Origin of the sequence: Mycobacterium sp. NPDC050853, from assembly GCF_040653875.1 — a bacterium.
GTDB lineage: Bacteria > Actinomycetota > Actinomycetes > Mycobacteriales > Mycobacteriaceae > Mycobacterium.
The window spans coordinates 1-115343 of sequence record NZ_JBFAGW010000007.1 but is presented as its reverse complement, the minus strand read 5'-3'; the positions used below and the strand labels follow the sequence as shown (position 1 = coordinate 115343).

Sequence of the window (115343 nt, the reverse complement as noted above, 5' to 3'; positions counted from 1 at the left end):
ACGGACTTCAGCACGATGGTGACACCCAGGATGATCAAGACGATCAGCACAAAGGCTCCGGCAGCTACTCCCATACCCGTTCTCTCCTCACTGAGATTCTTGCGCTAGATCTTCTCGACAACCGCGGTGGCACCGTCGATCTGAACGACCGTCACCGTCTCTCCCTGATCGAATCGACCTGATTTCTCCAGGCTACGAGCCGACCACACCTCACCACCCAGTCGTACCAGCCCATGGACGTCGTCGACGGGTTCAATCACAATGGCGCTCTTGCCCTCCAATGCCCTGGCGTTGGTGTGCAGGATGGGGCCGGCGGTGAGCCGCTTGCGCAAAGCAGGCCGCACACCGACCAGCAGCACCAACGCACTGATGACGAAGACCAGCCCCTCCGCCCACAGCGGCATGTCGAATACCCACCCGGCACCGGCCGTGACCAGGGCCGAACCGCCCAGCATCAACAGGAACATGTCACCTGTCATCAGCTCGGCGGCCGCGAGCAGGATGCCCGCGACGAGCCACACAATCGGCATGTGTCCACATTAGCCCGCGTGGGCAACTGGTGGGGGCGGATGCGGCGCCTTACACTGCCAACATCATGGCGAATCCGAGTGTGTCCCTGGCGGTGTGGGCAAGCGCGTGGCTGGCAGGCCGCGCGGCGCCCGACGACGTCATCGATGCCCTCATCGCCTGGGCCCCACGGCATTTAGTGACGGCCTACGACGCCGTAGCGGCCGGTCACACGGGACTCTCGTGGCCGGATATGGACGATAACGGCCCCATCGGCCTGCTTCAGACGATCCGTACCGGCACCGGCCAGCCACACGGCTCACCCGATATCCACGTGATCCTGCCCGCTCCGGGCGACCCCCGAGGCCTGCCCGCCGGCACCCAGTTCCAGCGCGATGCGATAGAGGCCAGCGAGGCGATCGTACTCAGCGATCGCCAAAATGATTCCACCGCAATAGGATTGGTTCCCGCCGTAGAGTACGACGAGGACAGCGGGGAGACCATCGGCCTGTCCTGGACCGTGTACTCGCTACCCGGCCGGATCCCACCACAAGCGGGACCGGACCTCGGGGAAGCCGAATATCAACTACGCCAGGCGGTCCGGACCGCCACCGCGACACTCAATCGCCTGGACCGAGCTGTGGGCGCCCCAGATGCCGACCCCCGCTCCCTGGTCGAGGAGGTGCTGTCCACGCTACGCGGGCACCGTCTGCCTGACCACGCGCCGCCCCGTGCAGTTAGGGTGCTCGATTCGGCCAATCAGGTCGAGGCCATCGCCACAGCGGCGGCCGAGATCATGGAGTCACCCGGGGCGCTCGACGACGGCGCGGTCGCCGAGGTGCTGCGCCCCCTCGTCATTCTGGTGCGCGAGGCGCGGATGGCTGCGGCGGCCGCCATCATCGAGTCCGCGCGCTAAGCGTCCAGTCGGCCACAACACAGTGGTGAGCATGCGGCGCCGTTCACGCTGAATCCGTATCCGGGGACGGGGCTTCCCCCTTCGGCACGCAGCGGCGGCCTCCCGTCCACAAGCTCGTCGATCAGGTCGACCGCAAGCCCCGCGAATGCCGCGTCAGCACCGGGCGTCGCCGCTCGCGCGAACTCGATGTCATGTTCGGCCGCGTAGACGGACGCCTCGTTGTCCAGGTCCCACACCACCTCCAGGTGGTCCGACACGAAACCGATCGGCGCCACCACCACTGATCGCACTCCCCGATCTTTCAGTGCCGCAAGATGATCGACAATATCCGGTTCGAGCCACGGCACCTGGGGCGGACCCGAGCGGGACTGCCACACCACGTCGTAGTCCTGGTGTCCCGCCGCGGCGGCCACCAACTGCGCGAGATAGCGCACCTGGCGGCTGTACAGCTCCGGGCCGTGCCGTCGGTCGGCTGCGACGGGGATGGAGTGCGCGGTGAACACCAGCCGTGGTGCACCCCGCAGACCCGAAACCGCCTGGACGACGGCGTCGGCGTACAGCCGCACCAATGCCGGGTGGTCGAAGTACTGACGGAGCTTCACCAACTCCGGTGCCCCGTCCCCCACCGCGGCACGCGCACGGGCGATGTCCTCCACGTACTGCGTGCATCCCGAGTATCCGCCCCAGGCAGAGGTAGTGAACACGGCGGCACGCCGAATCCCCTTATCCCGCATATCGGCGACGGTGTCTTCCACCATGGGGTACCAGTTGCGGTTGCCGAAGAAAACCGGCAGCGGGCGCCCGGCGAGTTCTAACTGCTGTTCAATCTGAGTGATGAGCGCACGGTTGATGCCGTTGATGGGTGAGACGCCGCCGAAATGGAAGTAGTGCTCGGCGACCTCGTCGAGACGCTCAGGCGGGACCCCGCGCCCGCGCGTCACATTCTCGAGAAACGGCCGGACCTCCTGCGGCCCCTCGGGGCCCCCGAAGGACAGCAGCAGGACAGCATCGAACAACACAGCCGAGTTCCTGCCGTTAGAGCAGCTGGGTGTGGGCGCCGCCGTCGGCGAAGATGATGTCGCCGGTGGTGGCGGGTAGCCAATCGGACAGCAGGGCGCACACCGTCTTGGCGACCGGTGTCGGGTCCTTCATATCCCAGCCGATCGGGGCACGCTGGTCCCAGCCATCCTCGAGCACGCTCATCTGCTTGCCGGCCTCATCGCCCAGCGCACCACCGACGATGGCACTCATGGCCAAGGTTCGGACCGGACCGGCCGCAACAAGATTCGAACGAATACCGGCCGCACCCGCCTCGCGCGCGACGAACCGGTTGACCGATTCCAGTGCGCTCTTGGCCACGGTCATCCAGTTGTAGAACGGCATCGCGCGGGTCGGGTCGAAGTCCATACCCACGATGCTGCCGCCGCGGTTCATGATCGGCAGCACTGCCTTGGCCAGCGATGCGTAGGAGAACGCCGAGATGTGGAAGCCCTTGGACACGTCCTCGAACGGCGCCTCGAAAAACGGATTCAACCCCATACCGGTCTGCGGCATGAAACCGATCGAGTGAACGACGCCGTCCAGCTTGTTGCCCTCCCCGATCACCTCGGTGACACGGTCGGCGAGGCTGTCCAGGTGCTTCTCGTCCTGCACATTTAGCTCCAGCAGCGGTGCCGGCTGTGGCAGGCGCTGGGTGATGCGCTCAATGAGGCGCAACCGGTCGAAGCCGGTGAGCACCAGCTGCGCACCCTGTTCCTGCGCGACCTTTGCGATGTGGAATGCGATCGAGGAATCGGTGATGATGCCCGTCACCAGGATCCGCTTGCCTTCGAGTAAACCTGTCATGTCTATTCCTAATTCTTCGTTGGACGTTCCGCGTGAACGTTTCCGCGTGGACTTTCCTGGTGGGCAGAGTCAGTGACCCGTTGCTTCTTCGCGCAAGCGGCTCATCAGTGACCCATGCCCATGCCGCCGTCAACCGGGATCACTGCGCCGGAGATATAGCTGGCATCCTCGGACGCCAGAAAGCTGACCACCCCGGCGACCTCGGCGGCGGTACCGACCCGCTTCGCCGGGATGAATTCCAAGGCGCCCTCCTGGATCCGCTCGTCGAGCGCGCGAGTCATATCGGTGTCGATGTAGCCCGGGGCCACCACATTGGCGGTGACTCCGGCCTTTGACAGCTCCCGAGCGATCGAGCGGGCCATACCGATCACACCGGCCTTGGAGGCCGCGTAATTGGCCTGGTTGCCGATTCCCCAGGTACCGGAGACCGAACCGATGAAAATCATCCGGCCGAATCGCTTGCGCTGCATGCTGCGCGCTGCCCGCTGGGCCACCCGGAATGCTCCGGTCAGGTTGGCGTCGATGACTGTTTCGAATTTCTCCTCAGTCATCCGCATGAGGAACGCATCCGCGGCGACACCGGCATTGGACACCAGCACCTCGACGGGGCCCTGGTGCTCCTCGACCTCCGTGAAGGCGCGATCGACGGCGTCACTGTCGGTGACGTCGCACTGCACTCCGAACAACCCGTCAGGCGACCCGGATCCGCGGTGAGTCACCGCCACCTTGTGTCCGTCGGCGGCAAGACGTTGCGCGATGGCCAAGCCGATGCCCCGGTTACCACCGGTCACGAGAACAGAGCGAGGGACGAAGTCGGGACGGGCGCCAGAAGCATCAGACATGGGAGCCAACTTATCGTCTCCTTAGACTTCTGCCCAAAACGACTGGCCCAAGGAAACCCGTCGAGCGGACAACAACTCAGTTGGGCAGTCGCCTGTTGACCAGCAGCCCCACGAAGGAAGCCGCCAGCACGAGCAGAGCCCCCAGTCGCAGCCAGCCGACGCTGGCGTCGCCCCTGATCGTCTCGTAGCCGATCTGCTGCTGCAGATTGCCGTACACCTGTTTGAGCTGGTCCAGACTCGACGCGGTATACGCCTCGCCGCCGGAAAGCTTGGCTATCTTCTCCGTCATATCGGGCGCATACGGAACGGCCTGACGCTGCCCGTTGATCTCGACGTACCCATCCTTGGTCCCAAAGGCGATGGTCGAGATCGGTACGCCCTGGTCCTTGGCGGTCCTGGCCGCGGTGTAGGCGCCCTTGGGGTTGTCCGGGTTCGACGGCACCGTCTCCTTACCGTCCGACATCAGCACGATGCGCGCCGGCGGCGCCTTGTCGCCGCCACCGATGACCGCGCCCACCGTGGCGATGGCCTGCAGCGCGGTGAAGATGCCCTCACCGGTGGCCGTGCGATCGGCCAGCTGCAGTCTGTCAATGGCACTGATGGTGGCATCGCGGTTGGTGGTCGGCGACACCAACACCGTCGCGGTACCCGCGAACGCGATGAGACCTAGGTTGATGCCCGGGGTGAGGTTCCGCGCAAACTCCTTGCCGGCGTCCTTGGCTGCGCCGATCCGGTTCGGGGCGACGTCGGTGGATTCCATGGACCGGGAAACGTCGATGACAAGCATCACCACGGCCCGGTTACGGGGAATCCGCACGTCATGGCTGGGGCCGGCCAACGCGATGCTCAACACCACAAGGCCCACCACCAGCAGCGCCGTCGCCGCATGGCGCCAGGTACGCGGTCGTTTGGGGGCAACCGAGTCCAGTAGCTCGGTGTTCGCGAATCGCAGTACCCGCTTCTCCCGCAGATACTGCGCAAACACATATAGCCCGACCAACCCGGCCACCAGCAGCAGCACCAGGAAGAACCACGGGTGGGTGAATCCCGTGAGAGTCATCGGCCCGAAGAACGGCAGATCACTCATCGAGCCACCGCCACCGCACCGCGGCGCTGCTTGGAGACGAATCTCACGATGTCATCAATCCAGTCACGGTCCGTCCGCAGGCTCAAAATCGGAGCGCCACAACGTCGCAATGTGCGTGCCACCTCGTCATGATGCTGGGCCGCCGCCTGCTCGAAGTCGCGCCGCAGGTTCTCATCGATCCGGTACTCCTTGGTGACCCCGGTCTCGGCGTCCTGCAACAGCACCTCGCCGACATCGGGCAGTTCCACGTCGCGCGGATCGAGCACCTCGATCCCGAGCACCTCGTGCCGGGCACCGATGGCGCGCAACGGCCGCATCCAGTTGATGGGACCGAGAAAGTCACTGATGACGACGGCCATTCCGCGGCGGCGCTCCGGCCTGCGGAGAGCGTCGATGGCCACCGACAGGTCCCCGCGCACCCCTTGCGGCGCCTTGGGCATGGTGGCGATGCTGCGCAGAATGTCCTGCTCGTGGGCCCGGCCCGATCGCGCAGGCAAGCGAACAATCTTGTCCCCGTTGGCAATTATCGCGCCGAGCCGGTTCCCGCCGCCGCTGTTCAAGAAGATGACGGCTGCGGCGGCGGCCACCGCGAGATCGCGTTTCTCGCAGTTGGTGGTGCCGAAGTCCAGGCTCGCGGACATATCGACCACCAACCAGGTCTCCAGTTCGCGATCGGCAATCATCTGGCGCACGTGCGGGCTGGTGGTCCGGGCGGTCACCGACCAGTCCATCCGGCGCACGTCATCACCGGGCTGATAAAGCGTGGATTCCCCTGGTTCCGATCCCGGGCCGGGAATCAGACCAAGGTGATTGCCGTGCAGCACCCCGTCCAGCTTGCGTCGTACTTTCAACTCCAATGTCCGCAGTGCCGCCGACAGCTGCGGGTCACGGATCTCGCCACGGCGCAGCGACGGGATGTCTACCGGCCGGGCAGAGCCAGGACTGGGAGTGCTCACCTGGGCGCGGCGTTATGGGTGGCCGGGACCGGGCTGCTGCTCCCGACCATCGCCGGCGGCACCGAATGTCCTTGCTGCTGCACTGCATTCACCTGCGGCAGGCCCACCGTTTGCAGAATGCGGTTGATCGCGGTGTCGGCGGAGACGTCATCGGCGAGAGCGTCGTAACTCATCACCAGGCGGTGGCGGAGCACATCCGGGATGACCTCGATGACGTCCTGCGGGATCACATAGTCACGCCCGCGCACCAGAGCCAGCGCACGGGACGCCGCGATAATGCCCAGCGAGGCACGGGGGCTGGCACCATAGGAAATCCAGTTGGCGACGTCGCCGAGACCGAACTGCGCCGGGTTACGGGTGGCGGAGATCACCCGGACCACATAGTCGACGAGGGCGTGGTGCACGAAGTTCCTGGCCGCCAGCTCCTGCAGGCCCAGCAGCGTCTCCGCCGACAGGATCTGCTTGGGCTCGGGCGGCGTGACGCCCATCCGGTAGATGATCTCCCGCTCTTCTTCGACGGTCGGGTAATCGACGTTGATCTTGAACAGGAAACGGTCGCGCTGCGCCTCCGGTAGCGGGTACACACCCTCGTTCTCGATCGGGTTCTGCGTCGCCATCACCAGGAACGGCTTGGGCATCGGATAGGTCTTGCCGCCGATCGAGACGTGTCGTTCCGCCATGACTTCAAGTAGCGCGGACTGCACCTTCGCGGGAGCGCGGTTGATCTCGTCCGCCAGCAGGAAGTTGGCGACCACGGGACCGAGTTCGGTGTCGAACTCCTCCTTGCCCTGCCGGTAGATGCGGGTACCGATGATGTCGGTGGGCACCAGGTCGGGGGTGAACTGGATGCGCGAGAACGTACCGCCCACGACCTTGGCGAACGTCTCCACTGCCAGCGTCTTGGCGACACCGGGCACGCCCTCGAGCAGCACATGCCCCTTGGCCAGCAGGCCGACCAGAATTCGCTCAACGAGCCGATCCTGGCCCACGATGATGCGCTTGACCTCGAAGATGGCGCGCTCGAGGTTCTGCACATCGGCCGCCAGAGCCGGTGATGTCGCACCCTGCGGCGCGTGCGGCACGGGGCCGGCACTTCCGCCGGGGTACCCGGCACCTCCCCCTGGTGACCCTGGTGATGACATCAACTTCCCTCCGGCTCTGCCTGACGATTTCATGCCTTGTTGGTGGCGCGATCCATATGAGCGGCACCCAACCCTGGGCGGCGCCTCCGGTCCACTATTCCAGCATCCCTGGATTTGGTCCACGTACCCGTTCGCTGGCGCGCCCTTTTAGGCCGCTGGAGACACCAGATCGGTTACCAGGCGACGATACGGACCGCGTAAGGAGTCATACCACCGGTACGCACCGGGGACACGGTTACCTTCTCCGCGCTGCCGCTGGCTTCCAGCATCTGGCCGTTGCCCAGATAAATGACCACGTGTTGCGAACCACCCGGCCCGTAAAACAGGAGGTCACCACGTTTTGCCTGGGAAACCGGAACCTTCATACCCGCGTTGTACTGGTCACCCGAGTACTTGGGCAGTTTCACGCCCGCGGCCGCATAGGAAAACATGGTGAAACCGGAGCAGTCGTACCCGACCTTCCCCGCGTCGTAGTCCACGCCGCCGCTGGGACCACGCACAGTTCCTCCACCCCACGAGTACGGAACCCCGAGCTGGGTACCGCCCCGCTGGATGGCGGCTTCCACCGCCTGACGGCCGTACACGAGTGGACGGCCGGCCCCCGCCGACGCGCGATTCCCGCCGATGCCCAATGCACCCAATGCGGTCTGGCCGACCCCCATGACCCCGTTCATGATCTTCGTGGGGTCGGCACCCTGACTCGGCCCCGCGAAGGGCAGGGTGTTGTCCCAGTCGCCGCCCGACGGGTTCAGTCCGAGGGCGTTGAGGAACGCCGTGCCAACATTCGGGCTGATCGGGTTGTCGTCGGCAGTGGCTCGCGGCACACCCATGAACAGCACCAGCGCGACAGCGATTCCCACTGCAAGGGCCGCACGTAATACGAAGAGGCCCTGAACTTTGAGCAATTTCGTCGTTTTCGCTGTGTTCACAGGTTCTACCACTCAATCAATCGGGTTACGAAAGGCGTCATGCCGCTGGTCCGCACCGGCGACACCTTGACCACATCGCCGGTGTTCGGCGCTTCGAGCATCTGACCATTGCCGAGGTACAGCGCAACGTGCTGACTTGCGTTGGGGCCGTAGAAGATCATGTCGCCGCGCTTCATTTGAGCACTGGGTACCTGACGCCCGGAGGTGTACTGGTACCCGGTGTAGTGCCTGAGTCTGATGCCAACCGCGGCAAAGCCGTACATCATCAGCCCGGAGCAGTCGTATCCGACGGTTCCTGCGCCGGAGTCGATTCCGCGAGTCGGCCCGTTGTAGGAGCCACCGCCCCACGAGTACGGCGTGCCCATCGCGCTACCGGCGCGGGCAATCACCCGCTCCACATTCTCCCGGCCGTAGACCTTGGGAATGTATTCGCCACCCGAGGTAGAAGACGCCGCCGGCGCGGGCTTGGGGCAGAACATGCCGATGACACCGCATACGGCGGACTGACCGACATTGGCCGCGGTGTTGCCGATGCCCAACACCATGTTGATGGTCTGCGTCGGATCGGTAGGCATGTTGGCGCTCGCGATCATCGGAAGCGTCGTATCCCACTGACCACCCGACCCATCCGAGGCCACAGCCGCCGGGGCTGACGTCCACTCGTTGCCGTTACCGGCGATGGCGGCATCGGGGTTGATCACCCGCGCGGTCGCGGTCGTTGCCGCATAGGCCGGGCCACGCGCGGCGGCGAGCTGTGCCTCCGCACTCTTCTTCTTGGAGGCGAGCTCCGACGCGGCTCCGCGCTGTGCTTCCAGCTTCTTCTGCACATCCTTCATCGCGGACACCAGGTCGTCCTGCTGTTGCTGTGCGTCCGCGGAGGCCTGATCGGCCTTTTCCTGGATGGCCCGCGCCTGCGACTGCTTGTTGACCTGTTCGGTGCGGGCGCGACGCAGGTTGTCCATGACGGTCTGCGAGCTTGTCTCCACACTCTTAGTCACCGAGGCCAGACGCACCACATCGTCGGGGTTGGTCGCGGTCAGATATGAACCCGACGGGCCTGCCATGTAGGTGGCCGCGGCCATCCGGTCGAATTTGCCCTGCGCTTCGGTGATTGCACCGTTGGCCACGTCGACTGAGCGTTGCCCCTCGTCGACCGCCTGGGCGGCACCTGCCGCATTGTCGCGTGCGGTCTGCAGGTCGACCAATCCCTTGTTAATGGACTCCTGCTGGGTCTGCACGTCGGCGGTGAGCTGTTCGATCTGCTGATTGGTGTCGGCCAGACCGCTTATCAGCGAGGCCAGGTCGTTGGGTTCCGCAGAGGTGACGGCAATGGTCGGGGATGCAAACATCAGACTGGCGGCCACGAGTGGGGGCACTACCAGGGCGACCGCCACGGATCGTTTGCCACGCGCCGCGAAACGGCCATTGACTGTCCGCTTCATTCGGTCTGCCGCCTCCTCGGTCCTAGGCGCTCGACGAGCCTTCTTGGTCATAGCGGCCCTTCCCCGACGCGCTCCCAGTTGTCACATAAGACGCACTAACAACATTGGCGCCTCTTGCACCGTACGTCACTTTTGCCCCTAATGAAACTTTAGTCACAAATTACAGATGTGTAATTAATTGGCCACTGACGGGCAATTGATGAGACGTCTACTGACGGTTAATTGATGTGAATTGAAAACCGGCAGTTCATCCGGGTTCCATAGTGCGCGCGGCTATTTCGCGACGGAACAGACTGCGCGAATGGTATGCAAATCGTTACTTAACCGAGTCATTCGCGAACCGGCCACGAACGAACGTAATTCCGGCACAGGCCGCTGCGACAAGCAGAACGAGCACAATGGTCAGCGCCGTCCACGAGAAGTGCTCGCGCCCGACCTCGTCCACGAAGTTGTTGGCCGACAGCACGGGGTTGCCGGTCTTGGCGACGTCCTGCCCCGCTTCCAGCGTCACCCGGTCGAACGTGGCGCTGTAGGTGCCCGCGAAAGACGGACTGATGGCGAGGATCGTCGCGTCGGGATGGTCCTTGCCGATCTCGGTGGCGATATCGCGCAGCGGGGTGTCGATACCCGGGTTGTTCGGAAGCGCGATGACCTTCAGGTCGATGTTCTTGGCGTGCGCCTTCGCGACGACATCTTTCAATCCCGGGACATCCGCCGACGGGGCGGCGACCCCATCCTCGTTGACATCCGCACGCGTCATCTCCAGGCACTTGGCCGACCAGCCCAGCGGGTCCGTCCCCGCGGTCTGGACTGACACCCCCACCGTCTGGCACAGCTCGGCGGGGATGAAGGTCGGCAGGTGCTGCGGCGTCACGCGATCAATCTAACCTGCCGAAAAGGTACTTATGCAGGACGCTTCTCGCGTTTCGTCTGCATCAGTAACTTCGCGCAAGGAAACTCAAAGTGAAATTCGAGGATCCGCGCACTCACAGGACAAGCGTACTGTTAGAGTAGCGATGGGCTTGGAACTGCCGCGGCCCGCCCGCGGCACATCCTCCCGGAACCCCGCCTGGCACAGCCCGCCGGCGGGTGGCCTTTCGAGCTTTGGAGCTGATGTGACTAGCAATGAATCGGTGAATTCCTTCGGCGCCCGCGGCACGCTGCAGGTAGGCGACGAGTCGTATGAGATCTTCCGCCTGAATGCCGTGCCCGGTACCGAGAAACTGCCCTACAGCCTGAAGGTGTTGGCGGAGAACCTATTACGCACCGAGGACGGCGCGAACATCACCAAGGACCATGTCCTGGCGCTGGCCAACTGGGATCCCTCGGCAGAGCCGAGCGTGGAAATCCAGTTCACCCCGGCCCGGGTGATCATGCAGGACTTCACCGGTGTGCCCTGTGTTGTCGACCTGGCCACCATGCGTGAGGCCGTCTCGGCCCTCGGTGGCGACCCCGACAAGGTGAACCCGCTCTCCCCCGCCGAGATGGTCATCGACCACTCGGTCATCCTCGACGTCTTCGGTCGGGCCGACGCCTTCGAGCGCAACGTAGCGCTGGAATACGAAAGAAATGCCGAGCGTTACCAGTTCTTGCGTTGGGGCCAAGGCGCTTTCGACGATTTTAAGGTGGTCCCGCCGGGCACCGGCATTGTGCACCAGGTGAACATCGAGTACCTGGCCCGCACCATCTTCACGAGAAACGGGCAGGCGTACCCCGACACCTGTGTGGGCACCGACTCGCACACCACGATGGTCAACGGCCTCGGCGTCCTCGGCTGGGGTGTCGGCGGCATCGAGGCAGAGGCCGCGATGTTGGGCCAGCCCGTGTCAATGCTGATCCCGCGCGTCGTCGGCTTCAAGCTCACCGGTGAGATCCAGCCGGGCGTGACCGCCACCGACGTCGTGCTGACCGTCACCGATATGCTGCGCAAGCACGGCGTAGTGGGTAAGTTCGTCGAGTTCTACGGCAAGGGCGTGGCCGAGGTGCCACTGGCTAACCGCGCCACGCTGGGTAACATGAGCCCCGAATTCGGTTCTACCGCAGCGATTTTCCCGATCGACGACGAGACCATCAAGTACCTGCGCCTGACCGGCCGCGACGATCAGCAGCTGGCGCTGGTCGAGGCGTACGCCAAGGAACAGGGCATGTGGCACGACGCCGACCACGAGCCCGCCTTCTCGGAGTACCTGGAACTCGACCTCTCCACCGTCGTGCCCTCCATCGCCGGACCCAAGCGCCCGCAGGACCGCATCGAGTTGACCGATGCGAAGAACGCGTTCCGCAAGGACATCCACAACTACACCAACGATGCCGAGAGCGGCCCGGCCGCTGCCACGCCGCACACCCAACTCGACGAAGCGATCGAAGAATCCTTCCCCGCCTCCGATGTGGCGGTGCTGTCGTTCGCCGAAGATGACGCTGTTATCCCGTCGGCGGCCAACGGCGGCGAGGGCCGACCGTCCAAGCCGGTCAAGGTGACATCCGCCGAGCGCGGCAACTTCGTTCTCGACCACGGCGCGGTCGTGGTCGCGGGCATCACCTCGTGCACCAACACCTCCAACCCGTCGGTGATGCTGGGTGCCGCCCTGCTGGCCAAGAAGGCCGTCGAAAAGGGCCTCACCACCAAGCCGTGGGTCAAGACGAACATGGCCCCCGGGTCGCAGGTCGTCACCGATTACTACAACAAGGCCAACGTGTGGCCATATCTGGAGAAGCTGGGCTACTACCTGGGCGGCTACGGCTGCACCACATGTATCGGCAACACCGGCCCGCTGCCCGACGAGATCTCTAAGGCCATCAACGACAACGACCTGTCGGTGACCGCGGTGCTGTCGGGTAACCGTAACTTCGAGGGCCGCATCTCCCCCGACGTCAAGATGAACTACCTGGCCTCACCGCCGCTGGTCATCGCCTACGGCATCGCGGGCACCATGGACTTCGACTTCGAGACCGACCCGCTGGGGCAGGACCACGACGGAAACGACGTCTTCCTCAAGGACATCTGGCCCACCGCCTCCGAGATCGAAGAGACCATCGCGTCATCGATCAACCGCGAGATGTTCACCGACTCCTACGCGGATGTGTTCAAGGGCGACGAGCGCTGGCGTAGCCTGCCCACCCCGGAGGGCAACACCTTCGACTGGGTCGACACGTCGACCTATGTGCGCAAAGCGCCGTACTTCGACGGCATGCCGCTGGAGCCGACACCGGTCACCGATATCGCGGGTGCCCGTGTGCTCGCGCTGCTCGGTGACTCGGTGACCACCGACCACATCTCACCGGCCGGTGCCATCAAGTCGGGCACGCCGGCCGCGCAGTATCTCGACGAGCACGGCGTGGACCGCAAGGACTACAACTCGCTGGGCTCGCGCCGCGGTAACCACGAGGTGATGGTGCGCGGCACCTTCGCGAACATCCGCCTGCGTAACCAGCTCTTGGAAGATGTCTCGGGCGGTTACACCCGCGACTTCACCCAGCCCGGTGGCCCGCAGGCGTTCATCTATGACGCCTCGGTGAACTACCAGAAGGCCGGTATTCCGCTGGTCGTGCTGGGCGGCAAGGAGTACGGCTCCGGATCCTCGCGCGACTGGGCCGCCAAGGGCACCCGCCTGCTGGGCGTCAAGGCCGTGATCACCGAGTCGTTCGAGCGTATCCACCGGTCGAATCTCATTGGTATGGGCGTTATTCCGCTGCAGTTCCCGGTCGGAGAGTCGGCGGCATCGCTCAAGCTCGATGGCACCGAGACCTACGACATCAGCGGTATCGAGAAGCTGAACGAGGGCTCGACGCCGAAGACCGTGCATGTGACGGCGACCCGTGAGAACGGCGAGACGGTTCAGTTCGACGCCGTGGTCCGGATCGACACCCCCGGTGAGGCCGACTACTTCCGCAACGGTGGCATCCTGCAGTACGTGCTGCGGAACATGCTGAGCCAGTAAGAACCGGACCTAGGAGAGCCAGACAGTGCCGCGCGTTAGCGAGGATCACCTCGCGGCTCGTCGCCGCCAGATCCTCGATGGCGCGCGGCGCTGTTTTGCCGAGTACGGGTACGACGGCGCGACCGTGCGCCGCCTGGAGCACACCATCGGTATGTCGCGGGGTGCGATCTTCCACCATTTCCGCGATAAGGACACCTTGTTCTTCGCGCTGGCCCGTGAGGACGCCGAGCGGATGGCGAACGTCGCCAGCCGCGAGGGCCTGGTGCAGGTGATGCGCGACATGCTGGCCGACCCGGATCAATTTGATTGGCTGGCAACCCGTTTAGAAATTGCCCGCAAGCTACGCAACGATCCCGAGTTCCGGCGAGGATGGAACCAACGCTCCGAAGAACTCAATACCGCCACCCTGGCACGGTTGCAACGCCAGAAGAAGGCGGGCCGGTTGCGCGAGGATGTGCCGAGCGAGGTGATCCTCGGCTATCTGGATTTGGTGCTCGACGGTCTGGTGGCCCGCCTGGCTTCCGGCGAATCCACTGAAAGCCTCAGCCGTGTGCTGGATCTCGTCGAGGATTCGGTGCGCCGTGCCGATCACGCCTGACACCAAGGACTGGACCTGGGTTCTGGAAACCCCGTGTGCAGACTGCGGATTTGATCCCGCCACAACACCATTCGCCCGGATACCGGAGATGGTGCGCGAAAACCTCGCGGCCTGGCAGCCCGTGCTGGCCCGACCGGAGGTACGACAGCGCCCAGATGAGCGGACGTGGTCGCCACTGGAGTACGGGGCGCACGTGCGGGACGTGTTTCGGATCTTCCTGACGCGTCTGCAGCTGATGCTGGATGAGGACGATCCGCTGTTCGAGAACTGGGATCAGGACCGGACGGCCATTGAGGATCGTTACTCCGACCAGAATCCCGCGACAGTCGCCGCCGAGCTCGCCGCCGCGGGTGAGGCCATCGCGGCGGCCTTCGCCAAGGTTCCTCAGAGCTCGCTATCGCGGCACGGACGGCGAAGCAACGGGTCGGTATTCACCGTCGAGACGTTGGGCCTCTACTTCATGCACGATCCGGTACATCACCTACACGATGTATCCCGCCTGCCGGCGGATTAGTGCGGGAAGTCGATGACGGCCCGTGCGGGCGTGTCAGCGATGTACACCACCGGGCATTTGGACGCCTGTGCCGCGACCTTCCACGCCATCACACCGTTCTTGTTTTTGAAGATGTCCGCGTCCTGAATGAGACGAGCCGATCGGACCACCGGAGAGCCGGGAGGGGCTCCGAGGTCATTGGGCTCCGGAAATGACTTCACCTGCCGGTTCTCGGGATGGTCGACGGTCCCCATGATGGTGTCGTGCGCCGCCGCGCCGCGGAATGCCACCGCATATCCCCCGTCGACCGGCGTGACCGAGAATGGCGGAGCCTGCCAATAAGTCACCGGCCCCACCGGCGGCGCCAGCCTGTCCGCTCCGAAGCTGAAGGTCACTCTGTCGAGGTCATCGAGGGTTTCGATGCGCACATCGTGCAGGATATTGGCGTAGTTCTCGGCGCCGCCGTCGGTCACCGTCGGGCATGCCGGGGCGGCCGTCGCATGTGGTGCGCCCACGAGCGAGCCGACTACTAGTACAACCGGTACCAGGTATCGAGTCATGGTTAGCGAATGTACGGCGCGGGAGGCCGCTCCGCTGGCATTCGGAGAGGGATTGTTCCCAGCGCATAACAACGCACCGGCCTGTGGTGCGCAGTCACAAACGAATTAGTGCGGCAGATCCACCACAAGTCGCGGTGGATTGGTCAGCGTGCTCACCTCGGGGCAGCGTTGCTTGTTCAACCCGAGGGCCCACCGCACGTGTCCCTCGAAATCCTCTCCCTGCTCGGCCTCGGCCAGAATCGCAAAATCCTTCGGTTTGATTTCACTAGGGCCCGGATATGACCGGGTGGGCTTGTCGACCTCGTGTGCGGAGGCACCGTCGAAAAGCACCCCGAGCAATGCGGTCCCGGAGACGATGACGTTATCCCCCTTCGGACCCGCGGAGACGCTCGCCGGGCTGTCCACCGAGTACTTGGGCACCACTAACTGATCCAGCGGCACCTTCGTCTTCGCGTCCGGCCCGAACTCGAAGGTCACCCTGTCGTAGTCGTCCTGCTTACCAACGCGCACATCGCGCAATAGCGTGGCCACATTCTTGCCTCCGCCGCCGCTCACCGTCTCGCATGCCTTCACACGGAAAGTCTCGGGGGCGGGAGTCGAGGTCTGTGGCAACTCCGTCGTGGTGGCCACCGGCGATACCGAATCGCCGTTGAGGTGCATCGGACCAGCACAGCCGGAAATCGTCGCTACCGCCATCGTCACCACTCCGATGCGCCGGATACCGTGTTGTCCTTGCATCGCATCACGGTAGCAATATTCGTGGCCCGAAAGCTCAACGGGCACACTGCGTGTCGGAGGACTACCTAGGCCTTGCGTCCCCGCCTATTCGGACCGCCGCGCCCGCGCAGGGTGGTGCCCGATTCCACGAGAGCGCGATGGACGTAGCCATACGATCGGCTGGTCTCCGCAGCGAGCGCACGGATGCTCGCGCCTTTCTCGTATGCCGTCTTCAATTCGGCACGCTCTTCGTCGCGTGTTTTAGCCATCGCGATCTCTCTCCCGACTCCATACCGCAGCCCCGATGGGGCGGCTCGACCCGTTTGCACCATAGCGCAAATGTGATCACGCAGATGCGCGAGACAGAAGCAGGGCGAGAAAAAGGTCAGGCCAGCTCGATAAGGTCCCGATACTCCTGGGACCAGTAGTCTTCGGTGCCATCGGGCAACAACACGACGCGCTGCGGATCGAGTGCTTCAGCGGCCCCCGGGTCGTGTGTGACGAGCACGACAGCCCCTAGATAACTGCGCAACGCGTCCAAAACCTGTTCGCGCGAGGCGGGGTCCAGGTTGTTGGTCGGTTCATCGAGAAGCAACACATTCGCCGTCGAGGCCACCAATCCCGCGAGGGCCAGACGGGTCTTCTCGCCACCGGAGAGCGTCCCCGCCGGCTGATCGAGCTGCGGGCCGGTGAACATGAACGCGCCCAGGATGCCGCGTAGCTCCTGCTCCCCCGTGTCTGGAGCGGCGTGGCGGATGTTTTCCCATACCGTCGCGTGATCGTCGAGAGTGTCGTGCTCCTGCGCGAAGTACCCGAGCTTGAGGCCGTGACCAGGTTCCAGCACGCCGGCGTCTGCCGTCTCCGCACCCGCCAGCAGCCGCAGTAGCGTCGTCTTCCCCGCGCCGTTGAGCCCCAGCACCACGACCCGCGAACCCCTGTCGATGGCCAGGTCGACTCCGGTGAATATCTCCAGAGACCCATAGTTCTTGGTCAACCCCTTGGCCACCAGGGGAACCCGACCGCACGCCGCAGGGGTCGGGAACTTGATACGCGCCACCTTGTCTGCGACGCGTTCCTCGGCGAGTCCGGACAGCATCCTGTCGGCGCGACGTAACATGTTCTGCGCCGCAACGGCTTTGGTCGCCTTGGCACCCATCTTGGCGGCCTGGGTACGCAGGGCCGAGGCCTTCTTCTCCGCGTTGGCCCGCTCGCGGCGGCGGCGCTGTTCGTCCAGCGACCGCGCATCCACGTACTTCTGCCAGCCCATGTTGTAGACGTCGACCTCGCCGCGCACGGCATCGAGGAACCACACCTTGTTGACCACATCGGCCAACAGCTCGACGTTGTGGCTGATCACCACGAGACCACCGTCGTGTCCTTGCAAGAACCCCCGCAGCCAGCCGATCGAGTCCGCGTCGAGGTGGTTGGTCGGTTCGTCGAGCAACAGCGTCATATTCGACGACCCAGTACCGCCCTCGGACGCACCGAAGAGAATCCGGGCCAGCTCAACACGGCGGCGCTGGCCGCCCGAGAGCGTCTCCAGCTGCTGCGTCAGCACCCGTTCGGGCAGACCAAGGCTCGAACAGATACGCGCGGCTTCGCTTTCGGCGACATAACCGCCCAGAGACGAGAACCGCTCCTCCAGCTGGCCGTACTTGCGTATCGCCTTATCGCGCTGATCCTCGTCCGCGAGCTCGGCCATCAGCGTCTGCTGCTTTTCCATGTCGCTGACGATGGTGTCCAGGCCACGCGCCGACAGCACTCGATCTCGTGCCAGCATCTCCAGGTTGCCCTCTTTGGGATCCTGTGGCAGGTAACCGATTTCACCAATGCGGGCGACCGAGCCGGCATACGGTTCACCCTCGCCGGCCAGAATCCGCATCGAGGTTGTCTTGCCGGCACCATTGCGGCCGACCAGTCCTATGCGGTCGCCGGGCTGGATGCGCAAGGCGGGGCCTGGCGCATACACGAGCGTGCGGGCGCCGGCGCGGACCTCAAGGTCCGTCGCGGTAATCACTACGTTCTCCCTTTGCGCCTAGCGCTTATCGCGGAACTCCGCCGGCCGTTTTTCTTTCCGGGCGGCGGTTGCTTCTTCGAAGTTATCGGTGAGCAGCCTGACGTACAGCTGACCCAAGCCTTCCTGATGCATATGGCTTTCCAGGCTAGCCGCGTCCATTCCGCTCCAGATGGTGCGCTTGGTTAACTCGATCCCTGGGCGGGAGAACCCGGCAATGCGTTCCCCGATCGCGTAGCACTCATCTAACAGCTTATCGTCCGCTACCGCCCGGGATACCAAGCCGATCCTTTCGGCCTCCTCGGCGCCTACATCACGGCCGGTCAGCATGATGTCCGCGGCCCGGGACGTACCGATGGCACGGGGCAGCAGATAGCTCAGTCCCAGCTCGCTGGCGGTCAGTCCATTGTTGATACCGGCGGCCCGGAAGTAGGCGGACTCGGATGCCACCCGGATGTCGCAGGCCAACGCCAGGCACAGCCCACCGCCGATGGCCGCACCGTTCACCGCCGCGATGACCGGCTGATGCATGCGACGCACGGTGAGGATGACCTCGTCAAGCAGCTCCATCGATCGCAGCGCGACCGTAGGCTGGGTGAGCCCCGCGATATGTGGGATGGGTCCGGCGGATTTTTGGTCGGCACCCGAGCAAAATCCGTTACCGGCCCCGGTGATGACGACGGCACGCACATCGTTGTCGTGGCTGATATCCACCAGCATCTGCTTGAACGGCAGCATCACGTCGAATGCCATGGCGTTCATCCGCTCGGGCCGGTTCAAGGTGATCAGGGCAATACCCGGACGCGGACGATCCACCAGGACGAAACTCATACGTCCATATAACCGACACCGCCGAGCTGCACCAAATCGTTTGACAATGCCGTCGCGGCCGGACAGGGACGGAGCTACGCCTCCTGCTCGCGCAGTGCCACCTCCACGTCGAGATCGCGGACCTTCTGCACCAGGTCAGCCAACGACGCGGGGGGCAGTGCGCCGGCCTGGTTGAACACCAGCTCGCCCTTCTTGAACGCCATCAGCGTAGGAATCGAGCGGATATTGGCGGCTGAGGCCAATGCCTGCTCGGCCTCGGTGTCCACCTTGGCGTAGACGACATCGGGGTTCTCCTCCGATGAGGCCTCGAAGACGGGACCGAACTGGCGGCACGGGCCACACCACGACGCCCAGAAGTCGACCAGCACGATGTCGTTGTCGTGGATTAGGTCATTGAATGCGTCAGCGGTGATGTCACGTATTGCCATGCTGTCCTCAACGTTGCCGGGATGCGTGATGTTCCGTCGGTTCTCAGTACAGCGAGGCCAGGGCCTTGCCGATATTGAATCCTACGAACTCGGTATGTCGTCCGGTCCGCAGCTTGTTCACCCACTCGGGATCCGACAGCAGGGCACGGCCGACCGCGATGACGTCGAACTCCTTGTTGGCGAATTGCCGCAGCACGGCTTCGACGGTCGCAGGCTCGATATCCCGGATCTCGGTGGGCTTGAACTCGGTCTGCAACCCCACCGAGCCAACGGCGATGGCCGGAAGCCCCGTGACACGCTTGGTCCAGCCCGCCAGACTCAGCTCGCCATCGGCACCGGCCACGTCAGGGAACGCGGGCACGTAGTGCCGACGCGTGGACGGGTGGAAGACGTCCACGCCCGCCTCAACCAGCGGTGCAAGCAGACGCTCCAGTTCGGCCGGACTGTCCGCCAGCGTGGCCGTGTAATCAGCCTGCTTCCATTGCGAAAACCGGTACAGGATAGGGAAATCCGTGCCGACGGCGGCGCGTACCGCCCGTACCACCTCGACCGGGAACCGCAGCCGGTCGGCCGCCGACCCGCCATACCCGTCGGCCCGCACGTTGGTGCGTTCCCACAGGAACTGGTCAAGCAGATAACCGTGGGCGCCATGCAACTCGACAGCGTCGAATCCTGCGGCCTTGGCGTTCCGGGCGGCCGTCGCGTACCGCTCCGCAAGCGGGGCAAGCTCACCGGTCTGCAGCGCGCGGCCCGTCGGAGAAGCGTCCCCGGCCAGACCGGACGGACTCACCGACTCGACCTGAGGATTGAATTCGGGGTCGACACCGCGCTCGACGCCCTGGTGCCACAGCTGGGCGGCTATCACCGATCCCTCGTCGTGCACGGCATCGGTGACGGCAGACCATCCGGCGAGCGAGTCAGAGCCGATCAGCCGCGGAACACTGGACTGACCGCCCGCCGCATCATCCGGAATGAAGACGCCCTCGGTGATGATCAACCCCACGCCACCGGCGGCTCGGCGCCGGTAGTACGCGGCCACATTGTCGCCGGGCACACCACCCGGCGACGCCGACCGCGTCATCGGCGCCATCGCGAACCGGTTGGGGGCGGTCAGAGATTTGACGGTGAATGGTTCAAAGAGGGGCGATACGTCCAAGCTCGCGTCGGTCACGAGATGTCAAACTACGCCGTAGCCGTATCCATTCCGGATAACGTGGTCAACCATGTCACCAAATCTCTGGCCACGGCCCACGTTGCTAGTGATCGCCGGAGCCGTCGTGTTGGCCGGCACGGCATGCGGCGGGTCCGGGGACAAGCCCACCGAGTCGTCGCCGGGCCCCGCCTCGACCACCGTCACGCGGCACGCGGGTGGACAAGACAGAGCCGGCGGACTGATCTCCTCGGTGTCGGGTCACACCGTCCAGGTGACCAACCCCGTCGGCAGCGCCGATATCGACTTCAACACCATGACAAAGCTCACCGAGATCCAACCCGCGGAACTTTCGGATGTGATCGTCGGCAGCTGCGTCAGCATGCTGGCGACGACCGGCGCAGATGCTTCGGACCAGGCCACCGCGCAGCGGGTGCTGATCAGTGCGGCCGAGGACGACAAATGTGCCGTGGACACACCGCCCGGGAGCGCACCACCTCCCGGCATACCCCAGGGGCCGCCGCCCGGTGGTCCCGAGGGGCCACCGCCATTCGGCGGCCCGAGCGTCCAGGGTGCGGTCGCCTCAGTCAACGGCAGCACCATCGTGGTCGCCAATACCGATCCCAGTGGGGCATCGGAGATCCAGACCAATGTCACGGTGACTGCTGACACCGCCTACGACAAACGGCAACCCACCGAGGCCACCGCAATCATCACCGGCAAATGCGCGGACGCGCGCGGCACGAAGGACGCCAACGGGGTGCTTCAGGCCACCAAGATCGATTTGGGTCCCGCCACCGACGGGCGATGCGGACCACCCCCGCGGTAGATCCCGATACGGCTTCGTGCCACGGATTGTCTCGAAGCTTGACATCCGCAACACACAGCAACTTCGCACATACACCGGAGCGCAACCTCAGCCAGCACAAGCACGCTGAGGTGTCCCATTCGCCAACCATGGAGAACATCGATGTCCCCAACCCAGATACTCGCCCAACCACGGTTCGCCCGCGGTGCCCTGTTCGCACTCGCCGGACTGACCGCGCTGTCGGTGGCCGCGTGCGGCTCGCCTGCCGAGACCAATGGCGCCTCCACAAACTCATCGGCCCCGACCACGTCTGCGGCTGCGCACCAGGGTGAGCACAACGATAAGGACCACGTCATGGGACTTATCGCCTCGGTGTCGGGCAACACCATTCAGGTGACCAAGAAGGACGGCACCGCGGCTATCGGCTTCAGCCAGTCGACGAAGGTCTCCGAGATCACTGCCGCACAGTTGCCGGACGTCACCGCCGGGAGCTGTATTGCCGCCATGTCACAACAGGACTCGAACCCGCCGACGGCCCGGCGAGTGATGATCTGGCCGGCCGCGGACGGTAACTGCACGAGGTCACACTCCAAGGACCCACAGGAGTCCGCTTCCCCCACCCCAACATCCGGTAAACGCGCCGAGCATCAGGCCGTTCACGGGACAGTCACCTCGGTCAGTGGGAACACGATCACGGTAAGCAGCACCGATCCGAATGGCGGGGCCGCCACCCAGACCACTGTGACCGTGAATAACGACACCACTTACGCCAAGCGTGCCCCGGCGGACCAGAGTGCCATCGCCCCGGGCAAGTGCATTGCCGCGCACGGTGGCGATGACGCATCGGGCAATCTTCAGGCCTCGACGATCACCCTTCGTGCAGCCAAGGACGGCTCATGCGGTGGGCCTGGCGGCCACGAAGGCCACCACGAGCGCTAGACCGTGAAGCCGAGGGCCCGGAGCTGCTCCCGACCATCGTCGGTGATCTTGTCCGGGCCCCACGGCGGCACCCAGACCCAGTTGATCTTGATCTCCTTGACCAGCCCGGCGCCGACCAGTGCGTTGCGCGACTGATCTTCGATGACGTCGGTGAGCGGGCACGCCGCCGAGGTAAGCGTCATGTCGATTGTGGCTACCTTGCCGCTCTCGTCCTCGTCGACACTGAGCCCGTAGACAAGCCCCAGATCGACGACGTTAATGCCGAGCTCTGGGTCGACAACATCACGCATCGCCTCCTCGAGATCTTCGAGAAGCTTTACGTCTTCTGATACTTCGGTCATCGCTTCACCTCTTGGTGTTCTGTTGCCTGAACAAGAGCGTCCTTGAATGCCATCCATCCTAGGAGCGCACACTTAACGCGAGCCGGGTACCGCGAAACCCCGACGAAAGCAATGCCATCGCCGATGACATCCTCGTCACCGTCGATGGTGCCGCGGGAGGAAATCATCTCGTTGAACGATGCCACCGTCTTGAGCGCCTCATCCACCGTCAGCCCGATCACCTGATCCGTGAGCACCGAGGTGGCGGCCTGGCTGATGGAACAGCCCTGCCCGTCATAGGACACATCGGCAATACGGTTGTCATCCAAGGTAACTCGCAACGTCACCTCGTCACCACAGGTGGGGTTCACGTGGTGCACCTCGGCCGCGAAGGGCTCACGCAGCCCGCGATGATGCGGGTGCTTGTAGTGATCCAGGATGACTTCCTGGTACATCTGCTCAAGACGCATCAGACGGCGACATTCTCTTCGCGCAAGCGGCTCATCGGAAGAACTCCTGGGCGCGGCGGACTCCGGCGACCAGACGGTCGACTTCGTCCAGAGTGTTGTAGACGGCGAAGGATGCCCGCGCCGATGCCGCAATACCGAACCGGCGATGCAGCGGCCAGGCACAGTGATGTCCGACCCGCACCGCGACGCCCTCGTCATCGAGCACCTGTCCGAGGTCATGCGCGTGGATACCGTCCACCACAAAGGAGACCGCCCCACCGCGGTCGGCGTTCTCGGTGGGGCCGATGATCCGGACACCCTCAATGCCCTGCAGCCCGGAAAGTGCCGCCGACACCAGCTGATGCTCGTGGGCGGCAATGGCTTCCATACCCACCGCGTTGAGGTATTCGACGGCGGCACCCAGTCCGACCACCTGGGAGGTCATCGGGACACCGGCCTCGAACCGCTGCGGCGGCGGCGCGTAGGTACTGACCTCCATGGTGACCGTCTCGATCATGGACCCACCGGTGATGAACGGGGGCATGACCTCCAGCAGTTCACGACGGCCGTACAGCACGCCGACGCCCGAGGGACCCAGCATCTTGTGCCCGGAGAAGGCGGCGTAGTCGACACCCAGCTCGCGGAAGTTCACCGGCATATGCGGAACGGATTGGCAGGCGTCGAGAACTACCAAGGCACCAACAGTTTTGGCGCGACGCACCAGCTCGGCGACCGGCGCGACGGCACCCGTCACATTGGATTGGTGGGTGAAGGCCACCACCTTGACGGCCTCGGTGAGCTCGAGCGAGTCGAGGTCGATGCGACCGTCATCGGTGACACCGAACCAACGCAGGGTGGCGCCGGTGCGGCGGCAGAGCTCTTGCCACGGCACCAGATTGGCGTGATGCTCCAGCTCCGTGATGACTACCTCGTCGCCGGGGCCCACCGCACGATCGAATCGGCCGTCGCCGAGGGTGTAGGCCACCAGGTTGAGCGATTCGGTGGCGTTCTTCGTAAAGACGATCTCGCCGTCATCGACCCCCACGAAGCGGGCGATGGCAGTGCGCGCGCCCTCGTAGGCGTCCGTGGCTTCCTCGGCGAGCTGGTGGGCGCCGCGGTGCACTGCGGCATTGCGCTCGGTGAGGAAGGTGCGCTCGGCGTCGAGAACCTGCAGCGGACGCTGCGAGGTCGCACCGGAATCCAGATACGCCAAGGGTTTACCGCCGCGCACCGTCCGGCCCAGGATCGGGAAGTCCGCCCTGATACGTTCCAGATCCAGTCCGGTCGCCGAGTCCGCAGTGGCCGTCATGGCTAGGCTCCCGCGGTCGCCTGGGTAAAGCGCACGTAGCCGTTCTCCTCCAGCTCGTCGGCCAGCTCGGGACCGCCCGACTCGACGATGCGGCCACCGACGAAGACGTGCACGAACTGCGGCTGGATGTAGCGCAGGATGCGGGTGTAGTGAGTGATGAGCAGAACGCCACCATGCTCACGCTCCGCGTACCGATTCACTCCCTCGGACACGATCCGCAGGGCATCGACATCAAGGCCGGAGTCCGTCTCATCGAGGATGGCGATCTTCGGCTTGAGTAGACCCAGCTGCAGGATCTCGTGACGCTTCTTTTCGCCGCCCGAAAAGCCCTCGTTCACACTGCGCTCGGCGAAGGCGGAGTCGATCTCCAACTCCCCCATGGCTTCCTTGACTTCCTTGATCCAATGACGCAACTTCGGGGCCTCGCCGCGCACGGCAGTCGCGGCGGTACGCAGGAAGTTGGACATCGACACCCCGGGCACCTCAATGGGGTACTGCATGGCCAGGAAGAGCCCCGCCCGTGCGCGTTCGTCCACCGACAGCTCCAGCACGTCCTGCCCGTCCAGGGTGATGGACCCGGAGGTCACCTCGTACTTCGGGTGTCCGGCGATGGCGTAGGACAGTGTGGACTTACCGGATCCGTTGGGGCCCATGACGGCATGGGTCTCCCCCGAGTTCACCGTCAGGTTGACGCCCTTGAGGATCTCGATCGCCTCGCCCTCGTTGGGCGAGATGCTGACGTGCAGGTCCTTGATTTCCAAAGTGGTCATGAGTATTCCGAATGCCTTCTATCCGAGTCTTGCGAATTACGAGTTGGTCTGGGCCAGTTCTTTTTCGACGGCTTCGGTGAGACGGTCTCGCACCGACTCGATCCCGATCCGGCCAATGATGTCCTGGAAGAAGCCGCGTACCACCAGGCGGCGCGCATCCTCCTCGGTGATACCGCGCGAGCGCAGGTAGAACAACTGCTCATCATCGAATCGCCCGGTGGCGCTGGCGTGCCCGGCACCGGCGATCTCGCCGGTCTCGATCTCGAGGTTGGGTACCGAGTCGGCCCGAGCCCCGTCGGTGAGGATCAGGTTGCGGTTCAGCTCGAAGGTGTCGGTTCCGGTGGCCTCGGCGCGGATCAGCACATCACCGATCCAGACCGTGTGCGCATCCGGCTTGTCCGAGGCCGGATCCCCTTGTAGCGCACCCTTGTACGTGACATGTGAACGGCAGTTGGGCTGAGCGTGGTCGACCAGCAGCCGGTGCTCGAAGAACTGGCCGTCATCGGCGTAGTAGAGCCCGAACAGCTCGGCGTCGCCGCCAGGACCCGAAAAGCGAACGGAAGTGTTCAGTCTCACCAGGTCACCACCGAGCGTGACGGCGATGTGGCGCAGGACAGCATCCTTGCCCAGTTTGGCGTGGTGGGCGGTGACATGGACGGCGTCATCGTCCCAGTCGGCGATGGACACGACAGTCAGGCGGGACGCGTCGTCCAGTAAGAATTCGACGTTTTCGGCATAGGTTCCGCTGCCGCGGTAGTCGATGACGACGGCCGACTCGGAGAGCTCACCGGCACGGATCTGGATGTGTCCGTAAGAAACCTGTCCCTGACCGGGGCCGCCGACGGCAACCTCGACCGGTTCGCCGACTACCTCTTGCTTGCCGACAGTGATTATGGTCGCCGCCTGGAAGGACGAGTATGCCTGCGCGGCAATCCGATCCGATGGCACTCCGGCCTGACCGAGACGGGCATCTCCACGGTCCACAGTTTCCACCGTCACACCGTCACGCACGGTCACCTCGACGGACGCTTCGGCGGTTGCGATCGCGGATCCATCGTGCAGACCCCGCAGGCGGCGTAGCGGAGTGAACCGCCACAGCTCGTCCCGGCCGCCGGGAACCTCGAAGGCGCCGACGTCGTAGGAGCTGAACAGTTCGCCCTTGTTGGCCCCTTCGACAGCTTGAGTCAACTGAGTCATTAACCGACCGAGCCTTCCATTTGCAGCTCGATGAGCCGGTTGAGCTCGAGCGCGTATTCCATTGGCAGTTCCTTGGCGATGGGCTCAACGAACCCGCGCACCACCATGGCCATGGCTTCGTCCTCGGTCATACCGCGGCTCATCAGGTAGAACAACTGATCGTCGCTGACCTTCGAGACGGTCGCCTCGTGACCCATGGTGACGTCGTCCTCGCGGATATCGACGTACGGGTAGGTGTCGCTGCGACTGATCGAGTCGACAAGCAGCGCATCGCATTTCACCGTCGAGCGGGAGCCGTACGCGCCCTTGTTGACCTGAACCAGGCCACGATAGGAGGCACGCCCACCGCCACGCGCCACCGACTTAGAGACGATGTTGCTCGACGTGTTCGGTGCCAGGTGCAGCATCTTGGCGCCGGTGTCCTGGTGCTGCCCCTCGCCCGCGAATGCGACCGACAGCACTTCACCCTTCGCATGCTCACCGGTCATCCAGACCGCCGGGTACTTCATGGTGACCTTGGACCCGATATTGCCGTCGACCCATTCCATGGTGGCCCCCGCCTCGGCGCGGGCCCGCTTGGTCACCAGGTTGTAGACGTTGTTCGACCAGTTCTGGATGGTCGTGTAGCGGCAGCGCCCGCCCGGCTTGACGATGATCTCCACCACCGCCGAGTGCAGCGAGTCAGACTTGTAGATGGGTGCAGTACATCCCTCGACGTAGTGCACATACGCACCCTCGTCGACAATGATGAGCGTCCGCTCGAACTGGCCCATGTTCTCGGTGTTGATCCGGAAGTACGCCTGCAGCGGGATGTCGACCTTCACCCCTGGCGGCACGTAGATGAACGAGCCACCGGACCACACCGCAGTGTTGAGCGCGGAGAACTTGTTATCCCCGGCCGGGATGACGCTGCCGAAGTACTCCTTGAACATCTCCGGGTGCTCGCGCAGGCCCGAGTCGGTGTCCAGGAAGATCACGCCCTGGGCCTCCAGATCCTCGCGGATCGAGTGGTAGACGACCTCCGACTCGTACTGCGCGGCAACACCGGACACCAGGCGCTGCTTCTCGGCCTCGGGGATGCCGAGGCGGTCGTACGTGTTCTTGATGTCGGCGGGCAGATCGTCCCAGGTGGCAGCCTGCTTCTCGCTGGACCGCACGAAGTATTTGATGTTGTCGAAGTCGATGCCCTCGAGGTTCGATCCCCAGTTCGGCATCGGCTTCTTGCCGAAGGTACGCAGAGCCTTGAGACGGATGTCGAGCATCCACTCGGGCTCGCTCTTCTTGCCGGAGATATCGCGCACCACAGCCTCGGACAGGCCGCGTTGCGCACTGGCGCCGGCGACGTCGGAGTCGGACCAGCCATAGCCGTAGTTGCCCAGGGACGCGATCGTCTCGTCCTGGGTCAGCACTTCGCGTTCGAGGGTCATAGTGACTCCTTCTCTTGCTCGTTTGTCATCAGGTGCGGGCTGGGCACCGGCGCTATGGGTACATGGGTGGTGCAGGCGCAGTCGCCGTTGGCGATGGTGGCCAACCGCTGTACATGTGTTCCCAACACTTCAGCGAAGGCCTGCTGTTCCGCCTCGCAGAGTTCGGGGAACTCGGCTGCCACGTGCGATACCGGACAGTGATGCTGGCATATCTGCACGCCCTGCATCGGTCCGCCCACCTTCTGGGTGCTGGCCGCGTATCCGGCCTTGGTCAGTGCGGTAGCCACTTGTTCGACGGCGGACTCGGTGTCGTCATGCGGAGCGCCGGCCGTCACATCACGCAAGATCGCGTCGATGCGGCGGCGCGCAAAGGTCCGCACGGCCTGGTCGCCGCCGATCTCGCGCAGCTGGCGCATAGCGGCCGAGGCCAGATCGTCGTAGGCGTGATTGAGCTTGGCGCGACCATCGGCAGTAAGCTGGAACCGCTTAGCGGGGCGGCCTCGGCCGTTGTGCTGCCATGCGGCCGCCGGATTCGCGACGGCGTCACCTGCCTCACTGAGCGCATCCAGGTGACGGCGCACACCGGCAGCCGACAGGCCGAGCTGATCCCCAATCTCACCTGCGGTGATCGGCCCCGACTCCATGAGTAGGCGCACCACGGCCGCACGGGTCTGTCCATCAGGCGACACGGCCGGGGCAGCATCCAGCACCTGCGACGCGGCCATCCCAGATGCCGCCGCAGGCGCCATTGGAGAGGCCTGGCCGAATTTCACAACACCAGTGTGACGCAATTCGGAAGGCCACGTCTAGCAAGGGTTACCTATGTTGGGCATCGCCTTGTCACACGCTGTGCTTCCCGTCCGGGGTCCCGGAGCCGGGCACGACGGGCCGATACGCTGCTGGCGTGTCGGTACGTGGGCAGTGGCTGAGCTCGTCGCTGTCGCATCTGCATGATGACGAGCGTTCGTCGGCTCCGCTGAACGTCCGCGAGCTGACGGCGATGAACAGAACTCGCCTGTTCGGCGCCACCGGAACCGCTCTCATGGCGATCGGCGCACTGGGCGCGGGAGCACGACCCGTCATCCAGGACCCGATATTCGGCGTCCGGCTGCTCAACCTGCCCTCACGTATCCAGACGGTGTCACTGACCATGACCACCACCGGCGCCGTAATGATGACGTTGGCCTGGCTCATGCTGGGCCGCTTCGCGATCGGCAGCCTGCGAACCAAGGGAGTCAACGGCGAGCGCGGTCCATCGCGCCGGATGTCGCGGGGACAGCTGGACCGCACCCTGCTGCTGTGGATCCTGCCGCTGCTCATCGCGCCCCCGATGTACTCCAAAGACGTGTACTCGTATCTGGCGCAGAGCCAGATCGCGCGGCTCGGCAAGGATCCATACACGGAGGGCCCGTCCGTAGCCCTCGGGCTCGATCACGTGTTCACACTGTCGGTGCCCAGCCTGTGGCGAGAAACACCTGCCCCATACGGTCCACTGTTCCTGTGGATTGGCAAGGGAATCGCCTGGTTCACCGGTGACGACATCGTCGCCGGGGCGCTGTGCCATCGCCTCGTCGAACTCCTCGGGGTACTGCTGATCATCTGGGCCACACCGCGTCTGGCCCAGCGCTGCGGGGTCGCCGAGGTCAGTGCGCTCTGGCTGGGGGCCGCAAATCCACTGCTGCTGATGCATCTGGTCGCGGGGATCCACAACGAGGCACTCATGCTGGGCCTGATGCTGGCCGGCACCGAATTGGCCATGCGAGGTGTCGACTCGGCGCGCTCACTGGCGGGTGTGCGGCCCAGATTGAATCCTTTGGGGCCGCGGACGCGCGCGGAATGGGCCACCTGGGCACCGCTGGGCAATCTCCTTGCCGGCACCGTGCTCATCACCGCATCATCACAGGTCAAGCTGCCTTCCCTGCTGGCCCTCGGTTTCGTCGGAATGGCGCTGGCACGGCGGTGGGGCGGCGGTATCCGTGGCCTCTTCCAGGCCGGGGCGCTCCTCGGTGCCGTCACCGGCGCCGGAATGGTGCTCATCGCCTGGGCAAGCGGCCTCGGATTCGGCTGGGTGTACACACTCGGCACCGCGAACGCCGTCCGCAGCTGGATGTCGCCGCCGACGCTGGTTGCACTGGGCACCGGGCAGGTCGGCATCCTGCTTGGTCTCGGCGACCACACCACCGCGATCCTGTCGCTGACCCGAGGAATCGGTATCGGCATCATCGGCATCGCGGTGTCGTGGCTGCTGTTCGCGGTGCTGCGCGGGCGCCTGCACCCCGTCGGCGGGCTCGGCGTCGCCCTCGGCATCACGGTGCTGCTGTTTCCGGTGGTGCAACCCTGGTACCTGCTCTGGGCGATCATCCCGTTGGCGGCATGGGCCACCCGGCCCGCATTCCGCGGCACCGCGATCGGCATCACCCTGCTCGTAGGCATCTTCGGGCCCACCGCCAATGGCGACAGGTTTGCCTTGTTCCAGATCATCGACGCGACCGTGGCCAGCGCGATCATCGCCCTGTTACTCATCGCTATCACGCACAACTACCTGCCCTGGCGTCGGCTGCCTAACGGTGACGATGACGCGCCGCTTACGCTGACTGACCGTGACACAACCAGAGAGGATGGTCGCTCGGACCAGCCTCACTCCGTCGACCAGGACGGCACCACCGGTGCGGATGCGGTCGGTGACGAAGCGGTACGGGACGACAACAGCGCTGCACAACCTCGACCTTGAGGTCGAGCAGGCCCAGGTATTCGCGCTACTCGGGCCCAACGGCGCCGGGAAGACCACGACCGTCGAATTGTGCGAGGGCTTCCTGCATCCCGACGAAGGCACCGTTGAGGTGCTGGGCATGGATCCGGTCGCAAAGAACTCGGCGGTGCGCGCACGAATCGGCGTCATGCTGCAGGGTGGTGGTGCCTACCCCACCGCCCGGGCCAGCGAGATGCTCGGGCTCGTGGCCTCGTACTCGGCCAATCCCCTTGACCCGCAATGGCTTCTGGACACTCTCGGGCTGACCGACGTCGCCCGCACCCCGTACCGGCGGCTATCCGGAGGGCAGCAACAGCGCCTTGCGCTGGCGTGCGCGCTGGTCGGGCGACCCGAGCTGGTGTTTCTCGACGAGCCGACCGCCGGCATGGACGCGCACGCGAGGCTGGTGGTGTGGGAGCTCATCGACTGCCTGCGCCGTGACGGCGTATCGGTGGTGCTGACCACGCACCACATGAAAGAGGCCGAGGAGCTGGCCGATCAGTTGGTGATCATCGACCATGGTGCGGTCGTCGCCGCGGGCACACCGGCAGAGCTGATGCAGACCGGCGCCGAGAACCAACTGCGCTTCTCCGCTCCTCCCCGACTGAACCTGACCCTGCTCACCTCCGCACTGCCGGAGGGCTACAAGGTGGCCGAGGTGACTCCCGGCGAATACCGGGTCGAGGGTGTTATCGACCCGCAGGTGCTGGCCGCCGTCACCGCCTGGTGTGCCCGGATGGATGCGCTGACCACCGATCTACGCGTGGAGAAACGCAGCCTGGAAGACGTATTCCTCGATCTGACCGGCAGGGAATTGCGATGACTGACGCCACACCCCGTTTCGATCCGGGCACCTTCACGCCCGATCCGCGACCGAGCGCAGTGCACACCATGCTTTTCGCGCAGTTCTGGCTAGAACTCAAGCTGCTGCTCCGCAACGGTGAGCAGCTGCTGCTCACCATGTTCATCCCGATCACCCTGCTGATCGGATTGACACTGCTGCCGCTGGGTCAATTCCCCGGCTCGCGTACCGACATCTTCGTACCCGCGATCATGGCGTTGGCGGTCATTTCCACCGCCTTCACCGGGCAGGCCATCGCCGTCGGATTCGACCGCCGGTACGGTGCGCTGAAACGCTTGGGCGCCACAGCATTACCGGTGTGGGGCATCATCGCCGGCAAGGCACTCGCCGTGGTGGCGGTGGTCGTACTGCAGGCCGGCGTCATCGGCGCGATCGGTGGCGCGCTGGGCTGGCGACCGCATCCGGTGGGATTGTTGCTCGGCGCGGTGATCATCGCGATCGGCACCGCGGCATTCGCGGCGATGGGCCTGCTGCTGGGCGGCACGCTGCGCGCGGAAATCGTGCTGGCGCTGGCGAATCTGCTGTGGTTCATCTTCGCCGGGCTGGGGGCGTTGACCCTGGAGGACGGTCGCACCACCGACGCGATCCCGCACGGCGTGGTGCTGCTTGCGCGGCTCTCCCCCTCGGGTGCGCTCTCGGAAGCGTTGGCTGCCGCGATGACATTGTCGGTGGACTGGTTCGCGCTTGTGGTGCTCACGGTGTGGGGTGTGCTCGCCGGGTACGGTGCGCTGCGCTGGTTCAAATTCACCTGAGCCGACGAGTTCGGGCCGTATGGCCGCCAAGAGCTCCGGGAGGACTCCCCCCGCGGGCCGGCCCCAGACTCCGCCATATCAGTGGTGGCGCTTGCACGACGAGTACTAGCCGCTCTCTAGACAGCGCTCCAGCCGATCGCTACAGTAGGCCCGGCTAATTAAACGATCGGTCATATTTTCTCGGTTTGACCGACCACCTCAACGAGGAGGACGTCGTGAAGCACGATCGGTTTCTGATGAGCCTGGGCGTCTGGTCCCCACTGGCGTACTTGCTCACATTTGGGTTCGGATGGCTTGTCCTGGCTCGCTGGTTTCCACCGATAGCGCCGACCAGCAGCCCCCTGCAGGTCGCGGAGATCTTCCGCAACCACCACTTTGTGCTTGAGCTGGCCGCCGTCTCCATCATGGTCTCCACCGTCGTGCTCGTTCCGGTCTCCGCATTGTTGGTTCTCGTGATCCGGAAGATCGAAAAACAGACCAGCCTGCTGACACTCATGGCGGGTTTCACACTTACGTGTTTCTTGGTGCTGAACTTCTACGCAGGCTTCTCGTTCTCCACGGCAGCGTTCCGCGTCGAGCGTTCTCCTGATCTAGTCCAGTTCGCCAGCGACGCCGGCTTCCTGCAATTCATCGGCGGGATACCGATGTTCATCATGGTGTGGATATTGACGGCATACGCCGTCCTCGTCACCGACAGGGGTCCAGAGCCGATCGCTCCCCGCTGGTTCGGCTATCTCAACTTGTGGATTGCGTTGCTATATCTGCCCGAGCTGCTGGTTTTCTTCTTCAAGACCGGCCCATTCGCATGGGACGGCGTCATCGGATTCTGGATTCCCGCAGTCCTGTTCATCGTGTATTTTCTTGTCGCACCGTTTGTGTTGAAACCGATTGTCAAACGCCACTTTTCATGAAGGCGGCTCAGAAGAACACCCGGAGGATCCCGGGCGAGCCTGAATTCTGGATTTTCGTGCTGGGAGACATGGCTCTCTTTGCAGTGTTCTTCATTCTCTGGGGGTGGAACAACGCCCATCAGCTTGAGCTGTTCGATGCGAACCGCGCGACTCTGAGCAAAGAGATCGGCCTCGCGAACACCCTGCTGCTGATCACCAGCTCAGCCCTGGTGGCGGCTGGGCTCACGCGGGCCAGAAACGGCCATGTCCAGGTGGCTCGCCGTCTTTATCAGGGTGCGATGACGCTGGGCGCCGGCTTCCTCGTGCTCAAGGTCGTCGAATACGGGGCGCATATCCGGCACGGGATGAGTGCGCTGAGTAACGACTTCTTCATGCTCTATTTCGTCTTCACCGGCATCCACGCCCTGCACGTAGTCGCCGGACTGGCGGCGCTCGCACTGGGCGCCCGGCAGTGCACCGCACCGGCGGATCCGGATCGCGCGGGCACGGAGCGGCCGAATCTGGTACTCCTCGAATCCGTTGGCGTGTATTGGCACATGGTCGATGTGTTCTGGCTCTTCCTGTTCGCCATCATCTACCTCGTTTAGGAAGCTGGTGAATTCACATATGGCACTGGACATCCGGGCCGATACTTCCGCCCGTGTTATCGCGACGTGGGTGGTACTGGTAGCCGCAAGCCTCGCCTCGGCGTTCTTGAGCCATGAGCACCTGTCAGGGATCGGTATTGCGGGCGTTCTGCTGCTAGCCGCGTTCAAAGCACTCCTGGTGATTGGCGAATACATCGAAATCCGGCGCGCTCCGATATGGCTCATTGCAGTCTGCGGCCTCTGGACCACTGTCGTCTCGTGCTGCCTCGTCCTGCTGATCGCCGCACCCGCGTGGACGCTCGCATTGTTGGGACGATGAGCTGAAGCCAAGTCTCGTAGGCTCGCGTTGTGACGGATATCGAAGCGGCGCTGGACCGGTTTCTCACAGCGTTCAACACCAACGACCTCGATATCGTCATGCAGCACTTTGCCGAGGACGCAGAGTACTTACCCGGCGACGGGTCACGCCATGTGGGACTGGCCGCTATTCGCCGCGAATTCGAGCCGCAGTTCAGCGGTCGTTACGGTGCAATGACTTTCGACGAGCACGACCGCCTTGTCGACGAGATCGCGCACAAGGCGACTATTCGATGGACCTGTCGCCACGACATCCGGGCGCGGCAATCGCCTGGGCGGCTCCTCGGCCTCGCGACACGCGTTGGTGCCGTCGTCTTCCCGCGTTTTGGCTGGGAAGGGCTCGACGTCTTCCACTTCAACGACCAGGGCAAGATCACCGGCAAATACTCATACTCCAATTACGTGCTGCCCCGGATCAGCCGACGACTCGGCTAGATGGTGGATTCAGCGAGGAGTGGCTCGTAATGCCCGGTATGCGGCCCGACCGACGATTTCGGCTAGGTCCGTGGCGGTCCACTGCGGCTCGGGACCAAGCATCAACCGGATGGCTCCTTCGCTGATCGACAGGAGTGTGTCCATCAGCGGGGGCAGAACGAGGTCGATATCGCGGACCTGCCACCGCTGCAGCAGGGGACGCATAACATCGCATATCTGTGCCCGGATCTGCGCCCGGCCCTGCGTAATGGCCTCGGCCAGAACAGGATCTGCCTGCGCTGCGACGATAATCTGCCATGATGCCGGACGCTCGGTGACATCGGCGAGCAGGGCGCCGAATCCGTCGACAAACATCTGCTCAATGGAGCCCGTCCGTTGCGGCGGAAGGATGGCACGCAGGCTCGTGAGGGCCAGATACGTCTCGCGCTCCAGCAGTTGCATCAGCACCTCACCTCGTCCGCTGTAGCAGGCATAGACAACGGGACGGGTCACACCCATACGAGTGGCGATGGCAGCCATCGTCACATTCGCCACACCCTGCTCAGCCGTGATCTCCAGGGCTGTATCCAGCACCTGCGCCCGCCTCCGCTCCGGTCCGAGATGTTCGGCCCGGGCGCGCGGGTTCGTCGAGACTGGCGGTGCAGCGACAGTGACCTCCTAAAAGCTGGCCCGGCTACTGCAGATACACGTTGGCAATGATGAGCACCGGCCAGGCGACGATTTCCCCCAGCATAGAGAAGAGCTTGTCCAATCCGGTGAGCTGTTCGAGATGGTCGTGATGGGTTATTGCCCAAATCAGCCCGATCACGAAGTACGGCACCCCAATGACGAGGGCCAGATAGACAAGCTGGCGGATGCTCAGTTGACGGTCAAGCAGGTCCTTGATCACGGTGTGCTCCTTCTGAATCATCCAACAGTGCCGAGAATCGGCTCGGACTCTCTAATTCCCTCATCGCTGGGGACTTGCCCTTCCCCAAAAACACGGGCTTTCTGCCTTTCCCGGAGTTCTCGGTGCGCCCGGCTGGGCATCTCATAGCCGTAGCGTTCCTGAGCTTGCCTGGGTGTCATGGTGATTGAGCTCTTCGGCGGCACGGACAGCAGAACACGAGCGCCGATCGGCACTGTGCCGGGTGAGATCAGCCGGAGCAGAATCAATTGCAGCCGCTTACTCATGCTGATTGCGGTGAATGACGCGCTCAGGAGTGGGACGATCATTGCGTCCAGCACAGGACCGACGCCTAACCCGGCCATCTCCCGCATCCACCGAGGCATGGTCGCCAGTGTGCCGCGGCGCAGAAACCAGGTGATCACCTTGGTGAATGGCCGCAACAGCAGTGGCATTGGCGGCAGCATCACCTCGGCGCTGAGCAGGTGCCGCATCGCCTGCCGGGCGATATCAGAACCGATGAGATGCGGCCGCATCATTTCGAAGTACTCGCGTACACCCTCACGAGTTCGGGGAACATCGTCTGGGTCGCACGTCTGCAATTCGGCCGCGCGGGCGCATTCAGTCCAGAACTGTTCCTCTTCCCAATCGGAAAGCCGCCCTGGACCGTACTTTTCGTAGGCGAGGAGTATCGAATGCCAGGCCGTGAGGTGAATCCACAACTGCGATGCTGGATTGTTCGCGTCATAGTTCTCGCCGGTGACCGGATCGACGCCGATGGCCTTGGAATGAATTTTTACCAGTACATCGGCCGCCTTGGCCGTCGATCTGCTGTCGTCAAAGGCCACCATCGCGAAATACCGCAAGGTGCGGTCATAACGAGTCCGTGGCCGCGAATAGATCTCATGCGTCTTATCCACGGCAGCAATCAATCCGGGATCGAGTTCCTCGATCACCACGGCGCGCTGAAATCCAATGGACAGGGACGTCGGGTAGCTCCACACACGCCATGACACCGACTCTGGACCGAAGAAGCCGTAGTCCTCAGCGGGTTCAACCTTCGGTAATGACAGCCACTCCCGGATCACGCTCACCAGGCCCGCTCCTTCTGCACCAGTAATCCTACGCGGCGTAGGATTTTCATACACGGAGTAGGATTCACTACCGGACTGCTTACGTCAAGCAATCCAACGTCAAGCAATCCACTCACCCCCAAAAGTGGGCATACGCACGGGATCAACGGTGATTACTACGAGGCGTAGTTGCCGGTGGCCTAGACTCAGCCCGTGTTATATCGGGCGTTCCTGCGGGTAGTCGATCTACTGCCGATGCCGAGCCTGCGGACGCAGCGCCTCATTGCCGCGGCCGTCGTACTCACCCAGGGCGGAATCGCCGTCACCGGCGCCGTGGTCCGCGTCACCGCCTCCGGCCTCGGGTGTCCCACCTGGCCGCAGTGCTTCCCCGGGAGCTTCACCCCCGTCGCCGTCGCCGAAGTCCCCCGCATCCACCAAGCCGTCGAATTCGGCAATCGGATGATCAGCTTCCTGGTGGTTATCACCGCGGCGCTGGCGGTGCTGGCTGTGACGCGCGCGCGCCGCCGCCATGAGGTACTGGTCTACGCCTGGCTGATGCCGGCCTCGACGGTGCTACAGGCGGTTATCGGTGGCATCACCGTGCTGACTGGCTTGCTGTGGTGGACGGTCGCAATCCACCTGCTGGTGTCGATGGGCATGGTGTGGCTGGCCACCTTGCTCTACGTGAAAGTCGGTGAGCCCGATATAGATTCCGATCTCCCCACGGTGCCCCCGCCTCCCGCGCCACTGCGCCGGCTCACCGCCCTGATCGGCGTGATCCTGGCCGCGGTCCTGGTGGTCGGAACGCTGGTGACCGGGGCCGGACCACATGCCGGCGACAAGAGCATCACGCGCGTGGTGCCACGCCTGCAGGTCGAGATCAGCACGCTGGTGCATCTGCACGGCACGCTGCTGATTGCCTACCTGGCGCTGCTGGTGGGCCTGGGATTCGGACTGGCAGCCGTCGGCGCGACGCGACGTGTTTGGATGCGCCTCGCGGTGCTGGTGGCGCTCACGCTGGCGCAGGGACTGGTTGGCGTGGTCCAGTTCTATACCGGTGTGCCCGCGGTGCTCGTCGCAGTTCACGTCGCAGGTGCGGCCGCGTGCACCGCGGCCACCGCGGCCCTGTGGGCGGCGCTGACTACCCCGGCGCTAGCTGCGTCCGTGCTGCCCAAGCGGGCCCAGGCCCAAGCGCTCTAACGCATCTTCGACACCGATCACGAACTTTCGTTGCGCGAGATCACGCTCCTCGGTCTCCAGCTGGCGCCAGCCCAGAGACGGCTCGACCAACTCAAGCTCCAGCAGCCGCGGATCGTCATCGCTCACACCGCCGATCACGTCAACGCGCGCGTACAACAGATCGGTCATCGCGACACGGCACTTCGTCGCGGCCGCGGCCAGCGCCGCCGCACCAAGCTTCCACAACGCCGAGGATGGCTTGACGGGCGCCAACCGCTCGGAATGGAATAGTCCCGACTCGTCGACATCGGCCGCAGTACCCGGCGGAGGCAACAGCGCCCCCTTGGTAAAGGCATGCGACGGTTCGCCATTGAGGAAGACCAGCGCTGTCTCACCGTGGTGATCGACCCGCAAATCGTACGGCTGAATCAGCACGGTGCGGCCTTCATCCTGGAGCCCCTCCGCGTGATTGCGCGCGGCCTCCGGGCAGGTGAAGCGGCCCGCACCGCGGGATCCGCCGGCCACCGCGGGCTTGATCACCAGTTCCCCATCAGGCAGGACGATCGTCTCATCGGGAGCGAAGAATATGCTCGGTACCGTCGGGATACCCACTGCGGCAAGGTCATTCAGGTAGCGCTTATCAGTGTTCCAGCGCACCACCGGCAGCGGGTTGAGTACATTGCGGACCGATCCGACCCATTGCAGAAATCCATCCAGGCGTTCGGGGTAGTCCCACGTCGCACGTAGGATCACCAGATCTGCCTGTGCAATATCGGGGTCGTCCCAGGAAAGCCAACGGGCGTGTAGATCACGAGCACGCAGGGCAGCAACAAGTTCGGCGTCGTCACCGTCACCGGAGACGAGCTGCGGGCAACCGGCCAGAACGATGCGCGGATGGAAGATATCCGGCCGTCCCAGCCTTACGTCCGGGCGACCCACCCGGCCATCTTCTTGACGTGACCCGGTGCCGGGTTAGCGGTGCTGACCAGTTCGCGGTCCCACTCCTCGACGGCCTCGATGCCTTCGACGGCCGCCACCGCGGCATGCGCGGTCGCGAGGTCGGTGACCACCTGATCACCAAGAATCCCATCGGCCCCGACGAGGGTAATCCGGACACCCGCCTGCCCGATGCGCTGCAGCACCGCCTTGGTGGGCATGTGGTGCGCCTTCACGAAGGCAGTCAACGCGCGGTGCACGGTCGACGGAACGGACACCTTCGCGTCCAGCTTGGCTTCGTCGGTCATACCCAGAGAGTACGTGGCCACCATCAGATACCTCCGCGAGTGTGAAGCCATGGCGGAATATCGGCTGATTTTTCGCCATGGCTTCACACTCGGCGAAGGCCCGCACACGCGATGCCCAGGGATACTGGTTCCCATGCGTGCCATCGAAGTGCCCGTGACCGGAGGACCCGAGGTCCTCACCCTCGTCGAGAAGAGCGGTCCGACGCCCGGCCCCGGTGAGGTGCTCATCGACGTCGACGCGGTGGGAGTCAACTTCCGCGATATCTACCTACGCAACGGCAGCTACGCCGCCCCGCTCCCCCACATCCCGGGATCCGAGGTCAGCGGGGTGGTGAGCGCCGTCGGCGAGGGTGTCGAGAGCCTGGTCCCCGGAGACCGTGTCGCCACACCGGTAGCGGCCTGGGGCTACGCCGAATTGACCACCGCACCAGCTGATTTCACCGCGAAAGTGCCCGAAGCGCTGTCCGCGGAGGTCGCGGCGAGTGCCCTGCTACAGGGCATCACGGCGCATTACCTGCTCACCTCGGTGTACCCCGTCGCCGCCGGTGACACCGTGCTGGTGCACGCCGGCGCCGGCGGTATGGGCCTGCTGCTGACCCAGTGGGCGACCTATCGCGGTGTCCGGGTCATCACCACAGTGTCCAGCAAGGCCAAGGAGAAGCTGTCCCGCGAGGCCGGCGCGGCCGAGGTGCTGCCCTATCCCGATCCGAACGATCCGAGCGAATTCGACGCCCGCATCAAGGAACTGACCTCCGGCGAGGGCGTCGCAGTCGCCTATGACGGTGTAGGCAAGTCAACGTTCGAGGCGAGCCTGGCGGCAGTTCGGGTGCGCGGTCTAATTGCCCTGTACGGCGCGGCGAGCGGTCAGGTGCCACCCTTCGACCCGCAGCGGCTCACCGCCAAGTCGGCGGTGCTGACCCGACCCACCATGGGCCATTTCATCCGGACCCCCAAGGAATTCGCCTGGCGCGCCGACGACGTCCTGGATCTGGTGTCACGCGGAACGTTGAAGATCACCGTCGGCGCGAGCTACCCACTGGATCAGGCCGCCCAGGCGCATGTCGACCTGGAGGCCCGTAAGACCACCGGGTCGGTTGTGCTGGTGCCCTAGTAGCCCAGCAGCGTCGGCCAGCCGACGACGGAGTCCACGGCCAGCGCGCAGAAGACCACGGCCAGATAGTTGTTCGACTGCAGGAACAGCCGCAGCGGTCTGATCGGCTGCCCCTTGCGCACACCCGAATAGAGCTGGTGTGCCATTGCCAGGAACCACGCCCCGGCCAGGAACGCGACCACGGCATAGATAACACCCGCAGCCAGGGCCAGCGCCAGAGTGGCCAGCACCGTCAGCCAGGTGTAGATGAGGATCAGCTTCGTGACCTTCTCCTCGGTGGCGATCACGGGCAGCATCGGGACACCCGCAGCGCGGTAGTCCTCCTTGTAACGCATGGCCAGCGCCCAGGTATGCGGCGGCGTCCAGAAGAAGATGATGGCGAACATCACCAGTGCCGGCCACTGAATCGTGTTGGTGACCGCTGACCATCCGATCATCACCGGCATGCAGCCAGCGGCCCCGCCCCACACCACGTTCTGCGCGGTTCGCCGCTTGAGCACCATCGTGTAAATGAAGACATAGAACGCGATGGTGGCCACCGCGAGCACACCGGAGAGCAGATTCGAGGTCCACCACAACCATGCGAAGGAGCCAACACCGAGCGCGATCCCGAAGACCAGGGCGTTGCGGGTGGTCACTGAAGCAGTGGCCAGGGGGCGGCGTGCGGTGCGCTTCATCAACTTGTCGATATCGGCGTCCACGACGCAGTTGAGCGTGTTGGCACTCGCCGCGGCCATGACCCCGCCGATGAGGGTGTCCACGATGAGCAGCGGAGCAACCGTTCCGCGGTCCGCGAGCAACATCGCGGGAATCGTGGTGACCAGCAGCAGCTCGATAACCCGCGGCTTCGTCAAGGCGATATACGCGAGGATGGTCGAGAGAAACGGACCGTGAGCACGCGCGCCCTGCGTCACTCGCATCCGCACCGCGCTGATCCTCCTGGGTAATTATCCGGTGAGCCAGCCGTCCCGCGGCACTGAGCGCTCTACTACACACGATGGTAGACCGACAGGGTCTCGTGTCGACAACCAAGGTCGGCCCGGAAGTGAACAGAGGTTGTCCGCCAACGGGCGCTCACATGGCCTGCCAAGCGCGACTCGATGGTGAGGGAGCGACTCGATATCCGCGGCACTACGATGGGCCGGTGACCGCGATCGACGAGATCCCGACCGATATCCCATCTCTCACCCGGGCCGACCACCCGGATGACTGGACAGACCTGGACTCGCGTGCGGTGGACACCGCCCGGGTACTGGCCGCAGATGCCGTGCAGAAGGTCGGTAACGGCCATCCCGGCACCGCGATGAGCCTCGCCCCCGTGGCGTACACGCTGTTCCAGCGCCAATTGCGCCACGACCCCAGTGACACCACCTGGATTGGGCGTGACCGGTTCGTGCTGTCTTGCGGCCACAGCAGCCTGACCCTGTACATACAGCTGTACTTGGGCGGTTTCGGCCTAGAGCTCTCCGATATCGAGGCCCTGCGCACCTGGGGGTCGCTGACCCCGGGGCACCCCGAATGGCACCACACCAAGGGTGTCGAGATCACCACCGGCCCGCTCGGTCAGGGCCTGGCCTCGGCGGTCGGCATGGCAATGGCCTCGCGGTACGAGCGCGGTCTCTTCGACCCCGATGCCGCCCCCGGCACCAGTCCGTTCGACCACCACATCTACGTCATCGCCTCCGACGGCGATATCGAAGAGGGTGTGACCTCGGAAGCATCCTCGCTGGCCGCCACCCAGGAGCTCGGGAACCTCGTCGTCATCTGGGATGACAACAAGATCTCCATCGAGCACGACACCAAGATCGCACTGAGCGAGGACACCGCCGCCCGGTACGAAGCGTATGGCTGGCATGTGCAGACCGTCGTCGGCGGCGAGAACGTCACCGGCATCGAGGAAGCGCTGGCCAACGCGCGCGCCGTCACCGATCGGCCGTCCTTCATCGCGCTCCGCACCATCATCGGCTACCCCGCGCCGACCAAGATGAACACCGGCGGCGTGCACGGCTCGGCCCTTGGCGCCGACGAGGTGGCCGCCACTAAGAAGATTCTCGGCTTCGACCCCGAGAAATCGTTCGAGGTCACCCCGGAGGTCATCGAGCACACCCGTAGCCTGGTACAGCGCGGCAAGCAGGCACATGCCGAGTGGGACAAAGGCTTTGACGCATGGGCTGCCCGCGAGCCTGAGCGCAAAGCACTGCTGGACCGACTGCAGGCCCGCGCCCTTCCCGAGGGCTGGGATGCCGAGCTGCCGTCGTGGGAGCCGGGCTCCAAGGGGATCGCCACCCGCGCCGCGTCCGGCGACACGCTGTCGGCGCTCGGCGCCAAGCTGCCCGAGCTGTGGGGTGGCTCTGCCGACCTGGCGGGCAGTAACAACACCACCATCAAGGGGGCGGACTCCTTCGGCCCCACGGCCATCGCCACCTCCGACTGGAACGCCCAACCATACGGTCGCACACTGCATTTCGGTATCCGCGAGCACGCGATGGGCTCCATCCTGTCCGGTATCGTGCTGCACGGACCCACCCGCGCGTACGGCGGAACATTCCTGCAGTTCGCCGACTACATGCGTCCCGCGGTGCGGTTGGCCGCGCTGATGAACATCGATCCGATCTACGTGTGGACACACGACTCGATCGGCCTCGGCGAGGACGGCCCCACCCACCAGCCGGTGGAGCATCTCGCCGCGCTGCGTGCCATTCCGAACCTGTCGGTGGTGCGGCCCGGTGACGCGAACGAGACCGCCTACGCCTGGGCGACGGTCCTGGAACGTCGATCCAGCACCGGCCCAGTCGGTTTGGCGCTTACCCGGCAGGGTGTGCCGATCCTGGAAGGCACCAGTCGCGACGGCGTCGCCAAGGGCGCCTACGTACTCGACGCGGCCGACGGCACCCCCGATGTCATCCTCATCGGCACCGGCTCAGAACTGCAGCTTGCCGTCGAGGCAAAGAAGATTCTGGCCGGCAAGGGAATTCAAGCCTCCGTGGTGTCGTTCCCCTGTGTGGAATGGTTCGAGTCGCAGCCACAGCAGTACCGCGACAGCGTGCTGCCCCCGACTGTGCGGGCCCGGGTGGCCGTGGAAGCCGGAATCGCGCAGGGCTGGTACAAGTTCGTCGGCGACGCCGGGCAGATCGTCTCGCTGGAGCATTTCGGAGCTTCCGCCGACGACAAGACGTTGTTCCGTGAGTTCGGTTTCACCCCAGATGCAGTAGCCGCGGCCGCCGAAAGGTCCATCGCGGCGGCCCAATCACCCCGAATCTGAAGGGATCGATCGATGACTGACCAGAACGCTAATCTCGCCGAACTGAGCGAGGCCGGAGTTGCCGTCTGGCTCGACGATCTCTCCAGGGATCGCCTCACCTCCGGCAACCTCGCCGAGCTGATCGCGACCAGGAGCATCGTAGGGGTGACCACCAACCCTGCGATCTTCCAGGCTGCCTTATCCAAGGGGCACGCCTACGATGCGCAGATCGCCGAGCTGGCCGAGCGCGGAGCCGATGTCGACTCGGCAATCCGCACCGCCACCACCGATGATGTGCGCGCCGCCTGCGATGTGTTGGCCCCGCAGTACGAGGCCTCCGAAGGTGTGGATGGTCGGGTGTCCATCGAGGTGGACCCCCGCCTTGCCCACGACACCGACAAGACCATCCTGCAGGCGATTGAGCTGTGGAAGATCGTCGACCGTCCGAACGTGCTGATCAAGATTCCAGCGACCAAGGCCGGTCTGCCCGCGATCACCGCGGTGATCGCCGAGGGAATCTCGGTGAACGTCACGCTGATCTTCTCGGTGGACCGCCACAAGGAGGTCATGGACGCGTACCTGGCCGGCCTGGAAGCCGCCAAGGAAGCCGGCCGTGACCTGTCCAAGATCCACTCGGTGGCATCGTTCTTCGTCTCCCGAGTGGACACCGAGATCGACAAGCGCCTCGAAGACATCGGCAATGGCCAAGCCCTGTCCCTGCGTGGCCGGGCCGGGGTCGCCAACGCTCGGCTGGCCTACCAGGCCTACGAGAAGGTCTTCGACCACGGTCATCGTTTCGGTGCACTCAAGGGCGCAGGTGCACGGGTACAGCGGCCGCTGTGGGCGTCGACGGGTGTGAAGAACCCCGACTACGACGACACCATGTACGTAGTGGACCTGGTGGCTCCGCACACCGTCAACACCATGCCCGAGAAGACACTGGAGTCGGTCGCCGACCATGGTGTGGTCACCGGTAACACCATTCACGGGACCTACGACGGTGCACACGCGGTGTTCCACGAGCTGAGCCGCGCCGGGGTCGACCTGGACGACGTGTTCGAGGTGCTCGAAACCGAAGGTGTCGACAAGTTCGAGGTCGCCTGGAACGAGCTCATCGACGCCACCCAAGCTCAGCTCGACGCGGTCTCCGACAAGGGCTGACCGGTGGCAGCCACATCGAGTGCGCCACACGAACTAAACCCGTTGCGGGACAAGCGCGATAAGCGTTTGCCGCGTATCGCGGGACCCTGTTCGCTGGTGATCTTCGGCGTCACCGGCGATCTGGCCCGCAAGAAATTGATGCCGGCCATTTACGACCTCGCCAACCGCGGGCTACTCCCCCCAACCTTCGCATTGGTCGGATTCGCGCGTCGCGACTGGGCCAACGAGGACTTCGGTCAGATCGTGCTCGACGCCGTCAAGGCGCATTCGCGCACGCCGTTCCGCCAGCACGTATGGGACCGGCTCGCCGAGGGAATCCGGTTCGTGCAGGGAAGTTTCGACGACGACGCGGCCTTCGAACAGCTCAAGAAGACGCTGCAGACACTCGATGAGGAACGCGGCACCGGCGGGAATCACGCCTTCTACCTGTCGATTCCGCCGAAGGCCTTCCCCGACGTATGCGAGCAGCTGTCCAAGTCGAGTCTCGCGCAGCCGGTAGACGGCGCCTGGCGCCGGGTGGTGATCGAGAAACCGTTCGGCCACGACCTGCAGAGCGCCCGTGAGCTCAATGCCGTGGTGAACAAGGTGTTCCCGGAGGAGTCGGTGTTCCGCATCGACCACTACCTCGGCAAGGAGACGGTGCAGAACATCCTGGCGCTGCGTTTCGCCAACCAGTTGTTCGACCCGATCTGGAATGCCCACTTCGTGGACCATGTCCAGATCACCATGGCCGAGGACATCGGATTGGGCGGCCGCGCAGGTTATTACGACGGTATCGGCGCGGCCCGCGATGTCATCCAGAATCACCTGCTTCAGCTGCTGGCGTTCACCGCGATGGAGGAGCCCATCAATTTCTCCCCCGCCGAACTGCAGGCCGAGAAGATCAAGGTGATGTCGGCCACCCGGCTGGCCGAGCCGCTCGCCGAAACCACCGCCCGCGGGCAGTACGGACCGGGCTGGCAGGGCAGCCAGCAGGTGCCCGGCCTGCTGGAGGAGGAAGGCTTCTCCAAGGAGTCGACCACCGAGACCTTCGCGGCCATCACGCTGGAGGTGGACAGCCGCCGTTGGGCGGGTGTCCCGTTTTACCTCCGGACCGGAAAGCGCCTGGGCCGCAGGGTCACCGAGATCGCGCTGGTGTTCAAGCGGGCACCGCATTTGCCTTTCGACTCCACGATGACGGAGGAACTGGGCGCCAATGCGCTGGTGATCCGCGTCCAGCCGGACGAAGGTGTCACGCTGCGGTTCGGCTCCAAGGTCCCCGGCAATGCCATGGAGGTACGGGACGTCAACATGGACTTCTCGTACGAGCAGGCGTTCACCGAGGAATCACCGGAGGCATACGAGCGGTTGATCCTCGATGTGCTTTTGGGTGAGCCTTCGCTGTTCCCGGTGAACGCCGAGGTCGAATTGTCCTGGCAGATCCTGGATCCGGCACTGGACTTCTGGGCATCGGGCGGCAAGCCCGAGACCTACGAGTCCGGGACCTGGGGCCCGCAGTCGGCATTCGACATGATGGCCCGTACGGGACGCGATTGGAGGCGGCCATGATCGTCGATCTGCCCGATACCACCACCAACGACGTCAACAAGAAGCTGGTGGAGCTGCGCGAGACCGGCGGTGCCGTCACCATGGCTCGGGTGCTGACCCTGGTGGTCATCACCGATGCCGGTGACGATGTCGAAGAGGTCATCGAGGCCGCCAACGGTGCCAGTCACGAGCATCCGTGCCGGGTGATCGTGCTGGAACGCAATCCGCTGGCCTCGGAAAAGGGGCTGGGCGCACAGATCAGGGTCGGTGGCGACGCGGGCGCCGGCGAGGTGGTCGTGCTGCGGCTGCGTGGTCCGCTGGCGGCACACGAACACAGTGTGGTGATCCCCTTCCTGTTGCCCGATACTCCGGTGGTGGCCTGGTGGCCCAACCAGGCACCGGCGGTTCCGGCGAAAGATCCTCTGGGACGCTTGGCGATCCGGCGTATCACCGATGCGACGACGGCTGCCGAACCCATGCATGCCATCAAGAACCGGCTCGCCGGGTACACCCCCGGAGACACCGACCTGTCCTGGAGCCGGATCACCTATTGGCGGGCGCTGCTGGCCTCCGCCCTGGATCAGCCCCCGTATGAGGGCATCAACTCGGCAGTGGTGTCCGGGCTGGCCACCGAGCCGGCGTTGGATGTCATAGCAGGGTGGCTGGCCTCACGCATCGAAGGACCCGTCACCCGAGTGGTCGGCGAGCTCAAGGTGGAACTTCACCGCGACAGCGAGGTTGTCGCGCTGAGCCGCCCACAGAACGGGACAATCGCGACATTGGCCCGGACCGGCCGACCCACGGCATCTCTTCCACTGCCGCGCAGGGAGACACGTGACTGCCTGGCCGAGGATTTGCGCCGCCTCGACCCCGACGAGATCTACCGCACGGCGCTCGAGGGAATCGGGAGAGTTCAGTACACATGAGCGAAACCTTGATCGAAAAGTACTCGGACACCGATGCTTTGGTAACCGCAGCTGGCGACCGGCTGGCGCTGGCGATCGCCGGTGCCCTCACCGAACGCGGTAAGGCTCTGATCGTGCTCACCGGTGGCGGCACCGGAGTTGCGCTGCTCAAACACCTGCGCGATGTCGCCAGTGATCTGGACTGGGAAAATGTGCACGTCTTCTGGGGTGATGACCGGTACGTCCCGAAAACCGATCCGGAACGCAATGCGTGGCAGGCCTGGGAGGCATTGCTGGAGCATGTGAACTTTCCGCTGCGCAATATGCACGCGATGCCCAACAGCGAAAGCGAATACGGCACCGATCTGGACGCCGCCGCACTCGGCTACGAGCAGCTGCTGGCGGCCAATGCCGAGCCCGGCCAGGATTGTCCCGAGTTCGACGTCCACTTGCTGGGCATGGGCGGTGAAGGGCACATCAACTCGCTGTTCCCCCACACCGACGCCGTCAAGGAGACGCAACGGCTTGTGGTGGCAGTCCCCGACTCGCCCAAGCCGCCGCCCCAGCGCATCACGTTGACATTGCCCGCCATTCAGCGCTCGCGCGAGGTGTGGCTGATCGTCTCCGGCGAGGCCAAGGCCGAAGCGGTGGCAGCGGCAATCGGCGGGGCCGACCCCATCGATATCCCCGCCGCGGGTGCCAAGGGCACCGAACGTACGGTGTGGCTACTCGACGAGGCCGCGGCGAGCCAGCTGAGCTAGCTCTCGTGGCCCTGACCGGCAGCGAAGAGCGCATCGGGATCTATCGACAGGCCATGCTCGGTCGATGCCGCAGACGCCGGCTGCGGCTGGCTGACGGCCGCCACGGGGATCGGGGCGACGGCCGGTCCTGGCGCCGGGGAGCGCATCCGCTCCACATTCGCCGCGAATTCCGCGACGCCCTCTCGGATCGCGGCCGCATGTTCGTCGAGACGGTCGAGAAGCTGGGACAGGGTGCGCCCCATCTTGTTTCCGAGCTCGGACGCATCGGCCACCGCGGAGGCGATAGTCGTCGCCACGCTGCCACCCTGGGTGATGGGCGAGGCGGCCCGCGCGGCCGTGAACTCGGTGATGATGTCGTCCACGTACCCCTCCACCCATTGTCCGAGCATGCTTCGGGTGTGTGTGACCAGATCGGTCACGACATTGATGCGCTGGTTGACGTTCGACGCGACGAGACGCAGCTCTTGTAGCGCATCGTCGATGAGACCAGACGACTCGCCGAATCCCGTTGCCGCCGCACCACTGTGACCGTCACCGAGCGCACTGAGAACCGCCGACAGCTCCTGCTGAACGTTGGTCACATCGGCAATGCAGTAGCGCCAGAAGGTGGCCTCGGCGGAAGCTGCGGCCGGGTCACCCCGGAGCGCATCGAGTGGTTCTTCGAGGAACTGCACATGCTCGACCAGGAAGCCCAATCCGGCGTCGTGGAGGCGAGTGAGCGGTTTCAGCTCGGCGTCAAGGGTGTCCACCGAGCCCTTCACCAATCTTCGTCATCGCGGCCGCCGTCTGATCCTCAGCGTCGGCAATCTGCCGGGCCTGATCGTGCAGACGCTGTCCCGTCTCCACAATGACATCGCCAAGGGTCCGGACCGCGTCCGTCAACTGGTCAATGCTCCCCCGCACGGATATTACAAAATCCGACGACACCGCCCCCAGGTCCTGTTCGCCAAGCCCCTCGCCGTGCTGATCGAGCAGGAGTTGTACCGATCCCCCAACGCCCTCAAGATTTGCCGCCTCGTGCAACACCACATCGCGGTCAAACCGGAAGTTTCCGCTCATCCCCCCGCTCATGACGTCGGTCCCAGATGCTCACCCTCCCCCAGGTGCCCCCCGTCCAGGTAGCCCTTGACGTAATCCATGGCTGGTCCGTCGCCGGTGAGGTCATGCAGCGTGCTGTGGATCTGGCTGGCCGCATTGACCTGCGCCGCGGCAATGGTCCTGGTGATGATCGCCGACAGATCCCGCGCGTCCATCGACAGCGTCGCCTCGTCCAGGTCCAGTGCCTCGATGCGTCCGCCCGACCCAACGGTCACCGCCACGCCCAAATCATCCTTCGCATGGCCGCGAACCAGCCCCACGGTCTGCTGCACATACTGGGCACGCTGCCCAAGAACCTCCAGGCGATCCTGGTATTCACGAATCCATTGGCGGGGGTCACCACGGCACTCCGACATGACGAGGGGCTCCTTTCCGGTGGTCACGGACGGTGAAACGGGAACGTCCCCTCCGCGTCCCCGGTCCACCGACCGCTGCTGGCATCTGTCGATTTCTGTGCCATACATAGAGATTGATGGGTTGAGGACGCCAATCGGTTCCATGAATTTTGAAGAAATTTCTTCGCAAATAAGAGAAACATGGACTACCTGCGACGATATCTGATGCAGAAACAAAACAGCGGACTACCTGTGTAGTAGTCCGCTGCCGGTGAAGCGAGGTGACGCTATCCGCCGAGCTTGATCTCCAAGCCGACGCCGACGATCGAGATCACCCAAATAGCGGCGACGAAGTAGGTGAGCCGGTCTAGGTTCTTCTCCACCACGGTGGAACCGGAGAGACTGGACTGGACGCCACCACCGAACAGTGTGGACAGGCCGCCGCCCTTAGCGCGGTGCAGCAGCACCAGCAGCACCAGCAGCAGGCTGCTGACGATCAGGACGATCTGCAACGCAAATTCCATGGGGGTCAGCCTACCGGCTTAGCTCCCGCCGCCTGCGCAGGGACGCCGGTCAGCTCACTTCGGAACTATCGGCCAACCAGGTGTTGCATTGCCACAGGCGATTCTTCAGCGAGCCGTGTCGCCACCATGACTCCGCATGCTGATTGGAACCGTGGTCACGCTTCGACTGCTGTCCATCACCTCGATCTTGGTCGTTCCACGCGAGGTCGAGTTCATGCTGGGTGATGGTGCCCCCACGTCGAGAGCCGAGAAACATCCCGGAGAAGCATTGCGCTTGTAGCTCTGCACGCCGGGACAGCTCGAGCCCCTGCGGAGAATCCACACCCGCACGCCGTCGCTGATTCCAGTATTCGGACCAAATGCCGCTGAGCTCTTGGCCGTGGTGTCCATACTCGTGCGCATAGACAGCCAGGTAGATGCCGTCATGATTTCCGTACCTACTCGGCGAGGTACCCACGGTCGACATGTAGATCGTGTCGTTCGACGGACAGTAGAAGGCGGCCGTCTGCGTTCCGAAGTTCTTGTCTCCACACGGCGAATCCACATAGTTTCCGGCCACGACCAGTCCGGGCGACGACCATGGCAGATCGTGCCCGTCGAGTAGGCGCCGCCACTCCGGATCCATGCACCCGCGTAAGTCCCGGTAGAACGCGTCCGCGTGGGGAATGTCAAACGGCCAGGTACTCGTCGAGCAGGGCGCGTTGGTGAATCCCCAGTCCCCCTGAAACAACGGGTTGTTGCCGAGCGCAGCGACCGGCTTCGGTCTCGGCGGAGGTGGTGGCGGGGGCAGTGTCCATTGGGTCGTGGTGGACGTTCGCCGCGACGTGGCCGTTGTCGAAGCGCTCGACGCGGCCGCACTGCGCGATGCCGTCAGCGGATACCGGTAGGACGACGTCTGTGCCCTTGTCGCGGAGGTTCGGGTTGAGCCGCCCTCGCTAACGTCCACGGCTCGTTTGACGAGCACCGCAACCACCGTGACCACCACGAGCCCGAAGGCCACAGCACCGATGATTAGGGCGGTCGCAATACCCCCGCCACCCCGGCCACCAGGGGGCTGCCGTAGCGGCAGCGGGCGATACCCGTAGGCAGCGGGCGGTGGATACACCGGACGCGCCGGCGGCAACTGATACCCGGGCGACATGGGGGGCGGTGGATACCCGGTGAAGGAAGGAGCCTGCGGCGGACGCCAACCACGTTGAGGTGGAGCCATCGGCATCGGGGCGGGGCCCGGTAACGGGGCATTCCATCCGGGCACCGGCCTGGGCCTGCCGTACTGCCGCATTGGCTCCATCGCGTTCCCCCCGCTGTCCCCGACACATCCTGCGAATGCGGGCCAGCATATCGCTGACCTAGGGTTACCGGCGTGGGAGAGATTGCGCGCGGGGCGCCTTTGCGGCTTTTGATGTGTCTGTCGGTTTGTGCCGGATGGCTTATCGCCGCGACACCGGTGCGCGCAGACGACCCGATCGGCACCGTCGCTGTTGCCATGAACCTGGCCGACGACGGCACACTAAATGTCACCGAAACCATCGCTCCCGCTAAAGATCAAGTGCTGCAACGACGTCTCCTGCTCGACGTGGCTGCCGAAGGCAATAGGATTCAGCATTTCGAAGTCGACAAGGTTGCTACCACCGGTGACGCAGAGGCTATCTCGGACGGCAAAGCGCTGACCGTGGTCGCTCATGGCCCGGCCACCGTCGCCTACGCCGTCCGGGGCGCTGTTGCCGATATCGGCGATCGGCAACAGGTGTCGTGGCCCTTCGCATCCGGTTGGGGCTCCGGCCTGCAGAATGTCACAGCATCCTTCGCCTCTCCCACCACCAAACCCGACTCCCCCGAGTGCGCCCTCGGTGCACCCGGTGCTCAAACTCGTTGCACTGCAGCTCAGATCGATCACACCGGGGTTATCCGAGTGCAGCAGGCTGAACTGCCGCCGGAGACGATCGCCACCTTCACCGTCATGCTGCCGTCCGGCACTGTCCCCGCGAGTGCCGTCTTCACGACGATCCCGGGTCCGCCAGGTCCCTTTGCCCTGACCTGGCTGTCGATAGCCGCACTGGCGGGTCTTGGCATCATCGCGGCCGCGATGACAGGCTGGGTGATAATCGCGCGCCGCCGCGATGCGCACGCCGCCGAAATCCCTGTCGCCCCAGTCGATCCCTTGTTACACGATGAGAACGGAACAAGATTCGCAGCGCCGGACGGGGTGCTCCCCGGGCAGGTCGGCACCGTCGTCGACCTGCGGGTCGATGCCGTGGACCTGACCGCGACGATCGTCGACCTGGCGGTCCGCGGATACCTATGGATCGCCGAAACAACCGGCTCCGGTGGGCAACTCGACTGGCAGATATCTCGTCGTGCACCCGAAGACAGCCTCCTATCCGTCTACGAGACCCGGCTTCTGGGCATCCTGCTTCCCGATGACACAGAGACGGTGTTTCTGTCCAGCCTCCAAACACCGGGCTCTCGACTGGATCTCGGCAGTCTCGCCGAGGCGATGTACGCCGACGCGCAACTCAACCGGTGGTTTCGACGCTCACCCGAACACCTGGGCACACTGACGCGCTGCGGAATCGGCGTGCTGCTCGCCGGTCTCGTGCTGACCACCGTGCTGGCGCTTAGCATCGGCAGCGCCATGATCGGGGTCGCGGTATGCGGCGTGGGCGCCTTTTGTGCGCTGACCGGCATGCTGCTTCCGGTCCGGACCGCACGTGGTCAGTTGCTGGTAGCCCACGTGGCAGCGCTGCGTGGATACCTACGCGAGCTCGACCTTGAGGCTCTGGCCGCCGAGGACCGGGAGATCGTCCTGACCCGGGCCGCGCCCTACGCCGTGGTTCTTGGTCAGCTCGGCGGATGGCTCAAGGCAATCGAGACACTCGACACCACCGCCGACGGTTCACCTGGAATCGACTGGTATGACACCGTTTCCACGGACAATGAACGCAAGGACCTGACAGCAAGCACGGCCGATATCACCGCGCACCTGCCGGCCTTCCTCACCGCCCTCGACGGAGTGATGGCGCGCGGCGCACACCTGCAGAACCTGTCGCAGGGCTGAGCTACAGCAGCGGTCCGCCCGCGGCGATCGCCGACATCTGGGCGAACTGCTCACCGTCCAGTGATGCGCCGCCGACCAGGGCACCGTCGACATCCTCTTGCGCGATGAGCTCGCCCACGTTCTTGGCGTTGGCGGAGCCGCCGTACAGGACGCGCACCGATGCCGCCACATCCGCGTTGGCGATCTGCACCAACTCGGCGCGGATCGCTGCACACACTTCCTGCGCGTCGGCGGCACTGGCCACCCGGCCGGTGCCGATGGCCCACACCGGCTCGTAGGCGATGACGACCTGTGCGACCTGCTCGGCGGACAGCCCGGCCAGCGAGCCGCGCAAAGAGTTCACGTTGTATTCGACGTGGTCCCCCGCTTCGCGGATATCGAGGGCTTCACCGATGCAGACGATCGGCGTCAGACCGTGTTTGAGTGCCGCGGCCGCCTTGGCGGCGACCAGAGCATCGTCCTCGGCGTGGAACTGGCGACGCTCGGAGTGCCCCACGACGACATAGGTGGCACCCAGCTTGGCCAGGAACACACCGCTGATCTCACCGGTGTAAGCGCCCGAGTCGTGTACCGACAAGTCCTGTGCGCCATAGGTAAGACGTAGTTTGTCCCCGTCGACCAGGGTCTGCACGCTCCGAATATCGGTGAACGGCGGAATGACCGTCACGTCCACCTTGTCGAAATACTTGTCCGGCAACGAGAATGCGATCTTCTGCACCAAAGCGATGGCCTCATAGTGGTTGAGGTTCATCTTCCAGTTGCCGGCAATCAGCGGCTTACGTGACATGTACCTAGCTCTCTAGTACGTCGATACCCGGAAGGGACTTGCCCTCAAGGTATTCCAGCGAGGCCCCACCGCCGGTGGAAATGTGGGAGAAACCGTCGTCCGGCAGGTCCAGCGCGCGCACCGCGGCTGCCGAATCGCCGCCGCCGACCACACTGAACGCACCCTTTTCGGTGGCCGCGATGATGGCCTCGGCCACACCCCGAGTGCCCTCGGCGAACGCCGGGAACTCGAACACGCCCATCGGTCCGTTCCAAAAGATGGTCTTGGCGTTGGACAGCACAGCGGTGAATCGCTTCACCGACTCCGGTCCGATGTCCAAGCCCATCTTGCCGTCCGGAATAGCATCAGCGGCAACGATTTCCGATGGTGAATCGGCCGAGAACTCGTCGGCCGCCACAATATCCATCGGCAGGTGGATCACATCGGCGTAGGTGTCTAGAAGCTTGCGGCAGACGTCGATCTGGTCCGGTTGTACCAGCGACTTGCCGACCGGCAGCCCCTGTGCGGCCAGGAAGGTAAAGCACATCCCGCCGCCGATCACCAGGCTGTCCGCCTTGGTGGCCAGCGACTCGATAACCGCCAGCTTGTCCGAGACCTTCGACCCGCCGAGTACAACCGCGTACGGACGCTCGGTGGAGGCCGTCAGCACGCGCAGTACTTCCACCTCGGCGGCCACGAGCCCGCCGGCGTAATGCGGCAGCAAGGTCGCTACGTCGTAGACGGAGGCCTGCTTGCGGTGCACCACCCCGAACCCGTCGGAGACGAAGGCGCCACCGGTACCCGTTGGGCCGCTGACTAATTCGGCCAGCTCCTGCGCAAGTGCCAGTCGCTGCGCATCGTCCTTGCTGGTTTCCCGTGGGTCGAACCGGATGTTCTCCAGCAGCAACACGTCACCATCGGTCAGACCCTCGGCACGCGCGAGTGCATCGGTCCCGACGACATCGCCCGCGACCTGCACGTGCTGACCCAACAGCTCGCTGAGCGCCGCGCCCACCGGAGCCAGGGACAGCTTCGGGTCCGGCTTACCGTCCGGGCGGCCCAGATGCGCGGTCACGATGACCTTGGCCCCGGCACCCGCGAGCGCGCGGATGGTCGGGACCGAGGCCACGATGCGGCCGGGATCCGTGATGTTGAGATTGGCGTCGAGCGGGACGTTGAGGTCCGACCGGACCAACACGCCCTTGCCCGAAACTCCCTCGGTCAGCAGGTCGTTGAGCGACTTGATGCCCATGCGGCTAGAGCGACTTGCCGACCAGGCCGACCAGGTCGACGAGGCGGTTCGAGTAACCCCACTCGTTGTCGTACCAGGAGACCACCTTGGCCTGGTTGTCGATCACCTTGGTCAGCCCCGCGTCGAAGATCGAGCTATGCGGGTCGGTGACGATGTCCGAGGACACGATCGGCGCGTCGTAGTACTTCAAGATGCCCTTGAGCTTGCCCTCCGCAGCGGCCTTCATGGCGGCGTTGATATCGGCAGCGCTAGCGGCCTTGGCGAGCTCCACGGTGAGGTCGGTCGCCGAGCCCGTGGGGATCGGCACGCGCAGGGCGTAACCGTCCAGCTTGCCCTTGAGCTCGGGCAGCACCAGGCCGATGGCCTTGGCCGCGCCGGTCGAGGTCGGCACGATGTTCAGCGCGGCGGCACGGGCACGACGCAGGTCGCTGTGCGGGCCGTCCTGCAGGTTCTGGTCCTGGGTGTAGGCGTGGATGGTGGTCATCAGGCCCTTGACGATGCCGAACTCGTCGTTGAGCACCTTGGCCAGCGGTCCGAGGCAGTTCGTGGTGCACGAGGCGTTGGAGATGATGTTCTGGCTGCCGTCGTACTTGTCATCGTTGACGCCGAGCACGATCGTGATGTCCTCGTCGCTGGCGGGCGCGGAGATGATGACCTTCTTGGCGCCGGCGTCCAGGTGACCCTGCGCCTTGGCGCGCGCGGTGAAAATGCCGGTCGATTCGACGACGACGTCAACACCCAGGTCACCCCAGGGCAATGCCGCCGGCCCTTCGCGGACCTCGAGGGCCTTGATCTTGTGGTCGCCGACAACGATGGTGTCGTCGCCCTCCAGGCTGACGTCGTAAGGCAGCCGGCCCAGGATCGAGTCGAACTTCAGCAGGTGGGCCAGGGTGGCGTTATCGGTCAGATCGTTGACCGCGACAATCTCGATGTCGGTGTTGATCCCTTGAGCCTTCTGCGCGTCCAGTGCCCGAAAGAAGTTCCGGCCGATCCGGCCAAACCCGTTTACGCCTACCCGGACAGTCACGTAGCGCTCCCTCTTTGTCGGTTTCTCATGTGGTGTACCCGTTATCGGCACTCACATTAGCCCAGGGGGTGCGCCATTTCGTCCCGGCCCAGTCGGGCGACGATATGGGCGACGACCGCCAGTACCAGAGGCGCGACTCCCGCAATGACGAACACCGTCGTGTTGCCGATGACATGAGCCACCGGGACCACGAGCGCGAAGGAAGCGGGCAGACCGACCAGGGACACAAAGAAGTCCATGCTGGCCGCACGCCCGAGCATCTCCTCGGGTACCCGGCGTTGCATCAGGGTGCCCCAGATGACGTTGGCTGCCTGCATGGTGCCGCCCACGATGATCATCGCGAGGGCAATCATCCAGACATGACCGGTGAACCCGATGAGTACCAGGGGTAGCGAGCCTGCTCCCCACATCAGGATCATCACCGTCAGATATCGGCGAGCCAGCGGCAGCGAGGACACGATGAACGATCCGACCGCACCGGCCAGACCGAAGAACGCCAGCACGGTGGCATGTGTGCCGGGGTCACCGCCGTGGTCACGGATGACGAATGGCAGCAGGATCTCGATGGGGCCGACGACCACCAGTACATAGCCGATCGCGAACAGCAGAGTGGCGAAGAACCAGGTGGTTCGCACCATGTATCGGAACCCGTCCGCCAGGTCGGTGAGTGCCCGGCGCAACGGATGCAGCTTCACTTCCGCCGCGGCGGCCGGCTCGTGGTTGTGCCGGACCAGCAGCAGGCAGCAGAAGCCGGCCGCGGCGAGAACGCCCTCCAGAAGGAACGCACCGCCCGGCGACCACACGCTGACTATGGCCGCGCTGACCGCGGGCCCCGCCGCCAGCTGCATCACCGGCCGTAGTACACCTTCAATTCCGTTGGCGGCCAAAAGTTCATCGGCAGGCAACAGGCTCGGCAACAGCGCGGTGTAGGCGGGTATGTAGAAACCCTCGGCGATACCGAATAGCAGCGAGTTGAGCGCCAGATGCCATATGTGGGCCGTGCCGGTCAGGACGAGCGTCGCGGTGGCGAACATCAGCACGGTCTGCAACGCGAGCGAACACCGCATCACCCACAGCTTGGGCAGTCGGTCGGCGGCGACACCTGCGGGCAGCACACTGACCAGCAGCCCGACGCTGAACGCGGTGCCGACGACTGCCACCTGTGCCGGCCCAAGACCCATCCGAATGACCTGCCAGACGAGGGCCACCGTCCACATTCCGTTGCCCAGCAGCGTGACCGCCAGACCCAGCGTCAACCGTCGATAGTCGCGGTGCCGGAGGGGGCGTAACGCCCGCGGCAGGCGGGAGGATTGCTGGTGTGGCTCCTCGCCCGAAGAGTCCTCAAGGGACTCTTCGGTTTTCAACTGCTTGGAGATCTCCACCGGCCCAGCGTACGAAAGCACCCCGACAATTCGCCAACAGTTTTAGTCGGCGGCTGCCCTGTCGATCTAGGCCTCTTCGAGCAGCTCCGGGGTGACGGCGGATTCGGTGTCGGGGACACCCTCGGTCTTGGCCTTGCGATCGGCCATCGACAACAGTCGTCGGATACGGCCCGCGACAGCATCTTTAGTCATGACCGGATCCGCGAGGCGGCCCAGCTCCTCGAGCGATGCCTGACGGTGCTCCACACGCAGTTTCCCCGCCGCCGAGAGATGGTCGGGCACCGTGTCACCAAGGATTTCGAGCGCCCGCTCCACGCGGGCCGCGGCTGCGACGGCGGCTCGGGCCGACCTGCGCAGGTTCGCGTCGTCGAAGTTGGCGAGCCGATTGGCCGTTGCCCGCACCTCCCGCCGCATTCGGCGTTCTTCCCAGGTCAGCCGGGTGTCCTGGGCGCCCATCCGGGTGAGCAAGGCGCCGATGGCCTCACCATCGCGCACGACCACACGGTCGCTCCCTCGTACTTCACGAGCCTTGGCACTCACCCCGAGCCGCCGAGCCGCACCCACCAGCGCCAGTGCGGCCTCGGGCCCTGGGCAGCTGACCTCCAGCGCCGAAGACCTTCCGGGTTCCGTCAGCGAGCCGTGCGCCAAGAAAGCGCCCCGCCACGCTGCCTCGGCATCGGCGACACTGCCGCCGACCACCTGCGCGGGCAACCCGCGGACCGGGCGACCGCGCAGGTCGAGCAGTCCGGTCTGCCGGGCGAGGGACTCCCCGTCCTTGGCGACGCGCACCACATATCGGGTTGTCTTGCGGATACCGCCCGCCGACAGCACGTGCACGACGGCGCTGTAGCCGTACAGATCAAAGATGTCTTTGCGCAGGCGCCGCGCGATGCTGCCCTGGTCCACCTCCGCCTCGACGACGACCCGGCCGCTGACGATGTGCAGTCCGCCGGCGAATCGCAGCAGCGACGCGACCTCGGCGCGACGGCTACTGACCTGAGTCACCACTAGGCGGCTCAGTTCGTCCTTGACCTCGGCGGTCATCGCCACGTGGCGTCCCCTCTCTGGCTTCCGTGCTGCGTGTGTCCGCCGCCCGTTGTCAGGCGCGCCGTGGATTCGGCATCTACTGCTGCGGCCGGAGCCGCACTACTCGTCCGTATTCGATCCAAGACCGCCGCCAGTTTCGCGGGGTCATGTAAATGTGTACCAGGACGCGCAACATCAGCGAACTGAACCTGCGCATTGAACAAGGCGGCCGCTCTGGTCAAGTGGTCACGCTCGGTGTTGTCCGCTGACGCGGATTCGACGACGATGTCGTGCACGCCGAACTCGGGAGCGTGCTGCGAGAGTACGTGCAAATGGCGCTCGGCGGAAAAGCCCGCCGTCTCCCCCGGCTCCGAGGCAAGGTTCAAGATCAGGGCCTTGCGGGCTCGTGTCTGCTGCAACGCCGCAAAAAGATCGGGCACCAGGACATGCGGGATAACGCTCGTGAACCACGAACCAGGTCCCAGAACCACCAGGTCGGCGGCCATGATCGCCTCCACGGCCTGCCGGGTGGCGGGTGGATCGCCCGGGTACAGACGCACCCGGCGCACCTTGCCCGGCGTAGTCGCCAGGGCCACCTGTCCACGGATCACCCGGCTCATTCGTGGGTCGGACTCCAGGCCCGATACATCGGCCTCGATCTGCAGGGGAATCGGACACATGGGGAGGACGCGCCCGGTGATGCCGAGCATGCGACCCATCTCGTCGAGCGCGGTGACCGGGTCGGCGAGCATGTCGGTGAGCCCGGCCAGGATCAAGTTGCCAATCGGGTGCCCCGCCAACCCACCGCTGCCTCCCAGCCGGTGCTGAATGGCGGTCGCCCACATGCGGCCGCGCGGGCTGTCGGAGGCGAGCGCCGCCAACGCCATGCGCAGATCACCCGGTGGCACGATCCCGAGCTCGGAGCGGATTCTCCCGGACGATCCGCCATCGTCGGACACCGTGACCACGGCGGTGATGTCGTGGGTGAGCCGTCGCGCTGCCGATAACGTCGCGTACAGACCGTGCCCGCCACCGAGGGCAACGATGCTGGGTTCTCGTCGTGCAAACGGCTGATCGATGCCGGGGTTCATTCGCGCCCCAGGTCCCGGTGCAATACACGTACCGACAGGTCTTCGGAAACAAGGAGCCTCGACAGGGCCTCCGAGACAGCGACACTGCGATGCTTGCCGCCGGTACAGCCGACCGCAATTGTCATGTAGCGCTTTCCCTCTCGCCGGTAACCGTCGATCACGAGGTTCAGCAGCCGATGGTAGGTGTCCAAGAACTCGTCCGCACCGGGTTGGCTCAATACGTACTGGCTGACCGACGGATGCTGCCCGGTATGCGGTCGCAGCTCGTCCACCCAATGCGGGTTTGGCAGGAAACGGACATCGACGACCATATCGGCGTCCATCGGCAGCCCGTATTTGAATCCGAAGGATTCCACGGTAACGCTCAGATGCGCCACCGTCTCGGTGCTGAAGGCACGTTCGATGGCGGCGCGCAGCGCGGGCACAGGTAGCGAGGAGGTGTCGATGACCAGATCGGCCGAAGCCCGCAGGGTTGAGAGCAGCGCGCGCTCGGCGGCTATGCCCTCGGCAAGTGTTTGACCGCCCTGTAGGGGGTGGCTACGCCGGTTCTGTTCGTAGCGACGCACCAGGCTTTCGTCGGATGCCTCCAGGAACAGCACACGCGGGTTGATCCCCCGGGTAGCCAGGTCGGCACGCACCGACTCCAGGTCACCGTTGAAACCCCGGGACCGCACGTCCATCACAACCGCCAGCTGGGTGATGCGTGAACCGGCGGCAAGGCCGAGGTCGACCATGCGGGTGATCAGCTCGGGCGGCAGGTTGTCGGCGACGTACCACCCGAGGTCTTCGAGGACCTTGGCGGTGGTGCCTCGTCCCGCGCCGGATAGGCCCGTGACCAGGACGACGTCGATATCGGCGTTCGCGGTCTCGCTAGGGGGATGGAATGTCATCGACTCCATTTTCGACCATGGCGGGCGCCGGCGCTTCGGTTGCACCAGAAGTTGCACGCGAACTTGTCCTGAAACCGGCACCCGAAGCCGCACCTGTGTTGCCGACGAGTGCTTCACGAACTGCGAGCGCGGTAGCGGCGCCGATACCCGGCACCGTCGTGATCTCCTCAACGCTGGCCTTCTTGAGCTGCGCCACGGAGCCGAAGTGGGAGACGAGGGCCGCACGCCGGGCCTCGCCCAAACCCGGTATGCCGTCGAGTACCGAGGCCGTCATCCGCCTGGACCGCTTGCTGCGGTGGAACGTGATGGCGAACCGATGCGCCTCGTCGCGGACTCGCTGCAGCAGGTACAGCGCCTCACTCGTTCGGGGCAGGATCACCGGATCGGGCTCGCCCGGCACCCACACCTCTTCGAGTCGCTTGGCCAGACCGATCACGGCGACGTCGGTGACACCCAATTCGCTCAGTTCCGCGGCGGCGGCATTGACCTGCGGCGCACCGCCGTCGACCACAAAAAGGTTCGGCGGATAAGCGAATTTGCGTGAACGTCCTTCCGGAGCCGCGAAGCCGGCCACGTCCGACCCCGAAGCCGCGAAGCCGGCGACACCCGACGCAGCGGATATTTCCGCACGATCCTGTTGCTGATCCTGGACATGCCGGGCGAATCGTCTCCGGGTGACCTCCGCGATCGAGGCGACGTCGTCGGAGCGACCTTCGCCCGCAGCCTCTTTGATGCTGTAATGGCGATAGTCGGTCCGACGGGACAGTCCATCCTCGAAGACGACCAGCGAGGCCACCACATCGGTGCCCTGGACGTGGCTGATATCGATGCATTCGATGCGCAGCGGTGCCTGCTCAAGGCCCAGTGCATCCTGAAGCTCCTGCAACGCGGCAGATCTCGTGGTCAGATCGCCCGCACGCTTGAGCTTGTGCTGGGACAGGGCCTCTTTCGCGTTGCGCTCTACCGTCTCCGCGAGCGCCTTTTTGTCGCCGCGCTGCGGGACGCGCAGGCTGACCCGTGAACCCCGAAGACCGGTCAGCCAGGAGGTCATACCCTCGGCATCGCGCGGCAGTACCGGCACCAGGACCTCGCGCGGCACCGGCGCCAGGTCCGTGTTGTCCGTGTCCGTGTCGGCAACGTGGGCGAGATCGGCCTGGTCCCCGTAGAACTGGGTGAGGAACTGTTCGACCAGCCCCTTGAGATCGGAATCACCTGGGTCGCCGGATTTTTCGACGATCCAGCCGCGTTGACCACGAACCCGCCCGCCACGAACATGGAACACCTGTACGGCGGCTTCCAGCTCGTCGTCGGCGAAGGCCACCACATCGGCATCGGTGCCATCGCCGAACACCACGGTCTGGCGCTCCAGAGCACGCTGCAGCGCAGAGATGTTGTCCCGCAGTCGCGCGGCCCGCTCAAAATTGAGTTCCTTGGAAGCATGATTCATTTCACGTTCCATGTCGCGGACCAAGCGATCCGTCTTGCCCGCCAGGAAATCACAGAAATCAAGCACGATCTCGCGGTGCTCTTCGGCGCTCACCCGCCCGACACAGGGCGCCGAACACTTCTCGATGTATCCCAGCAGGCAGGGTCGATCAATCTGCTTGTGCCGCTTGAACACTCCGTTGGAGCAGGTACGCGCCGGAAACACCCGGGTGAGCAGATCGAGGGTCTCCCGGATGGCCCAGGCGTGCGAGTACGGACCGAAGTAACGCACCCCCTTGCGTCGGGGTCCGCGATAGACAAACAGCCGCGGATACTCCTCGTTCAACGTGACGGCCAACACCGGATACGACTTGTCGTCGCGGTAGCGGACATTGAAGCGCGGATCGAACTCCTTTATCCAGTTGTATTCCAGCTGCAGAGCTTCGACCTCGGTGCCCACCACGGTCCACTCGACGCTGCCCGCGGTGGTGACCATCTGCCGGGTGCGCGGATGAAGGCTCGCGATATCAGCGAAATACGAGGTAAGCCGGCTGCGAAGGCTCTTGGCCTTACCGACATAGATGACCCGTCCGTGCGGATCGCGGAATCGATAGACCCCCGGCTCGACGGGTATCGAGCCGGGAGCCGGTCGATAGGTCGAGGGATCGGGCACGTATCAAGGCTAGTCCGGCGGTCCGACGCCCAAGCCCACCGACAGATCGGGAAGCACGATCATTCGGTCCCCGATAGACGGACTTCCCTGGAATCTCAAGGAAGTCGCCTGACGTCGATTTCATGATCCGCTAATCTCAGAGAATCCCATCAACGCCGAGGCTAAGGAGCGACAACGGTGCGTAGATTGCCCACGGGAGTCATTCCCGCACTAGCCGCCGCGGCGGCAGTCCTATCCCTGGCCACCGCGATTCACGCCCTGGCCCGGCCGTCCAACGATGCCGATGCCGTCATCAACAGCCTGCAGTCCAGCGGCTATCGCGTGACCGTGACGCGGCTTGGCTCGGGACATCCCGACAATTGTGTCGTCCAATCCGTCAATCAACAGTCGCCGGTCTCCAATGTCGCCAGTGCCCGCGATATGCGAAACAGGCCAACATCGGTTCCCGTCTCCACCAAGGTCGCCCACGTCACGCTGGCGTGCTAACAGATAAGGACGAGTTGGATGAAAATCAGCGTTAGCGCCCTGGCAGTCGCCCTAGTCGCGATGAGCGGAATCGCGGTGTCTCCTGCGATCGCCGCCGCCGACCCCGATACCCCGGCGCCGACACCAGAATCTGAAACCTCCTCTCGGACAGCGATACTCCCGGTCTTCCCACATGAGGGTATCCGCGTCAGGACCGGGAAACCCGGAGAGCTGCTGACGATCCGGCTGCCCGATCAAACTCCCCTGACGCCCGCAGAATGGGGTCCAGACGGGGAGGCGACCTACCGATCGGCGGACACCGACTACACCGTGACGCCTCTTGTCGACGGTGGCGAGTACTTCACCATCGTCAAGAAGAATCCGTCCGACTCGTTCGATTACGACCTGCACCTGGGACTCCCCGCGGGCACGCACTGGGTGCGCCATAACACCACCCTGCTGATCGAATCCGATGGCGCCGGACCGGATCAGCCGGCCCTGCTGATCGGAATGTTCGCATCACCCAAGGTGACCACCGGCAAGGGCGCCGAGATTCCGTTGACCGTCAAGATCGATCCCGAAGGCGAGGTGGAGTTCTCCGCCCAGAGCCCCGAGCTCGTCAACACGCCCGTCGAAATCGGATTCTCTTACCACCCGGTGGATACCGCCCCCTAGCCGCTAACGTCATGGAACTGTGAGGACTCCGACGGGACCATTGGCCTTGCCGCTAGCCCGACCAATAGCACTAGCCGCTGTCGCGCTTCTCGCCGTCGCTGGCTGCTCGACCGATCATGCGACGCGGCCGGGCACCGGATCAGAGCCGTGCAGCATCGTCACCAATGGCACCCCCGTGACGAAAACCGCTGTCGCCGGCACCACGACGGCGCGCAATATCTCCACCAATCCCGAGGTGGCCACCGGTTATCGCCAGGGCATGTCAGCGGTCCGCACCGCGAGCTACGCCGTCGCGACCGCCAACCCGCTGGCCACCCAGGCCGCCTGCCGGGTGTTGCGTGACGGCGGATCGGCCGCCGACGCTCTGATCTCCGCGCAAGCGGTGCTCGGGCTGGTCGAACCGCAATCCTCCGGTATCGGCGGCGGCGGGTTCCTCGTCTACTACGACGCCGCAACGGGCGCTGTCGAGGCATTCGACGGCCGAGAGGTCGCACCCGCCGCGGCCACGGAGAACTATCTACGTTGGATCGACGATGCCAACAGGGCCGAACCCGCACCCGACGCACGATCATCTGGCCGTTCGATCGGCGTGCCCGGAATTCTCCGAATGCTCCACGACGCGCATGCCGAACACGGCACCGTGCCCTGGCGCGACTTGTTCACTCCGGCAGTTCAGTTGGCCGATGAGGGTTTCGAGATCAGTCCACGACTTGCGGCCGCGATCACCGATTCCGCGACCAGCCTTGCCGTCGACCAGGAAGCCGGAACGTACTTTCTCAATTCCGACGGATCGGCGAAATCCGCCGGGACAAAGCTCACCAATCCCGCCTATGCGAAAACCCTTGGCGCCATTGCCACCGACGGACCGGATGCCCTGTACCGGGGTGCGATTGCCGAGGACATCGTCGCCGCGGCAGCGGACACCTCCGCGGGACGCACCCCGAGCCTGATGACGACCGCAGACTTGGCCGGGTATACGGCCAAGAAGCGTGAATCTCTCTGCACCACGTACCGCGACCACCAGATCTGTGGAATGCCGGCGCCCTCTTCGGGCGGTATCGCCGTCGCCGCCACCTTGGGCATCCTGCAGAACTTTCCAATGGCCTCGTACCGACCCACCGATATCGATCTCGACGGCGGAAAGCCGACCGTCGACGGCGTCCACTACATCGCCGAGGCCGAGCGGCTGGCCTACGCGGACCGCGACAAGTACGTCGCCGATACCGATTTTGTTGCACTGCCCGGGAATTCACCAGACGCGCTGCTCAACCCGACCTATTTGGCGGGACGCGCCAAGCTGATCTCCGGCGAGAAGACCATGGGCACAGCGAAGCCCGGTGAATTCGATATCCCGCTGTCCGAAGCAGTCTCCACTCCAGAGCACGGCACCAGCCAGATCACCGTCGTCGATGCACGTGGTAACGCGGCATCGCTCACCACCACAGTCGAATCCGCCTTCGGCTCCTTCCACATGGTCGATGGCTTCATCCTCAACAACCAGCTCACCGATTTCTCGGCCGAGCCGGTGGGTAAGGACGGGCTTCCGATTGCCAACCGCCTGCAACCAGGCAAACGGCCGCGCAGTTCCATGGCCCCTACCCTGGTCTTCGAACGCGCAGAGTCCGGCAAGCGTGGTGCGCTGCTGTTGGCACTCGGGTCACCGGGTGGTGCGGTGATCATCCAATTCGTCGCGAAAACCCTGGTTGGCATCCTGGATTGGGGACTCGACCCGCAGCAGGCGGTATCGATGGTGGATTTCGGCGCCAACAACTCCACCAAGACCAATGTCGGCGGTGAGCACCCCGGAGTCGACGCCCGCGACAACGGCGCCGACGATCCACTGGTCCAGGGGCTGCGCACGCGCGGCCATGCCGTTGACGTCTCCGATCAGTCCAGTGGCCTGTCGGCGCTGGTGCGGCGGGGGCCCGGATGGATCGGCGGCGCGGATCCGCGCCGCGAGGGCCTCGTCATGGGCGACACCGGCTAGGAAACCGAAGTCAGCCCAGCTCCCTCTGGCCGGCATCGTCGATCGCGTAGGCGCGCGAGGTGTCCTTGAGCGACACGCCGGAACGGCCTAACCGATGCGCGCCGCTGACGAGGCTCGCCGCGATGTGCGCGGCCTCCCGGTAACTGAGCCCGTCGGGCGGGTGGATGTTGGAGATGCAATTGCGGTCGGCGTCGGTGCACCCCGTACGCGGCAGATGCGTGAGGTAGATACCGAGACTATCGACGACACTGAGTCCGGGCCGCTCGCCGATGATCACAATCAGCGTGCGGTACCTCCCCTGCGCGGCGATGTGGTCGCCCAGCGCTACCCGGGCCTGCGTGGCGATCACCGGAGCAGCCAGGGTGTATGAGTCGGCGAGCTGCGAAACGAGTTCGCGCACGAGCGGGACAGCATGACGCATGAGGGCCGTAGGCGACAGACCATCGGCGAGCACGAATCCGATATCTGGCGCACCGCGCGGCACCGCAGACAAATCGGAGGGCAACCTGCCGAGGTCAGGTCTGCGCAAATACTCTTCGCGAGAGCTCACTTGGCTGGTAACCACCGTGGGCGTCCCCAGCCCGACCCGGCCGACTTCGGCGGCCAAACGCTCCGCGTCCAGGGGCACATGCACAGCATCACGGGCCGCCGCGTGGGCAGCCGCCAAGTCCAGGACGTCCCGAGTGTGCAGCCCATTGCCGGCCCGGTCCAAACCGATCCGGGCTTGGGTGTTCAACCGCAGTTCTTTCCAAAACTTCTGGCGGGCAACATCACCGGTCGTCATTGGGCGCCCGACGTGGTCAGTGCACGCAACGGCGAGCTCGCCACGTCGAAAGGTGTGAGACGGCCGCCCTCGTCGATCATTCCGATATCGTGCAGCCACTGCTCGAACTCTGGTGCCGGACGCAGGCCCAGCGTCCGGCGCGCCTGCAGGACATCGTGAAACGACAGACTCTGATAGCCGAGCATGACATCGTCGGCACCGGGGACGGTGATGACAAACGCCACTCCCGCGGCGGCAAGCAGGATCAGCAATGCATCCATATCGTTCTGGTCGGCCTCGGCGTGGTTGGTGTAGCAGACGTCGACACCCATCGGCAGGCCGAGCAGCTTGCCGCAGAAGTGGTCCTCCAATCCAGCGCGGATGATCTGTTTGCCGTCGTAAAGGTATTCCGGCCCAATGAATCCGACGACGGTGTTAACCAAGAACGGCTCTAGGTCGCGGGCCACCGCGTAGGCGCGGGCCTCTAGTGTCTGCTGGTCCACTGGTTTACCGCCGGTACCCATATGGGCGTGGGAGCTCAACGCCGACCCCTGCCCCGTTTCGAGATACATGACGTTGTCACCGACGGTCCCCCGGCGCAGCGACCTGGTCGCATCGCGGCCTTCACGCAGCAGCGCAATGTTCACTCCGAATGCAGAATTGGCGCCCTCGGTGCCGGCGATCGATTGGAACGTCAAGTCGACCGGCGCTCCCCGTTCGATCAATCCGATCGTCGTGGTGATGTGCGAGAGAACGCACGACTGGGTTGGGATGTCGTAGCGCGATCTGATGGAGTCGAGCAGGTAGAGCAGATCCGATGTGGCGTGCGGTGAATCGGTCGCCGGGTTGATACCGATGACTGCGTCACCGCAACCAAGAAGCAGCCCGTCAAGCACGGCCGCAGCGACTCCGCGGGGGTCGTCGGTGGGGTGATTCGGCTGCAGGCGGGTGGCCAGCGTGCCCTTGCCGCCGACGGTGGTGCGGAAGGCGGCGGTCACCTGGATGGCGGCCCCGACCGCTATCAGATCTTGATTGCGCATGATCTTGCTAACCGCTGCCGCCATCTCGGGGGTTATCCCTGCGGTCACGGCGGCGATCCGCTGGGTACCGTCATCGTGGGAAGCTCTCTCCAACAACCAGTCCCGAAAACCGCCGACGGTCAGATGTGAGATGGCAGCGTAGGCCTGGCGGTCGTGGCTGTCGATGATCAGCCTGGTGACCTCGTCGGTTTCATAGGGCACCACCGTCTCGTTGAGAAAAGTACCGAGTGGCAGGTCCGCGAGAACCCATGCCGCAGCTGCCCGTTCGGCATCGGAGTCCGCCGCGCACCCGGCAAGTTGGTCACCTGAACGCAGCGGAGTGGCCTTGGCCATCACGTCCACGAGCCCGTCGAAGGTGTAGTTCACCCCAGCGACCTGCTGCCGGTATTTCACGTGAGCTCGCTCTCTGCCTCCGCGAGCATCGCGAACTCCTCATCCGGCGAATTCGCCACCAAACGATGGCGGCTATAGAGCGCGAAGTACACCATGAAGGCCGTGAACACGGCGAGGCACAGGCCCGCGGCCACCGGATTGACCAGGAATGTCGCGATAACGGCCAGCACCGCGATGAACAGGGCGAAGCCGGTGGTGACGATGCCACCCGGCGTGCGGTAGGGCCGCGGCATATTCGGTTCGCGCACCCGCAGCACGATGTGGCTGACCATCATCAGTACATAACTCAGGGCAGCACCGAAGACCGCCATGTTCAACAACAGATCGCCGTGCCCGGTCAGCGACAGCGCGAATCCGATGATGCCGGGGACGATCAGCGCCAGCGTCGGCGCTTTCCGGGAGTTGGTTACCGACAGAATCGTCGGGAGATAGCCCGCGCGGGAGAGCGCGAACAGCTGTCGTGAGTATGCGTAGATGATTGAGAAGAAGCTCGCGATGAGCCCGGCCAACCCGATGTAGTTGACCAACTTGGCGGCGGTGCCGTGACCGAGCGCCTCGACGAGTGGATTGCCTGAATCCGAAATCTGTTCCGCACCACCGGCTCCAGTGGTCAGAACCAGCGCCGCCGCACAGGTCACCAGCAGCACGCCGATCGCCGCGATGATCCCGCGCGGCACATTGCGTTCCGGGTTGGCGGTCTCCTCGGCGGCCAGCGGAACGCCCTCGACGGCGAGAAAGAACCAGATCGCGAACGGAATGGCGGCCCAGATGCCCAGGTAGCCATGCGGCAGGATGCTGGAAGCCCCGGCCGCAGTTTCGTCCACCGCGATATTGGTCAGGTTGTGGATGTCGAAATGGCCTGCCGCGGCGACCGCGAAGATCAGCAGGCCCACCAGGGCAATCGCGGTGATGGCGAACATCACCTTGAGCGCCTCACCGACACCGGACAGGTGAATCCCGATGAACAGGGCGTAGGCGGCCAGGTAGACCCACCATCCGTTGGTGATGCCGAACAGCCCGAGCGACTGGACGTACGCGCCGATGAAGGTGGCGATGGCGGCCGGGGCGATCGAGTATTCGATGAGAATCGCGGTGCCCGTTGCAAATCCGCCCCATGGGCCAAGCGCGCGGCGCGCGAAGGTGTAGCCGCCGCCCGCTGTCGGGAGCGCCGAAGACAGCTCCGCCATACCCAGTACCAGCGCCAAGTACATGCCGGCGATCACCACGGTGGCGATCGCCAGCCCGCCGAACCCGCCTTGGCCGAGGCCGAAGTTCCAGCCCGAATAGTCGCCGGACACCACATAACTCACCCCGAGGCCGGCCAGCAGCAGCCAGCCCGCACTCCCCGATCTGAGTTGGCGCTTGCGCAGATAGTCCGCGCTCTCCCGATGCTCCTCGACTATGCCGTGCTTGGTGGTCGCCATATCGTTTCCTTGCTCTCTGCAGTTCAATTCAGTGGGGTGACTTCACTTTCGGGGTGATGCCGAGATGGCGATGGTCAGAAGAATCCCTGGGCCTTGGAGCTGTAGGACACCAGCAGGTTCTTGGTCTGCTGGTAGTGGTCGAGCATCATCTTGTGGTTCTCGCGGCCGATGCCTGATCGCTTGTAGCCGCCGAAGGCGGCGTGCGCGGGGTACTGGTGGTAGCAGTTGGTCCACACGCGGCCCGCCTTGATATCTCGCCCGGCGCGGTAGGCGATATTGCCGTTGCGGCTCCACACTCCCGCACCCAGCCCGTACGGGGTGTCGTTGGCAATGGCGATCGCGTCGTCGTAATCGGCGAAGGAGGTCACGGCCAGCACCGGCCCGAAGATCTCCTCCTGGAAGATCCGCATCGAGTTGGTCCCGGCGAAGACCGTCGGTGTGACGTAGTAGCCGCCCGACAGGTCGCCGCCGAGTTCGGCACGCTCGCCGCCGGTAACCAGCCGTGCCCCTTCGGATTTGCCGATCTCGATATAGGACAGGATCTTCTCGAGCTGCTCATGGGAGGCCTGCGCCCCCATCATTGTCTCGGTGTCCAGCGGGTCGCCCTGGCGGATGGCCTTGGTGCGGATGGCGGCCAGCTCCAGGAACTCGTCGAAGATATCGGCCTGTATCACGCTGCGCGAAGGACAGGTGCAGACCTCGCCCTGGTTGAACGCGAACATCGTGAACCCTTCCAGGGCCTTGTCCTGGAAATCGTCACCGGCGGCCATCACATCGGAGAAGAAGAGGTTGGGGCTCTTACCGCCGAGCTCCAGTGTCACCGGGATCAGGTTCTGGCTGGCGTACTGCATGATCAAACGGCCCGTGCTGGTTTCTCCGGTGAACGCGATTTTGGCAATCCGGCTGCTGGATGCCAGCGGCTTGCCCGCCTCCACCCCGAACCCGTTGACGATGTTCACCACACCCGGCGGCAGGAGATCGCCGATGAGCGAGAACAGGTACAGGATCGACGCCGGGGTTTGTTCGGCGGGCTTGAGTACCACCGTGTTTCCTGCGGCGATCGCCGGGGCGAGTTTCCAACTTGCCATCAACAGCGGAAAGTTCCACGGGATGATCTGTCCGATGACACCGAGGGGCTCGTGAAAGTGGTAGGCGACGGTGTCCTCGTCTATTTGCGATAGTGAACCCTCTTGCGCCCGAAGGACACCGGCGAAGTACCGGAAGTGATCGACGGCAAGCGGGATGTCGGCGTTGAGGGTTTCGCGGATGGGCTTGCCGTTGTCCCATGACTCGGCGACGGCGATGGACTCCAGGTTGGACTCCATCCGGTCGGCAATCCTGTTGAGGATCAGTGCCCGATCGGCCGGTGAGGTCTTGGCCCAGCCGGTCGCCGCGGCGTGTGCGGCATCAAGCGCCTTCTCGACATCGGCTTCATCGGAGCGGGGTATCTCGCAGAACACCTGCCCCGTCACCGGGGTGCGGTTCTCGAAGTATCGCCCCTGGGCCGGGGGAACCCATTGCCCACCAATGAAATTCTCGTAGCGGGACGCAAAGGTCATCAGCGATCCCTCTGCACCCGGGCGGGCATAAACAGTCACGGCGGTCTCCTGCCTTCAAGACAACAAATGTGTCGGTGATCACTGAAGGTAGGTTTTGGCCCGTTGCAGCACGGTTGCAACTTTTCGTCCGGAGGCGGCAGTGCTCAGGCGAGATCGGAATCCAGCGCGATGAGGTGGCCGCGGGCTTCCGACCGGATTATCGCGCCCGCACCGTGATGATCGTGCAGTGCCTGCCACCCCTCGCGGTCATCGCGCGCCTCCGGCAGGTCGAGCCAGCGGCGCAGCAAGTGCAGCTCGCCGTCGGCAAGCACGGCGCCACGAAGGCTCGTGCTCAGCTCCAGGCGCAGTCGCGCAATGGCCGGCGCCGCGGAACGCGGTAACAACTGGCCCGAATAGGAGTCCATTGCCCTGGCGATATCACCGGCTCGCAGTGCGGCGAAGGCATCACCCATATCGCTTCCGACATGTTCGAGCAGCCGGTAGGGCCGGGACACGATCAACTCGTCTCCCACGATGCGGCGCAGTCGCGACATTTCCGCGCGGATGGTGACGACGTCCAGATCGTTTTCGTCGAGCAGCATCGCGAGATGATCGGCGCTCAGACCCTCGGGGTGGCGCAGCAACAGTGCCATGATCTCGGCGTGGCGACCGGATAGCCGGTATGCGCGCGTCCCGTGCTCCCCGTCGCCGGTATACAGAATCGGACGGTCGGCGCCGAGCAAGGTCAACCGCGGTTCGGTACCGCGCTCCGGGCGGCCCTGCCGCGGGTAGTTCAGGGCGATGAAATGCTCGACGGCAACCGCCGTTGCACGCACCAACGCCAGCGTCTGTGCGGAGGCAACGGCCGAACCGCCCGTCAGGTCGATACTTCCCAGGGGTCTGCCGGTCAGTGGGTCATGTATGGGGACTGCGGTGCACGACCACGGCCGGACGAGCCTGCAGAAGTGCTCGCTGCCACGGATCTGTACCTCGCGATCCAACGCGAGGGCAGTACCCGGGGCATTCGTGCCTACCGCCCGTTCGCTCCAGTCGGCACCGGGCACGAAGTTCATCGTGGCCGCCTTGCGGCCGGCTCCGGCGTCACCCTCCACCCAGAGCAGTGCGCCGTCCGCAGCGGTAACCCCCACAAGCACACCCGAATCGGTCGCGTGGTCCACGAGCAGGCGACGGATAACGGGCAGCGCACCGGCGAGTGGATGGCTGCTGCGCAGTTCGGACAGGCAGGTCGCGGCGGCCGCTTCACCCGGCCCGCGGTCGGGATCTACCCCGGTGGCCAGGCTTCGCTGCCAGCTCTCGGTCACGAGACGCGGCAGAGGTATCGACGCAAGATACGAACCGTCTACTTGACCCGCCACGAAGAGGTCGTGCGCGTTACGTACGGACGCCAGCGATGCGCGGGCAGCCGCGCGGCGCGCTGTAGTTCTCGTAGTCGCCACGGTCTCCAAGCTCTCTGCCCTGGCCATTTTCGCAGGCACGGTCGATATTGACACGATACTTGGACATCGACGCCCGGAATGGAAACTGGGTGAGATCGCTGGCCAACCGGGTCACGACGGGCACGCCTGCGCGCGGATTGCATCGAACACGGCGGGGTCGACCAACGCCGTGGTGTCACCAGGATCGCGGCCCTCGGCGATATCCCTGAGCAACCTGCGCATGATCTTGCCGCTACGGGTTTTCGGCAATTCGGGGACCACACACAGATCCCGCGGCCGGGCAATCGGTGATATCTCGCGGGCCACCTCGGCGCGCAATTCGCCGATCACGTCTGCTCTCGGCATGCCGTCATGCTGAGAATTCAGGATGACGAACGCGCAGATGGCTTGGCCGGATTGGTCATCGGTGACACCTACGACAGCCGCCTCGGCGACTCCGGCGTGCCCCACCAGCGCGGACTCAACTTCCGCCGTCGAGATCCGGTGACCGGACACGTTCATGACATCGTCTATGCGGCCCAGCAGCCAGATCTCCCCGTCACTGCCGTAGCGTGCGCCGTCACCCGCGAAGTACCAACCCTGCTCGGCGAATCGTGACCAGTAGGTCTGTACGAACCGGTCGGGATCACCCCAGATGCCGCGGGCCATCGCCGGCCACGGCTGATCAAGGACCAGATATCCGGCGCCTGCTCGGACTCACCGGAATCGGCGGACAGCCTGTTCCCGTCGTCATCAACGATGATCGCCGAGATGCCCGGCAATGGCCGCATCGCCGAGCCAGGCTTACATGAGGTGACACCGGGCAGCGGTGAGATCATCGCCGCACCGGTCTCGGTCTGCCACCATGTGTCTACGACCGGCGTGACGTCATTGCCCAATACCGTCCGATACCAACGCCACGCCTCCGGGTTGATGGGCTCCCCCACCGAACCGAGCAACCGCAGGCTCGACAGGTCATGCGCACCCGGGATCTGCCGCCCCCACTTCATGAAGGTGCGAATCAATGTCGGTGCCGTGTAATAGATTGTGACACCGTACTTCTCGATGATCTGGAAGTGTCGGCGCTCGTCGGGCCAAGCGGGTGTCCCCTCGTACACCACCTGGGTAGCGCCGTTGGCCAGCGGACCGTAGACGATATAGGTGTGGCCCGTGATCCACCCGATATCGGCAGTGCACCAATAGATATCGGCATCCGGCTTGATATCGAAGATGGCGCTGTACGTGAAGGCCGCCTGCGTCAGGTATCCACCGCTGCTGTGCACGATGCCTTTTGGCTGCCCCGTCGTGCCCGAGGTATACAGCAGGAAGAGCGGCTGCTCGGCGTCGAAGGCTTCCGGACGGTGCTCGGCGGAAGCGCGCCCAACGGTCTCGTGCCACCACGAGTCGCGAGTGCCGTTCCAGGCCACGTCGACACCTGTGCGGCGGACAACCAGAACGCGTGCGACGCCCGGCTGGTCGACGATCGCCGCGTCGACGGCATCCTTGAGCGGCGCAGCCTTCCCACGCCGGTACTGACCATCGGCCGTGATGACGATCTTGGCCCCGGCATCGGCGATCCGGGCTCGTAACGCGGATGCGGTAAACCCGGCGAAGACGACCGAGTGCATGACACCGAGCCGCGCGCACGCCAGCATCGCAACTATCGCTTCGGGGACCATGGGCATGTAGATCACCACACGGTCGCCGGCAACGGCCCCCAGCGCGGTGAGGGCATTGGCCGCGCGGCATACCTCATCCTTCAGCTCGGCATACGTGATGGCACGCGCATCGCCGGCGGGCTCACCCACCCAGTGGATCGCCACCCGGCCGCCATTGCCGGCTTCGACATGTCGGTCGACACAGTTGTAGGCCACGTTCAGGGTGCCACCAGTAAACCAACGCGCGAACGGCGCGCCGGACCAGTCGAGCACCTCGGTGAATTTGGTTTGCCAGGAAAGCCTTTCGGCTTGGCCGGCCCAGAACTCCAGTCTGTCGGACTCTGCCTGGCGGTAGAGCTCCTCGGTCGCATTGGCCCGCGCGGTGAACAGCGGCGCCGGCGGATAGTGAATGGCACCCGGGGAGGCTGTATCTGCATGAGGAATAGAGGTTTGCGCGGGCACCGGTTCTCCTTGAGTGTCGCCTCGTTGACAGCACCCGGCAGGAATCGCCATGGCGGCGGCCCGCGGATTATGTCGTTGGTGGCGGCACGTTATCGCCACAAAGGTTGCATCAAGGCTGCACATCACGGTCGCGATGACCCAGCCGGAGGCCCGCCGTGCCGATTAGGCCGTTGTTTGGTCCGCGTACTTGACCAACACTGCCCTGAGTGCGTCCATCGCGTCGACGGCCCGCTGCTTGTCGACCGTCTGGATCGCCATCAGTGGCTCATACTCGTAGTCCTCCAGATCCAGCCGCGCCCATTGCGCACCCGAAGGAAACGACACTCCCACCACCTCGGACCACGGAATGAGTTTGGGGCCAAGCACATTGCGCACCTCGATACCTGCCGCACCCGCGCGCACCCGCGGGCGGGCGAACATCAGGACGACGCACGCGATGACAATGCCCACCAGGGCAATACCAATCTGATCCGAGGTCTTGAATATCACCCCGCTGTTGGGCGAGATTTTGAGCAGCACACCCACCGCGATATGCGCGGCGGCGATGACGAAGGCGGCCGCGTATACGAAGTACGGCGATAAGTGAGGTTTCAGGACGATGTCCCAGTCAGAGTCGGCCATGCGTCACGTCCAGGGTTGACGGAGCCGACGCAGCGTCAGCGCGGTGTCCAGCGCCGCCGCCGCCGCCTGGGCACCCTTGTCTTCGGCAGACCCTGGCAGTCCGGCGCGGTCGAGGGCCTGCTGCTCGTTGTTCACGGTCAGCACCCCGTTGGCCACCGGCGTGCTGGTATCTAGAGAAACGCGGGTCAGCCCGGTGGTCACCGCATCACAGACGTAGGTGAAATGCGGTGTCTGCCCCTGGATTACCACTCCCAGCGCGACGACGGCGTCATGGGTGCGTGCCAGCGCCTGCGCCACCACCGGTATCTCGATGGCACCAAGTACCCGGACCACGGTCGGACGATCGATTCCCGCCTCGGTGGCGACGCGCTGCGCACCCTCCAGCAGTGCGGTACAGATCTGGTCATGCCATGTACTGGCCACGATCGCCAGACTGACACCCGATGCGTCACCGACCTTCAGTGACGGGATTCCATCGCCGCTCACGCGCCATCGGCCTCGGGATGATCATCGAGATCGGCCAGATCGTGCCCCATCCGGTCCCGCTTGGTGCGCAGATAGCGGATGTTCTCCGAGTTGGCGCGCACCGGGAGCGCTACCCGCTCGATGATGTGCAGCCCGTAGCCGTCCAACCCGACGCGCTTGGCGGGGTTATTGGTCAGCAGCCGCATGGACTTAACGCCCAGGTCAACCAAAATCTGTGCGCCCAAACCGTAGTCGCGCGCGTCGGCCGGCAGACCGAGCTTCAGGTTGGCGTCCACGGTGTCCTCGCCGGCGTCCTGCAGCTGATAGGCCTGCAGCTTGTGCATCAACCCGATGCCCCGCCCCTCGTGACCACGCATGTACAGCACGATGCCACGGCCCTCCTTGGCCACCATCTCCATCGCGGCATCCAGCTGCGGACCGCAATCGCAACGGCGCGAACCGAATACGTCGCCGGTCAGACACTCGGAGTGCACACGCACCAGCACATCGTTGCCGCCGTCTTCGGAGCCGGAGATATCCCCGAGCACCAGCGCCACGTGCTCCACATCGTCATAGATGCTCGTATAACCCACTGCACGGAACTCGCCGTGCTGGGTGGGGATACGCGCCTCGGCGATCCGCTCCACATGCTTCTCGTGCTTGCGCCGCCACTCGATCAGGTCAGCGATCGACACCAGTGCCAGGTTGTGTTCGTCGGCGAAGACCCGCAACTCCTCGGTCTGCGCCATGGCGCCCTCGTCCTTCTGGCTGACGATCTCGCAGATCACCGCGGCGGGTCGCAGTCCCGCCAGCTTGGCCAGGTCGACCGATGCTTCGGTGTGGCCGGGACGCCGCAGCACCCCACCTTCCTTGGCGCGCAACGGAACAACGTGCCCGGGCTTGGTGAAGTCGTCTGGGACAGTCGTGCCGTCCGCCAGCAACCGCATCGTCGCCGCGCGATCCGACGCCGAAATCCCGGTTCCAATACCGTTTTTCGCATCGACGGTGACCGTGTATGCAGTGCCGTGCTTGTCCTGATTCACCGCGTACTGGGGTAACAGCCCGAGGCGGTCGCAGTCCTCCCCGGCCAGCGGCACGCAGAGGTATCCCGACGTGTACCGCACCATGAAAGCCACCAATTCAGGGGTGGCCTTCTCCGCAGCGAATATCAGATCGCCTTCGTTCTCCCGATCCTCATCGTCGACAACGACGATGGCCTTACCGGCGGCGATATCGGCGACAGCGCGTTCGATGCTGTCCAACCTGGTCATGGGGACCACTCTCGTTAGGGGCGTGTGGGCAACTCAATTATGAACCACCGGGAATTCAATGATTCGAGCGCTGCTCACTCAGCGGAATCAGAAGCTAAGAACGGTGCTCGAGCAGGCGTTCGACGTACTTGGCGATGACATCCACCTCGAGATTGATCGTCGTCCCCACCGTCGCCGATCCGAGCGTCGTCAGTCCCAGTGTGGTGGGAATCAGCGACACCTCGAACCAGTCCTGGCCCAATCCCGATACCGTCAGCGACACCCCGTCCACGGTGATCGAGCCCTTTTCAACGACATATCTGGCCACCGATCCCGGCAGTGATATGCGCACCACCTCCCAGTTCTCGGACGGTGTGCGGGACAGCACCTCCCCGGTGCCATCGACATGTCCTTGCACGATGTGTCCGCCGAGACGACTGTTGACCGCCGCCGCGCGTTCCAGGTTGACCCTGGTGCCCGTCACGATCTTGTCCAGACTCGATCGCGAGAGTGTTTCTCCCATCACATCCGTGGTGAAAACCCCACCTGGTCGCACATCGACCACCGTCAGGCAGACGCCGTTGACGGCGATCGAATCGCCGTGTTTCGCATCCGATACGACCAGGGGGCCGAGCACGGTGAGACGGGCAGCGTCGCCTAGATCTTCCCTGCCCAGAATCTCGCCGAGCTCCTCAACGATTCCGGTGAACATGGAACAAGAGTAGGACTATCTACGCGGACCTAGGCGTGCGTACCCGCCTGGGCACAGGCCATCTGGGCCTTCTCCGCGTCGGCGTTGAGGTCATTGGCCTTCCCGTTCACACCATCGACCGGGGCCCGGACACCCATGAGGATCATCAGCTTGTTCGCGTTCGTCGCCCAGGAGCGGATCGGATCGGCGATCGCCGGGTCCAGATCCGGCGTGTTGGCGGCCTCATTCGCGAATTCGGCCGCCTCCCGCAGCGCGCTCCGGCCCGTTCCATTGCTGGACGACACGTAGGCGTCGCTGTAGTTGCCTTCCATACCCGCCAGGTTGTTGGCGAAGTCGGAGTAGTTCGTGGACGCGTAGTCGAGCGCCGTCGCGAACTTCGCGCACGCCTCAATGGCCGCCGGGGTGGCGCCATCCGAGGTCGGCGCGGGTGCGGATACTACGGCGGGGCCGGGCGCCTGAACGGTCTGCTGAACCGCCGGCTGTTCCACTTGATCTTGGCCATCTGGCTCGGCGTATGCCACGGGAAGTGTTGCCAACCCCATGCCGATCGCCAGCAGCGACGGCACCGCCGCCTTCCGACAGAGATGTAATGGCCTCATCGATTCCTCTCCAGATTCTCTGGTGCTGTTCGGCCGTGACCGTACCGGTAATTCCATACGGCGTCGCGTTGTGACAGCACCAATACCTGATAGTGAGTTGCGGAATTGTCACGAGTCTGAACGACCGTTGAACAACTGGTATACGAAGCGAATTCGACTGACCGTTGAAAAGTGTGCTGAATACCCCTACCCGGTAGGCCAAGACCGTCTTGACGACGCGGTAACGACATGAGTGGTTTTCGTCACAATCACCGAGGCAGGAGGCATTTCATGATTCAAATCAGCGCGGTTGGAACGGTGTGTACCGACGTACGAAATGGATAGACATTGGGCGATAACTGTTGTCCGTCCATTCACCCTTTGGAAACACAGCACCCCCAACATTCGTCGGGACAGCTTCCTCACAGAAGTCACGGACATCACCAACAATTGAGAGGCGCTACCGCACCATGCTGAAAAGTCTTATCACTCTGACTGCAGTCTGCGCGCTTACTGCTTCGGCGCCCCTCGCCCTAGCAGAACCCGGTGATGATCCGGCCCCAGTCCAGCCGGTGGCCGACGCACCGCCGCCCCCTCCCGTCGACACTGGCGCGATGCCATCGGCAGAGCCGGGTACCTTGCCCACTCCGGACGGCTGGATCCTCGCCGTCGCCGCTAAGGACGAAAGCCTGCTGCCGGTCGCCCCGCTGACCACCGCGCTGTCCTCACGCGAGTACATCGTCGGTGGCACGTTCATCGGTGGGGTGAAGGGTTCGGGTAAGACCAAGCTGGCCGGTGGAACGCTGGAGGCCGGGTACCAGATCGGCTGCGGTATCACCGGTGGTCCCGTGGAGCTCATGGGCGGCGTCGGCATCTCCCCCTCACTCAGCATGGCGGGCGTCCCCACCGCCAGCGCCAGCGTCATCGGCCAGATCAAGGTCGGCCTGAAGCCCGGTACCGTGACCATCGTTCCGGTCAACAAGAAGACCTTCGAGGGCACCACCTCGCGCACCACCATCACCGGTTTCCGTATCAAGATCGACGGCTGCGTCGGTCAGTCCTTCATCCGGTCATACGCAACCTTCACCAGCTCAACGGAAAACACCGATGACGTGGTCACCTACATGGGTATCACCAAGGCCGTCTGACGTCGATGCCCCACGCGCTTACAGCCACCCCAATGCCAAAGACCACGAGAGGCCTCACTCCCATGTTCAAGAGTCTCGTCACCCTGACCGCCGCGTGCGCACTCGCCGCATCGGCGCCGCTCGCTCTGGCGGACCCAGACGACCCACCACCCGTGCAGCCCGTGGCAGACGCCCCGCCGCCCGCAGACGGCCCGCCGCCCGACAACGGCGTTGTGGGCTCCGAGGACCCGGGCACCGTTAAGACCCCCGACGGCTGGGTACTCAGCGTGGGCGCCAAGGATGAGACCCAGCTGCCCATCCCGCCGCTGACCACCGCCGCCTCGTCCCGCGAATATCTCGCCGGTGGCACGTTCACCGGCTCGGCGAAGGGCGGCAGCAGCAAGCTGTCCGGTGGCACCCTAGAAGCCGGCTACCAGATTGGTTGCGGCATCAGCCTGAACACCGTCAAGCTGAATGGCTCGATCAGTCTTACTGCCGGCCTCGGCACCGCCGGTCTCACCAGTGTCGGTATGCCCATCCAGGGCCAGATCGAGGTGCACCCCCAGCCCGGTGAGGTCATCAACGTCTCGGTCGACAAGAAGAAGTACAAGGGCAGCGAAGCGCGTATCACCCTCAAGGACGTGCACATCAAGATCGACGGTTGCATCGGACAGTCGTTCCTGCGTTCGTACGCCGTGCTGACCAGCTCATCGAAGGACAACGACGATATCGTCGCCTACTACGGCGTCACGAAGACCGTCTAGCTAGACCGTCCGAACCGCATTCAGTACAAGAGGAGACGCAGCCATGAGGAACCCCGATCGTCCGTCCATCGTGAAGATCGGGGTGGCTGCGGCCCTTGCCGCCAGTGCGCTGCTCGCCTCGGCGGCCACCGCCGCCGGCGATCCCGGGGAACCAGACCCGGCGCCGGTGCCCGCGGCCGCACCTCTCCCGCCGGGTCCGCCCGGCCCGCCGGAACCACCGCCGGCATCGCAAATCGGCAATCCACTCGCTCTGTCCGGAACCGAGCAGGGTATCGGCGGCTTACCCGGCAACCTCGCCATCGTGGGTAACCCCAACCTGATTGGCCAGAACCCGGTACCGGCGGCACCGGCGGCCAATGCTCCCGTCGTCGCTCCGAACACCAGGGCGCTGAACAACCAGTACCTGTTGCCGCAGAACCTCAAGCCCGCAGAGCCCGGCAAGGGCGAGATCTATGGGGTCAACCCCGGAGAAGAGAGCGCCGATATCTCGGGCGGCGACTACCTGGGGCGGCTCGTGCGCGGTGTTCAGGACGGCCAATGGCGAGGTGGCATCGTAGGGCGAGGAACCAAGGAATCGCTTAACCAGCCGTTGCCTGGTACCGCCCCGCCTCCCGGCACACGCATCCCCGGCCTGGGTGATGACTCGCAGGGACCGGCCCCGGATCAGTGGCACTGGACCCCGCCCGAGGCACCCGAGGGCGCTCCTCCCATACCCGGCGCACCCCCTGCGCCGGCAGCACCGGCACCCCCCGCGTAACTATCGCCGAAGCGCCTTGCGCGCCAGATAGTTTCCGAAGAACTGGGCCGCTTGGACCAGCGCGATGATGATGACGGTTGACACGATCGTCACCTGCCAATTGAAGCGCTGGTAGCCCTGCACGATCGCGAAGTCGCCTAGGCCACCGCCGCCCACCAAACCCGCCATCGCGGACATGTCGACGATGCCGATGAGCACAAACGTGTATCCGAGGATCAACGGCCCCAACGCCTCTGGCACCAATAGCGTCGTGATGATGCGCAGCGGGCCTGCACCGACGGCACGCGCGGCCTCGATGACCCCGGGATCGATGGTCACCAGGTTCTGTTCGACAATGCGGGCGATCGCGAACGATGCCGCGACTATCATCACGAAGACCACGGCGGTGGTACCGATCGTCGTCCCCACCACCCCGAGCGTGATCGGCCCGAGGGCTGCGATCAACACAACGAACGGTATGGGCCGGACGATGTTGACCACCACATTGAGCAGCGCATGCAGTGCCCGATTCTGCAGCAGCCCGCCAGATCTGGTGGTGTACAACAGGACTCCCAACCCCAACCCGATAATGCCGCCCACCACCAGAGTGATCGACACCATGTACAGCGTGTCACCGAAGGCCTCGAACAGCTGCGGTCGCAACCGCTCCCAATTCGTCGTCATCGTGTCACCCGCTGAACCGTCGTCACCGCGGAGAAATCAGAGATAATCTGCGCCACTTGATCATCGGGCCCTTCGAGTTCGAGCGTGAGATTGCCGAAGGAGCGCGATTGCAGGGTGGTGATGCCTCCGTACACCAACTCGAAACGCACCCCAAGCTCCGTCGCGCGTGCCAGCGCCGGGCCGATCTGTACACCCTCGCTGATCTCGACCGAGACGATATTGCCCTTGTGCCGCTGGGTAATTCGTGCGACGTCCTCGACACTCGGGGTGTTCTGCAGCACCGTGCCGACGAAACGTTTCCCGGCCTCACTCTGCGGCGTGGAGAACACATCGAACACGCTTCCCACCTCCACAACCCTCCCATCGGCGAGGACCGCGACGCGATCGGCAACGGTGCGCACCACGTCCATCTCATGGGTGATCACCACGATGGTCACCCCGAACTCGTTGTTGACTGCGCGAAGGAGTCGCAACACGTCGCCGGTGGTTTCGGGGTCCAGGGCACTGGTGGCCTCGTCGGCCAACAGAATCGACGGTGATGTCGCCAGGGCTCGAGCGATGCCCACCCGTTGCTTTTGTCCACCGGAAAGCTGATCCGGATAGCTCTTCGCCTTATCGGCCAGTCCAACGAACTCCAGCAGCTCGGCAACCCGCGCATTGCGCTTCTCGGCGGCCCATCCAGCTACCCGCAGCGGATAGGCGATGTTTCCCGCGACGGTGCGGGACCGGAACAGGTTGAACTGTTGAAAGATCATGCCGACATCGGCACGTAGATGCCGTAATGCGCGCTCCCCCAGTGCACTAACCTCGGCGCCATCCACCACGACGCGACCAGAGGTGGGCCGTTCCAGTCCATTGATGAGCCGTGCGAGCGTGCTCTTACCCGCCCCCGAATAGCCGATCATGGCGAATACCTCACCCGCCGCGATGTCGAGTGACACATCGTCGACCGCGGTGACCGTCTTCTTGCCCACCCGAAAGGTCTTAGTGACGTTCTCGAACCGGATGAGCGGCGCCTCGTCGGTCATTTCTCGGCACGGATCTGCTGTTCGATCCTTGCCAGGATCGCGGCGCAGTCCTGGCCACTCTTTGTCACCGTGAGCTGAGTTCCCTTGCTTTCCTTGGCATATGCCTCGGTGACGGCCGGGGAATGGAAGACCTCCACAAGCCTTTGGTAGGTGGGGTTGTCCTTCTCCTCGGCGCGCGACACGATGACGTTGATATATGGCTCCGCGCCCGGGCTCGCCGGATCGTCGGCGTAGAGCGCGCTTTTCGGATCGATATTCGATTGCGCTAGATAGGTGTTGTTGATGACGGCGCCATCGATCGACCTGAGCGACAACGCCGTCTGCGCCGCGTCTACCAAGGTGACGGTGACCCTCGATGCCCCCTTGTCGATATCGGCGGTACTCGGTGTCGTGCGTCCACCCTTGAGCACAATGAGCCCGGCCGCCTTCAACACGAACAGAGCTCGCGCCTGATTGGGCGGATCGTTGGGGATGGCGATCTGCCCGCCCTGCGGGATATCCGTGATTGCCTTGTGTTTCTGCGAATAGAGACCGAGTGGCACGATATAGGTGGCACCGACCGGCGTTAGCGTTGCATTGTCAGCGACGTTGTATTCACCCAGGAAACGAAGATGCTGAAATAGATTCACATCGATCTGCTTCTGAGTGAGGGCCACGTTCGGCTGGCTGTAGTCCGTGAAGTTGGTGGTGACGAGCTTGATTCCCGCCTTGCCCGCCTCATCCACCAAGACGTCCCAGGACTCCTTCCCGGCCTCCGTTGTGCCGATACGCACGATGTTTCCACCTTGGCCATCGCCAGCAGAGCACGCGACACCGCCCATCGCTGTCGCAAGTACGGCGAGAGCAATAGCAATGCGTTTCATGTCAGCCTTCCAAATTCAGCGTGATCACAATGGTTGACATTGTGGAATTTCTGAAGGCTCAGCAAATTTCTGAATGGCCCCAGAACGGCGCCACAGTACCAGAATGGAAAGCGCAACGCGCTCTATGCGAATGCGAAAATGAGCCGAGGAAGCCTAGGACGCCGCGGGAGCCGCCGACGCGACAGGCACGGCAGGCAGCTCAGGACCGCCATTACCTGGTCCGGCGGCCGGAATCTCGGGTACCAACTGCGATTGCATCTGAGCCGAGATCGCCGACCAAGACATCGCCGCAGGCTTTCCGCCCCATCGCAGCGAGTAGATACCCACCAGCAGCGCCTGGCCGGGCTGAGTGACGGTGTACACCGGACCGCCCGAATCACCGTGTTGCCCACCGACATCCGTCATGGTGAACCAACCGTTGTTGATCGAGTCGACCTTGCCACACGTCTCGCCGGACACCGATCCCATCAGACATACCGGGAGCCCCGGCTCCGGCCCGGCGTTCTGCGCCATCCGCAGCGCAACCCCATTGGGCAAGATGCTGCTCAGCGCCACTCCGGGTGCAAACGAGATGCCCTCGTAGTCCGACACCACATCACCGGGGCCGATGGCCCCGCCGGTTGGCAGGTTACGGCTCATCAACAGCACCTCACCGATACGGTTCCCGCCGAGGTCGGTGACAGCACCGGTCGCATTGCAATGGCCCGCGGTCAGGCCAATTCGGGATGCCGGATCGACGTAGCCGAGGGTGCAACGGCTGTCCCCCTGGACAATCGACATGCCCGGGAAAGCGACAATCTTGGGAGGAGTTTCAGCAGCTGGATCGGCGGCCGAAAGCGCAGGTAAAGCAACAAGAATGCCAGCAGCCGCGGCGACCGCGGACACACCACATGCCAGAGCTCTGCTCACGTTTTTCACAACAACCAGCCCTCGGTTGACAATCCCGCCCTGCAAACGAGCATGGCGCCGGATTGCTGGGGTGTCAATTTCATCACCAGCAACGTCGACGTGTCGCGAGCCTCCCAGGGGTAGCGCTCAGCCTCTACGATCGGACGCATGCGCAACCGCATCCGCCTCGCCCTTATCCCCGTCGCCATCGCCGCCATCGCCCTTGCCGGCTGCTCCAAGACCGAGAAGGCCGACGTCAATTTGCCCGAGGCCGCCACACTCCTTAGTGAGTCAGCAGCCACCACCAAGACACAGACGAGCACACACCTCGTGCTCAAGGTCACCGGCGACAAGCCAACCCTCAAGCTCTCCGAACTCACCGGCGATCTGACCACCACACCGGCAGTGGCCGCCAAGGGCACCGCCAAGACCGGCGGACTGGAGCTGCCTTTCGTCGTGGTCGACGGCGAGTTGTTCGCACAACTCACCAGCGCCTACACGAGCATGGGACCCGTTAAGGAGGTGTACGACGTCGGGATCATCCTGGATCCCAACAAGGGGTTGGCCAACCTGCTGTCGAACTTCACCGGCGCCAAGTCTGAGAAGACCGAGACCGTCGACGGTGTCGATTCGGTTCTCGTGACCGGGACGGTGGGTAAGGACGCCATCAACACCTTCGCCGGCTCCAAGCTCACCTCCGACATCCCGGGCAAGGCGTGGATCCAGAAGGACGGCAATCACACACTGACCAAGATCAGCGTCGACACGTCCCCGGGCAACACCATTGAGATGTCGTTGTCCGACTGGGGCAAGCCGGTCACGGTCGACAAGCCGGCCTCGTGACCACCACTACCCAGGACACCAGCCTCCCGCTGCGGCATCGCAGCATCGCGATCGGCGCCGGAGGCCTGGCGGTGCTGTTGGGTGCCCTCGACACCTATGTCGTGGTCAGCGTCATCACCGACATCATGACCAGTGTCGGCATCGCGCTGAACAACGTCCAGCAGGTCACTCCCATCGTTACCGGGTACCTCCTGGGCTATATCGCCGCGATGCCGCTGCTGGGTCAGGCCTCCGACCGATTCGGCCGCCGCCTGATCCTGCAAGTGGCTCTCACAGGTTTCGCGATCGGTTCTGTCGTCACCGCGATGTCCACCGATCTCACGATGCTGGTCGCGGGCCGGGTCATCCAGGGTGTGGCGAGCGGCGCCCTGTTGCCGGTCACCCTGGCTCTGGGTGCCGATCTGTGGGCCAAACGCGATCGTGCGACGGTCCTCGGCGGGATCGGTGCCGCCCAAGAACTCGGCAGCGTCCTGGGGCCGCTATACGGCGTGTTGTGTGTATGGCTGTTCGGCACGTGGACCAGCATCTTCTGGGTCAATGTGCCGCTGGCGATCATCGCCATCGTGCTAGTCCAGTTCAGCGTCCCCGCACACCAGCAGGATCCGAACCGTCCAAAGGTGGACATCGTCGGCGGCGCACTACTGGCCATCGCGTTGGGCCTGCTGGTAGTAGGCCTCTACAGCCCGGACCCCAAGGTGTCCGCGCTACCCACATGGGCCCTGCCGGTACTCACAGCATCCGCGGTCGCGTTCCTCGCCTTCATCCTGTGGGAATGGCGCGCCAAGACCCGGCTGATCAGCCCCGAAGGGGTTCGCATCGGCCCGTTCCTAGCGGCACTGGCTGCTTCCCTGGCCGCCGGCGCAGCCCTCATGGTGACGCTGGTCAACGTCGAGCTGCTGGGCCAGGGTGTGCTGGGGATGAACAAGGCCGATGCCGTGTTCCTGCTGTCACGGTTCCTGGTCGCGCTGCCGATCGGTGCGATCGTCGGCGGCTGGCTCGCGACCCGGTTCGGCGACAGGATCATCGCAGTTGGCGGCCTGCTGATCGCCGCGTTCGGGTACCACTTGATATCCGGCTGGCCAGTGGACGTGTTGGCAGCCGTGCACAATTTCGGATTCATCACGTTGCCCCGGCTGGATGTGGACCTGGCTGTCGCCGGTATCGGCCTTGGCCTGGTAATTGGCCCGCTGTCCTCGGCTGCGCTACGCGTGGTGCCGGCCGCACAGCACGGCATCGCGTCGGCGCTCGTGGTGGTGGCACGGATGACAGGCATGCTGATCGGGATGGCGGCCCTCGGCGGCTGGGGTATTCACCGCTTCTACCAGATCTTCGACGAGCTGACCGCCAAGGAACCCAAGCCCGAAAAGCCGAGCCTCCTTGATGTGCAACGGCTCGCCGATAGGTTCGTCCAGGCCTACAGCCTCGAGTACAGCGAGATGTTCCGGGCCACGGCAATCATCTGTCTATTGGGCGCGGTGATCGCGATATTCGTTGGTTCACATCGTAAGTCGGGGAACGAGGCTGAGTAGCACATCGGGCCCCATCCGCTCGATATCGTCGTACTCCCAGCGCAGCGCGCGTGACAGGGTGGTGACGCCGATATCCCCGACGGCGGGGACGTTGCCGCCCAACAGCATCGGCGCAAGATAGGCCAAGATCCGGTCCACCAGGCCGGCACGCAGGAAGGCCCCGGCCAATGTCGGCCCGCCTTCCAGGATGATGTCGGTGCGATCCCCCAGTGCCGCAAGCACCTCGGCCGGGTCGTGGGTCCGGATCACCATGGTGTGCGAGTCGTCGTTCAAAACCTTTGCGTCCGAGGAGACCTCACGCATGCCGACGACGACCCGCAGCGGCTGATGCGGAAGTAGCACGTTATCGGGGGTGCGTGCGGTGAGCTGCGGGTCGTCCGCGAATACCGTGCCGGTGCCCACCAGAACGGCATCGGCGAACGCCCTCCTCCGATGCACATCGGCCCGCGACTGCTCGCTGGTGATCCATTGGCTGGTGCCGTCGTTGGCGGCGCTTCGGCCGTCGACACTGGCACCGTACTTCCACGTGACGTGGGGACGCCCGGTGCGCTGTTTGTGCAGCCATTCCCGTAGCGGTCCCACGGCGACACGGTCGGCGCCGACACCGTCGAGGACCTCGACACCCAACGTGCGCAGGTGCTCGGCTCCACCGGATGCTTGCGGATTAGGGTCGGCGACGGCGTAGACAACACGTGAAATACCCGCCACGACAAGCGCATCCACACATGGCCCGGTTCGCCCCTGATGATTGCACGGTTCCAGGGTCACGACGGCGGTACCGCCCGCCGCGGCGTCGCCGGCCCGGGCCAGTGCCACCACCTCGGCATGCTCCTGCCCGGGCGGCCGCGTCCCGCCCACGCCAACAACTGCCCCCGCCCCATCCAGGATCACCGCGCCAACAGGCGGATTCGGGTACGTGCTGCCCTTGACCTCTTCGGCGGCCCGGATCGCGAGATCCATGGCGGCGTCGAGACCGATCGGATCGGTCATATCAGCGAGCCGAATGTGCTGCTGCCCTGGCGGCTTGCTCACGCAGAGCCCGCACCGCCGCTTCGGGGTCCTGCGCACCGTAGACCGCCGAACCCGCGACGAAACAGTCGACACCTGCCTCGGCGGCTTGCTCGATGGTATCGGCGTTGATGCCGCCGTCGATCTCCACGAGCACGGTGAGCTCACCCGAATCAACGAGCTTACGCACCGCACGCACCTTGTCCAGCACGCCTGCGATGAAGGATTGCCCGCCGAATCCGGGTTCGACCGACATCACCAGCAGCGTGTCAAAGTCCTTGAGCACCTCTAGATATGGGTCCAAAGGCGTACCCGGTTTTATGCTGAGGCCGGCCTTGGCGCCCGCGGCGCGGATATCGCGGGCGACGGCGACGGGATTGTCCGTGGCCTCGGCGTGGAACGTCACGTTGTACGCACCGGCCTCGGCATATCCCGGTGCCCAACGATCCGGGTTATCGATCATCAGATGGCAGTCGATGGGGATATCGGTTGCCGCCAGCAGGCTGTCGACAACGGGCAGCCCCAGCGTCAGGTTCGGCACGAAATGCCCATCCATCACGTCCACGTGTAGCCAGTCGGCTCCCGTCACTGCCGCCATCTCGTCGGCGAGACGTGCGAAATCGGCGGACAGGATCGACGGGGCGATCATGGGAGCGCGGAGAGAGTCAGACACAGCTCTCAGCTTATGTGCCGCTTCATGCGTGTTTGCGCAGCAGGGCGGTGAACATGGCATCGGTGCCATGTCGGTGCGGCCACAGCTGCACCGCGTCGGAGCCCCCGAGCCCGTCCACACCGGGGAACACCGCACGGGCGTCTTCGGCGGTCACCGGGTGACGCCGCACCGCATCCGATACCACGCCCACTGTCTCCGCCAGGTGCGGCGAACAGGTGCTGTACACGATAATGCCACCTGGTCGAGTCAATTCGATTGCGCTGAAAAGTAATTCGCGTTGCAGCTTGACCAGCTCCGGGATATCCCCCGGTTGACGACGCCAGCGCGCCTCGGGGCGGCGGCGCAACGCGCCCAGGCCGGTGCACGGCGCGTCCACCAGTACTCGGTCGAAGGACGCGGCAGGCAACCCGCTCTCCCGCCCATCCACGGTGAGCACCGTCACCGGCAAGGATTTCGTGGCAGTGGCCACCAACGCGGCGCGATGCGGGGCGATCTCGATTGCGGTCACCTGGGCACCATGCTCCGCGGCCAGCGCGCCCAGCAGCGCGGTCTTGCCGCCCGGCCCCGCGCACAGGTCGAGCCATTGCGTGTCGGCGCCTTCCAGTGGAGCCAGTGCGGTCGCACGCGCGACCAGCTGGCTGCCTTCGTCCTGCACCTGTGCCAGGCCGTCGCGCACGGACTCCAGCCGGCCCGGGTTTCCACCGGGCAGGTACACCGCATAGGGCGAGTAGCGGCCAACGGTGCCACCCACCTCGTCGGCCAGTGTTAACGCGTCGATATGGCCCGGACGTGCAGCGAGGTGAACGACCGGGCGCTCATCGTCGCTGGCGAGCACCTCGCCGAGCTCCGAACTCGCCGGGCCGAGCGCATCGGAGAACGCTTGAGCGATCCACCGGGGGTGTGCGGTCGCGAAGGCGAGCCGTCCGATACGGTCCGACTCCGGCGGGGCCAACTCGTCCACCCATTCCCGCTCATCGCGACGCGAGATCGTCCGCAGTACCGCATTGACGAAACCGGCTCTGCCCGCCTCGAATTCGACGGCTACGGCGTCCACGGTGGTCGAGAGCGCGGCGTGGGGTTCGACGCGAGTCCGCAGCAGCTGATAGGCGCCCAGCCGCAACGGATCACGTAGTCCCTCATCCACCTGGTCCATCGAGCGTCCCGCGGCCGATGCGATCACCGCATCGAGAAGGCCACTGGCCCTGCATGTTCCGTAGGTGAGCTCGGTGGCGAAGGCTGCGTCGCGACCGGTGATGCCGCGCTCACGCAACAGCGCGGGCAGCGCCAGATTGGCGTACGCGTCGTCACGCGCCACCGCGCGCAGCACGTCGAGCGCGGCCTGACGTGCTGGGTCGAGCCGCTGGCGGGTGCGCTCACTCGGGCGTGAATCCTGGTCGGGCCGTCGGCGCGGCGGGCGTGTGCTCACAGCGCGCGAACCTCCGCGTCGAGTCGGGCCCCGCGAGCCCAATCCACCGCATTCATCAGCTTCTTTCCTTGAGGCTGCACCTCGTTGAGGGCTACGGCCGTGGTACCGGTGCCGACCAACACGTCGCGCTTGCGCACCACGACAGCGCCCGGATCCAGATGCTCACTGTGCTCGTCAATATCCATGCGGATCGGTCCAACCTTCACTCGAGTCTCCCCAATGGTTGTCCAGGCGCCGGGTTCGGGGGTCATGGCCCGAACATGGCGGTCGATCGCATGGGAGGGAAGCTCCCAGCGGATACGCGCCTGCTCGACGGTGATCTTCGACGCGCTGCTCACTCCGTCGGCCACCTGCGGAACCGCCACCAATGCCCCGTCCCCAATCCCGTCCATCGTCGATTCGAGGAGACCCGCACCGGATTCGGCGAGCCTGCCCAACAGCGCACCGGCGGTGTCGGCGGCGCGGATTCGTTCGGTAACCACCCCGTAGACGGGGCCACTGTCCAATGCGGGCTCGATGAGAAACGTGGTAGCACCCGTGATCTCATCTCCGGCCGCGATGGCCGCCTGTACGGGCGCCGCACCGCGCCACGCCGGAAGAAGCGAGAAGTGCAGATTCACCCAACCGTGCCTGGGCACCGCGAGCAACTCAGGTTTCAGCAAGGCGCCATAGGCGACCACGGCGCAGCACTCGGGATCGAGCTCGGCGAGCTCACCGATGAATTCAGGGTCATTGGGGCGCGATGGCGCGAGCACCGGCAGCCCGTGTTCGCGCGCCAGCTCTGCGACCGGCGAGGCCGCCGACGCTCGTCCTCTCCCCGCACGCGCGTCGGGCCGCGTCAACACCGCGACCACCTCATGACGGGAGGCCAACAGCCTTCGCAGCGACGGCAACGCCGGGGCCGGAGTACCGGCGAACACTATGCGCACCGCGTCAGTCTATGAAAGGTGCGTCGTCCGCATCGAATCCCGGCTGGACCTGAGGGCGGTCAGTCGCGTGCCGAGCTTCGCCGAGGATAGCGCCAAGCAGTCTGGATACATCCGATAGCATGATTTCGATGGCTACCAGAGGACGAGGCCGGCCGAGTGGCGCGCCCTACGATCGCAGACTGCGCACAGAGGAACTGCTCGACGCCGCCGAACGTGCGATTCGCAAGAGTGGGGGCGCCGTCTCCATCGCCGAAGTGGCGCGGGAGGCCGGGTTCGCCCGATCCGCGTGCTACGCGATATTTCCCACCAAGGCCGACCTGCTTCGCGCATTGAGCCGGCGCCACGCCGACCGTGTGATCACCAGGTCCTGGCAAGAGGGCATGGTCGGCAAAACCCGCAATCAGCTCCGCGCATTCGCCAACTTGGTGATCGATTGGATCACTGCGGAGCCCGAGCTCTACATCGCTCTGGACCGTGACCTGACGGCCAAGGAGCGCCTCGATCACGGCATATTTGACCTGATCGCCGAGGTAACCGAAGAACACCTGCGCGCCATCTTCCCGGCGGAGCAGATGACGTGCATCGCACCCATCTGGTCACGACTGGCGACCGGCGGAATTCTGATGGTGATCAATTGGTGGACCAGCACCCGCCACATGACCCGCGATGAGCTCGTCGGCTACATCGTGGAGACATTCGCGACGGGAGTTACCAACGCGCCGCGTCTCGCCGCCGCAAATGGTTGAAATTCGCCAGATCAGCCCACGTGTAGCGGATCGATCTGAACTCTGACGGGTTCGGTTTCGCGCCGGGCGCTCAGCGTCGCCACCCCGCGGCGCAAAGCCGCGGCCATCTCCAGCCCCGCGGCACGTTCGACCCGGACGAGCATGCGCACCACCTCCGCACCCTCGGATATCCCCGCCGGGCGACGTGCCCCGACCGGCAGATCGACCGGCCCCAGTAGCTCCGCACCCTCCGGGAGATCAGCGGAATCGACGAGGGCGGCGACCCCTTCGGCGAGTCCGTCGATGGCCGCGATGTGCACCTGCGGCGGCAGCCCCACCTCGGCGCGTGCCGCCAGTTCGGCGGCGGCGTGTCCCACCGGATCCCAGCGGATGAGTGCCTGCACCGTGGGCAGGGCGGCGTCGGCGACGACAACCACCGTTCCACCTTCCTCACGCCCGCGCACCAGGGCGGCTGCGGCCATCCATCGCCGCAGGGTGTCTTCTGTGGCGCGTAGGTCCTGGCGGCCTAGCAATGCCCAGGCGTCCAGAAGTAACGCGGCACCATACCCGTTGGGTGTCAAGGGTTCTGCCCCCGGCGTGCACACCACCAGGGTCGGCGGTCCAGCGACCATGGCATGCACCTCGCCGCCGCCGGACGTCACCACCGGAACTCCGGGTAGCGCCCTGCCCAGCTCCTCGGCCGTCCGGCGGGCGCCCACCACCACGGCACGCACCGCGGTCGCGCCGCAGCGACCGCATCGCAGGTCGGCATCGACCCGCCCACACCAACGACAGCTGGGGCTCGAGGTGTCACTTGGGCCGTCCAGTGCCAGTGGGCCGGTGCAGTGGCGGCACCGCGCGACCGTCCGGCATTTCGTGCACGCCAATGCCGGCACGTATCCCCGGCGCGGCACCTGCACGAGCACCGAGTGTCCGCGTTTCAGCGCCTCTCGAGCCGCGTTCAGCGCGATCGTGGGGAGGCGTGCCGACCGCGCCGCGGGATCGCGTTCCTGCGCGTACCCGCTGTCGTCGAGAGCACTGATGCGGGCGGCGGCCTTCCGCACCACCGGACGGGCAGCAACCAGGTCATGTGCCCAGCCGCTCTCGACGAGCGCCTGAGACTCGGCGGTACGCGCATATCCACCGATCACCGCAGCGCATCGCAGCTGGTGCGCACGCAGCATGGCCACATCGCGGGCATGCGGATACGGAGAGCGCGGTTCGGAGAGGTTGTCATCGCCGTCGTCCCACACCATCACCAGGCCCAGGTTGGCCACCGGCGCGAACACCGCGGCCCTGGTCCCGATCACCACGGTCGCGTCACCGCGCAGAATGGCCAGCCAGCGCCGGTACCGCTCGGCAGGGCCCAGTTCCGCCGAGAGAGCAATGACGCGTTGTGGACCAATGTGTTCCACGCACTCGGCGGCCAGCGCATCGATATCGCGCTGGTCCGGAACAACCGCTAGGACTCCCCTGCCGGTGCCCGCCGCCGCCACCGCGGCCTCGGCCAGGCGGGTTGTCCAGGCCTCCCCGGGCAGCGCCTGCCACACCGCACGCGCGGCCCGGTCCTGCGACAGCGCCTCGAGGAATCGCTCGCCGCGCTGATACCGGGCCCAACCCGAACCGTCGATTGCCGGTGCCACGAAATCATCGGCCGCCGGGCGGGTTTCCCGCTCTGCCCGCGCGTGGCGGGGCGGCAGGGCCAGCCGCAGCACGTCTGCACGGGTTCCGGCGTAGCGGGCCGCCACCGCATCCACCAGCCTGCGCACATCCGGCGTCAGCACTCGAGTCGGAGACACGACACGGTCCAGCCAACCGAGCTTCCCGGGATGGTCGCTTTCGGAACGGCGTTCGAGCAGGATTGCGTCCACCAGCCTGCCGTGGAACCGGATCCGCACCCGAACCCCCGGCTGGGCATCATCGGACTGCTCCGCCGACACCAGATAGTCGAACTCGCGGTCTAGATGCGGCACGGTGAGCAACGGCAGCACCCGAGCAACGGGCTCATGCTCGGCCACTACCCGCGTCGCAGTCACCTGGTGGTTCTAGCAGACGCACCCGACGTCGCTGAGGGTGCCGCTAGGGTAAGGCCATGACCGATTCTGTCGCTCTTCACGCAAGCGGCTCATCGCACACCGAACCGAGCATCGATCCGATTATCCTCAAGATTCTGAAAGCTGTTCCGATTCAACTTGTTTCGCCGGACGGTCCGCAGGCGTCCAGAGACGCGTATCGGGCCGTCGCCACGGCACGCCCGCCGTGGATCGAAGTGGCCAAGATCGAAGACCGTACGATCCCCGGCCCTGCGGGCGAGATACCGGTACGCATCTATTCACCGGCTGAGGGCGGCGTGCGTCCCGTCTTCATGTTGATCCACGGCGGCGGCTGGGTTATCGGCGACCTGGACACCCATGATGCAGTTGCCCGCGCCGCAGCAGTGCAGGCCGATGCCGTGGTGGTGTCAGTGGACTACCGGCTGGCGCCGGAGCACCCGTACCCGGCCGCGGTCGAAGACTGCTGGGCTGCACTGCAGTGGGTGCACGCGCATGCCGCCGAGATCGGTGGCGACCCGGACCGCCTTGCTGTGGGCGGCGATTCGGCCGGCGGAAATCTGTCGGCGGTGATGGCGCAGCTGGCACGCGATAACGACATTCCATTGGTCTTCCAGGTGCTGTGGTACCCGGCCACCACCTTCGACACGACGCTGCCGTCAATGATCGAGAACGCCGAGGCGCCCGTCCTGGACTTCAAGACCGTCGCGGGGCTGAGCAAGTGGTATCTCGGGGACACCAATCCCGCCACCGCGGGCCCGACACTGGTCCCGGCCCGGGCCGAGAGCTTCGAAGGTTTGGCGCCGGCGTTCATCGGTACGGCACAGTTCGATCCGCTCCGCGATGACGGCGCCAAGTACGCCGAACTGCTGGGCGGCGCCGGCGTGCCGGTCGAGTTTCACAACGCCCCGACGATGATCCACGGCTACCTCGGCTACGCCGATATCGTGCCCGCGGCCACCGAGGAGCGCGACAGGTCACTGGCCGCGCTCAAGAAGGCGCTGCACGGCTAGTCCGACGCGGGCGCAGACTCAGCGCGTACATGAGCGCGCCTCCCAGCAGCGCGCCGACCGGCCAGGAAACTGCGGTCAGGCTCTGTGACGAGGGCACCAGCGCGATGGCGATCGCCGCCGCACCAGAAACACCCAACGCGATCAGTGCCGCCGGGTTGAACCCGCGGGTGTAGAAATAGGCACCGGCGGTGGATTCCGAGTACAGGTCGGCGGTGTTCGTGCGCTGGCCGCGCAGCAGGTAGTAGTCCACGACAAGGATCCCGAACACCGGTCCCATCAAGGCGCCCACCCCGCCGAGGAAGTACACGATGGCGGCCTCGTTCCCCCAGATTTTCCAGGGCAACACCGCGATCGACAGGACCGCGGTGATGATGCCCCCCGTGCGAAATGAGATGTATTTCGGGGCGACATTGGAGATGTCGTAGGAGGGTGAGACGAAATTGAGCACCACGTTGATGCCCACGGTCGCGATCGCGAAGAAGATCGCAGCGACGATCACGAGGGCATCCGAATCGATATCCGCGACCAGCTTCACCGGGTCGATCATCGCGCTGCCGTACTTCTTCAGCGCGGCAAGCGAAATGACGATCGAGATCACCACGAAGGCGGTCTCGTTGAACGGAATACCCAACGCGTTACCCCGCAGGATCGCCTGCCTGCTCGGTGCGAAACGGGCGAAGTCCGCGTAGTTGACCAAGGGGCCCGCCATGAAGGCGACCATCAAGAATGCCACTCCGGTGAATGCCAGCACCGTGGCTCCGGATGTCAGCGGGACACCGGCGCGGGCACCGAAATCGATGCTCCAGCCCACACTGGCCAGCATCCATATCGCCAGGGCGATCATCCCGATCCAGACCACCGGGCCCGCCACATCGGACGCCTTGCGCACGATCTCCATGCCGTAATTGAGGATCAGCAGCTGCACGGTCCACAGGGTCAGGAAGGCTGCCCACCCCAAGGCGTGTAGGCCCAGGAAGGTCGGTTCCGTCCACGACCGCAACCCCGGATCCAGCCGCAGGAGCAGCACGATGACCGCCGTCGACGCCAGGTAGGTCTGGATCCCGTACCAGAAGATCGCGACCAGCCCTCGCAGCAATGCCGGCACGTTGGCTCCGAAGACCCCGAATGTGGCGCGCGCGAAAACCGGGAAGGGCACCCCCAGCCGCTGGCCGGCTATCCCGATCAGGTTGCTCCCGAACCAGAGCATCAACACCCCGACGAAGAGTGCGAGCATGGTCTGCCAACCCGTCAGCCCCAACGCCAGCATGCCCACGGCGAAGCCGTAGCTGCCCAGGCTGTGCGCCGAGGTCATCCACAGGCAGAAGAGGTCCCAGGTGCGCCAGGTCGCCTGGGCCACGGTGGTCGGCGCCAGGTCTTCGTTGCTCAACCTGCCCGATGTCGTCACCGGCACAAGCCGCCTCTCGGCCATCGTCAGCGACTCTTCGCCGTGATGTGTTGCGACAGTGCGGGAATGACCGTTTCCCCGTATACCCGCAGGGTCTCTTCCTTGTTATCGTGTTGGAGGTACCCGGCGAACTGGTCCACCCCGAGCGCCTTGAGCTCTGACAGCTTGGCGACGTGATCCTCGGCCGTGCCGAGCACACAGAAGCGATCCACGATATCGTCGCTCACGAATTCCGCGTGGGTATTGCCCGCCCGGCCGTGCTGGTTGTAGTCATATCCCTCACGCCCGGCAATGTAGTCGGTAAGTGATTGCGGCACTTGCCCGTTGGGGCCATACCTGGCCACAATATCGGCGATGTGATTGCCCACCATCCCGCCGAACCACCGGCATTGATCGCGCATATGCGCCCAGTCCGATCCCACATACATGGGTGCGGCCACGCAGATCCGCACTGCGGCAGGATCACGTCCGGCCGCCACCGCGGCGTCCCGCACCGCCCCGATCATCCACCGTGCGATATCGATATCGGCAAGCTGCAAGATGAACCCGTCGGCGAACTCACCGGTCAGAGCCAGGGCTTTGGGTCCGTAGGCCGCCACCCACACCTCCAGCTCGGAATTCCGGCTCCACGGGAACTGCAGTGTGGCGCCCTGGTATTCGACGGGCCGCGAGTTCGCGAGCTCCCTGATGACATGGATGGATTCGCGCAGTGTGGCCAGGGTCGTCGGTGCGCCACCGGTCACCCGCACCGCCGAATCGCCCCGGCCGATACCGCAGATCGTGCGGTTGCCATACATATCGTTCAAGGTCGCGTACAACGACGCCGTGACGGTCCAGTCCCGCGTTGCCGGATTGGTGACCATGGGCCCCACGACAATCCGCCTCGTCTCGTGCAGAATCTGGCTGTAAAGCACATAGGGCTCCTGCCACAGCAGGTGTGAATCGAAGGTCCACAGATGACTGAAGCCGTGGGCCTCCGCGAGTTTCGCCAGCTGCACAGTTCGTACCGCCGGTGGATCACACTGCAGGACAACTCCGAAGTCCATCGCGGGCCCTCCCTATCGATCCGGGTCAGATCAGGTATTGACACAGGTCGCGGCGCAGGAACGCGCCGTCTCCCTTGCTGCCGAGATACTCGTCGCCGTCGACGATCACCTTTCCGCGGGAGAGCACGGTGTCGACGTGCCCGTCGATCTCGTATCCCTCCCACGCCGAGTGGTCCATGTTCATGTGGTGGGTCTTGCCCAACCCGATTGAGGTGTGCCCGTTGGGGTTATAGACAACGATGTCCGCGTCGGCACCCGGGGCGATCACACCCTTGCGCCCGTAGAGCCCGAACATCCGTGCCGGGGTGGTCGAGGTGATCTCGACCCAACGCTCCACGGTGATCCGGCCGTCGACGACTCCTTGGAATAGCAAGTCCATCCGATGTTCGATCGAGCCGATCCCGTTGGGAATCTTCGAGAAGTCACCGATGCCCACGTCCTTCTGTCCCTTCATGCAGAACGGGCAATGGTCGGTCGACACCATCTGGATGTCGTTGGTGCGCAACGCGCGCCACATCTCGTCCTGGTGGTGCTCGTGTTTGGAGCGCAGCGGTGTCGAGCAGACCCACTTGGCCCCCTCGAAACCGGGCGCACCCAGGTTTTCCTCCAGGGACAGGTACAGATATTGAGGGCAGGTCTCCCCGTACACGTTCTGGCCAGCGTCACGTGCGGCGGCCAGCTGCGCGACGGCCTGTTTCGCCGAGACGTGTACGACGTACAGCGGCGCACCCGTCAGATTCGACAGCATGATGGCGCGGTGTGTGGCCTCTTCCTCCAGCTGCCAGGCCCGGGCGATCCCGTGGTAGTAGGGTTCGGTCTTCCCCGCAGCGAGCAGCTGTGCCACCAGAACGTCTATGGCAGGGCCATTCTCGGCGTGCATCATCGTCATCAGCCCGGTGTCGGCGCCGACCTGCATGGCCCGCAGAATCTGCGCGTCATCGCTGTAGAACACCCCGGGGTACGCCATGAACATCTTGTAGCTGGTGATGCCCTCGTCGGCCAGGCGACGCAGTGCTGTCAACGATGCGTCGTTGACATCGCCCACGATCTGATGGAAGGAGTAATCGACCGCGCATTGGCCCGCGGCCATCTGGTGCCACGTCTGCAGTGAATCCTCCAGCCGTTCACCGAATTTCTGCACCGCGAAGTCGATGATGGTGGTGGTGCCGCCCCAGGCGGCCGCCCGGGTCCCGGTTTCGAAGTCATCGGAGGCGGTGGTCCCGCCGAAGGGCATCGACATATGGGTGTGGGCATCGATACCGCCCGGGATGACATACTTGCCGCCTGCCTCGATCACCGTGTCGACGGTCCCGGCCAGGTCTACTCCGAGCACCGTGCTGCCCGGCAGCAGAACCGCCGCGATCTTCTCGCCATCGACCAGGACATCCGCGTCGCCACGGCCGGTCGCCGTTACCACGGTGCCGCCTCGAATCAATGTCGTTGCCATCGCGCCTCCTACGGTGCGACGATCGGGCCGTAGGTGTCTGGCCGGCGATCCCGGTAGAACTGCCAGTCACCCCGTACTTCTCGGACCACGGACAGGTCCAGGTCTCGAATCACGATCTCTTCATCACTCTCGGAGGCGATCTCGCCAACATAGTTGCCGCGCGGGTCGACGAAGTAGGAACTGCCGTAGAACGTGACGGCCTGATCCCCGAATTCGCCGCTCTCGCTGCCTATCCGGTTGTTGGCCCCGACGAAATACTGGTTGGCCGCTGCCGCTGCGGGTTGTTCCAGCTCCCAAAGCCTATTGGAAAGACCGGGTTTGGTGGCCGAAGGGTTGAAGACCAACTCGGCCCCAGCAAGGCCGTAATTGCGCCAGCCCTCGGGAAAATGCCGGTCGTAACAGATGTAGACGCCGATTCTTCCCACCACGGTGTCGAACACCGGGTAACCGAGATTGCCTGGGCGGAAGTAGAACTTCTCCCAGAACCGATCGAGGTGCGGTATGTGGTGCTTGCGATATTTGCCGAGGTAACTGCCATCGGCGTCGATGACTGCCGCGGTGTTGTAGAGGACGCCCGGCTGCTCCTCCTCGTACACCGGAAGCACCATGACCATGCGGTGTTCTCTGGCGAGCGCCGCGAACCGCTCGGTGACGGGACCGGGCACGGATTCGGCGTAGTCGTAGTACTTCTTGTCCTGCACGACGCCGAAATAGGGGCCGTAGAACAACTCCTGGAAGCAGATCACCTGAGCACCCTTGGATGCCGCCTCGGCGACAAAACGTTCGTGCTTGGCGAGCATGGATTCCTTGTCGCCGGTCCACGTGGCCTGCGTGAGCGCGGCCCTGATCACCGATGAGCCGCTCGCACGAAGAGCATCAGACACCGTCATCGATTGACCTTATTCGCACCGGGCCTGGCGCGCGCGGCAATGGAGGCAGCTAGCCCGGGAGGAATTCGAGTGTCGCCTCGAGGAATTCGCGAGGTCGCTCGACGTTCGACAGATGCACCACTGGCAACGTCACCAACCTGGCCCCGGGGACGGCGGATGCGATGAACTCGCCGTGAGCAAGTGTCGTCACCGTGTCGAATTCCCCCGCGACAACAAGGGTCGGTCTCGTGATCAGGGCACCGGTAGCGCGCAGATCCGTGTCGCGGACCGCCGCGTAGCAGCCGGCCAGCCCGAACGGATTCATTGCCAGCAGCCCGGCCTGGAAAGGAATGACTGCCTCATCGAGTGGGTCGAGCATATTCGCGGGAAACCAGTTGCGCAGGAAGCTATTAGCGATCTCGGTCAGATCGCCGGCCGCCAGCACATCGGCAATACGCCCGTCCCAGAACGATCTTGGTTCCAGATGTGCCGCAGTGTTGGCAAGGATCAAGTGATCGATCCTGCTCGGCTGCCGGTAGCCCAGCCATTGCCCGATGAATCCGCCCAGGGACAGACCGCAGAAGTGCACACGGTCGAGGCCCAGCGCATCGAGCAGTTCGACGACGTCGTATCCGAGGCGGTCCAGGGAGTAGGGCCCGGCCGGTGCGCCCGAGGCACCGTGGCCCCGGGTGTCGTAACGCAGTACCCGAAAGGACTGGGACAACGCCGCGAGCTGAGCATCCCACATGCCCATGGTGGTGCCTATCGAATTGGACAGCACCAAGACCGGCGCCGCCGGCGGGCCGTCGATCCGGTAAGCCACCGTGCAGCCGTCACCTGTCGTGAAAACCGATAGCTCATCACGCGCCATGTCCTGACAAACGCCACCGGCCAGTACCGCATCCCCTGGGCATCGCCGGGTCTGAGCACCAACGCGACAAAAACGCCGGGTGTGAGCAGTAGCGCTCACTCCCGGCGTTTTTGCGCACGAAGAGCTAAACGGCAGCCTTCAAGGCGTCGACTCGATCGGTCCGCTCCCACGGCAGATCGATATCGGTGCGCCCGAAGTGGCCGTACGCGGCGGTCTGCGCGTAAATCGGCCGCAGCAGGTCCAGGTCACGGATGATGGCGCCCGGCCGCAGGTCGAACACCTCGTTGATGGCCTTCTCGATCTTGGCCTGGTCCACCTTGTTGGTGCCGAAGGTGTCGATGAACAGTCCCACGGGTGCGGCCTTACCGATCGCGTAGGCGACCTGAACCTCAACCCGGTCCGCCAGCTCGGCGGCCACCACGTTCTTGGCCACCCAGCGCATCGCATAGGCAGCGGAGCGGTCAACCTTCGACGGATCCTTACCGGAGAACGCGCCACCGCCGTGACGGGCCCAGCCCCCGTAGGTGTCGACGATGATCTTGCGGCCGGTCAGGCCCGCGTCACCCATCGGGCCACCGAGCACGAACTTGCCCGTCGGGTTGACCAGCAGCCGGTAGTCGGAGATATCCAGCGATTCCTGCTCGAGCTCGTCCAGGACGGTGTTGACGACCTTTTCGCGGATATCCGGGGTCAGCAGATTGTCCAGGTCGATATCGGCGGCATGCTGCGTCGAGAGCACCACCGTGTCGAGCCGGACGGCTTTGTCGCCGTCGTACTCGATGGTGACCTGGGTCTTGCCATCAGGACGCAGGTACGGCAGCAAGCCGCCCTTGCGGACCTCGGTCAGTCGGCGCGCGAGGCGGTGCGCCAGCGCGATGGGCAGCGGCATCAACTCCGGGGTGTCGTTGATGGCATACCCGAACATCAGCCCCTGGTCGCCGGCGCCCTGGGCGTCCAGCGGATCCGCCGCGCCCTCGACGCGGGCCTCATGGGCGGTATCCACACCCTGAGCGATATCCGGCGACTGGGCGCCGATGGCGATGTTCACCCCGCAGGAGTGCCCGTCGAAGCCCTTGGATGACGAGTCGTAGCCGATTTCCAGAACGCGATCGCGCACGATCTTTGGGATGTCGGCGTACGCGGACGTGGTGACCTCGCCGGCGACGTGAACTTGGCCGGTGGTCACCAGCGTCTCCACCGCGACCCGGGACTTGGGGTCCTGTGCGAGCAGCGCATCGAGGATCGAATCGCTGATGGCATCACAGATCTTGTCCGGGTGCCCCTCGGTTACCGATTCACTGGTGAAAAGCCGTCCCGCTGAGCTCACAGCGCAGCCCCTTTCAGATCGTTACGTGTACTAAGCATTATGGCCGACGAACAGAGACTGAGGCCGTGCCCGGTTGTCAGGTTCGCTGACAAAGCCCGGTAACGGCATCCACAATACGGCTTGCCATCAGAACTTTGGTGCCGTGCTCCAAGACAACTTCAGTGACCTCGCCGCTGCTTTGGGTGGACAGCAGCCAACCGTCGTTACTGTCCACCTCGAAGGCCCGTCCCTCGCCAACAGCGTTGACTACCAACAGATCACAGCCCTTGCGCTTCAGCTTGGAACGCGCATGGAAGAGCACATCGCCATTGGCATCGCCGGTTTCGGCGGCAAACCCGACGATGGCCCGCATGTTGGGCAGCTGCCCGTCGGTGCGCGCACGCACGACTCCGGCCAGCACATCGGCATTGCGCAGCAATTCGATGGGCGCATCGACGGGGCCCTCGACTGGGTTTGTCCCCACGGGGGGATGGCTCTTTTTGATCTTGTTGGTCGCAACGTGCGCGGGGCGGAAGTCGGCCACGGCGGCCGCCATGATCAGCACCTCCGCCTCGGATGCGTGTTTGGTGACCGCGTCCTGCAGTTGCGCCGCGGAGCTGATGTGGACCACGTTGACCCCGGCTGGGTCGGGCAGCCCGACGGTGTGGCCGGCGATGAGCGTGACCTCTGCGCCGCGCTGGGCGGCGACCCGCGCTATCGCGTATCCCTGCTTCCCGGAACTGCGGTTCCCGATGAAGCGCACGGGGTCCAGGGGCTCGCGGGTTCCGCCGGCGGTCACCAGGACGCGTACACCGGCCAGATCGTGCGGTAGCGCGTCGGCTCGCGCCAGGAGCAGTTGGGCCAGGGTGCTGATCTCCTCGGCCTCGGGAAGGCGGCCTGGGCCGCTGTCGGCGCCGGTAAGCCGACCCGAGGCGGGCTCCAGGACCACGGCGCCGCGTTCGCGCAGCGTCGACACGTTGTGCTGAGTGGCGGCATGCAGCCACATCTCTGTGTGCATCGCGGGGGCGAAGAGCACCGGACAACGTGCGGTCAGCAGCGTCGCGGTCAGCAGGTCGTCGGCACGACCCGTGGCGGCACGCGCCAATAGGTCCGCGGTTGCAGGCGCGACCACCACGAGGTCTGCGTCCTGCCCCAACCGCACATGTGGGACCTGGGGAACATCCTCGAACACCCCGGTCCTGACCGACTCACCCGAGAGTGCCTCGAATGTCGCGGCGCCCACGAATTGCAGGGCGGACTCGGTAGGAATAACCCGGACGCTGTGCCCAGCCTCGGTGAGCTGGCGCACCACGGTGCAGGCCTTGTAGGCGGCGATTCCCCCGCCCACTCCGACGATGATCCGCTTGCGGTCGGCCATGACCGTCGTCCTGGTTTCTACTCGCCTTCGGTGTGCTCGAGCAGATCGCCATGGATCTCGCGCAGCGCGATCGACAGCGGCTTTTCCTGCAGACCCGGCTCGACGAGCGGCCCCACGTATTCGAGGATGCCGTCACCTAGCTGGTTGTAGTAGTCGTTGATCTGGCGAGCACGCTTGGCTGCGTAGATCACCAGCGCGTACTTGCTCGATGCCCGTGCCAGCAGCTCGTCGATCGGTGGGTTGGTGATACCCAGCGGCGTGTCGAGGGCTGCGTCGTAGCTTTCGGTGCCCGGTTCGACGATGACGTCGGTCTGGGGAGTGCTCACTAAAGAATCTCCTGGCTTTGTATGTGGCGCTGAAGATGGCTGACGCGGTACTCGCGATGCGCTGCCGGTTAACGTCCGACCAACAACGATACCAACTTTGCGCAGGCATTTTCCAACTGGTCGTTGACGACGACGACATCAAAGTCGGTTTGAGCCGCCATTTCCACCTCGGCTGTTTCCAATCGTCGGGCGATCACAGCCTCGGATTCGGTCCCGCGGCCGGTAAGCCGCTGCACCAGCGCGTCCCAGCTCGGTGGGGCCAGGAAGACGGTGAGGGCCTGCGGGAGCGCGGCCTTGATGGCCCGGGCACCGGCCAGGTCGACCTCGATAAGCGTGGGACGACCGGCCTCCATTGCCTCGCGAATGGGCGCGGCAGGAGTTCCCGAACGCTGCAATCCGCCGTGGATATCGGCCCATTCCAGCAGCGCACCGGTGTCGATCAGCCGCTGAAACTCCTCGGTGGTGACAAAACGGTAGTCAACGCCATCCACCTCACCCGGCCTAGGGGCCCTGGTGGTGGCAGAGACGCTGAAGAATAGGTCGTCCAGGTCATCGCGTAGCCGATGCACCACGGTGGACTTACCGACGGCTGAGGGGCCGGATAGGACTACTACCCGGCCCCTCATCGAAGCTGTCATCTGGAGAAGATCAGGAAAAGTCGAACCGCTCCAGCAGCGCCTTGCGCTGACGATCACCGAGACCGCGCAGACGGCGGGTCGGGGCGATCTCCAGTTCGGTCATGATTTCCTGCGCCTTGACCTTGCCGACCTTCGGCAGGGCCTCCAGCAGAGCCGAAACCTTCATCTTGCCGAGGACCTCATCGGTCTCGGCGTCCTTGAGCACCTGCTTGAGATTGGTGCCGCCTTTCTTGAGCTTCTCCTTGAGCTCGGCGCGGATGCGGCGGGCGGCAGCCGCCTTCGCCAACGCGGCGGCGCGCTGCTCGTCAGTCAACTGTGGAAGGGCCACGATTCCTCCGTCTCATACGAAACTCTTCGGTTTTTCTGTTCGGCTGGAAACACAACCAGCCAGCGACAGCGACCGTACCCACGCCAGCCGACAAATGTGAACCCCACCCCCTGTTAGTCGGTGAAAATCGCCTGCTAGAGGCGCCGCGGGCGATCATGTCGAGCAACTATCGCACCCGCGCCGTATCACCCGACATTTCTCCAGGTCGGAAATGAAAGATACTGCTGCTCAACGTATTTCGCTCCCGATTCGCTACCTCTGCAGTTCTTATACTCGAACCGGAGACAAGCAAACCGTGATTGCCATGAGGGCAAACTGAAAATCTTGTGTGAATCTCGTGTTGCGCGTGTCGCGACCCGGCCACGTCCAGTTGAAGAGACGGCCGCGTCCAGTTGAAGAGACGCAGGTGAGGACGCCGTCGATAGACGTCCGTGAAGTTGCTTAGCAAGGCGCAACAGTTGCTGGGTAGGGTGCGACATATGGGTGACCAGGTGCACCCATCACGTGAGCGTGATCGGGTATTGGACGCCGCGAGGCTCGTGTCGCTGGCCACGGTCGTGGCCTACCACGTCCTCGCGGGTAGCCCTACCCTCGTCAAGGGCAAACCCGCCATGTCAGCGAACTACGGCGCGCATTGGCTGTTTTGGCTGATCCCGCTGATGCCGCTGTTCTTCTTCGCTGGCGCCGCAGCAAATCTTCATTCCTGGGAAGCCGGTAAATCCTGGGGGCAATTCCTGATGAGCCGTGCCACGCGGCTCTTCCGCCCGGTGTTCTATTTCCTCGCCTTCGTCGCGCTGGTGACCACCTTGCTGCACTTCATACTCGGCAACACTCGCGAGCTCCTCTATCTCGAAAAAAGGCATATCGAGCTGCTTTGGTACGTGGGGGCCTACCTGCTGACACTGGCGTTCCTGCCGTGGCTGGCCCGCATCCGCACCGGATGCCACCTGAGCTGGTTCGTCGCGACGATGTGCCTGCTCACCGCACTGGTCGACACGATCAGCGTCATCACGAACACATGGCACGCGACCGGCTGGATCAACATGATCTTCATGTGGCTCGTCCCCGCCGCATTGGGGATCGGGTATCAACGCAAGCTCATCCCCCGCCAAGTGGCGTGGGGAGGCGCAACGGCCGCCCTGGCCGCGACCGTGGCGCTCGCCATCCTGGGACCGTATCCGTCGGGGCTGATCGCCAACATGCCGCCGACCTTGTTACTCGCAGCGAGTGCAATCGTTCAATGCCTGGTGGTGATCGCGTTCGCGCCGGCCATCAATCGTTGGGCGCAGGGCGCGCGGACGTGGCGGTTCCTCGAACTGTGCAACAGCGGCAGCATGACGATCTACCTGTGGCACTGGGTGATCACCTTCCTGCTGTCCTACGGGATCTACCTTGCCCTTCGCATCGGGCTGGTGAGCCCGCACAGCGCCTGGTACTGGCCGGGGAACATGCTGCGACTGTCCATCGTGTGCGCCATCGTGGCCATCCTTTTCGTGCCGCTGCGGGCGACCGAGCGCAGAGCACTGCCGTGGTGGGACCGCCCCGTGCCCCCCATGAACAAAAGCCGCGATATCGCTGTCGGCGTGCTTGTGCTGATCGGCGCGATATTGACGCTCGTGTACACCCGGATCTACGTCATCGATCCGGCTTGGGGTGGGTTCACCCCACTAGGACGGTGGATCGTGATCGCCTCACTCATACCGCTGGCCGTCGCGCGAATGTTGAGCCGAAAATCATTGCCTTGCAACATTGTTAGGCCATCAGACGATCGGCCGATCGTCACCGTTCACTCGGCCAGCAGGTAAGCGACGCTGTCACGTAACCGGTCGACGGCTGCACGGAGCGCCGCCACATCCGGCCCGGCACGCAGCACTTCGCGCGAGACCGCGGGAAGCAGCAGCCGGCCCGGAGCGCCACCCAGACCACGCAAATCCTCGGGCCTGCCCCCCTGGGCTCCGAGCCCGGGAACAAGCACAGGACCACCGATCGACGAGAGGTCCGGCGGGTCGGTGACGGTTACGCCCACCACGACACCCACCGATCCGGGACCGTCGGCGGCGGCATTGAGAGCTGCCACCTGATCCACCATCGACTGTGCGACGGTCGAACCCGAGGCATGGGCACGCTGCACCGGCGGCGCTTCCGGGTTGGATGTCGCCGCGAGAACGAAGACACCGCGCTCGCGCTCGTGCGCAAGGTCCAGCAGCGGCGACAGGGACCCAAATCCTAGATACGGCGAGGCGGTCACCGCATCGGAGCTCAACGGCGAGCTTCCTAGCCACGCCTGCGCGTACGCCGCCATGGTCGATCCGATATCTCCGCGTTTGGCGTCCGAGAGCACCAGCACGCCGGCCTCACGCAGTCCCGCAATGGTCTGCTCAAGGACCGAATAACCGGCCGCACCATAGGTTTCGAAGAACGCCACCTGCGGTTTGACGATCGCCACCTCGCGGAAGGCTTCGACGCAGACATCGCTGAATCTGGCCAGGCCGTCGGAATCGGCCTCCAATCCCCAGGAACGCAGTAGCTCCGGATGCGGGTCGATGCCGACACACAACGGGCCACGGGAGGCGGTGGCGGCCTGCAGCCGTGCGCCGAAGCTCACCGGCCCCACCGCTCTTCGCGCAAGCGGCTCATCGGGACCTGACTCTCTTCGCGCAAGCGGCTCATCGGGACCTGACTCTCTTCGCGCAAGCGGCTCATCGCAAGCCCGCGTGGAGTTCCTGAAGTGACCGCACTCCGATATCGCCGCGGATACCGGCCTCGATTCCCTGCACCGCGGCCGACGCGCCCTGCACCGTGGTGATGCATGGGATGTTCATCGATACGGCAGCGGAACGGATTTCGTAGCCGTCAATACGAGGGCCGGAGTTCCCGTACGGGGTGTTGATAACCATCGCGACCTCGCCGGACTTGATGACGTCCACTGCCGACTTCGCGGGCCGCCCCTCCCCGACGCTCTCGTAGTGCTTGCGAACCTCTTCGCATGGTATTCCGTTGCGACGCAGCATCTCTGCCGTGCCTTCGGTCGCCAGCACCTTGAATCCCAGATCTGCCAGTCTCTTTACCGGGAACACCAGCGAGCGCTTGTCACGGTTGGCCACCGAAACGAAGATGGTGCCTTCCTTGGGAAGCGACCCGTACGCCGCGGTCTGACTCTTGGCGAATGCACTGCCGAAATCGGCGTCGATACCCATGACCTCGCCGGTGGACTTCATCTCGGGACCCAACAGGGAATCCACTTGGCTGCCATCAGCCTTGCGGAACCGGTGGAACGGCAGCACGGCCTCCTTGACCGCCACCGGGGCACCGCTGGGGATGGTGGCGCCGTCGCCCTTGGCGGGCAGTAAGCCTTCCTCCCGCAGTCCGGCGATAGTGGCGCCCAACATGATCCGCGCGCATGCCTTCGCAAGCGGCACCGCTGTCGCCTTCGAGACAAAGGGCACGGTGCGGCTCGCCCGAGGGTTGGCCTCCAAGACGTAGAGCACATCGTCCTTGAGCGCGTACTGCACGTTGAGCAAGCCAACGACACCGATACCGTGTGCGATGGATTCTGTCGCACTTCGCACTTTTTCAATATCGCTGCGGCCCAGGGTGACCGGTGGCAGCGCACAGGCCGAGTCGCCGGAGTGGATACCGGCTTCCTCAATGTGCTCCATGACCCCGCCGAGGTACACCTCGGTGCCATCGCATAGCGCGTCGACGTCGATCTCGATGGCGTCTTCCAAGAAGCGGTCTACCAGCACCGGGTGCTCGGGCGAGAGCTGAGTGGCGCGGGTGATATAGCCCTGCAGCGTGTCCTCGTCGTAGACGATCTCCATGCCCCGGCCGCCCAGCACGTAGGACGGCCGCACCAGCACCGGATATCCGATGTCGGCGGCGATCTGCCTGGCCTGCTCGAATGTCGTTGCGGTGCCGAAACGCGGGGCGGGCAGCCCAGCGGATACCAGCAGCTCGCCGAACACACCGCGATCCTCGGCGCGGTCGATCGCGGCCGGGCTGGTGCCCACCACCGGAACACCCGCGTCGGCCAGGCGCTTGGCCAGCCCCAGCGGCGTCTGCCCCCCGAGCTGCACGATGACGCCGACGACGCCTGGTCCACCCCGGCCGGATTCCGACTCGGCGTGGTAAACCTCGAGCACGTCCTCAAAGGTCAGCGGCTCGAAGTAGAGGCGGTCGGCGGTGTCGTAATCGGTGGACACCGTCTCCGGGTTGCAGTTGACCATGATGGTCTCGAAACCGGCCTCCGACAGCGTGGTTGCCGCATGCACGCAGCTGTAGTCGAACTCGATGCCCTGCCCGATGCGGTTGGGGCCCGATCCGAGGATGAGCACCTTGGGCCGCTCAGTCTGCGGGGCCACCTCGGATTCCGCGGCAGGATCCAACTCGTAGCTCGAGTAGTGATACGGAGTCTTCGCCTCGAATTCGGCGGCGCAGGTGTCGACGGTCTTGTACACCGGCCGGATGCCCATCCGGTGCCGCAGCGACCGAACCCCGTTCTCCCCCGCCAATTCCGGGCGGAGCGCCGCGATCTGGCGATCGGACAACCCGTAGTGCTTGGCGCGTCGCAGCAGCTCCTCGTCGAGGATGGGTGCCTCGCGCAGTTCGGTGCCGAGGTTGTCGATCTGGGCGATCTCCTCCACGAACCAGGGGTCCACGCCGGTGACCTCGGCCAGCCGCTCGACGCTGGCGCCCGCGGCCAGCGCGCGTTGAATGCCGTAAAGCCGCCCCTCGCGCGGTACCCGCAGCTCCCGCAGGAACGCATCCATATCCTCGACGGGGCCCGCGTTATCGGTCCAGAACCCGGCCTCCGCGGTCTCCAACGAGCGCATCACCTTGCCGAGCGCTTCAGAGAAGTTGCGGCCCAGGGACATCGCCTCGCCCACCGATTTCATGGTGGTGGTCAACGTGGCGTCGGCGCCCGGGAACTTCTCGAAGGCGAACCGGGGTGCCTTGACCACCACGTAGTCGAGGGTCGGCTCGAAACAGGCCGGCGTCTCCTTGGTGATGTCGTTGACGATCTCGTCGAGCCTGTATCCGATCGCCAGCTTCGCGGCGATCTTCGCGATGGGGAACCCGGTCGCCTTGGAGGCCAACGCACTCGATCGGGACACACGGGGATTCATCTCGATGACAATGAGGCGCCCGTCGTGGGGGTCGATCGCGAACTGGATATTGCACCCGCCGGTATCGACACCAACCTCGCGCAGGATCGCGATTCCGAGATCGCGCATCTTCTGGTACTCGCGGTCCGTCAGCGTCATTGCGGGTGCCACGGTCACCGAGTCCCCGGTGTGCACACCCATCGGGTCGACGTTCTCGATCGAGCAGACGACGACCACGTTGTCGCGACTATCACGCATCAGCTCAAGCTCGAATTCCTTCCAGCCGTAGATCGATTCCTCGATGAGCACATTGGCCGACGGGGAGGCCGCAAGACCCTCTCCTGCTATCCGCTCAACTTCCTCGGCGGTGTGCGCCATGCCGGAGCCCAGCCCACCCATGGTGAAGGAGGGGCGCACGACAACCGGCAGGCCGAGGTCGGCAACCGTTTCCCGGACCTCTTCCATGGTGAAACAGACGCGGGACTTCGCCGACTCTCCACCAACTTTGGCGACGATATCCTTGAATTGCTGGCGGTCCTCGCCGCGCTGGATGGCCTCGAAATTAGCGCCGATGAGCTCGACTCCGTACCGCTCCAGCGCGCCGTTTTCGTATAGCGCGACCGCGGTGTTCAACGCAGTCTGACCGCCCAGTGTGGGCAGCAGGGCGTCAATCTTGTTGCCCTTCTCGGCTTGTGCGGCAAGAACTTTCTCGACGAACTCAGCGGTGATGGGCTCGACATAGGTGTTATCGGCGTACTCGGGGTCGGTCATGATCGTGGCTGGGTTGGAGTTGACGAGGCTGACCTGCAGTCCCTCGGCGCGCAGCACGCGACAGGCCTGGGTGCCCGAGTAGTCGAACTCACAGGCCTGGCCGATCACGATGGGGCCGGACCCGATGACCAGGATGTGGTTGAGGTCTGTGCGACGTGGCATCAGCGGTTACCCCGGCCTTCCAAGCTTGTTTCCAATGCGGATACGAATTGGTCGAAGAGGTATTCAGCGTCATGAGGCCCGGCCGCCGCCTCGGGGTGGTACTGCACCGAGAACGCCGACCCGTCCAGCAGCCGGATCCCTTCCACGACGCCGTCGTTGGCGCAGGTGTGGCTGACCTCGGCCCGCCCGAAGGGCGTGTCGAACTGCTCGCCCGCCTCGCCTTCCAGCGCGAACCCGTGGTTCTGGGCGGTGATCGCGACCCGGCCCGTGGTGTGGTCGATGACCGGGACATTGATACCGCGGTGCCCGAACGTCATCTTGTAGGTGGACCGCCCCAGTGCCCTGCCCAGCAGCTGATTGCCGAAGCAGATGCCGAACAACGGGATTCGCCGCTCCAGCACTGCTTGCGTCACTGCGACCACATGGTCCGCGGTGGCCGGATCTCCCGGCCCGTTGGAGAGGAAGACGCCGTCGGGCGCGAGTGCGAGCAGCTCGTCGGGACTGATGGACGACGGCACCACCTGCACGCGAATACCGCGCGCCGCGAAATTACGCGGGGTGTTGGTCTTGATGCCCAGATCCAGAGCCGCCACGGTGAACCGGTGCGCACCATCGGGTTCCACGGTATACGTGCTGGCCGTACTTACTTCGCCGGCCAGATCCGCGCCCAGCATGCTGGGTTGGCCGTTGACGCGCGAGAGCAGGAAGTCGGTGGGTGCGTCTGCCACGGTCCCGCTGAAGATGCCCGCCTTCATCGATCCACGGGTGCGCAGGTGGCGGACCACGGCGCGGGTGTCGATTCCCGCGATACCGACGATGTGCTGCCCCTTGAGCGCGTCGTCGAGGGAACCGTTGGCACGCCAATTCGATACCCGGTTCGATGGATCGCGCACCGCGTAGCCGGCGACCCAGATCTTGCCGCCGCGGCTCTCGTCGTCCTCGTCATTCCACCCGGTGTTACCGATCTGCGGCGCGGTGGCCACCACGATCTGCCGGTGGTAACTCGGGTCGGTCAGGGTCTCCTGGTAACCCGACATGGCCGTGCAGAAGACCGCCTCGCCAAGGGTTTCCCCCACCGCGCCGAACGGCTTTCCGGTGAATACCCGCCCGTCTTCGAGAACGAGCACCGCCTTGTCGCGACCGTATCCTCTTCGCGCCAGCGGCTCATCGATCATGACGCTACCTTCCATTCTTGATATTCACTTCGCGGTCGGGCCAGAAAACCGGTGTCGATCTCGGTGCCCGAGGGCAACCGCCACCGAATGGCGAGAATGCCGTCGTGGGTAAGTACCTTGCCCGCCAGCGCCTTGGCGGTGCGGATCTCGGTGATGACGTCCGCGGGTATCCAGATGTCTCCGGTTCCGCTGCGTTCCAACAGGATTCCGGCGGTATACCGGGTCAGCGTCGCGCTCGTTCGGTAGCCCAAATCCCCTACGGCGATGCGGTCTTGCCAGTCCGGCGCGATGGTGCTGCCGACGTAGAGCCCCTCCACGGGTTCGATGACGACCTCACCGCGCTCATCGGGTGCAGCCGGGAGCACCCCGACGACGTCGGCCTGCCGCTGTGCGCGTGCATGCCAGCCCCGCCACATCAAGCGGATGAGCAGCACGGTCAAGGTCAGCGAGGCGCCCGCCATGATCAGCGCACCGACGAAGTCCCCGTGGTTCATGCGGTTACCTTCCCGTCCCGTGCGGTGACACGACCCCGCAGCAGCGTGGCGGTCACCGTGGCGGGCAATGTCATCGATTCGAACGGCGTGTTGGCCGACTTGCTGGCCAACCCGTCACCGCGCACGGTCCAGGTGGCATCGGGGTCGACGATGGTCAGGTTCGCGGGCTCCCCGACCGCCAGCGGACGTCCCTGATCGGGCAGACCGACGATCTGCGCCGGGCGCTCGCTCATTACCCGTGCGATATCGCGCCAGGTAAGCAGCCCCGGTTTCACCATGGTCTCCACGACCACCGATAGCGCGGTCTGCAATCCGAGCATCCCGGGTCTGGCCGCGGCGAACTCGCAGCACTTCTCGTGATCGGCGTGCGGCGCGTGATCGGTTGCCACACAATCGATCACCCCATCCGCGAGGGCCTGTCGCAATGCTTCGGCGTCGGTGGACTCACGCAGCGGCGGATTCACCCGATATACGCCGTCATACGAGGCCAGTCGACTGTCATCGAGCAGCAGGTGATGCGGCGTCACCTCGGCAGTGATGGAAATCCCTTGCCCCTTCGCCCATTTAAGCAACTCGACGGTGCCCGCGGTAGAGGCATGGCAGATGTGCACGGGCGCGCCGGTGTCGCGGGACAAGATGGCGTCACGCGCGACAATGGACTCTTCGGCGGCACGGGGCCATCCGGTTAAGCCCAACCGAGCCGCGTGGGCACCCTCGTGCGCCACCGAGCCGACGGTGAGCCGCGGCTCCTCGGCATGCTGGGCGATGAGCACCCCCAAACCCTTGGCGTACTCCAGCGCACGTCGCATCACCAGCGGATCGTGCACGCACTTGCCGTCATCGGAGAACATCCGCACCCGGCCCGCGCCGCGGGCCATCATCCCCATCTCGGTGAGCTGCTTGCCCTCCAGCCCGACCGTCACGGCGCCCACGGGATGCACATCGACCAACCCCACCTGCTGGCCGCGCTGCCACACGTGATCGGTCACCACGGGGCTGTCGGCCACCGGGTTGGTGTTGGCCATCGCGAAGACCGCGGTGTACCCGCCCAGAGCGGCTGCCGCCGAACCGGAGTCGATGGTCTCGGTGTCCTCACGGCCTGGCTCACGCAGGTGTGTGTGCAAGTCGACGAACCCGGGCAGTAGCACCTGACCGGGGGCTTCGATGGCCGTGTGGACCTCGGTTTCGATACCCGGCCCAATACCGGCCTCGATACGGGTGATCTGCCCGTCCTCAACCAGGACGTCAACCTGCTCGCCCTCGCCGTAGAGACGCACACCTTTGATCAACACGCTCATGCGGGCACCGCCTCATCGGAACCGACCAGCAGGTGGAACAGCACTGCCATGCGGATATGCACTCCATTCGATACCTGTTGCAGGACGGCCGATTGCGAGGAATCCGCAACCGATGATGCGATCTCCATACCGCGCAGCATGGGACCGGGGTGCAGCACCACCGCGTGCTCGGCGAGGAGCTGCTGGCGGGCCGCTGACATGCCGTACAGCACCGAATACTCACGCGCCGAGGGGAAGAACCCGCCGGTCATGCGTTCCGCCTGCACCCGCAGCATCAAAACGGCATCGGCACCCGGCAGCTCGGCGTCCAGGTCGTGGGTCACTGTCACCGGCCAGGTCTCGACACCGACCGGCAGCAGCGTTGGTGGTGCCACTAGCACCACCTCGGCACCGAAAGTGTTGAGCAGCAGGGCATTCGATCGAGCAACCCGGCTGTGCAGGATGTCCCCGACGATGACGACGCGGCGCCCTTCGAGGCTGCCGAGCCGCTGTCGGATGGTCAGCGCGTCGAGCAGCGCCTGCGTGGGATGCTCGTGGGTGCCGTCTCCCGCGTTGATGACAGCGGGTCCGCTCAGGCCGTCCTCCCCCTCGGCGGTCCACTGCGCGAGCTGCGCGGCGACACCGGAGGCCGGATGGCGCACGATGAGCGCATCGGCGCCGATCGCGCGCAGCGTCAACGCGGTATCGCGCAGCGACTCCCCTTTAGACACCGAGGACCCCGAGGCGCTGACATTGATGACGTCGGCACTCATCCACTTGCCCGCGACCTCAAAGGAAACCCTTGTCCGCGTGGAATTCTCGTAGAACATCGTGATAATGGTCCGCCCGCGCAGCGTCGGCAGCTTCTTGACCTCGCGCCCCGCAAGGGCCTGTAGGAACCGGTCGGCGTCATCCAGGATGGCGGTGGCCTCGTCGCGGGTGAGGTCGGCAGCGGACAACAGATGTCTCATGAGGCCGCCCCTTGTCCGCCCTTGATCACAACCGCGTCGCAGCCGTCGTGTTCGGCCAACAGCACCTTGACGTCCTCACTGCGCGCGGTTGGCACGTTCTTGCCGACGTAATCGGCGCGCAGCGGCAGCTCACGGTGCCCACGGTCGACCAGGACCGCGAGCTGAACCGCCCGGGGCCGGCCGAGGTCACGCAGCGCGTCGAGCGCCGAGCGCACGGTGCGGCCGGAGAACAACACGTCGTCGACAAGGATCACCAGAGCTCCATCCACCCCGCCCTCGGGAATCGAGGTGCGTTCGAGCGGGCGGTGGGGTTTGTTACGAAGATCGTCGCGGTAGAGGGTGATGTCCAGGAATCCGGCGGGCACCTCGACACCGGAGAACTCGGTGATGTGGGCGGCCAGTCGTTTGGCGAGGGTGGCGCCGCGCGTGGGGATGCCGACCAGTACGACGCGAGGTGCGTCGGTGGAATCGGAAAGCGCGGTCTTCTCGATGATTTGATGCGCGATACGCGCGATGGTCCTGCCGACATCTGCGGCGGACAACAATTCGCGTCCTTCTACTGCTTCGCCCACGCTTACGCGAGACCTCCTTCTCCGCCTCACTGGACGGATCGTTAAAGGATGTCACTTACCGCGAGCGAGCTTAGCATCCGGGCACCTGCCAGCCTCGACTGACAGTATGGGGTCATGCCCGAATTCGAGTCCACATTCGACGCAGCTCTCGCCCCGATCCGAGCGGCGGTAAATGACCGCATTCTGGCCGGAGCGGTGACGTTGGTGTGGCAGGGCGGGCAGCTCAGGCACCTGGGCGCCGTGGGTCATCGCGACGTCGACGCGGGTCTGCGGATGGCCGACAACACCATTTTCCGCATCGCGTCCATGACAAAACCGGTGATCAGCGCGGCGGCCATGGCTCTTGTCGACGACGGCACAATCCGCTTGAACGACCCGATCACCACCTGGCTGCCGGAGTTCGCCCAGATGCGGGTGCTCGCAGACCCGGGCGGCTCGCTGGATGACACGTTCCGGGCGCCACGCACCATCACGGTCGAGGATCTGTTGACTCACCGCAGTGGGCTGACCTACGACTTCATCTCGACCGGACCAATAGCGAAGGCCTACCAGCCGCTGCACACGGCTGCGTTCACCGAACCCGACGAGTGGATCGCGGCGATCGCCGCGCTGCCGCTGGTATACCCGCCCGGAGAGCGCTTCCACTACAGCCATTCCACCGATGTGCTCGGCTTGCTCATCGCGCGCGCGGCCGCGCGGCCACTGAATGAGCTGCTGCGTCAACGAATCCTGGATCCGCTCGGCATGTCCGATACCGACTTCTTCGTTCCCGAACACAAGGCGAGCCGATTGGCGCGCCTGTATGGCCTCGGAGATGACGAACAAATTGTGGTGGCCGACCGCGGCTATCTCACTTCGATGCCCACCTCAGCACCGGCACTGTGCCGCGGCGGCGGCGCACTCGCGAGCACCGCGCACGACTACCTCGCCTTCGCGCGAGCACTCCTGGGTGGCGGCGAGGCCGACGGAGTGCGCATCCTGTCCCCCGAATCGACGGCCGCGCTGCGCACCAACCGCCTCACCCCTGCACAGCGCAAACTGCCGTCCTTCGGCCTGCCCTACTGGACCGGACGCGGATTCGGCCTTGGCCTGTCGGTCGTCCTCGATCCGAACGAGGCCGCATTGTTCGGTCCGGGCGGCGCCGGCACCTTCGGCTGGCCGGGAGCATTCGGCACCTGGTGGCATGCCGACCCGAAGGCCGACGCGATTCTCATGTTCCTGCCGCAGTGGCGCATGCCCGACCTGGACCCCAAGGCCGCGCTGGCGAGCACATCCACGCTACGACTGCAGCTGTTGCATATTCAGTTCGCGCAAGCGGTGTACGCGGCGCTCTAGATGCGCGCCGGGACAGCTCTTTAGGCGTTCTTGAGCCGGGGGTATCAACATTCAGACAGCTCTGTTCGTGCCGCCAACGCCAACCAGAGAGGCCGCAGATGACGATCTTTGCTCCCGAGGCGATTGATGAATCGCTTGATCCGCGTGATCCGCTGTTGCGGCTGAACACCTTTTTTGATGACGGCAGCCTCGAGCTGCTCCACGAGCGTGA

114 protein-coding genes and 2 pseudogenes (1 of these 116 running past the window's edge) are annotated in these 115343 nt (G+C 64.7%); 35 read left to right on the top strand and 81 right to left on the bottom strand.

From position 1 onward, the window contains the following. Together AB0H22_RS20685 and AB0H22_RS20680 are read right to left on the bottom strand one after the other, a co-directional pair. Window positions 1–74 carry the beginning of an SPFH domain-containing protein gene (locus AB0H22_RS20685; RefSeq protein ID WP_180749924.1) on the bottom strand. It extends 1084 nt beyond the left edge of the window, so the window shows 74 of its 1158 coding nt (coding positions 1–74); its start codon is at window positions 72–74; the stop codon falls past the left edge of the window. A gap of 30 nt (window positions 75–104) precedes the next feature. After that, on the bottom strand, window positions 105–530 hold the full coding sequence (locus AB0H22_RS20680; RefSeq protein WP_180749923.1) for an NfeD family protein: 426 nt from the start codon (window positions 528–530) through the stop codon (window positions 105–107). A gap of 65 nt (window positions 531–595) precedes the next feature. On the opposite strand from AB0H22_RS20680, the gene AB0H22_RS20675 reads away from it, so the two are divergent. Then, entirely contained in the window at window positions 596–1423 is an 828-nt protein-coding gene (locus AB0H22_RS20675; protein WP_180749922.1) for a hypothetical protein, read from the top strand. On the opposite strand, the gene AB0H22_RS20670 is transcribed toward AB0H22_RS20675, so the two are convergent. From AB0H22_RS20670 to AB0H22_RS20630, 9 genes are all read right to left on the bottom strand, one after another. Next, complete coding sequence (locus tag AB0H22_RS20670) at window positions 1420–2442, bottom strand: ferrochelatase (protein ID WP_358148577.1); 1023 nt, start codon at window positions 2440–2442, stop codon at window positions 1420–1422. The two genes, AB0H22_RS20675 and AB0H22_RS20670, sit on opposite strands and share 4 nt — an antisense overlap. A 16-nt stretch (window positions 2443–2458) precedes the next feature. Further along, window positions 2459–3268, bottom strand: a complete 810-nt coding sequence (gene inhA / locus AB0H22_RS20665) for an NADH-dependent enoyl-ACP reductase InhA (protein ID WP_180749920.1) — start codon at window positions 3266–3268, stop codon at window positions 2459–2461. Window positions 3269–3372: 104 nt separating this feature from the next. Next, on the bottom strand, window positions 3373–4110 hold the full coding sequence (fabG1, locus tag AB0H22_RS20660; protein ID WP_180749919.1) for a 3-oxoacyl-ACP reductase FabG1: 738 nt from the start codon (window positions 4108–4110) through the stop codon (window positions 3373–3375). A 76-nt stretch (window positions 4111–4186) separates the two neighbouring features. Then, the gene (locus AB0H22_RS20655) at window positions 4187–5197 is read right to left on the bottom strand and encodes a VWA domain-containing protein (protein ID WP_180749918.1); all 1011 of its coding nucleotides are present in this window, start codon (window positions 5195–5197) and stop codon (window positions 4187–4189) included. Then, window positions 5194–6153, bottom strand: coding sequence for a DUF58 domain-containing protein (locus AB0H22_RS20650; protein WP_180749917.1), 960 nt, complete (start codon window positions 6151–6153; stop codon window positions 5194–5196). The genes AB0H22_RS20655 and AB0H22_RS20650 overlap by 4 nt, the downstream gene beginning before the upstream one ends. Beyond that, the gene (locus tag AB0H22_RS20645) at window positions 6150–7298 is read right to left on the bottom strand and encodes a MoxR family ATPase (protein ID WP_358148785.1); all 1149 of its coding nucleotides are present in this window, start codon (window positions 7296–7298) and stop codon (window positions 6150–6152) included. Before AB0H22_RS20645 ends, AB0H22_RS20650 begins: the two co-directional genes overlap by 4 nt. Window positions 7299–7468: 170 nt before the next feature. Beyond that, window positions 7469–8155, bottom strand: a complete 687-nt coding sequence (locus AB0H22_RS20640) for an NlpC/P60 family protein (RefSeq protein ID WP_358148784.1) — start codon at window positions 8153–8155, stop codon at window positions 7469–7471. A 74-nt stretch (window positions 8156–8229) separates the two neighbouring features. Beyond that, a complete protein-coding gene (locus AB0H22_RS20635; RefSeq protein WP_358148572.1) occupies window positions 8230–9666 on the bottom strand; it encodes an NlpC/P60 family protein in 1437 nt (478 codons plus the stop codon). Window positions 9667–9982: 316 nt separating this feature from the next. Then, complete coding sequence (locus tag AB0H22_RS20630) at window positions 9983–10540, bottom strand: DUF6676 family protein (protein WP_358148569.1); 558 nt, start codon at window positions 10538–10540, stop codon at window positions 9983–9985. Window positions 10541–10799: 259 nt separating this feature from the next. On the opposite strand from AB0H22_RS20630, the gene AB0H22_RS20625 reads away from it, so the two are divergent. The 3 genes from AB0H22_RS20625 to AB0H22_RS20615 are packed head-to-tail and all read left to right on the top strand — an operon-like array spanning window position 10800 to window position 14716. After that, complete coding sequence (locus AB0H22_RS20625; protein WP_358148783.1) at window positions 10800–13604, top strand: aconitate hydratase; 2805 nt, start codon at window positions 10800–10802, stop codon at window positions 13602–13604. 25 nt (window positions 13605–13629) lie between these two features. Continuing rightward, on the top strand, window positions 13630–14202 hold the full coding sequence (locus AB0H22_RS20620) for a TetR/AcrR family transcriptional regulator (protein ID WP_180749913.1): 573 nt from the start codon (window positions 13630–13632) through the stop codon (window positions 14200–14202). Beyond that, a complete protein-coding gene (locus AB0H22_RS20615; protein ID WP_358148566.1) occupies window positions 14186–14716 on the top strand; it encodes a DinB family protein in 531 nt (176 codons plus the stop codon). The genes AB0H22_RS20620 and AB0H22_RS20615 overlap by 17 nt, the downstream gene beginning before the upstream one ends. Here AB0H22_RS20615 and AB0H22_RS20610 read toward each other — a convergent pair. The 7 genes from AB0H22_RS20610 to AB0H22_RS20580 form a co-directional block, all read right to left on the bottom strand. Then, complete coding sequence (locus tag AB0H22_RS20610; RefSeq protein ID WP_358148564.1) at window positions 14713–15327, bottom strand: hypothetical protein; 615 nt, start codon at window positions 15325–15327, stop codon at window positions 14713–14715. The genes AB0H22_RS20615 and AB0H22_RS20610 overlap by 4 nt on opposite strands. A gap of 33 nt (window positions 15328–15360) precedes the next feature. Then, window positions 15361–15993, bottom strand: coding sequence for a hypothetical protein (locus AB0H22_RS20605; RefSeq protein ID WP_180749910.1), 633 nt, complete (start codon window positions 15991–15993; stop codon window positions 15361–15363). A gap of 65 nt (window positions 15994–16058) precedes the next feature. Continuing rightward, entirely contained in the window at window positions 16059–16241 is a 183-nt protein-coding gene (locus AB0H22_RS20600) for a helix-turn-helix domain-containing protein (protein WP_358148560.1), read from the bottom strand. Window positions 16242–16357: 116 nt separating this feature from the next. Then, window positions 16358–17989: an ABC-F family ATP-binding cassette domain-containing protein gene (locus tag AB0H22_RS20595; RefSeq protein WP_180749908.1), complete on the bottom strand. Its 1632-nt coding sequence runs from the start codon at window positions 17987–17989 to the stop codon at window positions 16358–16360. Between the two features lie 18 nt (window positions 17990–18007). Beyond that, the gene (locus AB0H22_RS20590) at window positions 18008–18817 is read right to left on the bottom strand and encodes an enoyl-CoA hydratase (RefSeq protein ID WP_358148557.1); all 810 of its coding nucleotides are present in this window, start codon (window positions 18815–18817) and stop codon (window positions 18008–18010) included. A gap of 74 nt (window positions 18818–18891) precedes the next feature. Beyond that, window positions 18892–19245 carry a thioredoxin gene (gene trxA / locus AB0H22_RS20585; protein ID WP_180749906.1) on the bottom strand — a complete coding sequence of 118 codons (354 nt, stop codon included), beginning with the start codon at window positions 19243–19245 and terminating at the stop codon, window positions 18892–18894. A 43-nt stretch (window positions 19246–19288) separates the two neighbouring features. Continuing rightward, window positions 19289–20416 carry an NADH:flavin oxidoreductase gene (locus AB0H22_RS20580; RefSeq protein WP_180749905.1) on the bottom strand — a complete coding sequence of 376 codons (1128 nt, stop codon included), beginning with the start codon at window positions 20414–20416 and terminating at the stop codon, window positions 19289–19291. A gap of 106 nt (window positions 20417–20522) precedes the next feature. Here AB0H22_RS20580 and AB0H22_RS20575 point away from each other — a divergent pair, with 106 nt between their 5' ends. Together AB0H22_RS20575 and AB0H22_RS20570 are read left to right on the top strand one after the other, a co-directional pair. Further along, complete coding sequence (locus AB0H22_RS20575; protein ID WP_358148553.1) at window positions 20523–21224, top strand: DUF5666 domain-containing protein; 702 nt, start codon at window positions 20523–20525, stop codon at window positions 21222–21224. A 141-nt stretch (window positions 21225–21365) separates the two neighbouring features. Beyond that, window positions 21366–22142 carry a DUF5666 domain-containing protein gene (locus AB0H22_RS20570; protein ID WP_358148551.1) on the top strand — a complete coding sequence of 259 codons (777 nt, stop codon included), beginning with the start codon at window positions 21366–21368 and terminating at the stop codon, window positions 22140–22142. On the opposite strand, the gene AB0H22_RS20565 is transcribed toward AB0H22_RS20570, so the two are convergent. From AB0H22_RS20565 to AB0H22_RS20535, 7 genes are read right to left on the bottom strand one after another with little or no spacing between them, the layout of a single operon-like run. Next, a complete protein-coding gene (locus AB0H22_RS20565) occupies window positions 22139–22483 on the bottom strand; it encodes a metal-sulfur cluster assembly factor (protein ID WP_180749903.1) in 345 nt (114 codons plus the stop codon). The genes AB0H22_RS20570 and AB0H22_RS20565 overlap by 4 nt on opposite strands. Beyond that, complete coding sequence (gene sufU, locus AB0H22_RS20560) at window positions 22480–22932, bottom strand: Fe-S cluster assembly sulfur transfer protein SufU (protein ID WP_180749902.1); 453 nt, start codon at window positions 22930–22932, stop codon at window positions 22480–22482. Before sufU ends, AB0H22_RS20565 begins: the two co-directional genes overlap by 4 nt. A gap of 31 nt (window positions 22933–22963) precedes the next feature. Continuing rightward, window positions 22964–24220: a cysteine desulfurase gene (locus AB0H22_RS20555; protein WP_358148547.1), complete on the bottom strand. Its 1257-nt coding sequence runs from the start codon at window positions 24218–24220 to the stop codon at window positions 22964–22966. A gap of 2 nt (window positions 24221–24222) precedes the next feature. Further along, window positions 24223–24990: a Fe-S cluster assembly ATPase SufC gene (sufC, locus tag AB0H22_RS20550; RefSeq protein WP_180749900.1), complete on the bottom strand. Its 768-nt coding sequence runs from the start codon at window positions 24988–24990 to the stop codon at window positions 24223–24225. A 36-nt stretch (window positions 24991–25026) separates the two neighbouring features. Further along, entirely contained in the window at window positions 25027–26187 is a 1161-nt protein-coding gene (gene sufD / locus AB0H22_RS20545) for a Fe-S cluster assembly protein SufD (protein WP_180749899.1), read from the bottom strand. After that, window positions 26187–27614 (bottom strand): Fe-S cluster assembly protein SufB, encoded by a 1428-nt coding sequence (gene sufB / locus AB0H22_RS20540; RefSeq protein ID WP_180749898.1) that lies wholly within the window; start codon window positions 27612–27614, stop codon window positions 26187–26189. The genes sufD and sufB overlap by 1 nt, the downstream gene beginning before the upstream one ends. Continuing rightward, window positions 27611–28339 carry a metalloregulator ArsR/SmtB family transcription factor gene (locus AB0H22_RS20535; protein WP_358148782.1) on the bottom strand — a complete coding sequence of 243 codons (729 nt, stop codon included), beginning with the start codon at window positions 28337–28339 and terminating at the stop codon, window positions 27611–27613. Before AB0H22_RS20535 ends, sufB begins: the two co-directional genes overlap by 4 nt. 179 nt (window positions 28340–28518) lie before the next feature. On the opposite strand from AB0H22_RS20535, the gene mptB reads away from it, so the two are divergent. From mptB to AB0H22_RS20495, 8 genes and pseudogenes are all read left to right on the top strand, one after another. Beyond that, window positions 28519–30345, top strand: coding sequence for a polyprenol phosphomannose-dependent alpha 1,6 mannosyltransferase MptB (gene mptB, locus AB0H22_RS20530; RefSeq protein ID WP_358148543.1), 1827 nt, complete (start codon window positions 28519–28521; stop codon window positions 30343–30345). Beyond that, window positions 30287–31186, top strand: coding sequence for an ABC transporter ATP-binding protein (locus tag AB0H22_RS20525; RefSeq protein WP_358148541.1), 900 nt, complete (start codon window positions 30287–30289; stop codon window positions 31184–31186). Before mptB ends, AB0H22_RS20525 begins: the two co-directional genes overlap by 59 nt. After that, entirely contained in the window at window positions 31183–31977 is a 795-nt protein-coding gene (locus AB0H22_RS20520; protein WP_358148538.1) for an ABC transporter permease, read from the top strand. Before AB0H22_RS20525 ends, AB0H22_RS20520 begins: the two co-directional genes overlap by 4 nt. Before the next feature lie 18 nt (window positions 31978–31995). After that, a pseudogene (locus AB0H22_RS20515) lies at window positions 31996–32086 on the top strand (DUF899 domain-containing protein); the annotation flags it as partial. A gap of 76 nt (window positions 32087–32162) precedes the next feature. Beyond that, entirely contained in the window at window positions 32163–32888 is a 726-nt protein-coding gene (locus AB0H22_RS20510; protein WP_358148536.1) for a hypothetical protein, read from the top strand. Beyond that, window positions 32885–33475 carry a cytochrome c oxidase subunit 3 gene (locus AB0H22_RS20505; protein ID WP_358148533.1) on the top strand — a complete coding sequence of 197 codons (591 nt, stop codon included), beginning with the start codon at window positions 32885–32887 and terminating at the stop codon, window positions 33473–33475. The genes AB0H22_RS20510 and AB0H22_RS20505 overlap by 4 nt, the downstream gene beginning before the upstream one ends. A 7-nt stretch (window positions 33476–33482) precedes the next feature. Further along, window positions 33483–33794 carry a cytochrome C oxidase subunit IV family protein gene (locus AB0H22_RS20500; RefSeq protein WP_358148531.1) on the top strand — a complete coding sequence of 104 codons (312 nt, stop codon included), beginning with the start codon at window positions 33483–33485 and terminating at the stop codon, window positions 33792–33794. 29 nt (window positions 33795–33823) lie between these two features. After that, on the top strand, window positions 33824–34267 hold the full coding sequence (locus AB0H22_RS20495) for a nuclear transport factor 2 family protein (protein ID WP_358148529.1): 444 nt from the start codon (window positions 33824–33826) through the stop codon (window positions 34265–34267). 9 nt (window positions 34268–34276) lie between these two features. On the opposite strand, the gene AB0H22_RS20490 is transcribed toward AB0H22_RS20495, so the two are convergent. The 3 genes from AB0H22_RS20490 to AB0H22_RS20480 form a co-directional block, all read right to left on the bottom strand. After that, a complete protein-coding gene (locus AB0H22_RS20490) occupies window positions 34277–34840 on the bottom strand; it encodes a TetR/AcrR family transcriptional regulator (RefSeq protein ID WP_180749892.1) in 564 nt (187 codons plus the stop codon). A 100-nt stretch (window positions 34841–34940) separates the two neighbouring features. Continuing rightward, complete coding sequence (locus tag AB0H22_RS20485) at window positions 34941–35156, bottom strand: hypothetical protein (protein ID WP_358148526.1); 216 nt, start codon at window positions 35154–35156, stop codon at window positions 34941–34943. Window positions 35157–35173: 17 nt separating this feature from the next. Beyond that, window positions 35174–36247, bottom strand: coding sequence for an oxygenase MpaB family protein (locus AB0H22_RS20480; RefSeq protein ID WP_180749890.1), 1074 nt, complete (start codon window positions 36245–36247; stop codon window positions 35174–35176). A gap of 234 nt (window positions 36248–36481) precedes the next feature. Between AB0H22_RS20480 and AB0H22_RS20475 the strand changes: the two genes are divergently transcribed. Next, window positions 36482–37426, top strand: coding sequence for a COX15/CtaA family protein (locus AB0H22_RS20475; protein ID WP_219603012.1), 945 nt, complete (start codon window positions 36482–36484; stop codon window positions 37424–37426). Here AB0H22_RS20475 and AB0H22_RS20470 read toward each other — a convergent pair. Both AB0H22_RS20470 and AB0H22_RS20465 read right to left on the bottom strand, forming a co-directional pair. Further along, window positions 37379–38344: a hypothetical protein gene (locus AB0H22_RS20470; RefSeq protein ID WP_358148523.1), complete on the bottom strand. Its 966-nt coding sequence runs from the start codon at window positions 38342–38344 to the stop codon at window positions 37379–37381. The genes AB0H22_RS20475 and AB0H22_RS20470 overlap by 48 nt on opposite strands. Further along, complete coding sequence (locus AB0H22_RS20465) at window positions 38326–38649, bottom strand: hypothetical protein (protein WP_180749887.1); 324 nt, start codon at window positions 38647–38649, stop codon at window positions 38326–38328. The genes AB0H22_RS20470 and AB0H22_RS20465 overlap by 19 nt, the downstream gene beginning before the upstream one ends. 133 nt (window positions 38650–38782) lie before the next feature. On the opposite strand from AB0H22_RS20465, the gene AB0H22_RS20460 reads away from it, so the two are divergent. Continuing rightward, a complete protein-coding gene (locus AB0H22_RS20460; RefSeq protein ID WP_358148520.1) occupies window positions 38783–39760 on the top strand; it encodes a quinone oxidoreductase in 978 nt (325 codons plus the stop codon). On the opposite strand, the gene AB0H22_RS20455 is transcribed toward AB0H22_RS20460, so the two are convergent. Beyond that, on the bottom strand, window positions 39757–40680 hold the full coding sequence (locus AB0H22_RS20455; RefSeq protein ID WP_180749885.1) for a heme o synthase: 924 nt from the start codon (window positions 40678–40680) through the stop codon (window positions 39757–39759). The two genes, AB0H22_RS20460 and AB0H22_RS20455, sit on opposite strands and share 4 nt — an antisense overlap. A 224-nt stretch (window positions 40681–40904) precedes the next feature. Here AB0H22_RS20455 and tkt point away from each other — a divergent pair, with 224 nt between their 5' ends. Genes tkt through pgl form a run of 5 tightly spaced genes read left to right on the top strand, consistent with a single transcriptional unit; the run spans window position 40905 to window position 47355 of the window. Further along, window positions 40905–43022, top strand: a complete 2118-nt coding sequence (tkt, locus tag AB0H22_RS20450; protein ID WP_180749884.1) for a transketolase — start codon at window positions 40905–40907, stop codon at window positions 43020–43022. A gap of 12 nt (window positions 43023–43034) precedes the next feature. Then, on the top strand, window positions 43035–44162 hold the full coding sequence (gene tal, locus AB0H22_RS20445; RefSeq protein ID WP_180749883.1) for a transaldolase: 1128 nt from the start codon (window positions 43035–43037) through the stop codon (window positions 44160–44162). A gap of 3 nt (window positions 44163–44165) precedes the next feature. Continuing rightward, entirely contained in the window at window positions 44166–45710 is a 1545-nt protein-coding gene (zwf, locus tag AB0H22_RS20440) for a glucose-6-phosphate dehydrogenase (protein WP_180749882.1), read from the top strand. Then, window positions 45707–46615: a glucose-6-phosphate dehydrogenase assembly protein OpcA gene (gene opcA, locus AB0H22_RS20435; protein ID WP_180749881.1), complete on the top strand. Its 909-nt coding sequence runs from the start codon at window positions 45707–45709 to the stop codon at window positions 46613–46615. The genes zwf and opcA overlap by 4 nt, the downstream gene beginning before the upstream one ends. After that, window positions 46612–47355: a 6-phosphogluconolactonase gene (pgl, locus tag AB0H22_RS20430; RefSeq protein WP_358148516.1), complete on the top strand. Its 744-nt coding sequence runs from the start codon at window positions 46612–46614 to the stop codon at window positions 47353–47355. The genes opcA and pgl overlap by 4 nt, the downstream gene beginning before the upstream one ends. On the opposite strand, the gene AB0H22_RS20425 is transcribed toward pgl, so the two are convergent. The 5 genes from AB0H22_RS20425 to AB0H22_RS20405 form a co-directional block, all read right to left on the bottom strand. Continuing rightward, a complete protein-coding gene (locus AB0H22_RS20425; protein ID WP_180749879.1) occupies window positions 47352–48104 on the bottom strand; it encodes a hypothetical protein in 753 nt (250 codons plus the stop codon). The genes pgl and AB0H22_RS20425 overlap by 4 nt on opposite strands. After that, window positions 48091–48426: a hypothetical protein gene (locus tag AB0H22_RS20420; RefSeq protein WP_358148513.1), complete on the bottom strand. Its 336-nt coding sequence runs from the start codon at window positions 48424–48426 to the stop codon at window positions 48091–48093. The genes AB0H22_RS20425 and AB0H22_RS20420 overlap by 14 nt, the downstream gene beginning before the upstream one ends. Then, entirely contained in the window at window positions 48423–48809 is a 387-nt protein-coding gene (locus AB0H22_RS20415) for a hypothetical protein (protein WP_180749878.1), read from the bottom strand. Before AB0H22_RS20415 ends, AB0H22_RS20420 begins: the two co-directional genes overlap by 4 nt. 266 nt (window positions 48810–49075) lie before the next feature. After that, entirely contained in the window at window positions 49076–49312 is a 237-nt protein-coding gene (gene secG, locus AB0H22_RS20410; protein ID WP_180749877.1) for a preprotein translocase subunit SecG, read from the bottom strand. 49 nt (window positions 49313–49361) lie between these two features. Then, window positions 49362–50603, bottom strand: a complete 1242-nt coding sequence (locus AB0H22_RS20405; RefSeq protein WP_358148510.1) for a neutral zinc metallopeptidase — start codon at window positions 50601–50603, stop codon at window positions 49362–49364. Window positions 50604–50714: 111 nt separating this feature from the next. Between AB0H22_RS20405 and AB0H22_RS20400 the strand changes: the two genes are divergently transcribed. Beyond that, window positions 50715–52370: a DUF2207 domain-containing protein gene (locus tag AB0H22_RS20400; RefSeq protein ID WP_358148781.1), complete on the top strand. Its 1656-nt coding sequence runs from the start codon at window positions 50715–50717 to the stop codon at window positions 52368–52370. Window position 52371: 1 nt separating this feature from the next. On the opposite strand, the gene tpiA is transcribed toward AB0H22_RS20400, so the two are convergent. From tpiA to uvrC, 8 genes are all read right to left on the bottom strand, one after another. Beyond that, on the bottom strand, window positions 52372–53157 hold the full coding sequence (gene tpiA, locus AB0H22_RS20395) for a triose-phosphate isomerase (RefSeq protein ID WP_180749875.1): 786 nt from the start codon (window positions 53155–53157) through the stop codon (window positions 52372–52374). 4 nt (window positions 53158–53161) lie between these two features. Next, window positions 53162–54388: a phosphoglycerate kinase gene (locus AB0H22_RS20390; RefSeq protein WP_180749874.1), complete on the bottom strand. Its 1227-nt coding sequence runs from the start codon at window positions 54386–54388 to the stop codon at window positions 53162–53164. Between the two features lie 4 nt (window positions 54389–54392). Beyond that, on the bottom strand, window positions 54393–55415 hold the full coding sequence (gene gap / locus AB0H22_RS20385; protein ID WP_180749873.1) for a type I glyceraldehyde-3-phosphate dehydrogenase: 1023 nt from the start codon (window positions 55413–55415) through the stop codon (window positions 54393–54395). Between the two features lie 56 nt (window positions 55416–55471). Further along, window positions 55472–56716, bottom strand: a complete 1245-nt coding sequence (locus AB0H22_RS20380) for an MFS transporter (RefSeq protein ID WP_180750333.1) — start codon at window positions 56714–56716, stop codon at window positions 55472–55474. A gap of 147 nt (window positions 56717–56863) precedes the next feature. Continuing rightward, complete coding sequence (gene whiA, locus AB0H22_RS20375; RefSeq protein ID WP_180750332.1) at window positions 56864–57841, bottom strand: DNA-binding protein WhiA; 978 nt, start codon at window positions 57839–57841, stop codon at window positions 56864–56866. After that, window positions 57838–58914 carry a uridine diphosphate-N-acetylglucosamine-binding protein YvcK gene (gene yvcK, locus AB0H22_RS20370; RefSeq protein ID WP_180749872.1) on the bottom strand — a complete coding sequence of 359 codons (1077 nt, stop codon included), beginning with the start codon at window positions 58912–58914 and terminating at the stop codon, window positions 57838–57840. The genes whiA and yvcK overlap by 4 nt, the downstream gene beginning before the upstream one ends. Then, window positions 58911–59813, bottom strand: coding sequence for an RNase adapter RapZ (gene rapZ / locus AB0H22_RS20365; RefSeq protein WP_180749871.1), 903 nt, complete (start codon window positions 59811–59813; stop codon window positions 58911–58913). The genes yvcK and rapZ overlap by 4 nt, the downstream gene beginning before the upstream one ends. Then, window positions 59785–61902, bottom strand: coding sequence for an excinuclease ABC subunit UvrC (gene uvrC, locus AB0H22_RS20360; protein WP_358148505.1), 2118 nt, complete (start codon window positions 61900–61902; stop codon window positions 59785–59787). The genes rapZ and uvrC overlap by 29 nt, the downstream gene beginning before the upstream one ends. Window positions 61903–62103: 201 nt before the next feature. On the opposite strand from uvrC, the gene AB0H22_RS20355 reads away from it, so the two are divergent. From AB0H22_RS20355 to AB0H22_RS20345, 3 genes are read left to right on the top strand one after another with little or no spacing between them, the layout of a single operon-like run. Further along, on the top strand, window positions 62104–62388 hold the full coding sequence (locus AB0H22_RS20355) for a hypothetical protein (RefSeq protein ID WP_180750331.1): 285 nt from the start codon (window positions 62104–62106) through the stop codon (window positions 62386–62388). Between the two features lie 18 nt (window positions 62389–62406). Continuing rightward, the gene (locus AB0H22_RS20350) at window positions 62407–63042 is read left to right on the top strand and encodes a hypothetical protein (RefSeq protein WP_358148503.1); all 636 of its coding nucleotides are present in this window, start codon (window positions 62407–62409) and stop codon (window positions 63040–63042) included. Window positions 63043–63088: 46 nt separating this feature from the next. Next, window positions 63089–65029 (top strand): gamma-glutamyltransferase family protein, encoded by a 1941-nt coding sequence (locus AB0H22_RS20345; RefSeq protein ID WP_358148779.1) that lies wholly within the window; start codon window positions 63089–63091, stop codon window positions 65027–65029. Window positions 65030–65039: 10 nt separating this feature from the next. On the opposite strand, the gene eutC is transcribed toward AB0H22_RS20345, so the two are convergent. The 11 genes and pseudogenes from eutC to AB0H22_RS20290 form a co-directional block, all read right to left on the bottom strand. Continuing rightward, complete coding sequence (gene eutC / locus AB0H22_RS20340; protein ID WP_180749868.1) at window positions 65040–65813, bottom strand: ethanolamine ammonia-lyase subunit EutC; 774 nt, start codon at window positions 65811–65813, stop codon at window positions 65040–65042. Beyond that, a complete protein-coding gene (locus AB0H22_RS20335) occupies window positions 65810–67225 on the bottom strand; it encodes an ethanolamine ammonia-lyase subunit EutB (RefSeq protein ID WP_358148500.1) in 1416 nt (471 codons plus the stop codon). Before AB0H22_RS20335 ends, eutC begins: the two co-directional genes overlap by 4 nt. Next, window positions 67222–68649, bottom strand: a complete 1428-nt coding sequence (gene eat, locus AB0H22_RS20330; protein WP_358148498.1) for an ethanolamine permease — start codon at window positions 68647–68649, stop codon at window positions 67222–67224. The genes AB0H22_RS20335 and eat overlap by 4 nt, the downstream gene beginning before the upstream one ends. A 74-nt stretch (window positions 68650–68723) precedes the next feature. Beyond that, window positions 68724–70247 (bottom strand): aldehyde dehydrogenase family protein, encoded by a 1524-nt coding sequence (locus AB0H22_RS20325; protein ID WP_180749865.1) that lies wholly within the window; start codon window positions 70245–70247, stop codon window positions 68724–68726. Window positions 70248–70351: 104 nt separating this feature from the next. After that, the gene (locus AB0H22_RS20320; RefSeq protein ID WP_358148494.1) at window positions 70352–71644 is read right to left on the bottom strand and encodes a transcriptional regulator; all 1293 of its coding nucleotides are present in this window, start codon (window positions 71642–71644) and stop codon (window positions 70352–70354) included. 111 nt (window positions 71645–71755) lie between these two features. After that, window positions 71756–73692: pseudogene (gene acs, locus AB0H22_RS20315) on the bottom strand (acetate--CoA ligase). A 213-nt stretch (window positions 73693–73905) separates the two neighbouring features. Beyond that, entirely contained in the window at window positions 73906–74364 is a 459-nt protein-coding gene (locus AB0H22_RS20310; RefSeq protein WP_358148492.1) for a PH domain-containing protein, read from the bottom strand. Between the two features lie 3 nt (window positions 74365–74367). Next, window positions 74368–74850 carry a 6,7-dimethyl-8-ribityllumazine synthase gene (gene ribH / locus AB0H22_RS20305; protein WP_180749861.1) on the bottom strand — a complete coding sequence of 161 codons (483 nt, stop codon included), beginning with the start codon at window positions 74848–74850 and terminating at the stop codon, window positions 74368–74370. Further along, window positions 74847–76100, bottom strand: a complete 1254-nt coding sequence (locus AB0H22_RS20300; RefSeq protein ID WP_180749860.1) for a bifunctional 3,4-dihydroxy-2-butanone-4-phosphate synthase/GTP cyclohydrolase II — start codon at window positions 76098–76100, stop codon at window positions 74847–74849. Before AB0H22_RS20300 ends, ribH begins: the two co-directional genes overlap by 4 nt. Before the next feature lie 94 nt (window positions 76101–76194). Then, on the bottom strand, window positions 76195–76791 hold the full coding sequence (locus tag AB0H22_RS20295) for a riboflavin synthase (protein WP_180749859.1): 597 nt from the start codon (window positions 76789–76791) through the stop codon (window positions 76195–76197). 29 nt (window positions 76792–76820) lie between these two features. Further along, on the bottom strand, window positions 76821–77390 hold the full coding sequence (locus AB0H22_RS20290) for a hypothetical protein (RefSeq protein ID WP_180749858.1): 570 nt from the start codon (window positions 77388–77390) through the stop codon (window positions 76821–76823). 449 nt (window positions 77391–77839) lie between these two features. Here AB0H22_RS20290 and AB0H22_RS20285 point away from each other — a divergent pair, with 449 nt between their 5' ends. From AB0H22_RS20285 to AB0H22_RS20275, 3 genes are all read left to right on the top strand, one after another. Beyond that, the gene (locus AB0H22_RS20285) at window positions 77840–78517 is read left to right on the top strand and encodes an MspA family porin (protein ID WP_180749857.1); all 678 of its coding nucleotides are present in this window, start codon (window positions 77840–77842) and stop codon (window positions 78515–78517) included. Window positions 78518–78579: 62 nt separating this feature from the next. Next, complete coding sequence (locus AB0H22_RS20280) at window positions 78580–79260, top strand: MspA family porin (protein WP_180750329.1); 681 nt, start codon at window positions 78580–78582, stop codon at window positions 79258–79260. A 43-nt stretch (window positions 79261–79303) separates the two neighbouring features. Further along, window positions 79304–80017, top strand: coding sequence for a hypothetical protein (locus tag AB0H22_RS20275; protein WP_358148487.1), 714 nt, complete (start codon window positions 79304–79306; stop codon window positions 80015–80017). On the opposite strand, the gene AB0H22_RS20270 is transcribed toward AB0H22_RS20275, so the two are convergent. The 4 genes from AB0H22_RS20270 to AB0H22_RS20255 all read right to left on the bottom strand — a co-directional run bounded on the left by AB0H22_RS20270 (window position 80018) and on the right by AB0H22_RS20255 (window position 83456). Further along, a complete protein-coding gene (locus AB0H22_RS20270) occupies window positions 80018–80680 on the bottom strand; it encodes a methionine ABC transporter permease (protein WP_180749856.1) in 663 nt (220 codons plus the stop codon). Further along, the gene (locus AB0H22_RS20265) at window positions 80677–81708 is read right to left on the bottom strand and encodes a methionine ABC transporter ATP-binding protein (RefSeq protein ID WP_358148485.1); all 1032 of its coding nucleotides are present in this window, start codon (window positions 81706–81708) and stop codon (window positions 80677–80679) included. The genes AB0H22_RS20270 and AB0H22_RS20265 overlap by 4 nt, the downstream gene beginning before the upstream one ends. Beyond that, window positions 81705–82571, bottom strand: a complete 867-nt coding sequence (locus AB0H22_RS20260; protein WP_358148482.1) for a MetQ/NlpA family ABC transporter substrate-binding protein — start codon at window positions 82569–82571, stop codon at window positions 81705–81707. Before AB0H22_RS20260 ends, AB0H22_RS20265 begins: the two co-directional genes overlap by 4 nt. A 153-nt stretch (window positions 82572–82724) precedes the next feature. Beyond that, a complete protein-coding gene (locus AB0H22_RS20255) occupies window positions 82725–83456 on the bottom strand; it encodes a hypothetical protein (RefSeq protein WP_180750327.1) in 732 nt (243 codons plus the stop codon). A gap of 171 nt (window positions 83457–83627) precedes the next feature. On the opposite strand from AB0H22_RS20255, the gene AB0H22_RS20250 reads away from it, so the two are divergent. Then, the gene (locus tag AB0H22_RS20250; RefSeq protein ID WP_180749853.1) at window positions 83628–84302 is read left to right on the top strand and encodes an LppX_LprAFG lipoprotein; all 675 of its coding nucleotides are present in this window, start codon (window positions 83628–83630) and stop codon (window positions 84300–84302) included. Beyond that, window positions 84299–85831 (top strand): MFS transporter, encoded by a 1533-nt coding sequence (locus tag AB0H22_RS20245; RefSeq protein ID WP_358148479.1) that lies wholly within the window; start codon window positions 84299–84301, stop codon window positions 85829–85831. The genes AB0H22_RS20250 and AB0H22_RS20245 overlap by 4 nt, the downstream gene beginning before the upstream one ends. Here AB0H22_RS20245 and ribD read toward each other — a convergent pair. Genes ribD through fmt form a run of 4 tightly spaced genes read right to left on the bottom strand, consistent with a single transcriptional unit; the run spans window position 85799 to window position 89867 of the window. Then, on the bottom strand, window positions 85799–86821 hold the full coding sequence (gene ribD / locus AB0H22_RS20240) for a bifunctional diaminohydroxyphosphoribosylaminopyrimidine deaminase/5-amino-6-(5-phosphoribosylamino)uracil reductase RibD (protein WP_358148477.1): 1023 nt from the start codon (window positions 86819–86821) through the stop codon (window positions 85799–85801). The two genes, AB0H22_RS20245 and ribD, sit on opposite strands and share 33 nt — an antisense overlap. 1 nt (window position 86822) lies before the next feature. Then, on the bottom strand, window positions 86823–87488 hold the full coding sequence (gene rpe, locus AB0H22_RS20235; protein WP_180750325.1) for a ribulose-phosphate 3-epimerase: 666 nt from the start codon (window positions 87486–87488) through the stop codon (window positions 86823–86825). A 46-nt stretch (window positions 87489–87534) separates the two neighbouring features. Next, on the bottom strand, window positions 87535–88938 hold the full coding sequence (locus AB0H22_RS20230; RefSeq protein WP_180749851.1) for a transcription antitermination factor NusB: 1404 nt from the start codon (window positions 88936–88938) through the stop codon (window positions 87535–87537). Next, window positions 88935–89867 carry a methionyl-tRNA formyltransferase gene (gene fmt / locus AB0H22_RS20225; protein ID WP_358148474.1) on the bottom strand — a complete coding sequence of 311 codons (933 nt, stop codon included), beginning with the start codon at window positions 89865–89867 and terminating at the stop codon, window positions 88935–88937. The genes AB0H22_RS20230 and fmt overlap by 4 nt, the downstream gene beginning before the upstream one ends. Window positions 89868–90046: 179 nt before the next feature. On the opposite strand from fmt, the gene AB0H22_RS20220 reads away from it, so the two are divergent. Continuing rightward, on the top strand, window positions 90047–90613 hold the full coding sequence (locus AB0H22_RS20220; protein ID WP_180750324.1) for a TetR/AcrR family transcriptional regulator: 567 nt from the start codon (window positions 90047–90049) through the stop codon (window positions 90611–90613). 11 nt (window positions 90614–90624) lie between these two features. Here AB0H22_RS20220 and AB0H22_RS20215 read toward each other — a convergent pair whose 3' ends face one another. Then, window positions 90625–92628 (bottom strand): primosomal protein N', encoded by a 2004-nt coding sequence (locus AB0H22_RS20215; protein WP_358148471.1) that lies wholly within the window; start codon window positions 92626–92628, stop codon window positions 90625–90627. Window positions 92629–92684: 56 nt separating this feature from the next. Between AB0H22_RS20215 and AB0H22_RS20210 the strand changes: the two genes are divergently transcribed. Next, window positions 92685–93656: an alpha/beta hydrolase gene (locus AB0H22_RS20210; protein WP_358148469.1), complete on the top strand. Its 972-nt coding sequence runs from the start codon at window positions 92685–92687 to the stop codon at window positions 93654–93656. Here the strand turns inward: AB0H22_RS20210 and AB0H22_RS20205 are convergent. The 10 genes from AB0H22_RS20205 to mihF form a co-directional block, all read right to left on the bottom strand. After that, window positions 93634–95085, bottom strand: coding sequence for an NCS1 family nucleobase:cation symporter-1 (locus AB0H22_RS20205; protein WP_358148467.1), 1452 nt, complete (start codon window positions 95083–95085; stop codon window positions 93634–93636). The two genes, AB0H22_RS20210 and AB0H22_RS20205, sit on opposite strands and share 23 nt — an antisense overlap. 2 nt (window positions 95086–95087) lie before the next feature. After that, window positions 95088–96107, bottom strand: a complete 1020-nt coding sequence (locus tag AB0H22_RS20200; protein ID WP_180749846.1) for a TIGR03842 family LLM class F420-dependent oxidoreductase — start codon at window positions 96105–96107, stop codon at window positions 95088–95090. A 25-nt stretch (window positions 96108–96132) separates the two neighbouring features. After that, a complete protein-coding gene (gene hydA, locus AB0H22_RS20195) occupies window positions 96133–97554 on the bottom strand; it encodes a dihydropyrimidinase (RefSeq protein ID WP_180749845.1) in 1422 nt (473 codons plus the stop codon). A gap of 8 nt (window positions 97555–97562) precedes the next feature. Further along, a complete protein-coding gene (locus AB0H22_RS20190; protein WP_358148776.1) occupies window positions 97563–98405 on the bottom strand; it encodes a nitrilase-related carbon-nitrogen hydrolase in 843 nt (280 codons plus the stop codon). An 88-nt stretch (window positions 98406–98493) separates the two neighbouring features. Then, window positions 98494–99294, bottom strand: a complete 801-nt coding sequence (locus AB0H22_RS20185) for an alpha/beta fold hydrolase (RefSeq protein WP_358148465.1) — start codon at window positions 99292–99294, stop codon at window positions 98494–98496. 124 nt (window positions 99295–99418) lie between these two features. Next, window positions 99419–100621: a methionine adenosyltransferase gene (gene metK, locus AB0H22_RS20180; RefSeq protein WP_358148463.1), complete on the bottom strand. Its 1203-nt coding sequence runs from the start codon at window positions 100619–100621 to the stop codon at window positions 99419–99421. Window positions 100622–100697: 76 nt separating this feature from the next. Next, on the bottom strand, window positions 100698–101978 hold the full coding sequence (coaBC, locus tag AB0H22_RS20175; RefSeq protein ID WP_180749843.1) for a bifunctional phosphopantothenoylcysteine decarboxylase/phosphopantothenate--cysteine ligase CoaBC: 1281 nt from the start codon (window positions 101976–101978) through the stop codon (window positions 100698–100700). Between the two features lie 17 nt (window positions 101979–101995). Beyond that, a complete protein-coding gene (gene rpoZ, locus AB0H22_RS20170; protein ID WP_225422047.1) occupies window positions 101996–102280 on the bottom strand; it encodes a DNA-directed RNA polymerase subunit omega in 285 nt (94 codons plus the stop codon). 92 nt (window positions 102281–102372) lie between these two features. Further along, window positions 102373–102942 (bottom strand): guanylate kinase, encoded by a 570-nt coding sequence (gene gmk / locus AB0H22_RS20165; protein ID WP_180749841.1) that lies wholly within the window; start codon window positions 102940–102942, stop codon window positions 102373–102375. Window positions 102943–102952: 10 nt separating this feature from the next. Beyond that, window positions 102953–103270 (bottom strand): integration host factor, actinobacterial type, encoded by a 318-nt coding sequence (gene mihF / locus AB0H22_RS20160; RefSeq protein ID WP_180749840.1) that lies wholly within the window; start codon window positions 103268–103270, stop codon window positions 102953–102955. Window positions 103271–103749: 479 nt separating this feature from the next. On the opposite strand from mihF, the gene AB0H22_RS20155 reads away from it, so the two are divergent. Further along, on the top strand, window positions 103750–105075 hold the full coding sequence (locus AB0H22_RS20155; protein ID WP_358148459.1) for an acyltransferase: 1326 nt from the start codon (window positions 103750–103752) through the stop codon (window positions 105073–105075). Here the strand turns inward: AB0H22_RS20155 and pyrF are convergent. From pyrF to pyrR, 7 genes are all read right to left on the bottom strand, one after another. After that, window positions 105057–105884, bottom strand: a complete 828-nt coding sequence (gene pyrF / locus AB0H22_RS20150) for an orotidine-5'-phosphate decarboxylase (RefSeq protein ID WP_358148457.1) — start codon at window positions 105882–105884, stop codon at window positions 105057–105059. The two genes, AB0H22_RS20155 and pyrF, sit on opposite strands and share 19 nt — an antisense overlap. 85 nt (window positions 105885–105969) lie before the next feature. Beyond that, window positions 105970–109308: a carbamoyl-phosphate synthase large subunit gene (gene carB / locus AB0H22_RS20145; RefSeq protein WP_180749837.1), complete on the bottom strand. Its 3339-nt coding sequence runs from the start codon at window positions 109306–109308 to the stop codon at window positions 105970–105972. Next, window positions 109308–110483: a glutamine-hydrolyzing carbamoyl-phosphate synthase small subunit gene (gene carA / locus AB0H22_RS20140; RefSeq protein ID WP_180749836.1), complete on the bottom strand. Its 1176-nt coding sequence runs from the start codon at window positions 110481–110483 to the stop codon at window positions 109308–109310. The genes carB and carA overlap by 1 nt, the downstream gene beginning before the upstream one ends. Further along, complete coding sequence (locus AB0H22_RS20135; protein WP_180749835.1) at window positions 110480–110977, bottom strand: transporter; 498 nt, start codon at window positions 110975–110977, stop codon at window positions 110480–110482. The genes carA and AB0H22_RS20135 overlap by 4 nt, the downstream gene beginning before the upstream one ends. Further along, window positions 110974–112275: a dihydroorotase gene (locus AB0H22_RS20130; RefSeq protein ID WP_180749834.1), complete on the bottom strand. Its 1302-nt coding sequence runs from the start codon at window positions 112273–112275 to the stop codon at window positions 110974–110976. The genes AB0H22_RS20135 and AB0H22_RS20130 overlap by 4 nt, the downstream gene beginning before the upstream one ends. Then, complete coding sequence (locus AB0H22_RS20125; protein WP_358148453.1) at window positions 112272–113225, bottom strand: aspartate carbamoyltransferase catalytic subunit; 954 nt, start codon at window positions 113223–113225, stop codon at window positions 112272–112274. Before AB0H22_RS20125 ends, AB0H22_RS20130 begins: the two co-directional genes overlap by 4 nt. After that, the gene (gene pyrR, locus AB0H22_RS20120; protein WP_180749832.1) at window positions 113222–113797 is read right to left on the bottom strand and encodes a bifunctional pyr operon transcriptional regulator/uracil phosphoribosyltransferase PyrR; all 576 of its coding nucleotides are present in this window, start codon (window positions 113795–113797) and stop codon (window positions 113222–113224) included. Before pyrR ends, AB0H22_RS20125 begins: the two co-directional genes overlap by 4 nt. A gap of 114 nt (window positions 113798–113911) precedes the next feature. On the opposite strand from pyrR, the gene AB0H22_RS20115 reads away from it, so the two are divergent. After that, the gene (locus AB0H22_RS20115) at window positions 113912–115132 is read left to right on the top strand and encodes a serine hydrolase domain-containing protein (protein ID WP_180749831.1); all 1221 of its coding nucleotides are present in this window, start codon (window positions 113912–113914) and stop codon (window positions 115130–115132) included. 98 nt (window positions 115133–115230) lie between these two features. Further along, window positions 115231–115343: hypothetical protein (locus AB0H22_RS20110; RefSeq protein ID WP_358148773.1), on the top strand; the 113-nt coding region annotated here is incomplete at its 3' end.

What these genes read in the sequence shown, in the direction of transcription:
- AB0H22_RS20680 (WP_180749923.1), bottom strand. Translation starts at nt 530, where the DNA reads ATGCCGATTGTGTGGCTCGTCGCGGGCATCCTGCTCGCGGCCGCCGAG.
- AB0H22_RS20675 (WP_180749922.1), top strand. Translation starts at nt 596, where the DNA reads ATGGCGAATCCGAGTGTGTCCCTGGCGGTGTGGGCAAGCGCGTGGCTG.
- inhA (WP_180749920.1), bottom strand. Translation starts at nt 3,268, where the DNA reads ATGACAGGTTTACTCGAAGGCAAGCGGATCCTGGTGACGGGCATCATC.
- fabG1 (WP_180749919.1), bottom strand. Translation starts at nt 4,110, where the DNA reads ATGTCTGATGCTTCTGGCGCCCGTCCCGACTTCGTCCCTCGCTCTGTT.
- AB0H22_RS20655 (WP_180749918.1), bottom strand. Translation starts at nt 5,197, where the DNA reads ATGAGTGATCTGCCGTTCTTCGGGCCGATGACTCTCACGGGATTCACC.
- AB0H22_RS20635 (WP_358148572.1), bottom strand. Translation starts at nt 9,666, where the DNA reads ATGAAGCGGACAGTCAATGGCCGTTTCGCGGCGCGTGGCAAACGATCC.
- AB0H22_RS20605 (WP_180749910.1), bottom strand. Translation starts at nt 15,993, where the DNA reads ATGCAAGGACAACACGGTATCCGGCGCATCGGAGTGGTGACGATGGCG.
- AB0H22_RS20600 (WP_358148560.1), bottom strand. Translation starts at nt 16,241, where the DNA reads ATGGCTAAAACACGCGACGAAGAGCGTGCCGAATTGAAGACGGCATAC.
- AB0H22_RS20590 (WP_358148557.1), bottom strand. Translation starts at nt 18,817, where the DNA reads ATGAGTTTCGTCCTGGTGGATCGTCCGCGTCCGGGTATTGCCCTGATC.
- trxA (WP_180749906.1), bottom strand. Translation starts at nt 19,245, where the DNA reads ATGGCAATACGTGACATCACCGCTGACGCATTCAATGACCTAATCCAC.
- AB0H22_RS20570 (WP_358148551.1), top strand. Translation starts at nt 21,366, where the DNA reads ATGTCCCCAACCCAGATACTCGCCCAACCACGGTTCGCCCGCGGTGCC.
- AB0H22_RS20565 (WP_180749903.1), bottom strand. Translation starts at nt 22,483, where the DNA reads ATGACCGAAGTATCAGAAGACGTAAAGCTTCTCGAAGATCTCGAGGAG.
- sufU (WP_180749902.1), bottom strand. Translation starts at nt 22,932, where the DNA reads ATGCGTCTTGAGCAGATGTACCAGGAAGTCATCCTGGATCACTACAAG.
- AB0H22_RS20555 (WP_358148547.1), bottom strand. Translation starts at nt 24,220, where the DNA reads ATGACGGCCACTGCGGACTCGGCGACCGGACTGGATCTGGAACGTATC.
- sufC (WP_180749900.1), bottom strand. Translation starts at nt 24,990, where the DNA reads ATGACCACTTTGGAAATCAAGGACCTGCACGTCAGCATCTCGCCCAAC.
- sufD (WP_180749899.1), bottom strand. Translation starts at nt 26,187, where the DNA reads ATGACTCAGTTGACTCAAGCTGTCGAAGGGGCCAACAAGGGCGAACTG.
- sufB (WP_180749898.1), bottom strand. Translation starts at nt 27,614, where the DNA reads ATGACCCTCGAACGCGAAGTGCTGACCCAGGACGAGACGATCGCGTCC.
- AB0H22_RS20535 (WP_358148782.1), bottom strand. Translation starts at nt 28,339, where the DNA reads ATGGCCGCGTCGCAGGTGCTGGATGCTGCCCCGGCCGTGTCGCCTGAT.
- AB0H22_RS20525 (WP_358148541.1), top strand. Translation starts at nt 30,287, where the DNA reads ATGCGGTCGGTGACGAAGCGGTACGGGACGACAACAGCGCTGCACAAC.
- AB0H22_RS20520 (WP_358148538.1), top strand. Translation starts at nt 31,183, where the DNA reads ATGACTGACGCCACACCCCGTTTCGATCCGGGCACCTTCACGCCCGAT.
- AB0H22_RS20505 (WP_358148533.1), top strand. Translation starts at nt 32,885, where the DNA reads ATGAAGGCGGCTCAGAAGAACACCCGGAGGATCCCGGGCGAGCCTGAA.
- AB0H22_RS20475 (WP_219603012.1), top strand. Translation starts at nt 36,482, where the DNA reads ATGCCGAGCCTGCGGACGCAGCGCCTCATTGCCGCGGCCGTCGTACTC.
- AB0H22_RS20465 (WP_180749887.1), bottom strand. Translation starts at nt 38,649, where the DNA reads ATGACCGACGAAGCCAAGCTGGACGCGAAGGTGTCCGTTCCGTCGACC.
- AB0H22_RS20460 (WP_358148520.1), top strand. Translation starts at nt 38,783, where the DNA reads ATGCGTGCCATCGAAGTGCCCGTGACCGGAGGACCCGAGGTCCTCACC.
- AB0H22_RS20455 (WP_180749885.1), bottom strand. Translation starts at nt 40,680, where the DNA reads ATGCGAGTGACGCAGGGCGCGCGTGCTCACGGTCCGTTTCTCTCGACC.
- tal (WP_180749883.1), top strand. Translation starts at nt 43,035, where the DNA reads ATGACTGACCAGAACGCTAATCTCGCCGAACTGAGCGAGGCCGGAGTT.
- opcA (WP_180749881.1), top strand. Translation starts at nt 45,707, where the DNA reads ATGATCGTCGATCTGCCCGATACCACCACCAACGACGTCAACAAGAAG.
- pgl (WP_358148516.1), top strand. Translation starts at nt 46,612, where the DNA reads ATGAGCGAAACCTTGATCGAAAAGTACTCGGACACCGATGCTTTGGTA.
- AB0H22_RS20420 (WP_358148513.1), bottom strand. Translation starts at nt 48,426, where the DNA reads ATGAGCGGGGGGATGAGCGGAAACTTCCGGTTTGACCGCGATGTGGTG.
- AB0H22_RS20415 (WP_180749878.1), bottom strand. Translation starts at nt 48,809, where the DNA reads ATGTCGGAGTGCCGTGGTGACCCCCGCCAATGGATTCGTGAATACCAG.
- secG (WP_180749877.1), bottom strand. Translation starts at nt 49,312, where the DNA reads ATGGAATTTGCGTTGCAGATCGTCCTGATCGTCAGCAGCCTGCTGCTG.
- AB0H22_RS20405 (WP_358148510.1), bottom strand. Translation starts at nt 50,603, where the DNA reads ATGGAGCCAATGCGGCAGTACGGCAGGCCCAGGCCGGTGCCCGGATGG.
- AB0H22_RS20400 (WP_358148781.1), top strand. Translation starts at nt 50,715, where the DNA reads ATGTGTCTGTCGGTTTGTGCCGGATGGCTTATCGCCGCGACACCGGTG.
- tpiA (WP_180749875.1), bottom strand. Translation starts at nt 53,157, where the DNA reads ATGTCACGTAAGCCGCTGATTGCCGGCAACTGGAAGATGAACCTCAAC.
- AB0H22_RS20390 (WP_180749874.1), bottom strand. Translation starts at nt 54,388, where the DNA reads ATGGGCATCAAGTCGCTCAACGACCTGCTGACCGAGGGAGTTTCGGGC.
- whiA (WP_180750332.1), bottom strand. Translation starts at nt 57,841, where the DNA reads ATGACCGCCGAGGTCAAGGACGAACTGAGCCGCCTAGTGGTGACTCAG.
- yvcK (WP_180749872.1), bottom strand. Translation starts at nt 58,914, where the DNA reads ATGAACCCCGGCATCGATCAGCCGTTTGCACGACGAGAACCCAGCATC.
- rapZ (WP_180749871.1), bottom strand. Translation starts at nt 59,813, where the DNA reads ATGGAGTCGATGACATTCCATCCCCCTAGCGAGACCGCGAACGCCGAT.
- AB0H22_RS20350 (WP_358148503.1), top strand. Translation starts at nt 62,407, where the DNA reads ATGAAAATCAGCGTTAGCGCCCTGGCAGTCGCCCTAGTCGCGATGAGC.
- eutC (WP_180749868.1), bottom strand. Translation starts at nt 65,813, where the DNA reads ATGACGACCGGTGATGTTGCCCGCCAGAAGTTTTGGAAAGAACTGCGG.
- eat (WP_358148498.1), bottom strand. Translation starts at nt 68,649, where the DNA reads ATGGCGACCACCAAGCACGGCATAGTCGAGGAGCATCGGGAGAGCGCG.
- AB0H22_RS20310 (WP_358148492.1), bottom strand. Translation starts at nt 74,364, where the DNA reads ATGGCCGACTCTGACTGGGACATCGTCCTGAAACCTCACTTATCGCCG.
- AB0H22_RS20300 (WP_180749860.1), bottom strand. Translation starts at nt 76,100, where the DNA reads ATGACCAGGTTGGACAGCATCGAACGCGCTGTCGCCGATATCGCCGCC.
- AB0H22_RS20295 (WP_180749859.1), bottom strand. Translation starts at nt 76,791, where the DNA reads ATGTTCACCGGAATCGTTGAGGAGCTCGGCGAGATTCTGGGCAGGGAA.
- AB0H22_RS20290 (WP_180749858.1), bottom strand. Translation starts at nt 77,390, where the DNA reads ATGAGGCCATTACATCTCTGTCGGAAGGCGGCGGTGCCGTCGCTGCTG.
- AB0H22_RS20285 (WP_180749857.1), top strand. Translation starts at nt 77,840, where the DNA reads ATGCTGAAAAGTCTTATCACTCTGACTGCAGTCTGCGCGCTTACTGCT.
- AB0H22_RS20280 (WP_180750329.1), top strand. Translation starts at nt 78,580, where the DNA reads ATGTTCAAGAGTCTCGTCACCCTGACCGCCGCGTGCGCACTCGCCGCA.
- AB0H22_RS20275 (WP_358148487.1), top strand. Translation starts at nt 79,304, where the DNA reads ATGAGGAACCCCGATCGTCCGTCCATCGTGAAGATCGGGGTGGCTGCG.
- AB0H22_RS20270 (WP_180749856.1), bottom strand. Translation starts at nt 80,680, where the DNA reads ATGACGACGAATTGGGAGCGGTTGCGACCGCAGCTGTTCGAGGCCTTC.
- AB0H22_RS20265 (WP_358148485.1), bottom strand. Translation starts at nt 81,708, where the DNA reads ATGACCGACGAGGCGCCGCTCATCCGGTTCGAGAACGTCACTAAGACC.
- AB0H22_RS20260 (WP_358148482.1), bottom strand. Translation starts at nt 82,571, where the DNA reads ATGAAACGCATTGCTATTGCTCTCGCCGTACTTGCGACAGCGATGGGC.
- AB0H22_RS20250 (WP_180749853.1), top strand. Translation starts at nt 83,628, where the DNA reads ATGCGCAACCGCATCCGCCTCGCCCTTATCCCCGTCGCCATCGCCGCC.
- ribD (WP_358148477.1), bottom strand. Translation starts at nt 86,821, where the DNA reads ATGACCGATCCGATCGGTCTCGACGCCGCCATGGATCTCGCGATCCGG.
- rpe (WP_180750325.1), bottom strand. Translation starts at nt 87,488, where the DNA reads ATGATCGCCCCGTCGATCCTGTCCGCCGATTTCGCACGTCTCGCCGAC.
- AB0H22_RS20210 (WP_358148469.1), top strand. Translation starts at nt 92,685, where the DNA reads ATGACCGATTCTGTCGCTCTTCACGCAAGCGGCTCATCGCACACCGAA.
- AB0H22_RS20205 (WP_358148467.1), bottom strand. Translation starts at nt 95,085, where the DNA reads ATGGCCGAGAGGCGGCTTGTGCCGGTGACGACATCGGGCAGGTTGAGC.
- AB0H22_RS20200 (WP_180749846.1), bottom strand. Translation starts at nt 96,107, where the DNA reads ATGGACTTCGGAGTTGTCCTGCAGTGTGATCCACCGGCGGTACGAACT.
- hydA (WP_180749845.1), bottom strand. Translation starts at nt 97,554, where the DNA reads ATGGCAACGACATTGATTCGAGGCGGCACCGTGGTAACGGCGACCGGC.
- AB0H22_RS20185 (WP_358148465.1), bottom strand. Translation starts at nt 99,294, where the DNA reads ATGGCGCGTGATGAGCTATCGGTTTTCACGACAGGTGACGGCTGCACG.
- coaBC (WP_180749843.1), bottom strand. Translation starts at nt 101,978, where the DNA reads ATGGCCGACCGCAAGCGGATCATCGTCGGAGTGGGCGGGGGAATCGCC.
- gmk (WP_180749841.1), bottom strand. Translation starts at nt 102,942, where the DNA reads ATGACAGCTTCGATGAGGGGCCGGGTAGTAGTCCTATCCGGCCCCTCA.
- AB0H22_RS20155 (WP_358148459.1), top strand. Translation starts at nt 103,750, where the DNA reads ATGGGTGACCAGGTGCACCCATCACGTGAGCGTGATCGGGTATTGGAC.
- carB (WP_180749837.1), bottom strand. Translation starts at nt 109,308, where the DNA reads ATGCCACGTCGCACAGACCTCAACCACATCCTGGTCATCGGGTCCGGC.
- carA (WP_180749836.1), bottom strand. Translation starts at nt 110,483, where the DNA reads ATGATCGATGAGCCGCTGGCGCGAAGAGGATACGGTCGCGACAAGGCG.
- AB0H22_RS20135 (WP_180749835.1), bottom strand. Translation starts at nt 110,977, where the DNA reads ATGAACCACGGGGACTTCGTCGGTGCGCTGATCATGGCGGGCGCCTCG.
- AB0H22_RS20130 (WP_180749834.1), bottom strand. Translation starts at nt 112,275, where the DNA reads ATGAGCGTGTTGATCAAAGGTGTGCGTCTCTACGGCGAGGGCGAGCAG.
- AB0H22_RS20125 (WP_358148453.1), bottom strand. Translation starts at nt 113,225, where the DNA reads ATGAGACATCTGTTGTCCGCTGCCGACCTCACCCGCGACGAGGCCACC.
- AB0H22_RS20115 (WP_180749831.1), top strand. Translation starts at nt 113,912, where the DNA reads ATGCCCGAATTCGAGTCCACATTCGACGCAGCTCTCGCCCCGATCCGA.